The organism is Pantoea sp. SM3, assembly GCF_000963995.1.
GTDB lineage: Bacteria > Pseudomonadota > Gammaproteobacteria > Enterobacterales > Enterobacteriaceae > Pantoea > Pantoea rwandensis_B.
Window position 1 is genome coordinate 56,901 of record NZ_JZRD01000039.1, and the last position, 83,788, is coordinate 140,688.

Annotated in this window: 80 protein-coding genes, 8 tRNA genes and 1 pseudogene (1 of these 89 running past the window's edge); 46 read left to right on the forward strand and 43 right to left on the reverse strand. The window is 54.0% G+C overall.

Annotated features, from left to right (window positions below; all coding sequences use genetic code 11):
- The 14 genes from tolQ to sdhC form a co-directional block, all read right to left on the reverse strand.
- On the reverse strand, positions 1–499 hold the 5' portion of the coding sequence (gene tolQ / locus VI01_RS20680; protein ID WP_034829162.1) for a Tol-Pal system protein TolQ. The gene continues 188 nt to the left of window position 1, outside the view; only the first 499 of its 687 coding nucleotides appear in the window; it begins with the start codon at positions 497–499; the stop codon falls past the left edge of the window.
- Entirely contained in the window at positions 496–918 is a 423-nt protein-coding gene (gene ybgC, locus VI01_RS20685) for a tol-pal system-associated acyl-CoA thioesterase (RefSeq protein WP_202404442.1), read from the reverse strand. Before ybgC ends, tolQ begins: the two co-directional genes overlap by 4 nt.
- Positions 919–1,095: 177 nt before the next feature.
- Positions 1,096–1,389 carry a cyd operon protein YbgE gene (gene ybgE / locus VI01_RS20690; protein WP_045816493.1) on the reverse strand — a complete coding sequence of 98 codons (294 nt, stop codon included), beginning with the start codon at positions 1,387–1,389 and terminating at the stop codon, positions 1,096–1,098.
- Entirely contained in the window at positions 1,389–1,502 is a 114-nt protein-coding gene (gene cydX / locus VI01_RS25065; RefSeq protein WP_058962355.1) for a cytochrome bd-I oxidase subunit CydX, read from the reverse strand. Before cydX ends, ybgE begins: the two co-directional genes overlap by 1 nt.
- 15 nt (positions 1,503–1,517) lie before the next feature.
- Positions 1,518–2,657, reverse strand: a complete 1,140-nt coding sequence (cydB, locus tag VI01_RS20695; protein ID WP_045816494.1) for a cytochrome d ubiquinol oxidase subunit II — start codon at positions 2,655–2,657, stop codon at positions 1,518–1,520.
- Between the two features lie 11 nt (positions 2,658–2,668).
- Positions 2,669–4,240, reverse strand: coding sequence for a cytochrome ubiquinol oxidase subunit I (gene cydA / locus VI01_RS20700; RefSeq protein ID WP_045816495.1), 1,572 nt, complete (start codon positions 4,238–4,240; stop codon positions 2,669–2,671).
- A gap of 703 nt (positions 4,241–4,943) precedes the next feature.
- Entirely contained in the window at positions 4,944–5,819 is an 876-nt protein-coding gene (gene sucD / locus VI01_RS20705) for a succinate--CoA ligase subunit alpha (RefSeq protein WP_034829155.1), read from the reverse strand.
- Positions 5,819–6,985: an ADP-forming succinate--CoA ligase subunit beta gene (sucC, locus tag VI01_RS20710; RefSeq protein WP_034829153.1), complete on the reverse strand. Its 1,167-nt coding sequence runs from the start codon at positions 6,983–6,985 to the stop codon at positions 5,819–5,821. Before sucC ends, sucD begins: the two co-directional genes overlap by 1 nt.
- 61 nt (positions 6,986–7,046) lie before the next feature.
- The gene (gene odhB, locus VI01_RS20715) at positions 7,047–8,267 is read right to left on the reverse strand and encodes a 2-oxoglutarate dehydrogenase complex dihydrolipoyllysine-residue succinyltransferase (RefSeq protein WP_038648204.1); all 1,221 of its coding nucleotides are present in this window, start codon (positions 8,265–8,267) and stop codon (positions 7,047–7,049) included.
- 15 nt (positions 8,268–8,282) lie between these two features.
- Positions 8,283–11,090, reverse strand: a complete 2,808-nt coding sequence (gene sucA / locus VI01_RS20720) for a 2-oxoglutarate dehydrogenase E1 component (RefSeq protein ID WP_038648207.1) — start codon at positions 11,088–11,090, stop codon at positions 8,283–8,285.
- A 208-nt stretch (positions 11,091–11,298) separates the two neighbouring features.
- Positions 11,299–12,015, reverse strand: coding sequence for a succinate dehydrogenase iron-sulfur subunit (locus tag VI01_RS20725; protein ID WP_034829149.1), 717 nt, complete (start codon positions 12,013–12,015; stop codon positions 11,299–11,301).
- Between the two features lie 14 nt (positions 12,016–12,029).
- Positions 12,030–13,796: a succinate dehydrogenase flavoprotein subunit gene (gene sdhA / locus VI01_RS20730; protein WP_034829148.1), complete on the reverse strand. Its 1,767-nt coding sequence runs from the start codon at positions 13,794–13,796 to the stop codon at positions 12,030–12,032.
- The gene (gene sdhD, locus VI01_RS20735; RefSeq protein ID WP_034829147.1) at positions 13,797–14,144 is read right to left on the reverse strand and encodes a succinate dehydrogenase membrane anchor subunit; all 348 of its coding nucleotides are present in this window, start codon (positions 14,142–14,144) and stop codon (positions 13,797–13,799) included.
- Complete coding sequence (gene sdhC, locus VI01_RS20740) at positions 14,138–14,527, reverse strand: succinate dehydrogenase cytochrome b556 subunit (protein WP_034829146.1); 390 nt, start codon at positions 14,525–14,527, stop codon at positions 14,138–14,140. Before sdhC ends, sdhD begins: the two co-directional genes overlap by 7 nt.
- 632 nt (positions 14,528–15,159) lie before the next feature.
- Between sdhC and VI01_RS20745 the strand changes: the two genes are divergently transcribed.
- Positions 15,160–16,443 (forward strand): citrate synthase, encoded by a 1,284-nt coding sequence (locus tag VI01_RS20745; protein WP_038648210.1) that lies wholly within the window; start codon positions 15,160–15,162, stop codon positions 16,441–16,443.
- A gap of 77 nt (positions 16,444–16,520) precedes the next feature.
- On the opposite strand, the gene nei is transcribed toward VI01_RS20745, so the two are convergent.
- The 11 genes from nei to VI01_RS20800 all read right to left on the reverse strand — a co-directional run bounded on the left by nei (position 16,521) and on the right by VI01_RS20800 (position 25,755).
- Complete coding sequence (nei, locus tag VI01_RS20750) at positions 16,521–17,309, reverse strand: endonuclease VIII (protein ID WP_045816496.1); 789 nt, start codon at positions 17,307–17,309, stop codon at positions 16,521–16,523.
- Between the two features lie 11 nt (positions 17,310–17,320).
- Positions 17,321–17,968 carry a pyroglutamyl-peptidase I gene (gene pcp, locus VI01_RS20755; RefSeq protein WP_038648216.1) on the reverse strand — a complete coding sequence of 216 codons (648 nt, stop codon included), beginning with the start codon at positions 17,966–17,968 and terminating at the stop codon, positions 17,321–17,323.
- Positions 17,969–17,975: 7 nt separating this feature from the next.
- Positions 17,976–18,992: a DUF979 domain-containing protein gene (locus VI01_RS20760; RefSeq protein ID WP_045816497.1), complete on the reverse strand. Its 1,017-nt coding sequence runs from the start codon at positions 18,990–18,992 to the stop codon at positions 17,976–17,978.
- Positions 18,992–19,720, reverse strand: a complete 729-nt coding sequence (locus tag VI01_RS20765) for a DUF969 domain-containing protein (RefSeq protein ID WP_038648224.1) — start codon at positions 19,718–19,720, stop codon at positions 18,992–18,994. Before VI01_RS20765 ends, VI01_RS20760 begins: the two co-directional genes overlap by 1 nt.
- A 59-nt stretch (positions 19,721–19,779) precedes the next feature.
- Positions 19,780–20,517, reverse strand: a complete 738-nt coding sequence (pxpA, locus tag VI01_RS20770) for a 5-oxoprolinase subunit PxpA (RefSeq protein WP_045816498.1) — start codon at positions 20,515–20,517, stop codon at positions 19,780–19,782.
- Entirely contained in the window at positions 20,507–21,439 is a 933-nt protein-coding gene (gene pxpC, locus VI01_RS20775) for a 5-oxoprolinase subunit PxpC (RefSeq protein WP_045816499.1), read from the reverse strand. The genes pxpA and pxpC overlap by 11 nt, the downstream gene beginning before the upstream one ends.
- Positions 21,433–22,089: a 5-oxoprolinase subunit PxpB gene (gene pxpB / locus VI01_RS20780; protein ID WP_038648233.1), complete on the reverse strand. Its 657-nt coding sequence runs from the start codon at positions 22,087–22,089 to the stop codon at positions 21,433–21,435. Before pxpB ends, pxpC begins: the two co-directional genes overlap by 7 nt.
- A 149-nt stretch (positions 22,090–22,238) precedes the next feature.
- Positions 22,239–22,982, reverse strand: a complete 744-nt coding sequence (locus VI01_RS20785; RefSeq protein ID WP_045816500.1) for a type 2 GTP cyclohydrolase I — start codon at positions 22,980–22,982, stop codon at positions 22,239–22,241.
- A 22-nt stretch (positions 22,983–23,004) separates the two neighbouring features.
- Complete coding sequence (gene phrB / locus VI01_RS20790; RefSeq protein ID WP_045816501.1) at positions 23,005–24,432, reverse strand: deoxyribodipyrimidine photo-lyase; 1,428 nt, start codon at positions 24,430–24,432, stop codon at positions 23,005–23,007.
- A 12-nt stretch (positions 24,433–24,444) separates the two neighbouring features.
- Complete coding sequence (locus VI01_RS20795; protein ID WP_038648241.1) at positions 24,445–25,401, reverse strand: 2-thiouracil desulfurase family protein; 957 nt, start codon at positions 25,399–25,401, stop codon at positions 24,445–24,447.
- Between the two features lie 153 nt (positions 25,402–25,554).
- A complete protein-coding gene (locus tag VI01_RS20800) occupies positions 25,555–25,755 on the reverse strand; it encodes a YbfA family protein (protein ID WP_045816502.1) in 201 nt (66 codons plus the stop codon).
- A 245-nt stretch (positions 25,756–26,000) separates the two neighbouring features.
- On the opposite strand from VI01_RS20800, the gene kdpE reads away from it, so the two are divergent.
- Positions 26,001–26,675 (forward strand): two-component system response regulator KdpE, encoded by a 675-nt coding sequence (gene kdpE / locus VI01_RS20805; protein ID WP_038648247.1) that lies wholly within the window; start codon positions 26,001–26,003, stop codon positions 26,673–26,675.
- An 83-nt stretch (positions 26,676–26,758) separates the two neighbouring features.
- Here the strand turns inward: kdpE and pgm are convergent, their stop codons facing one another.
- On the reverse strand, positions 26,759–28,399 hold the full coding sequence (pgm, locus tag VI01_RS20810; RefSeq protein ID WP_038648250.1) for a phosphoglucomutase (alpha-D-glucose-1,6-bisphosphate-dependent): 1,641 nt from the start codon (positions 28,397–28,399) through the stop codon (positions 26,759–26,761).
- 25 nt (positions 28,400–28,424) lie between these two features.
- Entirely contained in the window at positions 28,425–28,970 is a 546-nt protein-coding gene (gene seqA / locus VI01_RS20815; protein WP_038648252.1) for a replication initiation negative regulator SeqA, read from the reverse strand.
- A 248-nt stretch (positions 28,971–29,218) separates the two neighbouring features.
- On the opposite strand from seqA, the gene ybfF reads away from it, so the two are divergent.
- The 4 genes from ybfF (at position 29,219) to fur (ending at position 31,898) form a co-directional block, all read left to right on the forward strand.
- Entirely contained in the window at positions 29,219–29,983 is a 765-nt protein-coding gene (gene ybfF / locus VI01_RS20820; RefSeq protein ID WP_045816503.1) for an esterase, read from the forward strand.
- A gap of 168 nt (positions 29,984–30,151) precedes the next feature.
- On the forward strand, positions 30,152–30,427 hold the full coding sequence (gene ybfE, locus VI01_RS20825; RefSeq protein ID WP_045816504.1) for a LexA regulated protein: 276 nt from the start codon (positions 30,152–30,154) through the stop codon (positions 30,425–30,427).
- Positions 30,428–30,562: 135 nt separating this feature from the next.
- Positions 30,563–31,093, forward strand: a complete 531-nt coding sequence (gene fldA / locus VI01_RS20830) for a flavodoxin FldA (protein WP_034829111.1) — start codon at positions 30,563–30,565, stop codon at positions 31,091–31,093.
- 355 nt (positions 31,094–31,448) lie between these two features.
- A complete protein-coding gene (gene fur, locus VI01_RS20835; RefSeq protein WP_007890672.1) occupies positions 31,449–31,898 on the forward strand; it encodes a ferric iron uptake transcriptional regulator in 450 nt (149 codons plus the stop codon).
- A 61-nt stretch (positions 31,899–31,959) separates the two neighbouring features.
- Here the strand turns inward: fur and VI01_RS20840 are convergent, their stop codons facing one another.
- The 3 genes from VI01_RS20840 to nagE all read right to left on the reverse strand — a co-directional run bounded on the left by VI01_RS20840 (position 31,960) and on the right by nagE (position 36,433).
- Positions 31,960–32,355: a hypothetical protein gene (locus tag VI01_RS20840; protein WP_034829107.1), complete on the reverse strand. Its 396-nt coding sequence runs from the start codon at positions 32,353–32,355 to the stop codon at positions 31,960–31,962.
- A gap of 234 nt (positions 32,356–32,589) precedes the next feature.
- Positions 32,590–34,257: a glutamine--tRNA ligase gene (glnS, locus tag VI01_RS20845; protein ID WP_038648266.1), complete on the reverse strand. Its 1,668-nt coding sequence runs from the start codon at positions 34,255–34,257 to the stop codon at positions 32,590–32,592.
- A gap of 151 nt (positions 34,258–34,408) precedes the next feature.
- Positions 34,409–36,433, reverse strand: a complete 2,025-nt coding sequence (gene nagE, locus VI01_RS20850; RefSeq protein ID WP_045816530.1) for an N-acetylglucosamine-specific PTS transporter subunit IIBC — start codon at positions 36,431–36,433, stop codon at positions 34,409–34,411.
- Positions 36,434–36,775: 342 nt separating this feature from the next.
- Between nagE and nagB the strand changes: the two genes are divergently transcribed.
- The 13 genes from nagB (at position 36,776) to VI01_RS20915 (ending at position 43,784) form a co-directional block, all read left to right on the forward strand.
- On the forward strand, positions 36,776–37,576 hold the full coding sequence (nagB, locus tag VI01_RS20855; RefSeq protein WP_034829102.1) for a glucosamine-6-phosphate deaminase: 801 nt from the start codon (positions 36,776–36,778) through the stop codon (positions 37,574–37,576).
- Between the two features lie 60 nt (positions 37,577–37,636).
- Entirely contained in the window at positions 37,637–38,785 is a 1,149-nt protein-coding gene (gene nagA / locus VI01_RS20860) for an N-acetylglucosamine-6-phosphate deacetylase (RefSeq protein ID WP_045816505.1), read from the forward strand.
- A 7-nt stretch (positions 38,786–38,792) separates the two neighbouring features.
- Entirely contained in the window at positions 38,793–40,013 is a 1,221-nt protein-coding gene (locus VI01_RS20865) for an N-acetylglucosamine repressor (protein WP_034829098.1), read from the forward strand.
- A gap of 39 nt (positions 40,014–40,052) precedes the next feature.
- Positions 40,053–40,805 (forward strand): HAD-IIA family hydrolase, encoded by a 753-nt coding sequence (locus VI01_RS20870; protein ID WP_034829095.1) that lies wholly within the window; start codon positions 40,053–40,055, stop codon positions 40,803–40,805.
- Positions 40,806–41,135: 330 nt separating this feature from the next.
- Positions 41,136–42,803 carry an asparagine synthase B gene (gene asnB, locus VI01_RS20875; RefSeq protein ID WP_038648273.1) on the forward strand — a complete coding sequence of 556 codons (1,668 nt, stop codon included), beginning with the start codon at positions 41,136–41,138 and terminating at the stop codon, positions 42,801–42,803.
- 215 nt (positions 42,804–43,018) lie between these two features.
- A tRNA-Met gene (locus tag VI01_RS20880) sits at positions 43,019–43,095 on the forward strand.
- A 7-nt stretch (positions 43,096–43,102) separates the two neighbouring features.
- Positions 43,103–43,187, forward strand: a tRNA-Leu gene (locus tag VI01_RS20885).
- 21 nt (positions 43,188–43,208) lie between these two features.
- Positions 43,209–43,283, forward strand: a tRNA-Gln gene (locus VI01_RS20890).
- Positions 43,284–43,317: 34 nt separating this feature from the next.
- A tRNA-Gln gene (locus tag VI01_RS20895) sits at positions 43,318–43,392 on the forward strand.
- A gap of 28 nt (positions 43,393–43,420) precedes the next feature.
- Positions 43,421–43,497 (forward strand) — tRNA-Met (locus VI01_RS20900).
- Positions 43,498–43,503: 6 nt separating this feature from the next.
- Positions 43,504–43,578, forward strand: a tRNA-Gln gene (locus tag VI01_RS20905).
- 29 nt (positions 43,579–43,607) lie between these two features.
- Positions 43,608–43,682: transfer RNA gene (locus VI01_RS20910), tRNA-Gln, on the forward strand.
- Positions 43,683–43,709: 27 nt separating this feature from the next.
- A tRNA-Gln gene (locus tag VI01_RS20915) sits at positions 43,710–43,784 on the forward strand.
- Between the two features lie 85 nt (positions 43,785–43,869).
- On the opposite strand, the gene ubiF is transcribed toward VI01_RS20915, so the two are convergent.
- Positions 43,870–45,042, reverse strand: coding sequence for a 3-demethoxyubiquinol 3-hydroxylase (gene ubiF / locus VI01_RS20920; RefSeq protein WP_045816506.1), 1,173 nt, complete (start codon positions 45,040–45,042; stop codon positions 43,870–43,872).
- A 169-nt stretch (positions 45,043–45,211) separates the two neighbouring features.
- Between ubiF and miaB the strand changes: the two genes are divergently transcribed.
- The 9 genes from miaB (at position 45,212) to VI01_RS20965 (ending at position 54,646) form a co-directional block, all read left to right on the forward strand.
- Positions 45,212–46,636 carry a tRNA (N6-isopentenyl adenosine(37)-C2)-methylthiotransferase MiaB gene (gene miaB / locus VI01_RS20925; protein ID WP_045816507.1) on the forward strand — a complete coding sequence of 475 codons (1,425 nt, stop codon included), beginning with the start codon at positions 45,212–45,214 and terminating at the stop codon, positions 46,634–46,636.
- A gap of 332 nt (positions 46,637–46,968) precedes the next feature.
- Complete coding sequence (locus tag VI01_RS20930) at positions 46,969–48,042, forward strand: PhoH family protein (protein ID WP_038648284.1); 1,074 nt, start codon at positions 46,969–46,971, stop codon at positions 48,040–48,042.
- Positions 48,039–48,512 carry an rRNA maturation RNase YbeY gene (ybeY, locus tag VI01_RS20935; RefSeq protein WP_045816508.1) on the forward strand — a complete coding sequence of 158 codons (474 nt, stop codon included), beginning with the start codon at positions 48,039–48,041 and terminating at the stop codon, positions 48,510–48,512. The genes VI01_RS20930 and ybeY overlap by 4 nt, the downstream gene beginning before the upstream one ends.
- 84 nt (positions 48,513–48,596) lie before the next feature.
- Complete coding sequence (corC, locus tag VI01_RS20940) at positions 48,597–49,478, forward strand: CNNM family magnesium/cobalt transport protein CorC (protein ID WP_034829075.1); 882 nt, start codon at positions 48,597–48,599, stop codon at positions 49,476–49,478.
- 4 nt (positions 49,479–49,482) lie between these two features.
- Positions 49,483–51,009, forward strand: a complete 1,527-nt coding sequence (lnt, locus tag VI01_RS20945) for an apolipoprotein N-acyltransferase (protein WP_045816509.1) — start codon at positions 49,483–49,485, stop codon at positions 51,007–51,009.
- Between the two features lie 438 nt (positions 51,010–51,447).
- The gene (locus tag VI01_RS20950; RefSeq protein WP_045816510.1) at positions 51,448–52,341 is read left to right on the forward strand and encodes a glutamate/aspartate ABC transporter substrate-binding protein; all 894 of its coding nucleotides are present in this window, start codon (positions 51,448–51,450) and stop codon (positions 52,339–52,341) included.
- Positions 52,342–52,502: 161 nt separating this feature from the next.
- Entirely contained in the window at positions 52,503–53,243 is a 741-nt protein-coding gene (locus VI01_RS20955; RefSeq protein ID WP_045816511.1) for an amino acid ABC transporter permease, read from the forward strand.
- Positions 53,243–53,920, forward strand: coding sequence for a glutamate/aspartate ABC transporter permease GltK (gene gltK / locus VI01_RS20960; RefSeq protein WP_045816512.1), 678 nt, complete (start codon positions 53,243–53,245; stop codon positions 53,918–53,920). The genes VI01_RS20955 and gltK overlap by 1 nt, the downstream gene beginning before the upstream one ends.
- Positions 53,921–54,646 (forward strand): amino acid ABC transporter ATP-binding protein, encoded by a 726-nt coding sequence (locus VI01_RS20965; protein ID WP_038648298.1) that lies wholly within the window; start codon positions 53,921–53,923, stop codon positions 54,644–54,646.
- Positions 54,647–54,731: 85 nt separating this feature from the next.
- On the opposite strand, the gene VI01_RS20970 is transcribed toward VI01_RS20965, so the two are convergent.
- Positions 54,732–55,214 carry a zinc ribbon-containing protein gene (locus VI01_RS20970; protein ID WP_038648301.1) on the reverse strand — a complete coding sequence of 161 codons (483 nt, stop codon included), beginning with the start codon at positions 55,212–55,214 and terminating at the stop codon, positions 54,732–54,734.
- Between the two features lie 343 nt (positions 55,215–55,557).
- Between VI01_RS20970 and leuS the strand changes: the two genes are divergently transcribed.
- The 13 genes from leuS (at position 55,558) to lipA (ending at position 69,098) form a co-directional block, all read left to right on the forward strand.
- Complete coding sequence (gene leuS, locus VI01_RS20975) at positions 55,558–58,140, forward strand: leucine--tRNA ligase (RefSeq protein ID WP_038648304.1); 2,583 nt, start codon at positions 55,558–55,560, stop codon at positions 58,138–58,140.
- A gap of 14 nt (positions 58,141–58,154) precedes the next feature.
- Positions 58,155–58,754, forward strand: a complete 600-nt coding sequence (gene lptE / locus VI01_RS20980) for an LPS assembly lipoprotein LptE (RefSeq protein WP_045816513.1) — start codon at positions 58,155–58,157, stop codon at positions 58,752–58,754.
- Positions 58,751–59,782: a DNA polymerase III subunit delta gene (holA, locus tag VI01_RS20985; RefSeq protein ID WP_045816514.1), complete on the forward strand. Its 1,032-nt coding sequence runs from the start codon at positions 58,751–58,753 to the stop codon at positions 59,780–59,782. Before lptE ends, holA begins: the two co-directional genes overlap by 4 nt.
- The gene (gene nadD, locus VI01_RS20990) at positions 59,775–60,419 is read left to right on the forward strand and encodes a nicotinate-nucleotide adenylyltransferase (RefSeq protein WP_045816515.1); all 645 of its coding nucleotides are present in this window, start codon (positions 59,775–59,777) and stop codon (positions 60,417–60,419) included. Before holA ends, nadD begins: the two co-directional genes overlap by 8 nt.
- Positions 60,420–60,510: 91 nt before the next feature.
- Positions 60,511–60,828 (forward strand): ribosome silencing factor, encoded by a 318-nt coding sequence (rsfS, locus tag VI01_RS20995; RefSeq protein ID WP_038648315.1) that lies wholly within the window; start codon positions 60,511–60,513, stop codon positions 60,826–60,828.
- A gap of 3 nt (positions 60,829–60,831) precedes the next feature.
- Positions 60,832–61,302: a 23S rRNA (pseudouridine(1915)-N(3))-methyltransferase RlmH gene (gene rlmH, locus VI01_RS21000; RefSeq protein ID WP_038648318.1), complete on the forward strand. Its 471-nt coding sequence runs from the start codon at positions 60,832–60,834 to the stop codon at positions 61,300–61,302.
- 34 nt (positions 61,303–61,336) lie between these two features.
- Positions 61,337–63,241 carry a peptidoglycan DD-transpeptidase MrdA gene (gene mrdA, locus VI01_RS21005; protein WP_038648321.1) on the forward strand — a complete coding sequence of 635 codons (1,905 nt, stop codon included), beginning with the start codon at positions 61,337–61,339 and terminating at the stop codon, positions 63,239–63,241.
- Positions 63,242–63,249: 8 nt separating this feature from the next.
- Positions 63,250–64,362, forward strand: coding sequence for a peptidoglycan glycosyltransferase MrdB (gene mrdB, locus VI01_RS21010; protein ID WP_038650220.1), 1,113 nt, complete (start codon positions 63,250–63,252; stop codon positions 64,360–64,362).
- Between the two features lie 10 nt (positions 64,363–64,372).
- Positions 64,373–65,479, forward strand: a complete 1,107-nt coding sequence (gene rlpA / locus VI01_RS21015; RefSeq protein WP_045816516.1) for an endolytic peptidoglycan transglycosylase RlpA — start codon at positions 64,373–64,375, stop codon at positions 65,477–65,479.
- Positions 65,480–65,601: 122 nt separating this feature from the next.
- Positions 65,602–66,813, forward strand: a complete 1,212-nt coding sequence (gene dacA / locus VI01_RS21020) for a D-alanyl-D-alanine carboxypeptidase DacA (RefSeq protein WP_034829047.1) — start codon at positions 65,602–65,604, stop codon at positions 66,811–66,813.
- A 159-nt stretch (positions 66,814–66,972) separates the two neighbouring features.
- A complete protein-coding gene (ybeD, locus tag VI01_RS21025; RefSeq protein ID WP_034829045.1) occupies positions 66,973–67,236 on the forward strand; it encodes a DUF493 family protein YbeD in 264 nt (87 codons plus the stop codon).
- A gap of 69 nt (positions 67,237–67,305) precedes the next feature.
- The gene (gene lipB, locus VI01_RS21030) at positions 67,306–67,956 is read left to right on the forward strand and encodes a lipoyl(octanoyl) transferase LipB (protein WP_038648333.1); all 651 of its coding nucleotides are present in this window, start codon (positions 67,306–67,308) and stop codon (positions 67,954–67,956) included.
- A 176-nt stretch (positions 67,957–68,132) separates the two neighbouring features.
- Positions 68,133–69,098, forward strand: a complete 966-nt coding sequence (lipA, locus tag VI01_RS21035; protein ID WP_038648336.1) for a lipoyl synthase — start codon at positions 68,133–68,135, stop codon at positions 69,096–69,098.
- 132 nt (positions 69,099–69,230) lie between these two features.
- Here lipA and tatE read toward each other — a convergent pair whose 3' ends face one another.
- From tatE to VI01_RS21065, 6 genes are all read right to left on the reverse strand, one after another.
- Positions 69,231–69,434: a twin-arginine translocase subunit TatE gene (gene tatE, locus VI01_RS21040; RefSeq protein ID WP_034829040.1), complete on the reverse strand. Its 204-nt coding sequence runs from the start codon at positions 69,432–69,434 to the stop codon at positions 69,231–69,233.
- A gap of 107 nt (positions 69,435–69,541) precedes the next feature.
- The gene (locus VI01_RS21045) at positions 69,542–70,312 is read right to left on the reverse strand and encodes an amino acid ABC transporter ATP-binding protein (protein WP_045816517.1); all 771 of its coding nucleotides are present in this window, start codon (positions 70,310–70,312) and stop codon (positions 69,542–69,544) included.
- Positions 70,309–71,259, reverse strand: coding sequence for an amino acid ABC transporter permease (locus VI01_RS21050; protein WP_045816518.1), 951 nt, complete (start codon positions 71,257–71,259; stop codon positions 70,309–70,311). The genes VI01_RS21045 and VI01_RS21050 overlap by 4 nt, the downstream gene beginning before the upstream one ends.
- The gene (locus tag VI01_RS21055) at positions 71,256–72,143 is read right to left on the reverse strand and encodes an ABC transporter substrate-binding protein (protein ID WP_045816519.1); all 888 of its coding nucleotides are present in this window, start codon (positions 72,141–72,143) and stop codon (positions 71,256–71,258) included. Before VI01_RS21055 ends, VI01_RS21050 begins: the two co-directional genes overlap by 4 nt.
- A gap of 21 nt (positions 72,144–72,164) precedes the next feature.
- Positions 72,165–72,959 carry a deaminated glutathione amidase gene (locus VI01_RS21060; RefSeq protein WP_034829032.1) on the reverse strand — a complete coding sequence of 265 codons (795 nt, stop codon included), beginning with the start codon at positions 72,957–72,959 and terminating at the stop codon, positions 72,165–72,167.
- Positions 72,960–72,961: 2 nt separating this feature from the next.
- Positions 72,962–73,921 carry an ABC transporter substrate-binding protein gene (locus VI01_RS21065; RefSeq protein ID WP_045816520.1) on the reverse strand — a complete coding sequence of 320 codons (960 nt, stop codon included), beginning with the start codon at positions 73,919–73,921 and terminating at the stop codon, positions 72,962–72,964.
- A 135-nt stretch (positions 73,922–74,056) separates the two neighbouring features.
- Here VI01_RS21065 and VI01_RS21070 point away from each other — a divergent pair, with 135 nt between their 5' ends.
- Entirely contained in the window at positions 74,057–75,412 is a 1,356-nt protein-coding gene (locus VI01_RS21070) for a PLP-dependent aminotransferase family protein (RefSeq protein ID WP_045816521.1), read from the forward strand.
- Here the strand turns inward: VI01_RS21070 and VI01_RS21075 are convergent.
- The 3 genes from VI01_RS21075 to pagP form a co-directional block, all read right to left on the reverse strand.
- A complete protein-coding gene (locus tag VI01_RS21075; protein WP_034829026.1) occupies positions 75,390–75,821 on the reverse strand; it encodes a GNAT family N-acetyltransferase in 432 nt (143 codons plus the stop codon). The genes VI01_RS21070 and VI01_RS21075 overlap by 23 nt on opposite strands.
- Positions 75,822–76,178: 357 nt before the next feature.
- Positions 76,179–76,388, reverse strand: a complete 210-nt coding sequence (cspE, locus tag VI01_RS21080; protein ID WP_034829024.1) for a transcription antiterminator/RNA stability regulator CspE — start codon at positions 76,386–76,388, stop codon at positions 76,179–76,181.
- 150 nt (positions 76,389–76,538) lie between these two features.
- Positions 76,539–77,060: a lipid IV(A) palmitoyltransferase PagP gene (gene pagP / locus VI01_RS21085; RefSeq protein ID WP_082082082.1), complete on the reverse strand. Its 522-nt coding sequence runs from the start codon at positions 77,058–77,060 to the stop codon at positions 76,539–76,541.
- Positions 77,061–77,490: 430 nt separating this feature from the next.
- Between pagP and VI01_RS25070 the strand changes: the two genes are divergently transcribed.
- The 3 genes from VI01_RS25070 (at position 77,491) to VI01_RS21095 (ending at position 79,496) form a co-directional block, all read left to right on the forward strand.
- Positions 77,491–77,685: a hypothetical protein gene (locus VI01_RS25070; RefSeq protein WP_231638571.1), complete on the forward strand. Its 195-nt coding sequence runs from the start codon at positions 77,491–77,493 to the stop codon at positions 77,683–77,685.
- Positions 77,686–78,059: 374 nt separating this feature from the next.
- Positions 78,060–78,305, forward strand: a complete 246-nt coding sequence (locus VI01_RS21090) for a hypothetical protein (RefSeq protein ID WP_008103719.1) — start codon at positions 78,060–78,062, stop codon at positions 78,303–78,305.
- Between the two features lie 108 nt (positions 78,306–78,413).
- Complete coding sequence (locus tag VI01_RS21095) at positions 78,414–79,496, forward strand: malate/lactate/ureidoglycolate dehydrogenase (protein ID WP_045816523.1); 1,083 nt, start codon at positions 78,414–78,416, stop codon at positions 79,494–79,496.
- 47 nt (positions 79,497–79,543) lie between these two features.
- Here VI01_RS21095 and gntT read toward each other — a convergent pair whose 3' ends face one another.
- Entirely contained in the window at positions 79,544–80,860 is a 1,317-nt protein-coding gene (gene gntT, locus VI01_RS21100) for a gluconate transporter (protein ID WP_045816524.1), read from the reverse strand.
- Positions 80,861–80,985: 125 nt separating this feature from the next.
- Between gntT and VI01_RS21105 the strand changes: the two are divergent.
- Positions 80,986–82,297 (forward strand): annotated as a pseudogene (locus VI01_RS21105) (iron-containing alcohol dehydrogenase).
- A gap of 60 nt (positions 82,298–82,357) precedes the next feature.
- Here VI01_RS21105 and VI01_RS25465 read toward each other — a convergent pair.
- Positions 82,358–83,736, reverse strand: a protein-coding gene (locus VI01_RS25465; protein ID WP_156149392.1) for an IS3 family transposase whose coding sequence is annotated in 2 segments (ribosomal slippage) — positions 82,358–83,268 and positions 83,268–83,736 — 1,380 coding nt in all. Because the reading frame shifts where the segments join, the coding sequence is not laid out codon by codon here.
- Between the last annotated feature and the right edge of the window lie 52 nt (positions 83,737–83,788).

Below are 83,788 nucleotides of genomic sequence, written 5' to 3' on the forward strand. Positions count from 1 at the left end.
CCATCTGCAACGTCGCCTGCTTCACCGCGCCAAGCGCGATAAAGGCGTGCATAATCCCCCACACCGTACCGAACAGACCGATATACGGGCTGATAGAACCGACGGTGCCAAGGAAAGGAATGTGGTTTTCCAGCGCTTCCAGCTCTCGGTTCATGGAGATGCGCATCGCACGGCTGGCACCCTCTACCACCGCTTCGGGTGCGTGGTTGTTTGCACGATGCAAACGGGCGAACTCTTTGAAGCCCGAATAGAAAATTTGCTCAGAACCGCCCAGTTCATCGCGGCGCCCCTGGCTTTCCTGATACAGGCGCGATAATTCGATACCTGACCAGAACTTATCTTCAAAGGCTTCGGCTTCGCGACCCGCTGCATTCAGGATGCGCGTGCGCTGAATAATGATCGCCCATGAGGCAATAGAAAAGCCGATCAAAATCAACATGATAAGTTTGACCAGAAGGCTCGCCTTCAGGAACAAATCAAGAACATTCATGTCAGTCACTGCTTGAACTCCGCGACAATAGACTTGGGAAGCGCAATCGGCTTCATTAGATGTGGGTTGATGCAGGCAATCAGGACTTCTGCTTCATTCAGCACTTTGCCTTCTGCATTAACGATACGCTGCGAGAACGTCATGGTGGCGCGAGTCATGGCGGTCACTTCACTCTGGATATCCAGAAGATCGTCAAGACGTGCTGCGGCAACAAAGTCTATCGTCATGCGTCGTACCACAAACGCCACCTGTTCTTCCAACAGGGCTTGTTGATTGAAATGGTGCTGGCGCAACATCTCGGTACGTGCTCGTTCATAGAAAGCAAGATAACTGGCGTGGTAAACCACACCACCGGCGTCGGTGTCTTCGTAATAGACCCGAACCGGCCAGCGAAACAGCGTTGTACTCACTCTACATCCCGGTCTCATTTTAAACGTTGCTACTATACGCAAGTGAGATCGGCTTGGGAATGGTCCGCCAGAGCCAGGAGAAAATAATTATCACACGTTAACAACTGGAAGGAATTTCAGGATATTTCTTGACCAGGCACTGACATAAACTCACGTCAGCGCCCGAATAAAGCGGATAAAAACAGCATCGGGGACTCAATGATAGAACCAATAGATTCCCAGAATCAGTACGATCATCGCGGGCATTGGTGAAAACACGGCTCGCCAGCGCGTTTGCAATGGACGGAAGCCCGTACCATGAATCACCCCAGTGCACACCGCCCAAATCATCAATAATCCATGCCAGATGGCTAAGTCGCTGGTGCGGGCGGCAAAGCGTGACGGTTGCCAGATAACACAGCCCGCCAGCCACAGCGCCAGTATCAGCGAAAGGGCCCGTAACGGGCCCTTGTCCATCAGACGATACAGCGTCTGAATCAGTGTGCGCATTAGTGTTGTTTATCCTTTGCGCCACTCTCTTCTGCTTGCTCAATCGCCAGCGCCGTGATCACGCCAAACGCACAGGCCAGCAAAGTGCCAAGAATCCAGGCAAAATACCACATGCTCAATCTCCTTAATCAGTACAGGGAGTGCGTATTGCTCTCAATGTGTTCTTTGGTGATACGGCCAAACATCTTGTAATAACACCACGCGGTATAGGCGAGGATAATCGGGACAAAGATGATGGCGGCGAAGGTCATCACTTTCAGCGTCAGCAGGCTTGAGGTGGCATCCCACATGGTCAGGCTAATGCCTGGCACGGTGCTGGAAGGCATAATGAACGGGAACATCGCGATGCCTGCGGTCATGATGACGCATGCCAGCGTCAATGAAGAAAAGACAAACGCCCAGGCGCCCTTCTCCATGCGCGAACAGAGCACTGTCAGCAGCGGCAGCACCACGCCAAGCAGCGGGAACAGCCACAGGATTGGCGTCTGCTCAAAGTTCACCATCCACGCACCGGCTTCACGCACCACTTCTTTACCTAGCGGGTTGGATGCAGCGTGGTGATCGATGACGCTTTTCACCACGTAGCCATCAATACCGTATTTCACCCAGACACCGGCTAATACGAAGCACACCATCATCACCAGCGCACTGATTTGCGCGGTGCCGCGCGCACGCAGATGCAGTTCGCCGTTGGTACGCATCTGCAGATAGGTCGCCCCTTGCGTCAGGATCATCGCAACGCTGATCACCCCCGCCAGCAAACCAAACGGGTTCAGCAGCTGGAAGAAGTTACCAGTGTAGAACAGGCGCAGATACTCATCGGCATGGAAAGGTACCCCCTGCAACAGGTTGCCGAAGGCCACGCCAATCACCAGCGGTGGAACGAAGCTGCCGATGAAAATGCCCCAGTCCCAGGTGTTACGCCAGCGCATGTCCTCAATCTTCGAACGGTAGTCAAAACCTACCGGGCGGAAGAACAGCGAAGCCAGCACCAGAATCATCGCCACATAAAAACCGGAGAACGCTGCGGCATACACCATTGGCCAGGCGGCAAACAGCGCTCCACCTGCGGTGATCAGCCACACCTGGTTGCCGTCCCAGTGCGGGGCGATGCTGTTTATCATGATGCGGCGTTCGGTATCGGTACGGCCGAGAATGCGAGTGAGCATACCCACCCCCATATCAAACCCGTCGGTAACCGCAAAGCCAATCAGCAGCACGCCAATCAGCAGCCACCAGACAAAGCGCAATACTTCATAATCAAACATGGTTGCTCTCCTTATCCACGCACGGGCTGAGCAGCCGCTTTCACGGTCTCATGATGGTAGCGACCTGTTTTCAGGCTGCTAGGACCCAGACGGGCGAACTTGAACATCAGGTACATTTCCGCCACCAGGAAAAGGGTGTAAAGACCGCAAATCAAAATCATCGAGAACAGCAGATCGCCGACAGTCAGTGATGAGTTCGCCACCGCAGTCGGTAGGACTTCACCAATTGCCCACGGCTGACGACCATACTCAGCGACAAACCAACCTGACTCGATGGCAATCCACGGCAGCGGAATACCGTACAGCGCCGCCTTGAGCAACCAGCGGCTCTTGCCGATGCGGTTACGAATCACACTCAGGAATGAGAGCGCGATAATGCCGAGCAGCAGCACGCCACACAGCACCATGATGCGGAAGGCGAAATAGAGCGGAGCCACACGTGGAATCGAATCCTGCGTGGCCTTCTGAATCTGCGCTTCGGTCGCATTAGCGACATCCGGGGTATAGCGCTTCAGCAGCAAGCCATAACCGAGATCCTGTTTGCTGGCTTCGAACTGGCTACGCACCGTCGGATCTTTGCTCCCCGCGCGCAGTTCATTCAGCAACGCGTAGGCTTTCATGCCGTTACGGATGCGCACTTCATGTTGCGACAGCAGATCTTTCAGACCGGTGACCGGCGTATCCACCGATCGCGTCGCAATCAACCCGAGCAAATACGGGATTTGAATGGCGTACTTGTTCTCCTGCGAATCCTGATCGGGAATACCAAACAGCGTGAAGGCCGCAGGTGCAGGCTGCGTTTCCCACTCGGCTTCAATTGCTGCGAGTTTGGTTTTCTGTACGTCACCCATTTCATAACCGGATTCATCACCCAGCACGATCACGGACAGGATCGCCGCCATGCCGAAGCTGGCTGCAATACCGAATGAGCGCTTAGCGAAAGCCACATCACGGCCTTTCAGCAGATACCAGGCACTGATACCCAGCACGAACATCGCGCCAGCGGTGTACCCTGCCGCCACGGTGTGAACAAATTTCACCTGCGCAACCGGGTTGAGCACCAGCTCGGAGAAGCTCACCATCTCCATGCGCATGGTTTCGAAATTGAATTCAGAGGCGATCGGGTTTTGCATCCAGCCGTTTGCCACCAGAATCCACAGTGCGGACATGTTAGAACCGAGCGCCACCAGCCAGGTCACCGCCAGGTGCTGGACTTTGCCGAGGCGATCCCAACCGAAGAAGAACAGACCAACAAAGGTGGATTCAAGGAAGAACGCCATCAAGCCTTCAATGGCGAGCGGCGCACCAAAGATATCGCCGACGTAGTGGGAGTAATATGACCAGTTGGTCCCGAACTGAAACTCCATGGTGAGACCGGTTGCGACACCCAGCGCAAAGTTGATACCGAACAACTTGCCCCAGAACTTGGTCATATCTTTATAAATTTGCTTACCCGTCAGGACATATACGGTTTCCATGATCGCCAACAAAAACGCCATACCCAGCGTTAAAGGGACGAACAGGAAATGGTACATCGCCGTCAGGGCAAACTGTAAACGCGACAGCTCGACAATATCTAACATGATGACTCCTTGCTCCTCGCATGAATTTACTCTGCGGCTGACAACGGTAAACAACGAACATTGACGTGCAGAATAAGATCCAGGAACGACTGATTATTGATTCCAGTTTTATTACTGACAGAACAGAGAAATCTGTAGCCCGAAATGAGTGAGTAACAGTGTTGAAAATTTCCCGAAAAACCGATCGCTTCAATCTGTTTCGAGCGGGAGTGTGATGCAAGGAGGCGACAGAATTGCGCTAACAACGCCTGGCTCAAACTCCTGAAAATTCGCGGAAAAGACTGAATTGATGCAGCGCAATTTATACCGTTTGTCGTGCGTGATGCCAGCAGTAAAGTTTGTTATATCTCACGCTTTATTGATCTGGATTAAGACAATATTTTTTCAGATATGTAGTGTTAGCGTTGTTGTTAATTAGTTGTCATGAACGCGTGATGCAATTAAGGAAATAATTACTTCTCCCGTATTTTTTTAACGTTAATACCGGATGCTGAGGTTTAATTTCGCATGTTAAATCACGCACATTTTCCTATCTTTACCTTACCAACTCAGTAAGCATAGCCGCAGATTTTATCTCCGTTACGGTTTTTCCCTGCTTTTTGTGTGACTCTGCACAAGGCGTTGTTGCCACTGGCTTCCCCTGCCCTTTCAGGCATAAAAAAAGCCACCCGAAGGTGGCTTCATGTGCATCACAAGTGACGGCTTATTTGATTGGCAGAACCGCTTTAACGGCGTCGCCGATGTCAGCCAGGCTGCGTACGGTTTTCACACCGGCCGCTTCCAGTGCTGCGAATTTCTCGTCAGCGGTGCCTTTACCACCGGCAATGATGGCGCCTGCGTGGCCCATACGCTTGCCTTTCGGTGCAGTCACACCTGCGATGTAACCAACAACTGGCTTGGTCACATGCTCTTTGATGAAGGCTGCGGCTTCTTCTTCAGCGCTACCACCGATCTCACCGATCATCACGATCACTTCGGTCTGTGGATCATCCTGGAACATTTTCAGGATATCGATGAAGTTGGAACCTGGGATCGGGTCACCACCGATGCCTACGCAGGTTGACTGGCCGTAGCCGATGTCAGTGGTCTGCTTAACGGCTTCATAAGTCAGGGTGCCTGAACGGGATACGATACCGACACGGCCTGGCTGGTGAATGTGGCCCGGCATGATACCGATCTTACATTCGCCTGGGGTGATCACGCCTGGGCAGTTCGGGCCGATCATGCGCACGCCAGCTTCATCTAGTTTCACTTTCACGGTCAGCATATCCAGCGTTGGGATACCTTCGGTGATGGTGATGATCAGTTTGATGCCTGCGTCGATGGCTTCCAGGATACCGTCTTTGCAGAACGGTGCGGGAACGTAGATCACGGTAGCAGTTGCGCCCGTGGCTTCTACTGCTTCACGCACGGTGTTGAACACTGGCAGACCCAGATGCGTGGTGCCGCCTTTGCCTGGCGTGACACCGCCAACCAGCTGCGTACCATAGGCCAAAGCCTGCTCAGAGTGGAAAGTCCCCTGGCCACCGGTGAAACCCTGGCAAATGACTTTGGTGTTTTTGTCGATAAGAATGGACATTATTTACCCTCCGCGGCAGCAACAACACGCTGCGCAGCGTCTGTCAGGCTGGTTGCTGCAATGATGTTCAGACCGCTGTCGGCCAGTTTCTTCGCGCCCAGCTCGGCGTTGTTACCTTCCAGACGTACCACTACTGGCACGTTCACACCCACTTCTGCAACTGCACCGATGATGCCGTCTGCGATCAGGTCGCAACGCACGATGCCGCCGAAGATGTTAACGAATACCGCTTTAACGGCATCGTCAGACAGGATGATTTTGAAGGCTTCGGTTACGCGCTCTTTGGTCGCGCCGCCGCCGACATCGAGGAAGTTAGCAGGCTGGCCACCGTGGTGTTTAACGATGTCCATGGTACCCATTGCCAGACCAGCACCGTTCACCATACAGCCGATGTTACCATCCAGCGCAACGTAGTTCAGTTCCCACTGTGTCGCGTGTGCTTCACGTGGATCTTCCTGGCTTGGATCGCGCATTTCACGCAGCTCAGGCTGACGGAACAGGGCGTTACCGTCTGCGCCCAGTTTGCCATCGAGGCAGATCAGATCGCCCTGCTTGGTGATCACCAGCGGGTTGATCTCAACCATTGCCAGGTCGCGCTCCAGGAACATGGTCGCCAGACCCATGAAGATTTTGGTGAACTGGCTGACTTGCTTACCGGACAGACCCAGTTTGAACGCCAGCTCACGGCCCTGATAAGGCTGAGGACCGGCCAGCGGATCCAGCGCCATTTTGTGGATCAGGTGCGGGGTTTCTTCCGCCACTTTCTCGATTTCCACGCCGCCTTCAGTTGAAGCCATGAAGATCACGCGACGGGTAGCACGGTCAACCACCGCACCCAGATACAGTTCCTGGTCGATGTCAGTCGCTGCTTCAACCAGAATCTGGTTTACCGGCTGGCCATCAGCATCAGTTTGGTAGGTCACCAGACGCTTGCCCAACCAATGCTCAGCAAATGCACGGATATCTTCCTTGCTGTTCACCACTTTCACGCCACCCGCTTTACCGCGGCCACCGGCATGTACCTGACATTTTACTACCCACGGACCTGCGCCAATTTTAGAGGCGGCTTCTTCTGCTTCACGTGGCGTAGCGCAGGCGTAACCAGTTGGAGCTGGCATGCCATAGCGAGCAAACAACTGCTTCGCCTGGTATTCATGTAAGTTCATGATGTTCTATCCATTCAGATATGAGTTTGGGCGCACCGTTGTGCGATGCGCCCGGCGAAAATTAGACGTCCAGCAGCAGACGTGCCGGATCTTCCAGCATCTCTTTCACCGCGACCAGATAGCCAACGGATTCACGGCCATCGATCAGACGGTGGTCGTAAGAGAGAGCCAGATACATCATTGGCAGGATGACAACCTGACCATTGACCGCCATCGGGCGCTCTTTGATCGCGTGCATGCCCAGAATCGCGCTCTGCGGTGGGTTGATGATCGGGGTAGACATCAGGGAACCGAACACGCCACCGTTGGTGATGGTGAAGTTACCGCCGGTCAGCTCGTCAACCGTCAGCTTACCGTCACGGCCTTTCACCGCCAGTTCTTTAATTTTCTTCTCGATGTCAGCCATGCTCAGCGCATCAACATCTTTCAGCACTGGGGTTACCAGGCCACGCGGCGTAGACACCGCGATGCTGACGTCAAAGTAGTTGTGGTAAACCACATCTTCGCCATCGATAGAAGCGTTCACTTCTGGATAGCGTTTCAGCGCTTCAACCACGGCTTTGATGTAGAAGGACATGAAGCCCAGACGCACACCGTGACGTTTCTCAAACGCGTCGCCGTACTGCTTACGCAGATCCATGATCGGCTTCATGTTGATTTCGTTGAAGGTGGTCAGCATCGCGGTGCTGTTTTTCGCTTCCAGCAGACGCTCAGCCACACGCTTACGCAGACGCGTCATTGGTACGCGTTTTTCGCTGCGGTTAGCCACAGCAGCCTGTGGTGCCGCGGCCGCTGCTGCAGGCGCCGCTTTCGCGCCGTCGGCTTTCTTCGCAACATGCTTCTCAACATCTTCACGCGTCAGACGACCACCCACACCGGTGCCTTTGATCTGGCTGGCGTCGAGGTTGTTTTCAGCGATCAGGCGACGAACCGCTGGGCTCAGCGCATCGTTGCTCTCATCTTCCAGAGACGCGGTTTTACGCTGCTCTGGTGTCGCTTCTTTCGTTTCTACTTTCGCAGAGGTCTCTTTACCACCGCTGTTGCCTTCCACCAGGCGGCCTAACAGCTGGCGCGAGAGCACCGTTGCGCCTTCGTCTTCCAGAATCGCTTCCAGTACACCGTCTGCTGAAGCAGGCACTTCAAGCACAACTTTGTCCGTTTCAATCTCAACCAGTACTTCATCGCGACTGACCGCATCGCCGGGTTTTTTGTGCCAGGTTGCAACCGTTGCGTCCGCTACGGATTCAGGCAAATCGGGAACCAGAATTTCTACGCTACTCATTTTCTTTCCTTTTAATTAACCAAGGTTCAGCGCGTCGTTAACCAGGTCTTGCTGCTGTTGTTGATGTACGGACATATAGCCCACGGCTGGTGAAGCAGAAGCCGGACGACCTGCGTAACGCAGTGACGCACCGAATGGAACCACTTCGCGGAAATGATGCTGACTGCAATACCATGCGCCCTGGTTCAGTGGCTCTTCCTGACACCAGACGAAATCCTGCACATGCGCATAATTTTTCAATACGTCCTGCACCACTTTGTGCGGGAACGGATAGAGCTGTTCGATACGCACGATGGCGACATCGGTCTGCTCATTCTTGCGACGCTGTTCCAGCAGATCGTAATAAACCTTACCGGAACACATCACCACGCGTTTCACTTGCTTCGGATCCAGATCGTCAATCTCGCCAATCGCCGGTTGGAAGCTGCCATTGGCCAGTTCTTCCAGGCTGGAGACCGCCAGCGGATGGCGCAGCAGCGATTTCGGTGACATCACGATCAGTGGACGGCGCATACCGCGCAGCGCTTGACGGCGCAGCATGTGGTAAACCTGTGCTGGCGTTGACGGCACGCACACCTGCATGTTCTGTTCAGCACAGAGTTGCAGATAGCGCTCCAGACGCGCTGAGGAGTGCTCTGGACCCTGGCCTTCATAACCGTGTGGCAGCAGCATCACCAGGCCACACATACGGCCCCACTTCTGCTCGCCGGAGCTGATGAACTGGTCGATGACCACCTGAGCACCGTTGGCGAAGTCACCGAACTGCGCTTCCCAAATGGTCAGCACGCGCGGTTCTGCGGTGGCATAGCCATATTCAAAGGCCAGTACCGCTTCTTCTGACAGCACGGAATCCCAGACCTTGAACTGACCCTGGCCGTTATGGACATGGTGCAGCGGGGTGTAGGTTGAACCGTTGGTTTGGTTGTGGATCACCGCATGGCGGTGGAAGAAGGTGCCGCGGCCGGAGTCTTCACCCGACAGACGGACAGGAATGCCTTCGTCAACCAGCGTGGCGTACGCCAGGTTTTCCGCGCCGCCCCAGTCAAATGGCTTGTTGCCTTCCGCCATCTCTTTACGGTCGTTGTAAATCTTCGCCACGCGCGACTGCACTTCTACCGCTTCCGGTACGCTGCTGATGCGGCGTGCCAGCTCTTGCAGGCGTTTGTACTCAACCGTGGCAGGATAGTTTTCATCCCACTCGTGGTTCAGGTACGGCGACCAGGTGAAGGAGTGCAGGCTCATCGGACGCCATTCTGGCACCACGCATTCGCCTTCATCCAACGCATCACGGTAGAGATTGACCAGTTCGGTCGCATCTTCTAACGTCGCCACACCTTCACTTTCCAGCTGATCGGCGTAGATCTTGCGTGGCGTTGGGTGTTTCTTGATTTTCTGGTACATCAGCGGCTGGGTTGCACTTGGCTCATCCGCTTCGTTATGACCGTGACGGCGGTAGCACACCAGATCGATAAACACGTCGCGTTTAAAGGTGTTGCGATAATCCAGCGCCAGGCGAGTCACGAAGGCCACTGCTTCTGGATCGTCCGCATTCACGTGGAAGATTGGAGCCAGAACCATTTTGCCGATGTCGGTGCAGTAAGGCGTTGAACGCGCATCTTTCGGGTTCGAGGTGGTGAAACCGACCTGGTTGTTAATCACGATGCGAACGGTACCGCCCACTTCGTAACCACGCGCCGCAGACATGTTCAGGGTTTCCTGCACCACGCCCTGGCCGATCACCGCCGCATCACCGTGGATGGTGATCGGCAGAACTTTGTTGCTGCTTGGCTCAGCCAGACGATCCAGACGTGCACGCACCGAACCCATGACCACTGGGCTAACGATTTCGAGGTGTGACGGGTTGAACGCCAGCGCCAGGTGCACTAAACCCCCTTCGGTTTCGACGTCAGACGAGAAGCCCATGTGGTATTTTACGTCGCCGGTGCCGAGGTGCTCTTTGTGTTTGCCTGAGAACTCGTCAAACAGATCCTGTGGCTTTTTACCCAGGACGTTGATCAGGACGTTGAGACGGCCACGGTGCGCCATCCCGAGAACCACTTCACGCGTACCGCTTTTGCCTGCATGGCGAATCATTTCGCGCAGCATCGGCACCAGTGCATCACCGCCTTCCAGTGAGAAGCGTTTTGCACCTGGGAATTTCGCGCCGAGGTATTTTTCCAGACCTTCAGCCGCAGTCAGCTCTTTCAGGAAACCTTTTTTCTCGTCGCTGCTGAATGACGCATGGCCGACCACCGATTCCAGACGCTGCTGAATCCAGCGTTTCTCATCGGTGTTGTTGATGTGCATGTACTCTGCACCAATCGAGCCACAATAGGTCTGCTGCAGCGCCGCGAACAGATCAGCCAGCTTCATGGTCTCTTTGCCAATAGCAAAGGAACCTACGTTAAAGCTTTCCTGAAAATCGGCGTCGGTGAGATCGTGATAAGAAGGTTCGAGATCCGCAACCCGATCCTGTTTCCACAGGCCGAGCGGATCGAGGTTAGCGTGCTGATGGCCGCGGAAGCGGAACGCATTGATCAGCTGCAGCACTTTAACCTGTTTGGAATTGGTGGCCGGATCGGTGACTGAGGATGTGTAGCGGGTCGCATCTTTTGCCAGGCGGCGGAAGTAATCACGCGTGGTGGAGTGAAACTGCTCAGGTTTCACGCCAGTGCCGGGCAGCTGTTGGAACAGCTCGCGCCACATTTCATCAACTGAGTCAGGATCGGTCAGGAAATCCTCATAGAGTTGCTCTATGTAGGATTGGTTCGCGCCGGCCAGCCAGGAGGAGTCCAGCCAGGGTTTCATCGCGCTGTTCTGCATTGTGATCCCTTAAGCATTAATCTGCTTTTTATGAGGTTTCATTTGTTGCCGCTTTCGCGGCTTGCCGTAGTGAGTTCAGCGATACGAACCTGTGCGCAACCGGCGCCTGGCCCGTAAGGGAACCTTTATAAGCGTGGTCAGTACCGCGCTTATAGAGGCTTCCGTAAACTGCCGGGAACCTAAGTTCCCGGACAGTGACTTCAGTGTGTTACGCCCCGCGTTGCAGCAGCATCGACTTAATATGGCCGATAGCGCGCGTCGGGTTTAGTCCTTTCGGGCACACGCTCACACAGTTCATGATGCTGTGACAGCGGAATACACTGAAAGCATCGTTCAGATTGTCCAGACGCGCATCGGTTTCGGTATCGCGGCTGTCGATCAGGAAACGGTAAGCGGCTAACAAACCTGCCGGACCGATGAACTTATCCGGGTTCCACCAGAACGATGGGCACGAGGTCGAGCAGCAAGCGCACAGAATACACTCGTACAACCCATCCAGGTGCTCACGGTCTGCCGGGGTCTGCAGATGCTCGCGTGCTGGCGGATTTTCCCCATTATTCAACAGGAAAGGCTTAATCTTCTCATACTGCGTATAGAATTGTCCCATATCAACTACGAGGTCGCGGATCACCGGCAAACCAGGCAGTGGACGGATAACAATTTTCTTGGTGCCATTACCCAGCGCGGAGACTGGCGTGATGCAGGCCAGACCGTTTTTGCCGTTCATGTTGAGGCCGTCAGAACCGCACACGCCTTCACGGCATGAGCGACGGAAGGCCAACGTAGGGTCCTTCTCTTTCAGACGAATCAACGCGTCCAGCAACATCATGTCACGACCGTCTTCTGACTCCAGCGTGTATTCCTGCATACGCGGTTTGTCATCGACTTCCGGGTTGTAACGATAGATAGAAAATTCGAGTCTCATGATGATCTCCGCAATTAGTAGGTACGCGCTTTTGGCGGGAAGGCCGCACGCAGTTTCGGTTGCATGTTCACCTCACGGCGCGTCATGCTTTCCGTTTGCGGAACATAGAGGCTGTGACACAGCCAGTTTGCATCATCACGTTCCGGGTAGTCGAAGCGGCTGTGTGCGCCACGGCTTTCGGTACGGAAGTTTGCGGCGACCGCAGTGGCGTACGCGGTTTCCATCAGGTTATCCAGCTCAAGGCACTCGATACGCTGGGTGTTGAAATCTGGCGAACGGTCATCAAGACGCGCTGACTTCAGGCGTTCACGAATCACTTTCAGCTCTTCCAGACCTTCACGCATCGCATCACCTTCACGGAATACCGAGAAGTTGTTCTGCATGCAACGCTGCAGCGCTTTACGGATTTCAACCGGGTCTTCACCCGTGGTGTTGTTTTCCCAGCGGTTGAAGCGCGCCATGGCGGCATCGATGTTTTCCTGCGTAGCTTCGCGCAGTTCACCTTGCTCTTCCAGACACTCCAGCAGGTGCACACCCGCCGCACGGCCAAATACCACCAGGTCGAGCAGCGAGTTACCACCGAGACGGTTAGCACCGTGTACTGATACGCAAGCAATTTCGCCTACAGCGAACAAGCCCGGAATCACTTCGTCTTCGCCCTGCTCATTCACGCGCAGCGCCTGACCGGTCACTTTGGTCGGCACGCCGCCCATCATGTAGTGGCAGGTTGGGATAACCGGAATCGGTTCTTTAATCGGATCGACGTGGGCAAAGGTACGCGACAGCTCAAGGATACCCGGCAGACGCGATTCCAAAACTTCTGCGCCCAGATGGTCGAGTTTCAGCTTGATGTGCGGGCCCCACGGACCATCGCAACCACGGCCTTCACGAATTTCCACCATCATGGAGCGTGCGACCACGTCACGACCCGCCAGGTCTTTGGCGTTTGGCGCATAACGTTCCATGAAGCGTTCGCCGTGTTTATTCAGCAGGTAGCCACCTTCACCACGGCAACCTTCAGTGACCAGCACACCCGCACCGGCGATACCGGTTGGGTGGAACTGCCACATTTCCATATCCTGCACCGGCACACCGGCACGCAGTGCCATACCTACGCCGTCACCGGTGTTGATATGAGCGTTAGTGGTGGACTGGTAAATACGGCCTGCACCGCCCGTTGCCAGAATGGTCGCTTTCGCTTTGAAGTAGACGGTTTCGCCGGTTTCCATGCAGATAGCGGTACAGCCGACAATCGCACCGTCTTCGTTTTTCACCAGATCCAGCGCATACCATTCGGAGAAGATGGTGGTTTTGTTTTTCAGGTTCTGCTGATACAGGGTATGCAACAGTGCGTGGCCAGTACGGTCGGCTGCCGCAGCGGTACGCGCCGCCTGCTCACCACCAAAGTTCTTCGACTGACCACCAAACGGACGCTGATACACGCGGCCGTCATCAAGGCGAGAGAAAGGCAGACCCATGTGTTCCAGTTCCAGAATCGCTTCCGGACCGACGTGACACATGTATTCGATCGCGTCCTGGTCACCGATATAGTCGGAACCTTTAACGGTATCGTACATGTGCCATTCCCAGTTATCTTCATGGGTGTTACCCAGCGCAACGGTAATACCGCCCTGCGCCGATACGGTATGAGAACGGGTTGGGAAAACTTTGGATAACAGGGCACAAGTCTGGCCCGATTGGGAGATTTGCAGAGCCGCGCGCATTCCCGCGCCACCCGCGCCGATCACCACGGCATCAAATTCTCTGACTGGCAAACTCATTTACACACCCCACACAACAACGATTCCATAAATGGCATACGACAACAGCGCGACCACAATCACAAACTGCAGCAGCAAGCGGGTTGCCACTGGCTTAACGTAGTCGGTCAGGACCTGCCACATGCCAATCCAGCCGTGGATCAGAATCGAGAACAGCGTCAGTATCGTAAACACTTTAGTGAAGGCAGAGGCGAAGAAGCCGTGCCAGGCGTCATACGTCAGGGTGCCGGTCATCACCACAAAACCGAGAAGGTAGATGATGTAGAGCGTCATTAAGATTGCAGCAGCACGCAGTAACAGCCAGTCATGAATACCGTTGCGTCCTAATGCAGAAGCATTGCTTACCATACGAGGACTCCAGCCAAAATTGAGAGCACGACAGTGATACCAAAAGCCGCCTGCGCGGAACGGGTTCCCACCTGCAGGGTTTCTTCCATAAAGCCAAAATCAGCCAGCATGTGACGAATACCGCCCACGACGTGATACGCCAGCGCAGTCAGGATGCCCCACATAATGAATTTGGCGAAGAAGCTATCCATGATGGATGCCGCTTGCTGGAAGCCTTCAGGAGAAGAGAGAGAGAGACCCAGTAACCAGAGCAGTATTCCGAGAGCGACAAAGGTGATCACGCCGGAGACGCGGTGGAGAATGGACGATATTGCAGTAACGGGAAACCGGATCGTCGAGAGATCCAAGTTAACAGGTCTTTGTTTTTTCACGGTTTTGCCCACACAGCTCTTTTTTATTTTGCTTCCTCCGGACCTGAGTCGCATCAGAGCACAGCGCGTGTTCAGACTGCAACCGCCACCAAAAAAGCAACATCCAGTGTTAAGTGAAGCGAAAAAAACGCTGGGTGGCTCCTGGTGTCAGGGTATTCCGGAGACCTGGCGGCAGTATAGGAGGATCACATTCTGATTACAATTCCCCTACAATCTCTTTGGTCACATTTAGGCTGAACAGTGATCCGACTCACGATTTTCACAATTCATACATTTTTAATTATCTGATTTGACAAAAGATCAACATTTCAGTTACAAACAAACGCATTAAAGCCCTATGATGCACAAAAGTTATGGGGATACACTTTCCCCTAAGCTCAAGTTATGTAACATTGCCTTTACGAGCAACACAAAGCATCAGGTTATTGGTTACCAAGAAGTTATGTCGTGACAGGATCTTTAACATCCGCGCTGTTCAGCATGTCATGCCCGAACGCCACCGACTGGCCCTAATACATCTCCCTGTAACCCTGCACGACAAACGTTACCGCAGAGTGATACTGTGAAGATTGTGGTTTTATACAACATGAAGGCTATTCTGGTGTCTAAGATCCTTACCTACTAAGGCGCTATGGAGACGAAAAATGACAGATAAAAAAGTGACGCTAACCCTACAAGATAATGCTTCCGTTGAACTGGATGTGATGCAAGGTACGCTGGGACAAGACGTTGTTGATGTCCGTACACTTGGCAATCATGGCCTCTTCACTTTCGATCCCGGTTTCACCTCTACTGCGTCATGCGAATCTAAAATCACTTTTATTGATGGTGATGAAGGCATTCTGTTACATCGCGGCTTCCCGATTTCCGAACTGGCAACCCACTCCAACTACCTCGAAGTGTGTTACATCCTGCTGAATGGCGAAGCCCCGACCCAAGCCCAGTTTGAAGAGTTCCGCACCACCGTTACCCGCCACACCATGATCCACGAGCAAATCACCCGACTGTTCCATGGCTTCCGCCGCGATTCGCATCCGATGGCGGTCATGTGTGGTGTCACTGGCGCTCTGGCGGCGTTCTATCACGACTCCTTAGACGTCAACATTGAACGTCACCGTGAAATCGCTGCCTTCCGCCTGCTGTCCAAAATGCCGACCATGGCAGCGATGTGCTACAAATATTCGATTGGCCAGCCGTTCGTTTACCCACGTAACGACCTGTCCTACGCAGGCAACTTCCTGCATATGATGTTCGCTACTCCGTGCGAAGAGTACAAAGTGAATCCGGTGCTGGAACGCGCCATGGACCGTATTCTGATTCTGCATGCTGACCATGAGCAGAACGCCTCTACCTCAACCGTGCGTACCGCCGGTTCTTCTGGTGCAAACCCATTTGCCTGTATCGCTGCCGGTATCGCTTCGCTGTGGGGACCGGCACACGGTGGCGCCAACGAAGCTACCCTGCGTATGCTGGAAGAGATCAGCACCGTTGAGCACATCCCGGAATTCGTACGTCGCGCGAAAGACAAAAACGATTCGTTCCGCCTGATGGGCTTCGGTCATCGTGTTTACAAAAACTATGACCCGCGCGCCACCGTGATGCGTGAAACCTGTCACGAAGTGCTGAATGAGCTGGGTATGAAAGATGACCTGCTGGAAGTGGCGATGGAACTGGAGCACATTGCGCTGAACGACCCGTACTTCATCGAGCGTAAACTCTATCCAAACGTTGATTTCTACTCTGGCATTATTCTGAAAGCGATGGGCATTCCTTCGTCTATGTTTACCGTGATCTTCGCGATGGCGCGTACCGTAGGCTGGATTGCACACTGGAAAGAGATGCACGACGAAGGCATGAAGATTGCGCGTCCGCGTCAGCTGTACACCGGTTACACCGAGCGTCCATTTACCTCGGCGCTGAAAAAGTAATCCACAGCTAAATGAGTGTGAAAGAAAGGCTGCCATTTCATTGAGATGGCAGCTTTTTTATTGATCGCATTATGGCGTCAAAACTGACATCCCGGGCACCAGTAAAATGGCCGCGACGATAGCGTGCCCTTCTCAATCAGCGTGCCGCAGCGCCGACATGTCTTGCCCTGGCGATGAAACACCTCAAAGCGAAACGCCGCATCGGCATGGTATTTCTTCATACTGCCGCGCATCTGATACGACAAACGGGGCACCGCCAGCATCGCCTCACTTAATGCATTGAGCTGTGCCTCAGTGAGATCCTGCGCCCGATGCGACGCCAGCAATCCGGCATGCCATAAAATCTCCACGCGCAAATAATTACCCAATCCCGCCAGAAAGGCCTGATCGAGTAACAGTCCGCTGAACTGCCGACGACGAAAACGTGGCGATAACAGCCGCTCACGCACCTCTGCCACCGTTAATGTGGCATCCAGCACGTCAGGCCCCACACGCTGTAGAAAGGGATGTGCGCCAAGGGTATCCGCATTGAGCAGTTCAATATCCGAGGCGCTGTACAGCAGGATGGTCTGTTCGGCGTTTGACAGCCGCACGCGCAACTGCCGCGAAGTGTTGGGTTCAGTGCCGGTCGATACAACCCGCCACACCCCATACAGTTGGTTATGGCTGTAAAGGATTAAGCCATTGGAGAAGTGCGTTAGCAGCGCTTTGCCACGTGTTTCAAAAGCCGTAATGGTTTCACCCATTAATGCCGGTTCATAGGTTTTCAGCTCAGGGAAGGCAAACCACACATCAGTGAGTGGCTTGCCTTCCATCGCCGCTGCCAGTTGATCCGCCGCACGGCGGATCTCCGGTCCTTCAGGCATAACTTCTCCTGTTAATGCGTCGCTCCACCGACCACGCGGATGTCATTTTCAGTGCTCAACATCACCTGCAACGAGGTTTCCAGCGCCAGGATCACGCTGGCCGTCGCCATACTGGCGACGCCGGGATGATTCACCGCCTGCTCCGGCATATAGGGGATATGAATAAAGCCACCGCGTGCCTGGCTGTTGGTGGTCTTCAGCCAGTGCAGCAGGCTGTACATCACGTTGTTACAGGTGAAGGTTCCTGCGGTTTGCGATACCGAGGCCGGCACACCAACCTCACGCAGGGCTGCGACCATCGCCTTGATCGGTAATGTAGAGAAATAGGCTGCAGGGCCATCCGCAACGATCGGTTGATCGATGGGCTGCTGATTATCGTTGTCGGGAATACGCGCATCATCCACGTTGATCGCCACACGTTCGACGGTGATATCAACACGCCCACCGGCCTGGCCCACGCACAATACGCGGTCAGGTTGGATCTCATCCAGCGCTTGCGTTAGCACCTTTCCGCAGGTGGCAAACACCACGGGTAACTGGCGCACCACAATTCGGGCTCCGGCAATCACTTTACCGTCAAAACTGCGCACCGCTTCCCATGAAGGGTTAATGGTTTCGCCACCGAACGGCTCAAACGCCGTCATTAATACCGTTTTCATTGCGACCTCACAAGAACATCAGGAAGTAGAGCAGGAATACGTTTACCACCAACAGTAGCACACCGGTTGGCACCTGAGCCTTGATCACCCCGTTTCGATCCGGCAACTCCAGTAAACGCGCGGGTACGATGTTGAAGTTCGCCGCCATCGGCGTCATCAAGGTGCCGCAATAGCCAGAGAACATGCCAATTGCCGCCATTACCGCCGGATTGCCGCCGTGTTGCAGCACCAGAATAGGCATCCCAATGCCAGCCGTCACTATCGGGAAGGCAGCAAACGCATTTCCCATCACCATGGTCAGCAGTGCCATGCCAATCGCGTAGACCGCGACCGCAATCAGACGATTGTCCACTGCCAGATACTGTTCAGTCAGATGTGAAATCGCGGTGCCAACGCCCGCGCTGGTGAACAACAGACCGAGCGTGGCAAGGATTTGCGGCAGAATAAATGCCCAACCCACCGCATCCAGCAGTCGGCGGGTTTCCTGCATCGACTGCAGCGGTTTTTCATGGGTGATTTGCAGCGCGATGATCCAGCCCAGCACGCAGCCGACCATCATCGAGAACAGGGTCACCAGCGTTGAATGATTACCCGGGCCAAACACGGCATCTTGCAAGCCAGGGATGTTGTTAAACGCCAGCACGCCGATCACGGTGACCACCGGAATCGCCAGCGCGGGCAGAAACAGCTTATTGCGCAAACGCTGCGCACTTTCACGCTTCTGCTGATCGCTGCGCTGATGATAGCTACCGAGACGCACGCCGCCGAAGCCGGCAATTAACGCCATCAACACCACGGCAACGCCCACGCCAATGTGCAGCATGCGTTTACCGGCGACAGCATCGCCCGCCCACTGCCCCATCAGTTGATAGGCACCCTCACCAATCAGGAACATCAGGCCATACAGCGCCCAGAATAAACCGGTCGTAAAGCGTCTTGGGTTAGCCGCATCGCGCCAGGAGAGAACGGCGACCACCAGCAGGATCACCCCTGCCAGCCACATCAGATATTGTTGCTGAAACATTATTTCCCGCCTTTGGCGTGCAACGCCTGCTGATTAATAGCACCCAATTCACGCGCCAGCTGGCGGTCAAGGCGCACCAGTCGCGCCGAATGGATCAGGAAGGCGCAGAGTGCGGTTGGAATACCCCACAAGGCGATATGCAGCGGCTCGGTGCTGATGCCTGCCGACTCCTGCATAAAGTTGTGCATGAAGATAATCGCGCCGAATGCGACAAAGATATCTTCACCAAAGAACAGCCCGACGTTATCGGTGGCTGCCGACATGGCGCGCAAGCGATGGCGCACTTCATCGGGCACTTCACCATAGCGGTTTTCCGTGGCGCCTTCCGCCATCGGAGCCAGCAGAGGACGCACCATTTGCGGATGGCCACCAAGGCTGGTTAAACCCAGTGCAGCGGTGATTTCACGCACGAACAGATAGACAATCAGCAAACGGCCCGCCGTCGCCGTTTTGATCTGCGCGATCCAGCTTTGTGCGCGCTCCTTCAAACCGTGGCGCTCCAGCAAACCGATCACGGCCAGCGGCAGCAGCAAAATCAGCGGCAGGTTGCGGGTATTCAGGAAGCCGGAACCGAGTTTCTCGAGAATATCGGCCAGCGGCAGATGCGCAGCCAGGCCGGTAACAAAACCGGCAACAATCACCACCAGCACCGGGTTAAAGCGCAACACAAACCCCAGTACGATGGTGGCAATGCCGAGTAACGGCCAGAGATTAACCACGTTATCCATTTATTTCCCCTTCATCTGAAAATAAAAAGCCCGGCAGCGTGCCGGGCGAGTTGTTATTTTTAAGCACTGGTGACAGCAATTTGATGAGTAGCAAACGCGGCACGCAACGTGCGTGCAAATTGCAGCGCATGTGCGCCATCACCATGTAAGCAGACGGTCTCGGCATTCACTTTCACCCATTCCCCGCTGATACTCTGCACCTGACGCTGCTGCACCATGGTGAGCGTTTGCGCCAGCGCCTGCTCGGCGACTTCAATCATCGCCCCTGGCTGGCTACGCGGCACCAGCGCACCGGTTGCCTGATAGCCACGATCGGCAAACACCTCTTCTCGCGTGCGCAGACCATAATGCGCAGCCGCTTTAATCGAAGCACTACCTGCCAGGCCGACCAGTATCAATGCGGGATCCACCGCCTTCACCGCGCGGGCAATGGCGTCGGCGAGCGTGGCATCCGCTGCCGCCTGGTTGTAAAGCATGCCGTGCGGCTTCACATGCACTAAACGCTCACCTTCACTTTCGGCGATGCTCTTTAATGCACCGATCTGATAGATCATCTGCGCATACACCGTTTCCGGCGGCAGCTGCATCGCGGTGCGACCAAAGTTCTCGCGATCCGGAAAGCTGGGGTGGGCGCCGATCGCTACACCTGAGGCTTTAGCCCAGCGCACCGATTGCAGCATGGTTTGCGCATCACCGGCGTGGAATCCACAGGCGATATTGGCCGAACTCACCAACGTCAGCAGCTCCTGATCGCTGGCGCTGCCTTCACCGAGGTCAGCATTAAGATCAATCTTCATGTGCAAGCCCCCAGGCTAATTGGTCAAAGGAGCGCTGTTGATGCTGCTTCGCCAGCAGCGCTTCTTCCAGAGTGCAATGGATAAAGTGAATCGGTTCGCCGAGTCGAATCTGCGCCAGTTGATACAGGTCAGCTTCGATAACACAGGCGATACGCGGATAACCGCCGGTGGTTTGCGCATCAGCCATCAGCACAATCGGTTGGCCATTAGGCGGCACCTGCACTACGCCAGGGACTAACCCGTGCGACAACAAATCACGCGTGGCTTTACGCTGCAGTTGACGGCCCTGCATGCGGTAACCCATACGATTACTCTGCGGACTCAGCTTCCACGGGCTGCGCCAGAAACCTTCCTGCGCTTCGCGCGTGAACTCGTTATACTCCGGGCCCGGTAAGGCGCGAATGCGGTTGCCCCACAGCAGTTGACGTACGCCCGCTTTGCCCTTGAACGTTCGTAAGGGTTTGCCCAACGGTAGCTGATCGCCATCCTGCAACTTACGGCCCTGGAAACCACCAAAAGCAGCTTTGAGATCGGTACTGTGCGAGCCGAGCATCTCATCAGTGGCGAAACCACCATTGACTGCCAGATAGCTACGCATACCGCGCACCGGCATCGCCAGTGACAACACCTGGCCTTTTTTCACCGGTAAGCGCCAGCCAGTCCACACCGGTTTGCCATCCAGGTCAGCATTACAGCCCGCGCCAGTGAGTGCAAACCAGCCGTCACGTTTAAATTCCGCTTTAAACTGGCCAAGCACAATCTCTAATACCGCGCTCTCCTCCGGATTGCCCACCAGCATATTGGCGGTACGCATCGAAGGTTGATCCAGCGCTCCGCTGACGCTGATGCCATATTGCCGCCAGCCGCTGCGGCCCTGATCCTGAATCGAGGTCATTAATCCGGCGCGTAGAATGTTTAACATACGCCCTCCTGTTGCGGCACAAAGCGCACGCTGTCACCCGGCCGCAGCAGTGTCGGCGGATGCTGTAACGGATCGAAAAGGCTGACCGGAGTATGACCGATCAGTTGCCAGCCGCCTGGTGCTGCCAGGGGATAAATGCCGGTCTGACTGCCACCGATGCCTACCGAGCCGCTGGGCACGATGACACGCGGTTCAGCACGGCGCGGCGTGTGCAAACGCTCATCCAACCCGCCCAGATAGGGAAAACCCGGCTGGAAGCCGATAAAATAGACCACGTAATCAACACTGCTGTGCAGTTCGACGACCTGTTTTGGCGACAGGCTGGCACCCTCAGCCACCACTTGCAGATCGGGGCCACCCGCGCCCCCGTACACCACCGGAATCTCTACCCGACGTGATTCAGGGATCTGTTCCTCACTCTCTTCCCACCAGCGCTGTAGACGCTCAATGGCATCCAGCGCATTCAATTGCGGATCGCGCAGTAACAACGTCAGGTTATTCATTCCCGGAATCGCTTCCTGAACCTGTTCATTGTGCTGCAGGCGTTGGCACAGTCCCCAGATGCGCTGCTGGCTGGCGAGTGAAACGGGCGGTTCCAGCTCCAGCACGACGGCTCGCTCACCCAGTAGATAACAACGTGCTCGTTGCAAAACCCACCTCCCGGTCATGATTAACGCGGACAAAAAATGTCCACAAATCGCTTTGCTTATAATGAAAGTCAATAAGTTATGCGAAAGTGACAGAGATGTGTCAACAGATTTGCGTCCTTAACGTGGGTTAAGGACGCGAAGAGGAGAAATCAGGCAGGATTGTCGATATCAATAAAGGTCACGTCGAGGCCGTAGCTTTGCGCCAGCCATTCGCCCAGCGCCTTGATACCGGCACGCTCGGTAGCATGATGTCCGGCGGCGAAAAAGTGCAGGCCTTGTTCGCGTGCGCTGTGAATGGTTTGCTCTGAGACTTCACCGGTGATGAAGGCATCAACGCCAAAAGCGGCCGCGCTATCAATAAAGCCCTGTCCACCGCCACTGCACCAGGCGACACGTTTGATCAGTGCCGGGGCGTTATCACCACAGTGCAACGGTTTACGGCCTAAACGTTCGGCGATTTTCGCGGCAAGCGCTTCGCCGCTCAACGGTTCAGCCAGCTCGCCCCATGGCACTAACGGCTGAATTTCCCCTTTCACGTCGATATCAAACAATTTTGCCAGCTGTGCATTGTTGCCGAGTTGCGGATGGGCATCGAGCGGCAGGTGCCAGCCATACAGGTTGATATCATTGACCAGCAACGTGCGCAGGCGCTGGCGTTTCATTCCTTTAATCAGCGGCGATTCGCTCTTCCAGAAATAGCCGTGATGGACCAGGATAGCATCGGCATTACGCTTTACCGCTTCATCTAATAGCGCCTGACACGCGGTAACGCCCGTAATGACGGTTTTCACTTCCGCACGGCCCTCCACCTGCAAACCATTGGGCGCATAGTCGCTGAAGGCGCTGGTGTTCAGCTGCTGATTAACGATATGTTCTAACTCAACATGATTCATTTAGTACGGCTCCCTGATCGCCTCAGGCCGCGCTGCGCGCGCGCTCAAAGGCGTCTAATGTCTTTTTACGTGCGTCCTTATGTTCCACGATTGGCGCGGGATAATCGAGTTTCTTGTTGTTTTTCTTCGCCCACACCTGCGGCTGATGAATGTCACTCTCCGGCACATCTTTCAACTCTGGTAGCCACTGGCGGATAAATTCGCCTTTTTCGTCAAAGCGTTCCCCCTGAGTCGTAGGATTGAATATGCGAAAGTACGGTGCCGCATCGGTGCCCGTTGAGGCCGCCCACTGCCAGCCACCGTTGTTGGCCGCCAGATCGCCATCAATCAGTTGTCGCATGAAGTAGCGTTCCCCCTCATGCCAGTCGATCAGCAGGTCTTTTACCAAAAAGCTGGCAACAATCATGCGCAGGCGATTGTGCATCCAGCCCAGCGTGTTAAGTTGACGCATTGCCGCATCGACAATGGGATATCCCGTTTTGCCCTGCTGCCAGGCCGTGAGATGTGCATCGTTTTTTTGCCACTGTACGTTATGCGTCCACTCCACAAACGGCTGGTGCTTACACAACGCCGGAAATGCCACCATCAGATGGCGATAAAACTCGCGCCAGATGAGTTCATTGAGCCAGGTAAAGGCTTTGCCTTCGTTCAACGCATCAGGATGTTCTTTCAATATACGATGTAAGCACTGGCGCGGAGACAGTACTCCTATGGCCAAATAGGGCGAGAGGCGGCTGGTGCCATCTAGTGCCGGTAAATCACGCACGTCGGGATAGTGCTGCACGGATTGTTTGCCGAAATGGCGCAACTGCTTTAATGCGGCCTCTTCCCCAGCCGGAAACAGCGATGTATCGAACGCTTCCAGTGGATAATCAAATGCTGGGATTTTCTGACCCGCACTGACCGGCGCATCCTGGCGCGCTTTGGGTGCATGATGGCACTCCGGTAATCCCTGATGTAGTCGACGGACAAAGGCGCGGCTGAACGGTGTGAAGACTTTAAACATGGTGTGATTGCCGGTCTGCACGCTGCCGGGAGGCAATAACAGGCTGTCATCAAAGCCCTGACAAATTACGCCCTGGGCATCGAGACGCTTTTCGGCGGCCGCATCACGTTCGCGCTCGTTAATTTCATACTGATAGTTGTAATACAACTCATCCACCTGATGCTGGTCGCAAAACGCACTCAGGTAATCCACTGAAGCAGCAAAGTCATCGCACTGATGGTAATGCAACGGAATACCGCGCTCGGCCAGTGAATCCTGCAACGAACACAGATTTTGATGAATAAAAGCCGCCTGCCTCGGTGCCATATGGTGTTGCTGCCACTGCTTGGGCGTGGCAATAAATAGCGCAAGCACCCTCGCATGGCTGTCGCGGCAGGCAGCAGCCAGCGCAGTGTTGTCATTGATGCGCAGATCGTTACGCAACCAGACTAAGTGGGTGGTCATAATGCTCCGGGATTATTGTCCGTAGCGCAGACGCAGCGCTTCCGGGTAAGGATCAAAGTAACGTTGCTGCGCCAGCCACGGATGCGGATATTCCGCCATGTAGTGTTTCAGCATGGTGATAGGAACCAACAGCGGCTGGACGCCAGTGCGATAACGATCGATGAGCTGCGCCAGTTCCTGGCGCTGCGGTGACGATAACTGCGGGCGGAAGTAGCCCTGTACATGCATCAACACATTGGTGTGATTACGTCGCGAAGCCTGGTGGGACATCAAATGCATCAGGCGAATTCGGTATTCAAAGGCGTAATCATCCAGCGAATCCCACTGCTCCATTGCCGCCACAAAACGCCCCATCTCGCGATACTCATCCTGCGCGTGCGACAGCAGCAGCAACTTGTATCGACTGTGGAAGGCGATCAGCTTGTGGCGGGTTAAACCGCTGCGCCACATCTCATTGAACTCATGCAACGCATACACGCGCCCCATAAAGTTTTCGCGAATGGCGTCATCGTGTAAGCGGCCATCTTCCTCCAGCGGCAGCCAGGGCATTTCCTGCTGCAGGAATGAAGTGAAAACACCGGTGCCGGCTTTGCGATTATCATTGGTATCAGGTTGATAGACGCGCACGCGCTCGAGGCCACAGCTGGGTGATTTTGCACAGAGAATGTAGCCGCACAGATGATGTAGTGATTTCACCCGTTCGGCTGACCACCGCTGCATCTCATCCGTGACCTCCTGACCGCCATCTTTACTGAAACAAAGATGAATTTGCTCGTCCGACTCTTTGACCAGGCGCAAAGCCGGGCGTGGCGTAGGCAAGCCAATCGCCATTTCCGGGCAAACCGGTTCAAAGCGGATAAAGGGTGTCAGTTCTTCGGTTGCAAAAGCGAAACGCTTGTGGCCACCGTCAAAACGGACCTTATCCCCTAGCAGGCAAGCGCTGATACCGACAGGAATTTTTTCGCTCATACTTGTACAACCTCCAAAATCTTGTAGAGGTTTAAGTGTAGCTGAAACGGAGAGAGATAACAGCGGTTAAGCGGGGAATACAGACAAAGTTGAGAATAAAAAAACCCGGCGCTTGATTGAAGCTGCCGGGTTCTTAATGAATCGTGAAAACGCTTACCAGTGGATGCTGCCTACTGCTTCGGTCTGCGCCAGCCAGACGGGTTTAGTGCTGGTCTTACACCAGACGCGGTGCAGATAGCTGTAGAAACGGGCACGATCCTCGCGAAACAGCATGACAGGTAAGGCAAGTATGCCGACCAATACCGCCAGAAAACGGCGCAACACGATTTTATAAAGTGGATAAGCCTGATACATGATTGCCTCCTGGGGTAAATTTTGCGTTGAAATGTGATCTGCCTCAGATATTACGCTTAGTTGTGTAATTTTACTACTCATCCGACCACTAATTTTGGTCTTTTTTTGTGCTTTTCGGCGCTGCATGAAAGTAAGTTACATAATTGTAAACATAGAGATATTGCGAGGTTACAAACATCATGACGGACGCGGTGGCCGATTCTTGATAAAGTGCCGTATTAACTTTACCTGTGGCAGGAGTCAGCGTGACGACCATCTTGATTGTTGAAGATGAAAAAGAGATTCGCCGTTTCGTGCGCCTGGCGCTGGAAAGCGAAGGCCTGAAGATTGTGGAAGCGGAGCAATTACAACGCGGACTGATTGAAGCGGCCACGCGAAAGCCTGATTTGGTGATCCTCGATCTCGGACTGCCGGACGGTGACGGCAACGACTTTATCCGCGAAGTACGCCAGTGGAGCAGTATGCCGGTGATCGTCCTGTCTGCACGCAGTGATGAGCAGGACAAAATCGATGCGCTGGATGCCGGTGCCGATGACTATCTGACTAAGCCGTTTGGTATTGGTGAGCTATTGGCCCGCGTGCGCGTGGCATTACGTCGGCATCAAAGCAGCCAGCCAGAGCCGGTGGTGAAATTCGGTGAAGTGAGTGTCGATCTGGCCGCACGCCGCGTGTTACGTAACGATCAGGAAATTCACCTGACACCTACCGAGTTTCGCCTGCTGAGTTTATTGCTGAACAACGCCGGGAAGGTGCTGACGCAACGTCAGTTGTTGAATCAGGTATGGGGGCCGAATGCGGTGGAGCACAGCCATTATCTGCGCATTTATATGGGGCATCTGCGTCAGAAGCTGGAAAGCAATCCGACCCAACCCAGCCATTTGCTGACCGAAACCGGTATTGGCTACCGCTTTATGCCATAAAAAAACGACCCACGTTGTCACGTGGGTCGTTTCAGGAATCGCGTGAAAAGGCGCACATTAATCAGCGCACCTCAACGGTTCAGTTACGCGTTTTTCAGCACTTCGCTAACAATCTCTACCGCTTCTTTCTCGATCTGCTGGCGATGCTCAGCGCCAAGGAAGCTTTCACAGTAGATTTTGTAAGCGTCTTCAGTGCCTGATGGACGCGCAGCAAACCAGCCGTTTTCGGTCATCACTTTCAGACCACCGATTGACGCGCCGTTGCCAGGTGCTGCGGTCAGACGTGCAGTAATCGGATCGCCCGCCAGCGTGTCAGCACTCACCATTTCCGGTGACAGCTTAGACAGTGCCGCTTTTTGCGCTGAGGTCGCCGGCGCCTGCAGACGGTTATAGCTTGGCGCACCAAAGCGTTCGGCCAGTTCGTCATAGTGCTGCTGCGGGTTTTTGCCGGTCACCGCAGTGATTTCGGCTGCCAGCAGGCACAGGATGATACCGTCTTTATCGGTTGACCAGGCGGAACCATCGAAGCGCAGGAAGGAAGCACCCGCGCTCTCTTCTCCGCCGAAACCGAAGCTGCCATCAAACAGGCCATCAACAAACCATTTAAAACCAACCGGCACTTCAACCAACTTGCGACCAATATCATTGACCACACGGTCAATCATTGCGCTGGAGACCAGGGTTTTACCCACAGCAACATCTTTGCCCCACTGCGGGCGATGCTGGAACAGGTAATTAATCGCCACGGCCAAATAGTGGTTCGGGTTCATCAGGCCTGCAGGTGTGACGATGCCGTGACGGTCGTAATCCGGGTCGTTACCGAAAGCCAGATCGAACTTATCTTTATACGCCAGCAGACCCGCCATTGCGCACTCAGACGAGCAATCCATACGCACCACGCCATCTTTATCCAGATGCATGAAGCGGAAGGTCTGATCGACAGCATCATTAACGATGGTCAGATCCAGCTTATAGTGCTCAGCAATACGCTGCCAGTAAGCGATACCGGAGCCACCTAATGGATCAACGCCGATTTTCAGGCCCGCTTTCTGGATTGCCGGGAAGTCAATGACCTCAGCCAGACCTTCAACATACGGCTGAATCAGATCCTGCTCAACGATATGGCCGCTTGCCCAGGCCTGATCCAGCGGCAGACGTTTTACGTCTTTCAGTTCGCCTTTGATCAGCTGGTTAGCGCGATCTTCCACCACTTTGGTGACGTTGGTATCAGCCGGACCGCCGTTTGGCGGGTTGTACTTGATGCCACCATCTTCTGGCGGGTTGTGTGAAGGCGTGATGACGATACCGTCCGCCTGCGCGCCACCGCGTTTGTTGTGTTCCAGAATGGCGTTGGAGATCGCCGGCGTTGGCGTGTAGCCATTGTCTTGCTGCACGATCACATCCACACCGTTCGCCGCCAGCACTTCCAGCACTGACAGAATGGCCGGTTCAGACAATGCGTGGGTATCTTTACCCACATAGCACGGGCCGGTGATGCCATTCTTTTTGCGCTCTTCCGCGATCGCCTGCGCAATCGCCAGAATGTGCACTTCATTGAAGCTTTGGCGTCCCGCGCTGCCGCGGTGGCCAGAAGTGCCAAATTTCACCGCATGGTCCGGGTTCGCCGCATCTGGCTTCAGGACGTAATACTGCGAGGTTAATTGTGCAACGTTAATCAAATCGCTCTGCTGGGCAGGCTGCCCGGCACGGGGGTGATTGGCCATTGGCGCTTCTCCCTGACGCTTCAGTTTAAATGGTGCCGCGAACTTTCTCTGTCAGTTCCTGAGGGAACTGCATCGCCAACATGATGTGTTCCACCATGCTGCATTTGCGGCCTGTATTGGTATTGGTGATCACCCAGTACGGTGTGCCAGGAACGTGCTTCGGCTTAGTATGGGTGCCATTTTGCAGCAGCGTGTGCTCGTCACCCGCAAAATAGACGCGAGTGCGGCCCTGCAGCGAGGCAGTGGCATCAGCAAAGGCTGCTGGATCAAGACGATAAAGCGTTGACAGTACCAGCATAAAGCGATTAACCGCCTTATTCTGCTCGGCATACTCATCAGAGAGCAGCAGTTCACGCACAGCGCGTACGCGATCCTGAGGACGCGCTTCGCTGCGCACTGGCTGCGCTTCCTTCACCGAAGCCGAAGCAGCAGCGACAGGTGCAGTCGGTGCAGTCTGGCCCGCGGTGAATTTCAGCATGCGGCGCAAAATATCGGAAGCGCTTTCACCAATGTGCTGCGTGTGGCTGGCAATATAACGGTAGAGTTCTTCGTCAACTTCAATCGTTTTCATCTTATTCCGTACAATTCTGGCAAATGACAGAACCACGCATTATTGCAACGGCCTTAGCAAAATCGAGCTGTGCAAAACGTGAGCGGGCTCTAACATAAGGATTATAAAGTTAAATCCGTGGCAGCCGATAGCGCTGGCGTTGTTTCAGGGCAAAAGTCGGAATATGCCCTAATGCCTGGCCGGCTGGCTCCTGGACAGGTGAATCCATGATACCCTAAGCCAAGGTCACAACCGTAAGAACTTTAGCCATGATTTTGAACGCCCGTCTGCAAACTGAACAATCTACCCCTGAAGCCCCCCCTATTCTGTTAATTCATGGCCTTTTTGGTAGCCTGGATAACCTTGGCCTGCTGGCGCGCGGTGTCCGGGATGCACGCCCCACGTTGCAAGTGGACGTGCGCAACCATGGTTTGTCTGAACGCAGTGAGGTGATGGATTATCACGCCATGGCGCAAGACATCGTGGAGACGCTGGATGCACATAAGATTGAACGTGCTGGCGTAATAGGCCACTCAATGGGCGGTAAAATCGCCATGGCGCTCAGTGCCGTGGCCCCCGAACGTATTGAGAAAATGGTGTTGATCGACATTGCGCCGGTGGATTATCAAACCCGCCGCCACGATGAAATCTTCGCCGGTATCCGCGCCGTGACAGCGGCGGGCGTGTCCCGTCGCAGTGAAGCGGCCGAGGTGATGCGCCAACATGTCGCTGAAGAGGGGGTGATTCAGTTTATCCTCAAGTCCTTTGTGGAGGGCGAGTGGCGCTTTAACGTGCCGGTGCTGTGGGACAACTACACCACGATTTCTGGCTGGGAGGAGGTTCCGGCCTGGCCACATCCCGCATTGTTTATTCGCGGTGGCGATTCCCCTTATCTGGACAATCAGCATCGTGATGCACTGCTGCGTCAGTTCCCTCACGCCCATGCGCACGTGATCAGCGGCGCCGGTCATTGGGTACATGCTGAAAAACCTGATGCGGTTTTGCGCGCAGTTCGTCGCTTTTTTAACCTGTAAAAGCAAAAGCTTGCCGTATGCGGTTTAGGGTTGGCGTCGCGGATGGTGCTGGAGTATGATGTCGCGCTAAAAATTTGCCGCGGATGATTTTTTCGCCGTGGTCGGGCCGATAATGTATAAATCGCGCAGCGCCTTTCCGCCGTTCGCGCCCACTCAGTTTCACAAATCATGGCAAAAGAACAGACAGACCGTACCACGCTTGATCTTTTTGCAGACGAGCGGCGTCCCGGTCGCCCCAAAACCAGCCTGCTGACACGTGACGAACAGTTGCGTATCAACAAACGTAACCAGCTCAAGCGCGATAAAGTGCGAGGGCTGCGTCGTGTTGAGCTGAAAATGTCCAGCGAAGCGGTCGACGCCCTGAACACGCTGGCCGAGCAACAAAACACCAGCCGCAGCGAATTGATTGAACAAATGCTGCTGGCGCAACTCAAACTGTCTTAGCGCGCTGACCGCACGCAGGAACACAAAGTTCAGGCTTTACTCGTTCCGCCCTTTTCAACGGTCTGCTATCATTCGCTAACATGTGCAGTCAATTGACTTACTTTCACAATCAGGCTTTAAGAGGTTACTTAACCCATGGCAATCGTAGGCATTTTCTTCGGCAGCGATACCGGCAACACTGAAAACATTGCAAAAATGATCCAGAAACAACTGGGTAAAGATGTCGCCGAAGTGCATGACATTGCTAAGAGCACCAAAGAAGATCTCGCAGCGTTCGACATCCTGCTGCTAGGCATCCCTACCTGGTATTACGGCGAAGCACAGTGTGACTGGGATGACTTCTTCCCTACGCTGGAAGAGATCGACTTTAATGGCAAACTGGTGGCGCTGTTTGGCTGTGGCGACCAGGAAGATTATGCAGAGTATTTCTGTGATGCGATGGGCACGATTCGCGACATCATTGAGCCCAACGGCGCGGTGATCGTGGGCCACTGGCCGACCGAGGGTTATCATTTTGAAGCCTCAAAAGGTCTGGCCGATGACAAACACTTCCTCGGCCTGGCGATTGACGAAGATCGTCAACCTGAGTTGACCAACGAACGCGTTGACGCCTGGGTGAAACAGATTTTTGATGAGCTGCAGTTGAAAGAGATCATCGAAGCCTGATGCCTCGCCTCCCCAATGTGAGCGCTGGCTCACGTTGGGGCAAAGGAAATTCCTATAAAAATAATAGCTACGGTTTTTTAACTTTTCCCCGCAAATCTGTAGAATACCCGCAATGGTCATCCGCTTATTCCTCTGATTGTTGACTGAGGCTGAGTGAAATGGAAACCCAAACCACACCGTTCCGCGCTGGCGTAGGCGATGTTTATCCTTACGACTTTTGTTGATTTGCGCGCTACCCTGGTTTTCATTTCACTGCTTGAGTTCTATAATGAGACGCAAATGAGAATACGCGTGACCTAAACATTCAAGGCCCCTGCGCCGTAAGTGACATGCAAAGTAACAGGACAATATCCGAATGACTGACAACAACTCCGCATTGAAGAAGGCTGGCCTGAAAGTCACTCTCCCAAGATTGAAAATTTTGGAAGTGCTTCAGGGACCGGGCCCCGAGTCCCATCACGTCAGTGCGGAAGATTTGTATAAGCGCCTGATCGATATGGGCGAAGAGATTGGCCTGGCAACGGTATATCGCGTTCTTAACCAGTTTGATGACGCGGGTATCGTCACCCGTCATAACTTCGAAGGCGGCAAATCCGTATTCGAACTGACTCAGCAGCATCACCATGACCACTTGATCTGCCTAGATTGTGGCAAAGTGATCGAATTCAGCGATGAATCAATCGAAACGCGTCAGCGTGAGATTGCTACTCGCCACGGCATCAAACTCAGCAACCACAGCCTGTACTTGTACGGTCACTGTGCACTGGGAGACTGCCGCGAAGACGATACGCTCCACGATAAGTAATTGAGTGTGCTATGCAATATAAAAAAACCGGTGCTGGTCACCGGTTTTTTTATGCCTGTTATCAAGCGATAAAGGTTTCGTGGAGGTAGCGCCAGCGAGGAATGGTGGTGCTGCAATCCAGCACAGCCAAAGAGATGCGCGTTTGATTGGTGCCGTTCAACATCTGCAGTTCACGATACTGAATCGTCACTTCCTGGCTCTGTTGAGAAATGATGGCATGCTCACTGGTGGCAATGCGCAGCCCTTCCCGCTGACCGTGCAGTTTGCGAAACAGCACTTCAGTCTCATTCAGATCCAGCTGCTTACCCAGCGGCGTCACCATTTTGAAATCCGGGTGAAAGTGGGACAAAAGCAGTTCCATGCTGTCATCACTGCCTTCTACCTGGTTAAAAACACGTTCAATAAGCTGATGTAATACCACCACGCTATGCTTAGCTTCCAGGGCGAGACTTGTCATTTTTTTTCCTTTGATAACCCGCAGAGCTCTATTTAGAGCGCATAGCCTACCTGAAATACAATTTTTCACACTCGCAAATGGGTTAATTTTGCTAAAGTCAGAATTGTCGCAAAATAGACAACAAGCACAGCTTGCCGCCTTCAGCATAATTCATTGCCCGTGGCGAATTACAGGCAATAAAAAAGGGCGATTGCTCGCCCTTTCATGATCATATTGTGCTATCGACGAAAGATATTACTCGCCAATCTTCGCGAAAGTATCACGCAGTCCAACCGTGCGGTTAAACACCAATTTACCCGGCTGTGAGTAGACGCTATCGGCACAGAAATAGCCTTCACGTTCAAACTGATAAGCTGCGGTAGTAGCCGCTTCACGCAAACCTGACTCCACGAAGCCCTGTTTGATCTCCAGCGAGTTCGGGTTAATGGTGGTGAGGAAATCCTCAGCCGCCGCTGGGTTTGGCACGCTGAACAGACGGTCGTAAAGACGGAACTCAGCTGGCAGTCCATGAATGGCGGAAACCCAGTGGATCACACCTTTCACTTTGCGACCATCCGCCGGATCCTTGCTCAGGGTATCGACATCACAAGTGGCATAGATGCAGGTAATGTTACCCTCTTCGTCTTTCGCCACACGCTCAGCACGAATCACATAAGCATTGCGCAGACGCACTTCTTTGCCCAGAACCAAACGTTTGTACTGTTTGTTGGCTTCTTCACGGAAGTCAGCGCGATCGATCCACACTTCACGGCTGAACGACACTTCACGCGTGCCCATCTCCGGCTTGTTTGGATGATTAGGCATGGTCAGCGTTTCTTCGTGGCCGGCGGGCAGGTTTTCGATCACCACTTTCAACGGGTCGAGTACCGCCATCGCGCGTGGTGCGTTCTCATTGAGATCGTCACGAATACAGGATTCCAGCGACGCCATCTCAACGATGTTGTCCTGTTTAGTCACGCCGATGCGGCGGCAGAATTCACGAATCGAGGCCGCGCTGTAACCACGACGGCGCAAACCTGAAACAGTCAGCATGCGGGGATCGTCCCAGCCTTCCACTACTTTCTCGGTGACCAGCTGCGTCAGCTTACGCTTCGACATCACCGCGTACTCCAGATTCAGACGCGAGAATTCGTACTGACGCGGATGCTGCGGAATGGTGATGTTGTCCAGCACCCAATCATAGAGGCGACGGTTGTCCTGGAATTCCAGCGTACACAATGAGTGGGTAATGCCTTCGATCGCATCCGAAATGCAGTGCGTGAAGTCGTACATCGGGTAGATGCACCACTTGCTGCCGGTCTGATGGTGATCGGCAAACTTAATGCGGTACAGCACCGGATCGCGCATCACAATGAAGCTGGATGCCATGTCGATTTTGGCACGCAGACACGCTTTACCTTCCTCGAAACCGCCATCACGCATCTTCTGGAACAGCGCGAGGTTCTCTTCCACGCTGCGGTCGCGGTACGGGCTGTTTTTACCCGGCGCAGTCAGAGTGCCGCGATATTCACGGATCTCTTCCGCCGACAACTCATCAACGTAAGCCAGACCTTTATTGATCAGCTCAACGGCGTAGTTAAACAGTTGGTCGAAATAGTCTGAGGAGTAACGAATGTTGCCGCTCCACTCAAAGCCCAGCCATTGCACGTCACGCTTGATGGATTCAACGAACTCCAGGTCTTCTTTCACCGGGTTAGTATCGTCAAAACGCAGGTTGCACTGTCCTTGATAATCTTGGGCGATACCAAAGTTCAGGCAGATAGATTTCGCATGGCCAATATGCAGATAACCATTGGGCTCAGGCGGGAAACGGGTATGCACACTGCTGTGCTTACCGCTCGCCAAGTCTTCGTCGATGATCTGACGAATAAAGTTCGTTGGGCGGGCTTCAGCCTCACTCATCTCAAAATCCTCAAAACAATAGCGGGTGATTTGTACCACGAAGTAACGGAGTATGATCCACAAAGCGCAGGAGGGAAACAACCGTTTGTTGGTCGTTTTAAAACAAAAAAGGCAGGAATTGCTTCCTGCCTTCTGGCTAAATCACAAGGACTTAGTTTTTCACTTCATACAACGGTGTCACACCTGCAACCACTGAACCGCTTGCCAGCAGATTCAGTCCGGCGAAATCGTCACTGTTGCTGACCACCACCGGGCTAATCATTGAGCGCGCGTTGGCGTTGAGGAAGTCCAGATCCATCTCCAGAATCGGCTGACCGGCAGTGACGGTTGCCCCCTCTTCCACCAGACGTGTGAAGCCTTTTCCTTCCAGCGCCACGGTGTCCAGGCCCATGTGTACCACGATCTCAACGCCGTTAGCGGCTTCCAGACAGAACGCATGGTTGGTGTTGAAGATTTTCACCACGGTACCGGCAATCGGTGCCACCACGGTTTTGTCCGTTGGTTTGATTGCCAGACCATCGCCCACCGCTTTGCTGGCGAACGCCTCATCCGGCACCGCGTCCAGCGCGACAATCTCACCGGTCACCGGTGCCACCAGCGTAGCAATCACCGCTTTTTCAGTGTTCAGCACGGCCTGGGGTTTAGTCGCGACCGGCGCAGCGGCGGCAGGAGCGGAAGCCGCAGCAACCGGGCCTTTGCTCAGTACCGTTTTCATTGCGGAGGCGATGCTTTCAGCCTGAGTGCCGACAATCACCTGCACGCTCTGTTTGTTCAAACGAATCACACCGGATGCACCCAAACGTTTCGCCACGCCTTCATTCACCTGGGCTGAGTCTTTGACGTTCAGACGCAGACGGGTAATGCAGGCATCGATGTTGGTCAGGTTGTCTGAACCGCCGATGGCAGCAATGTAGCGGCGTGCCAGTGATTCAGTCTGGCTTTCACCATTACCGCTATGGTCGACGTTGACGTCATAACCATCAGTTTCATCACCCGCAGACAATTCGCGGCCCGGGGTCATCAGGTTGAATTTCTGAATAGTGAAACGGAACACCACATAGTAGATGGCGAAGAACACCAGACCTTGTGGGATCAGCATCCACCAATTCACCGCCAGCGGGTTACGCGTTGACAGCACCATATCCACCAAACCGGCACTGAAGCCGAAGCCTGCAATCCAGTGCATGCTCGCAGCAATAAATACCGAGATACCGGTCAATACGGCATGGATCACATACAACACCGGCGCCACGAACATGAAGGAGAATTCCAGCGGTTCAGTGATACCCGTGAAGAAGGCCGCGAAGGCCGCAGCCAGCATGATACCGCCGACTTTCGCGCGGTTTTCTGGACGTGCGCAGTGGAAGATAGCCAATGCTGCACCCGGTAAGCCAAACATCATGATCGGGAAGAAGCCCGCCTGATAGCGACCGGTGATGCCCGGGATACCCGTACCATTCGCGATAGATTGTGCACCGCCAAGGAACTTAGGAATATCGTTAATGCCTGCCACGTCAAACCAGAATACGGAGTTCAGTGCGTGATGCAGACCGACCGGAATCAGCAAACGGTTAAAGAAGGCGTACACCCCTGCGCCCACCGAGCCCATTTTCTGAATGTGCTCACCGAAGTTCACCAGGCCGCCGAAGATGATTGGCCAGATGTACATCAGGATAAACGCCACAACGATCATCAGGAATGAGACAAGGATCGGCACCAAACGGCGCCCGCTGAAGAACGACAGCGCTTTGGGCAGCTCAACATGGCTGAAGCGGTTATACACTTCAGCAGAGAGAATACCGACCAGAATACCCACGAACTGGTTATTGATCTTGCCGAAGGCAGCAGGCACCTGATCGACCGGGATCTTCTGAATCATCGCCACCGCAGCAGGTGAGCAGAGTGTCGTCACCACCAGGAAGCCCACGAAGCCGGTTAACGCGGCCGCACCATCTTTATCTTTGGACATACCGTAAGCCACACCGATGGCAAACAGCACTGACATATTTTCGATAATGGCAGAACCGGACTTGATCAGCAGAGCGGCCAGCGCATTGCCTGCACCCCAGCTGTCTGGATCAATCCAATATCCTACCCCCATCAAGATTGCCGCTGCCGGCAGTGTCGCTACCGGCACCATAAGCGCGCGGCCGACCTTTTGCAGATATCCTAAAATACTCACCTTTTTCTCCCCCTATGAGACTGGCGTTTGCCGTAGCGTGGGTTGATTTTATTATCCCTACGCCCGGTACCTTGATGACATCTTTCACCACGAGGCGCAGTGTAAAGATAAATTAATTCGCCTCGCAAATTAAAACCACAGTAACTGTGACTTTAATCACCATAATGGACGTTTATTACTGCGAAATGCTAGCCACCACCACAAACTTATTTTATGATGAAAAATATCAAGTCGCACTTTTCCCTGCTGGTTGCGCTTAAACAGATTACGCTTAATGGCAGCAACCTAAACCAGCATCGGCGACAACATTTTCCTAATCTTAATTGAGGTGAAGACATGAGACTGATCCCTTTGGCCACACCGACCCAGGTGGGTAAATGGGCTGCACGCCACATTGTTAACCGCATTAATGCGTTTAAGCCTAGCGCAGAACGTCCCTTCGTGCTGGGCTTGCCAACCGGTGGTACGCCACTGGAAGCTTACAAGCACCTGATTGATATGCACAAAGCGGGCCAGGTTAGTTTCAAGCACGTGGTGACGTTCAATATGGACGAATACGTGGGCCTGCCAAAAGAGCATCCGGAAAGCTACCACAGCTTCATGTACCGCAACTTTTTCGATCATGTTGATATCCAACCAGAAAATATCAATCTTCTGAATGGCAATGCGCCAGATATTGACGCAGAATGTCGCCAGTACGAAGAGAAGATTCGCTCTTACGGTAAAATTAATCTGTTCATGGGCGGCGTGGGCAACGACGGACACATTGCCTTTAATGAGCCGGCTTCTTCACTCTCTTCCCGCACCCGCATTAAAACCCTGACGCACGATACCCGCATCGCCAACTCGCGTTTCTTTAACGGCGATGTCGATCAGGTGCCAAAATACGCTCTGACCGTGGGTGTGGGTACGCTGCTGGATGCTGAAGAAGTGATGATTCTGGTGACGGGCCATCTGAAAGCGCAGGCGTTGCAGGCCGCTGTAGAAGGTAACGTTAATCATATGTGGACCATCAGCTGCCTGCAGCTGCATGCGAAATCTGTGGTGGTGTGTGACGAACCGGCCACCATGGAACTGAAAGTGAAAACCGTGAAATATTTCCGCGAAATGGAAGCGGAAAATATGAAAGGTGTGTGAGAACACGTTGTGAAAAACCTGCTGCCTTAAGGTGGCAGGCTTAGCCGGGAGAGAAAAACGATGTACGCATTAGTGAACGGCCGGATTTTTACCGGTCATGAAATTCTGGACAATCATGCCGTGGTGATTGCAGATGGCCTGATTGAGCGCGTGTGCCCACGAGATGCGCTTGATGCAACGATGGCACAGCAGGATGTGGCTGGTGCGTTTATCGCTCCCGGATTTATTGATTTGCAGTTAAACGGCTGCGGCGGCGTGCAGTTTAACGATGATATCGATGCGCTGAGCGTGGAAACGCTGGAAATCATGCAGCGTGCCAACGAAAAATCAGGCTGCACCAGTTATCTGCCAACGCTGATCACCAGCACTAATGCGCTGATGAAGCGTGCCATCGAAACCATGCGTGCCTATCTGGCAAAACATCCGAATCAGGCGTTAGGCCTGCATCTGGAAGGCCCATGGTTGAACAAAGCCAAAAAAGGCACCCACAATCCCGATTTGATTCGTCTGCCCGATGCGGAGATGGTCGATTTTCTCTGCGCTAACGCGGATGTGATTACCAAAGTGACGCTGGCACCAGAAAACGCCGGTGCCGAGGTGATTGCCAAGCTGCGCAATGCCGGCATTATTGTTTCTGCGGGCCATTCAAACGCCACTTATGAAGAAGCCAAAGCGGGCTTTAGTGCGGGTGTCTCTTTTGCCACTCACCTTTATAATGCCATGCCGACCTTCGCCGGTCGTGAGCCTGGACTGATCGGTGCGCTGTTTGATTCACCTGATGTATACTGCGGCATTATTGCGGATGGTTTACATGTCCACTACGCTAACGTGCGCAATGCAAAGCGTATCAAAGGTGACAAGCTGGTGCTGGTAACGGATGCAACCGCACCTGCCGGCGCGTCGATTGATAAATTCATTTTTGCAGGCAAAACAATATACTATCGTGACGGCCTTTGCGTTGACGAAAACGGTACCTTAAGCGGTTCTGCGCTCACCATGATTGAAGCGGTGCAAAACAGCGTAGAACATTGTGGTATCGCGCTGGATGAAGCATTGCGTATGGCAACGCTCTACCCGGCCCAGGCAATGGGTGTGGAAAAACAGCTGGGTTCAGTGACAGCAGGAAAAGTCGCTAATCTCACTGTCTTTACCCGCGATTATCAAATCATTAAGACGTTAGTCAATGGAGACGACGTCCTCAGCGAGTAAGTACTGAATGACCACTGGCGGCCAGACTCAAATAGGAAATGTCGATCTTGTCAAACAACTCAATAGCGCAGCCGTTTATCGGCTAATTGATCAACAAGGGCCGATTTCGCGCATACAGATCGCCGATCTCAGCCAGCTTGCGCCCGCCAGCGTCACGAAAATTACCCGCCAGCTTATTGAGCGCGGCCTGATCAAAGAGGTAGAGCAACAAGCCTCTACCGGTGGTCGCCGCGCCATTTCCATCATTACCGAAACTCGCCATTTTCATACCATAGGCGTTCGCTTAGGACGCAATGATGCCACGCTGACATTATTCGATCTGAGCGGCAAATCGTTGGCGCAGGAAGATTATCCCCTGCCTGAGCGCACCCAAGAAACGCTGGAGAATGCGCTGTTCAATGCCATCACGGCATTTATGGCGGCGCATCAACGCAAGATTCATGAATTAATCGCGATCGCGGTGATTCTGCCGGGCCTGGTAGACCCGATTAACGGCATTATTCGCTATATGCCGCACATTGCTGTCAGCCACTGGCCGCTGGTATCCAGCTTACAGAAACGCTTTAACGTCACCAGCTTTGTCGGTCACGATATCCGTAGCCTGGCGCTGGCGGAGCACTATTTCGGTGCAAGTCGCGACTGTGCAGACTCCATTCTGGTGCGTTTACACCGCGGTACCGGCGCGGGCATCATCGCTAACGGCCATATTTTCCTCGGCAGCAACGGCAACGTGGGGGAAATTGGCCATATCCAGGTTGACCCATTGGGCGAGCGCTGCCACTGCGGCAACTTTGGCTGCCTGGAAACTATTGCCGCCAATGGCGCGATTGAAAATCGCGTGCGCCATCTGCTCAACCAGGGCTATCCCAGCACGCTGACGCTGGATAACTGCCTGATGCCGCAAATTTGCCGTGCCGCCAACCAGGGCGATGCGCTGGCCTGCGAAGTGATTGAGTATGTAGGACGTTATCTCGGGAAAGCGATTGCGATTGCCATTAACCTGTTCAACCCACAAAAGGTGGTATTGGCGGGGGAAATCACCGACGCAGACAAAGTGCTGTTCCCGGCGATTGAAGGCTGCATTAATACCCAGGCGCTGAATGCCTTCCGCAAAAACCTGCCGGTGGTTCGTTCCGAACTGGATCACCGTTCCGCTATTGGCGCCTTTGCCCTGGCGAAACGTGCGATGCTGAATGGTATTTTGCTGCAGCACCTGCTGGAAGAATAATTGAAGCCTGCCGTCTGGCGGGCCCGACCGGAAACTAATATGACCATCAAAAGCGTAATCTGTGACATCGACGGCGTGTTGATGCACGACAATACCGCCGTGAAAGGCGCGAATGAGTTTCTGCAGCGCATCCTTGAAAAAGAGATGCCGCTGGTAGTGCTGACCAACTATCCGTCGCAAACCGCTCAGGATCTGGCAAACCGTTTTGCCAATGCGGGTGTCGAGGTACCGGATTCGGTGTTCTATACCTCGGCGATGGCGACCGCCGATTTTCTGCGTCGTCAGGAAGGCAAAAAAGCCTACGTGATTGGCGAAGGCGCGCTGATTCATGAACTGTATAAAGCCGGATTTACCATCACCGATGTGAATCCCGATTTTGTGATCGTCGGGGAGACGCGCTCCTTTAACTGGGAAATGATGCACAAAGCGGCTTTCTTTGTGGCCAATGGCGCACGCTTTATCGCCACCAACCCGGATACCCATGCACGCGGTTTTGTGCCAGCCTGCGGTGCACTCTGCGCCGGTATCGAAACCATCTCTGGTCGCAAACCGTTTTATGTCGGCAAACCGAGCCCGTATATCATGCGCGCTGCGCTTAATAAGATGCATGCCCACTCGGAAGAAACGGTGATTGTCGGCGATAACTTGCGCACCGATATTCTGGCCGGATTCCAGGCGGGACTGGAAACCATTCTGGTGCTCTCCGGGGTTTCGACGCTGAGTGACATTGATGCGATGCCTTTCCGCCCTGACTGGATTTACCCTTCAGTGGCCGATATCGACCTGTTCTAAACCTGCTCTTATCGCGTTTACTTATCGCCCTGCCCGCACGCCCTGTGAGCAGGGCGTTTGTTTTTGCATCCCTTTATCATGATTCAGTGCAAGGTTAATTGCGCAGGAAATCATCCAAAACGCCAATTCATTAGACACCATCTAATTTAATCGGCATTTAATTAGATAAAATTCAATTTTTGAGCCATAGCAACAATCTTTTTATCAAAAGATCGCAATTTCACTTGCGTTAACACCACCAGATAGCGCATTTTCTTATACATCACGCAGTCAAGGCTGCCGGACAAACGTAGAAATAACATCGCCGCAAGGTGAGATCAGGAGTCAGTTATGTGTTCGATTTTTGGTGTGCTGGATCTGAAAACCGATCCTGTTGAATTGCGCAAGAAAGCGCTGGAGTGTTCCCGTCTGATGCGTCACCGTGGCCCGGATTGGTCTGGTGTGTATGCCGATGACAACGCCATTCTGGTGCATGAGCGCCTGTCGATTGTTGACGTTAACAACGGTGCACAGCCGCTGTACAACGCTGACCACACCCACGTACTGGCCGTGAACGGCGAGATCTACAACCATCAGGCTTTGCGTGCTGAACTGAGCGATCGTTATGCGTTCCAGACCGGTTCTGACTGCGAAGTGATCCTCGCGCTGTACCAGGAAAAAGGTCTCGATTTCCTGGATGATCTGCAAGGCATGTTCGCCTTTATTCTGTGGGACAGCGTGAAGCAGCAGTATCTGATTGGCCGTGACCACATCGGGATTATCCCACTGTACATGGGCAACGATGAGCACGGTAACCTGTTTGTCGCCTCAGAAATGAAAGCGCTGGTGCCGGTTTGCCGCACCATTAAAGAATTCCCGCCGGGAAGCTTCCTGTGCAGCAGCGATGGCGAAATCCGTCGTTACTGGCAGCGCGACTGGATGGATTTCTCTGCCGTTGCAGAGAACACCACTGACGCTGCGGGTCTGAAGCATGCGCTGGAAGAGTCAGTGAAAAGCCACCTGATGTCTGACGTGCCTTATGGCGTGCTGCTGTCTGGCGGCCTCGACTCCTCCATCATTTCTGCCGTGACCAAGCGCTTTGCGGCAAAACGTGTGGAAGATGAAGACAAAAGTGATGCCTGGTGGCCACAGCTGCACTCTTTTGCTGTCGGTCTGGAAGGCTCACCTGATCTGAAAGCGGCCAAATCCGTGGCGGAACATCTGGGCACCGTGCACCACGAGATTCACTTTACCGTGCAGGAAGGTCTGGATGCGATTCGCGATGTGATTTACCACATTGAAACCTATGACGTCACCACCATTCGCGCCTCAACGCCGATGTATTTGATGTCGCGTAAAATCAAGGCAATGGGCATCAAAATGGTGCTGTCTGGTGAAGGCGCGGACGAAGTGTTTGGCGGCTACCTGTATTTCCACAAAGCACCGAACGCTCAGGAATTCCACGAAGAGAACGTGCGTAAATTGCTGGCGCTGCACATGTTTGACTGTGCGCGTGCCAACAAAGCGATGTCTGCATGGGGCGTTGAAGCGCGCGTGCCGTTCCTCGACAAGAAATTCCTCGACGTGGCGATGCGTATCAACCCGGAAGACAAAATGTGTGGCAGCAACGGCAAGATGGAGAAACACATTCTGCGTGAGTGCTTCTCTTCTTACCTGCCGGAGAGCGTCGCATGGCGTCAGAAAGAGCAGTTCTCTGATGGTGTAGGCTACAGCTGGATCGATAGCCTGAAAGAGGTGGCAGCGAAGCAGATTACCGATCAGCAACTGTCTACCGCGCACTTCCGTTTCCCGTACAACACGCCGAACTCAAAAGAAGCGTATTTGTACCGCGAAATCTTTGAAGAGCTGTTCCCGATCGCCAGCGCGGCAGAGTGTGTACCGGGCGGTCCATCTGTTGCCTGTTCATCTGCAAAAGCGATTGAGTGGGATGAAGCCTTCAAAAACATGGATGACCCATCTGGTCGTGCTGTAGGTGTGCATCAGTCCGCCTACAAATAAGCTTGTGAATGAGTAGGATAAGGGGTCTGTAAAGGCCCCTTTTTGTTTTCATCGCCGATGTTACGATAGAAAACTGCTGAATAAATCGCCACCCTGGTTACAAGCCAGTCAAACAGGCGTTTTAAGGCAAAAAACGGCAAAAAACTTGTTGACGCTACAAAGCTCAATACGCATAATGCGCCCCGCAACGCCGATGAAGGTTAGCGAAAAAAGATGGCTACGTAGCTCAGCTGGTTAGAGCACATCACTCATAATGATGGGGTCACAGGTTCAAATCCCGTCGTAGCCACCATCTTTTCGCGGGAGTGGCGAAATTGGTAGACGCACCAGATTTAGGTTCTGGCGCCGCAAGGTGTGCGAGTTCAAGTCTCGCCTCCCGCACCATTTCAGTCTTCGGCAGCCGGATGGGGTATCGCCAAGCGGTAAGGCACTGGTTTTTGATACCAGCATTCCCAGGTTCGAATCCTGGTACCCCAGCCAATCCGATATTTACTCGTGGATGCGAGTCGACAGATGGGATATCGCCAAGCGGTAAGGCACCGGTTTTTGATACCGGCATTCCCTGGTTCGAATCCAGGTATCCCAGCCATTATCGGAAGCAGTAAGCAGTAAACTCAGGCTACGTAGCTCAGCTGGTTAGAGCACATCACTCATAATGATGGGGTCACAGGTTCAAATCCCGTCGTAGCCACCAAATTTTTGGGGTGTCGCCAAGCGGTAAGGCTCTGGTTTCTGATACCAGCATTCCGGGGTTCGAATCCCTGCACCCCAGCCATATTCAAGAAAATTTGTAACGCCATTAATTGGGGTGTCGCCAAGCGGTAAGGCTCTGGTTTCTGATACCAGCATTCCGGGGTTCGAATCCCTGCACCCCAGCCAATTAAAGACAATTTGAAAACGCATTATTGGGGTGTCGCCAAGCGGTAAGGCTCTGGTTTCTGATACCAGCATTCCGGGGTTCGAATCCCTGCACCCCAGCCAAATTGCACAATAAAGCCCGCTTTTGCGGGCTTTATTGTTTTCTGCTTCCGGTTAAAACAAAGAGCGCCTTGCGACGCTCTGACACCTATAGGCCCAACGCGTACTTCAGCGCCTTACGTTTCAGCGCTCCGGCATTCTCCGCTGCAATCAATCCCAGATTACGCACAAAACGCAATGGGGCCAGCGTGTTGCTAAAGGCAAAATAGAACAGATCCATCCCACCCTGCATCAGCAAATTATCTTTATAACGTTGACGATGATAACGCTGTAACACCGCGTCCGATGACCACAACTGTGCCTGGCTGCGCGCTTCCACCAACGTATTGATTAATGCATCAACGTCACGATAGCCGAGGTTGACGCCCTGTCCCGCGAGGGGATTGATGGTGTGTGCCGCATCACCCACCAGCGCTAATCCTGGCAAGACATAGCGGGTAGCGTGGCGACGAACCAAAGGGAATGAGGCAGCTTTCTTGACCTGAACCCGCCCAACGCGTGCCGGGAAATGGGCGTGAATCTCTTTTTCAAGCTGTGACAATGGCAACGCCTGTAGCTGGCGAATACGCGCCGGTGCGTCATACCACACCAGAGAAGCATGGCGATCAAACAGCGGCAGAAAAGCACGTGGCCCCTCTGGCGTAAATTGCTGCCAGGTCGAATCCCCCGCATCATGCTCACATTCGACGCTAATCAGCATGCAGGACTGCGCGTATTGCCAGCCACGCACCCCAATTCCCGCCAGCTGGCGCACGCGCGAGTTGGCGCCATCCGCGCCAACCACCAGCCGCGTATCCAGCGTGGTGCCATTATCCAGCTGAACCTGCCAGCCGCCGCGATGCGATTGAAGCTGTTGCAGGCTGGCGGGGCAGATCAGCGTGATCCCCTCTTCCTGCATCTTTTCCCACAGCGCGCGTTGCAGCACGCTGTTTTCCACCATATATCCCAGCTCAGGCAAGCCCAGCGAGGCGGCATCAAAGGTCACATGTGCACTTTGCCACTCCCAGGTTTCGAGCTTGCGATAAGGCGCACAGCGCATCGCCTGCACGCGTTCCCACACATTCAATTGACGCAGCAGTGCTACCGACGAGGCTCCAATCGCGGAAATGCGAACATCGGGCGGGCTTGCGGCATTAAACGCAGCGGGTTCGGCACGTTCAATCACCGCCACACGAAATTGCTGCTGTGCCAGTCCACAAGCCAGCGCGGCACCGACCATACCGCCGCCCACCACCACCACATCAAAATGTGAATCCTGCATTGACTCTAATCCTTCTGCTTGCCGTGTTAGCTCACGTCATCACGTTGATAGATAAAGTGTACCGGAAATTTGCTGCACAATCTCAGGCCCTGCTGTGCTGGTCACAACAGCAGCAAAGCATTACAATACGCGCCCTGCACTTCCCTGCTCTGAATCAATGGCTAGTTCGATGACCAAAAAACTGCATATTAAAACCTGGGGCTGTCAGATGAATGAGTACGATTCATCAAAGATGGCCGATCTGCTGAACAGCACGCACGGTTACACCCTGACCGAGGATGCTGAAGAGGCGGATGTACTGCTGCTCAACACCTGCTCGATCCGTGAGAAGGCGCAGGAGAAGGTTTTCGCCCTGTTAGGACGCTGGAAGAAATTGAAAGCGATCAATCCTGACGTGATTATTGGCGTCGGCGGCTGTGTCGCTTCGCAGGAAGGTGAACGCCTGCGTGAACGCGCCAATTTCGTGGATATTGTGTTTGGTCCACAGACGCTGCATCGTTTGCCAGAGATGCTGAATCAGGTGCGCGGGACGAAAAGCCCGGTGATTGACATCAGCTTCCCGGAAATCGAGAAATTTGACCGTCTGCCAGAACCGCGTGCAGAAGGCCCGACGGCCTTTGTCTCCATTATGGAAGGCTGTAACAAATACTGTACTTTCTGCGTGGTGCCTTACACCCGAGGCGAGGAAGTGAGCCGTCCCTGTGACGATATTCTGTTGGAAATCGCGCAACTGGCTGCGCAGGGCGTGCGAGAAGTGAATTTACTGGGCCAAAACGTCAACGCCTATCGCGGCACGACCTTTGATGACCAGCTCTGCAGCTTCGCGGAACTGTTGCGTCTGGTGGCGGCCATTGATGGCATCGACCGCATCCGCTTTACCACCAGCCATCCGATTGAATTCACTGATGACATTATTGATGTCTACCGTGACACGCCAGAGCTGGCGAGCTTCCTGCACTTACCCGTTCAGAGCGGTGCCGATCGTATCCTGACGCTGATGAAGCGTGCGCATACCGCGCTGGAATATAAAGCCATCGTCCGCAAGCTGCAGAAAGCACGTCCTGATATTCAGATGAGTTCAGATTTCATCATTGGTTTCCCTGGCGAAACGCAGCAGGATTTTGAGCAGACCATGAAACTGGTGGGCGACGTGAATTTCGATGTCAGCTTCAGCTTTATCTACTCGGCCCGTCCGGGTACGCCTGCCGCTGATTTGCCTGACGATGTTTCGGAAGAAGAGAAAAAGCAGCGCCTGTATATTCTGCAGGATCGCCTCAATCAGCAGGCGATGGCGTGGAGTCGTCGCATGCTCGGCACCACGCAGCGAGTGCTGATTGAAGGTATCTCACGTAAAAATGTCATGGAACTCACCGGGCGCACCGACAACAACCGCGTGGTGAACTTCGAAGCGCCTGTTGAAATGATCGGTAAGTTTGTCGACGTAGAAATTGTCGATGTTCATGCCAACTCGCTGCGCGGCAAACTGATCCGCACCGAAGATGAAATGGCCTTGCGTGTCAGCCAAAGCCCCGATGCCGTCATAGCCCGTACGCGCCGTGAAAATGACATCGGTGTCGGTCTCTACCAACCTTGATATCCCACGCTTTGCGCGGCAGTGCACAAGATGCTGCCGCCCGTTTCATCCCGTGCCCCTTGCATTCCACCTGCAACGCCCAAATATCGCTTTTGCAACTTGCAGCCGGGCCTTGCCCCATAAATAATTCCGTATATACCCTAAATCATTCAAGGTTCAGGAAGGCGGCAAGGGAGTGAATCCCCTGGAGCTTACTCCGGTAAGTGACTGGGGTGAATGAGTGCAGCCAACGCACCTGCACCTTGAAATATGACGGGTATAGATGCTTATGTCTGTAATGAAGCATTGGATACACCTTCTTCAACTGGCCCTGAGTGACCCAAAGGATTCATTTGAATATCGAAACTCGTGAAATCGCCCTTGAACCGGCTGATAACCGCCGACTGATGAGCCTGTGCGGTCCGTTTGATGACAATGTGAAGCAGCTGGAAAAACGCCTCGGTGTCGAGATCAACCGTCGGGACAACCATTTCAAACTGGTGGGCCGATCGCTCAGCGTCGACGCGGCCATCAACATTCTGCGTGACCTGTACGTGAGCACCGCACCTGTGCGTGGCCAAATCCCGGATATTGAACCGGACCAGGTGCATCTGGCGATCAAAGAGAGCCGTGTACTGGAGCAAACCGCCGAAAGCGTGCCGGAGTTTGGTAAGGCGATACACATCAAAACCAAGCGTGGTGTGATTAAACCTCGTACGCCAAACCAGGCACAGTACGTGGCGAATATCCTCGACCATGACATCACCTTCGGTGTGGGTCCAGCCGGTACCGGTAAAACCTATCTGGCGGTGGCCGCTGCTGTTGATGCCCTCGAACGTCAGGAAATTCGCCGTATTCTGTTGACGCGTCCTGCGGTAGAGGCCGGTGAGAAACTGGGCTTCCTGCCGGGAGACCTGAGCCAGAAAGTCGATCCTTATCTGCGTCCGCTCTACGATGCCTTGTTTGAAATGCTCGGCTTTGAGCGCGTGGAAAAGCTGATGGAGCGCAATGTCATTGAAGTGGCCCCGCTCGCTTACATGCGCGGCCGTACACTCAATGACGCCTTCGTGATTCTCGATGAGAGTCAGAACACCACCATCGAGCAGATGAAGATGTTCCTGACACGTATCGGTTTCAACTCCAAAGCGGTGATCACCGGTGACGTCACACAGATTGACCTGCCGCGCAGCACCAAATCCGGCCTGCGTCATGCCATTGAGGTTTTGGCGGAAGTCGATGAAATCAGTTTTAACTTTTTCCACAGCGAAGACGTGGTGCGTCATCCGGTTGTCGCACGCATCGTGAATGCTTATGAAGCGTGGGAAGAAGCCGATCAGAAACGCCGTGACAAACTGGCAGAAGAGCGCAAGCGTGAAGCGCTGGCGTCTCAACTTGCCGCCCCATCCAGCCCGCAGGAGCCTTCATGAGCGCGGTGATTTTAGATTTACAGTTGGCCTGTGCCGATGAAAATGGCCTGCCAGCCGAACCTGCTTTCCAGCGCTGGCTCGAAGCCGCCGTTACGCCTTTCCAGCCGGAAAGCGAAGTTACCATCCGTCTGGTGGATGAAGCGGAGAGTCATGAGCTTAATCTGACTTATCGCGGTAAGGATAAGCCGACCAACGTGCTCTCTTTCCCGTTTGAAGCGCCACCCGGGATGGAGTTGCCACTGCTGGGCGACCTGATTATTTGCCGTCAGGTTGTTGAGCAAGAAGCGGAAGAACAAGGCAAAACCGTTGAAGCCCACTGGGCTCATATGGTGGTCCACGGTACGCTACATCTGCTGGGCTATGACCATATTGAAGACGAAGAAGCCGAAGAAATGGAGGCGCTGGAGACCGAGATAATGCTTGCTCTTGGTTATCCTGACCCGTACATTTCGGAGAAAGAAGACGCCTGATCCCCTTAGGTTCAGGTTATTGCGCTGCTGGCGCGGATGCCAGCAGTTCCTTTCCCTCACCAGAGAGAACGAAATAAAAACGCCATGAGCGACGACCATTCTCAAAACAGCGACGCACCCAGTAGTAAAAAGGGATTTTTCTCCCTGTTAATTAACCAACTTTTTCACGGTGAACCTAAAAACCGTGATGAGCTACTGGGACTGATCCGCGATTCTGAGCAAAAAGAGCTGATCGATCAGGACACCCGCGACATGCTCGAAGGGGTTCTGGATATTGCCGAACAGCGTGTGCGTGACATCATGATCCCGCGCTCCCAGATGATCACCCTTAAACGCAATCAAAGCCTTGAAGAGTGTCTCGCGGTGATTATTGATTCCGCTCACTCACGCTTCCCGGTGATCAGCGAAGATAAAGACCACGTCGAAGGCATTTTGATGGCCAAAGACCTGCTGCCGTTTATGAGCAGCGCGTCTGAACCTTTCAGCATTGAGAAAGTGCTGCGCACCGCCGTTGTCGTGCCTGAAAGTAAGCGTGTCGACCGCATGCTGAAAGAGTTCCGTTCCCAGCGCTATCATATGGCGATCGTCATTGACGAATTCGGTGGCGTTTCCGGGCTGGTCACGATTGAAGATATCCTCGAATTGATTGTCGGTGAAATTGAAGATGAATATGACGATGAAGAAGATCGTGATATCCGTCAGTTAAACCGCCATACCTATACCGTACGTGCGCTTGCGCCTATCGAGGATTTTAACGAGGTATTTGGTACCAGCTTCAGTGATGATGAAGTGGATACCATTGGCGGTCTGGTGATGCAGGGATTCGGCCACCTTCCCGCGCGCGGTGAGAGCATCGACATTGATGGTTACCAATTCAAAGTCGCGATGGCCGACAGCCGCCGTATCATCCAGGTGCATGTGAAAATTCCGGAAGACTCTCCACAACCGCAACTGGAAGACGAATAATTTTATGGCTTTAGCCTCTCTTTACTCGCAGCAGCGGGTTCGCCTGCTGCTGGCTTTGATTACGGGTGCCGTTGGCACCCTTTCCTTTTCTCCCTACGATTTTTGGCCTGCCGCATTAGTTTCCCTGGCGGGTCTGCAGTTGCTGCTACTGGATCGCCGCAGCCCACAAGCCGCCGCGATTGGCTTCGTCTGGGGCTTTGGTCTGTTCGGCAGTGGCATTAATTGGGTTTACGTCAGCATCGCCACCTTCGGCGGTATGCCCGGCCCGGTTAACGTCTTCCTGGTGATATTGCTGGCCGCATATCTCGCCATCTATCCGATGCTGTTTGCGGCGGTACTTAATCGCCTGTGGCCCCGCGCGACCTTGTGGCGTCTGGTGTTAGCTGCACCGGCATTGTGGCAAATCAGCGAATTTCTGCGTGGCTGGATTCTGACCGGATTCCCGTGGCTGCAGTTCGGCTATAGCCAGATCGACGGTCCGCTCAAAGGCCTTGCGCCGCTGGCAGGCGTCGAAACCATCACTTTCCTGTTAATGATGATCGCCGGTCTGCTGGTGCATGCGCTTTATCATCGCACGGTGAAGAGCCTGGTGGCCGCCGCAGTATTGTTGCTGCTGCCATGGCCACTGCGCATGTTGCAATGGTATCAGCCGTTGCCGGAACGCAGCGTGGATGTGGCGATGGTGCAAGGCAACATTCCACAGTCGATGAAGTGGGATCCGCAGCAGTTGCTGAATACGTTGCGCGTGTACACCTCTTACAGCCAGCCTTTTATGGGCAAAGCGCCCATCATTATCTGGCCTGAATCGGCGATTACCGACCTGGAAAGCAATCAGCAGCCGTTCCTCAAAGCGCTGGACGCAGAACTGCGCGAGCGCGGCAGCGCGTTAATTACCGGGATTGTCGATTCACGCGTTGAAGGGGATAACCGCTACCACGATTACAACTCCGTGATTGTGCTGGGCGGCGAGCAACCTTACAGCTACCAAAGCCATAACCGTTATCAGAAAAACCATCTGGTGCCGTTCGGGGAGTTTGTGCCGCTTGAAGACTTGCTGCGTCCGCTGGCGCCGTTCTTCGATCTGCCAATGTCGTCGTTCAGCCGTGGCGCCTATGTGCAGCCGCAGTTGAAGGTGGCGGGTTATGACCTCACCAGCGCCATCTGCTACGAGATTGTGTTGGGCGAGCAGGTACGCGCTAACTTCCGCCCTAATACCAATTTCCTGCTGACGGTGTCTAACGATGCCTGGTTCGGTCACTCCATCGGCCCATGGCAGCACTTCCAGATGGCGCGTATGCGTGCACTGGAACTGGGCCGTCCGCTGTTGCGATCCACCAATAACGGTGTCACGGCGGTGGTGAATGCCAACGGCGAGGTTGAAAAAGAGATCCCGCAGTTCACGCGTGACGTGCTGGAAGCCAGGGTCACACCCACCACCGGTGAAACCCCTTATGCCAAAGCAGGCATCTGGCCGGTATGGATTCTGACGTTGTTCGGCATCGTCCTTGCGATTATTCGTCGCCGCCACTGACACTCCGATCACATTCTGACAGGCGAAGTGCTCACTTCGCCTTTTTTTGCGCTGTTTTCCGCTCCCATCGGCTACGCTTTACCAGATTCTCTGCTGGCTTTTTCGCGCATTTCACCGTACTGGCACGATCATTGCTAATTATTTCAGTGATTTTATCAACATCAGCGTTTTGTCAGCGTAATGCCATGTTCACGCACTATTATTTGGCACTGACACGCACCGAAACGGCGCAATGGCTTTTCATTGCCTCTTAATGGTGCGGAGCGGCTCGCAAAAAACAAACTTTTTTGTTTCATTGCGTTAACAATTCGCTATGTTAATCACTATCCTGCGCGCAGTTGCGCTAAGGGATAACTAAAAAAGCAGCACGAAATACACACAACATCACAATATGCGCAGTTTATGTTCTGCGCGACATCCATTCAAAGGAGTAGGAACATGCAGACACGCAAAGTGGCATTATCTCTTCTGCTGTTGGGAGCAGCAGCGGGAGCGGCCCAGGCGGAAGATCTCACCGGCACCCTGAAAAAAATTAATGATAGCGGCGTGATCGTCGTTGGGCATCGTGAGTCATCAGTTCCCTTTTCTTACTACGACAACCAGCAAAAAGTGGTTGGCTATTCACAAGACTACTCAAATGCCATCGTAGCGGCGATCAAAGCCAAACTGAACAAGCCTGATCTTCAGGTAAAAATGCTGCCGATCACCTCTCAGAACCGTATCCCACTGCTGCAGAACGGCACTTACGATTTTGAATGTGGTTCTACCACCAACAACCTGGAGCGTCAGCAGCAAGCCGCCTTCTCCGATACCGTATTTATCATCGGTACGCGTCTGCTGGTGAAAAAAGGTGGCGACATCAAAGATTTCGCGGACCTGAAAGGCAAAACCGTTGTCGTGACCTCTGGTACCACTTCTGAAGTTCTGCTGCACAAGCTGAACGATGAGAAGAAAATGGACATGCGCATCATCAGCGCCAAAGACCATGGCGATTCTTTCCGTACGCTGGAAACCGGTCGTGCCGTGGCCTTTATGATGGATGATGCCCTGCTGGCGGGTGAACGTGCCAAAGCGAAGAAACCAGATAACTGGGAAATTACCGGCACTCCACAGTCAAAAGAAGCTTACGGCTGCATGCTGCGTAAAGAAGACCCGCAGTTCAAACAGCTGATGGATGAAACTATCGCGAAAGCGCAGACCTCGGGTGAAGCCGCTAAGTGGTTCGATACCTGGTTCAAACAGCCGATTCCACCGAAGAATCTGAACATGAACTTCGAACTGTCTCCAGATATGCAGGCGCTGTTCAAAGCACCAAACGACAAAGCACTCTGAATTAACAATGAAAACAAGGGCAGTTAGGCTGCCCTCTCGATTGCTGAACACGCGGTGCGGACAGACAGACTGCAACAGGTCGTTCCCCTGAAGCAGAACGCAAGACACCGCTCAACAATCTTATGGGTAGCCTCGCTACCCTTTTTTTACCGGAGCTCGTTATGGGTATCGATTGGAACTGGGGCATCTTTTTACAACAGGCCCCGTTCGGCAATACGACCTACCTCGGCTGGCTGTGGTCCGGATTTCAGGTTACCGTTGCGGTTTCCTGCTGCGCCTGGATTATCGCCTTCCTGGTAGGTTCCTTCTTTGGCATTCTGCGTACCGTGCCCAATCGACTGCTGTCGACCATTGGTACCTGCTACGTGGAACTGTTTCGTAATATCCCGCTGATCGTCCAGTTCTTCTTCTGGTATCTGGTGGCGCCAGAACTGGTTGGCGAAAAACTGGGGATGTGGTTTAAAGCAGAACTGGCCCCCAATATTCAGTTCTTTGTTTCCTCAACCATTTGCCTCGGCTTGTTCACTGCTGCCCGTGTTTGCGAACAGGTCCGTGCCGCGATTCAATCACTGCCACGCGGTCAGAAAAACGCAGGGTTGGCGATGGGACTGACGCTGCCGCAAACTTATCGCTACGTGCTGCTGCCTAATGCCTATCGCGTGATTGTGCCGCCGATGACCTCGGAAATGCTGAACCTGGTGAAAAACTCGGCCATCGCTTCGACCATTGGTCTGGTGGATATGGCGGCGCAGGCCGGTAAGTTGCTCGACTACTCGGCGCACGCCTATGAATCCTTCACCGCCATTACCCTGGCTTACGTGGGTATTAACCTGGTGATCATGCTGATTATGAGTTTGGTAGAACGTAAAATTCGCCTGCCCGGCAATCTGGGAGGCAAATAATGTACGATTTTGACTGGAGTTCGATTCCTCCCAGCCTGCCCTATTTGTGGAATGGCTTGATCATCACCTTCAAGATTACCGCCGTCGCCGTGGTGTTCGGCATTATCTGGGGCACGATTCTGGCCGTGATGCGTCTGTCGCCGTTCGCGCCGATTCGCTGGTTCGCTAAGCTGTACGTCAACCTGTTCCGCTCCGTGCCGCTGGTGATGGTGCTGCTGTGGTTCTATCTGGTGGTGCCTGCATTACTGCAACAGGTATTGGGACTTTCCCCCAAAACTGACATTCGCCTGATTTCCGCCATGATCGCTTTTGCACTGTTTGAAGCGGCCTACTATTCGGAAATCATCCGTGCGGGTATCCAGAGCATCTCACGCGGACAGTCGAATGCTGCGCTGGCGTTGGGTATGACGCACTGGCAATCAATGAAATTGATCGTCCTGCCGCAGGCGTTCCGCGCCATGGTGCCACTGCTGCTGACGCAGGGCATTGTGTTGTTCCAGGATACGTCGCTGGTGTATGTGTTAAGCCTGGCTGACTTCTTCCGTACCGCCTCGACGATTGGCGAACGTGACGGTACCCAGGTTGAAATGGTTCTGTTTGCCGGTCTGGTCTATTTTGTGATCAGCCTGAGCGCTTCGCTGTTGGTTAGCTATCTGAAAAGAAAGAGGACGGTTTAAATGATTAGCCTGAAAAATGTTTCTAAGTGGTATGGTCACTTTCAGGTGCTGACCAACTGCTCCACCGAAGTAAAAAAAGGTGAAGTGGTGGTGGTCTGTGGACCGTCCGGCTCAGGTAAGTCAACCTTGATTAAAACGGTGAATGGTCTGGAACCGGTGCAGGAAGGCAGCATTCAGGTAAACGGTACCGAAGTGAACAACAAGAAAACCAACCTGGCGCAACTGCGCAGCAAGGTCGGTATGGTGTTCCAGCACTTCGAACTGTTCCCGCATCTGAGCATTGTCGATAACCTGGTGCTGGCGCAGGTCAAGGTGTTAAAGCGTGATAAAGCCGCTGCGCGTGAGAAGGGTCTCAAGCTGCTGACGCGTGTTGGTCTGGCTGCGCATGCGGAGAAGTTCCCTGGACAGCTCTCGGGCGGCCAGCAACAGCGTGTGGCGATTGCCCGTGCGCTGTGTATGGATCCCATCGCGATGCTGTTTGACGAACCGACATCTGCGCTTGACCCAGAGATGATCAACGAAGTGCTGGACGTCATGGTGGAGTTGGCGAACGAAGGCATGACCATGATGGTGGTGACGCACGAGATGGGCTTTGCGCGCAAAGTGGCCAATCGCGTGATCTTTATGGATGAAGGGAAAATTGTCGAAGACACTAACAAAGATGACTTCTTTAATAACCCGCAGTCCGACCGCGCAAAAGACTTCCTCGCGAAGATCCTGCATTAATTAGCGCCATCCATCGCGCCGCTGCATGGCTGTGATTTCCCATCACGCACGCAGCGGCGCGATTCATCTTAGGGTTTTCTGCTCATTAAGGTTCAAAAGGCTGACGCTGGAAATGATCGTGTCCACACTCCGGGCAGCGCGTTAAGCTCTCCGGTGTATAGATCGCCCGGGTAAAACCGCACTTCTCACACACCAGGTTGCCCAATCCCACCACTTCACCGCTTTGATAAACACCGTGATGTCGTAGATCCTGAAACACTTCGCGCCACTCTAACTGGCTTTTGTCAGTGATATCCGCCAGTTCTTTCCACACGCTCTCGCGAATCACGCGCAAAAATACGGAGTCACCGAGCACATCTGAAGATTCCTGATAGCTGAGCGCGAATTCATGTAGATCGCGCCTGACTGCCCGCATCACCTCATTCACTTCAGAAGAGGTCAGCGTCTTTTTCGCTAATAAATCCTGCCGTGCCTCAGCAACCAGGGCATCAACATCACGCTCGCCCTGCTCCAGCCGCTGGGTTAATGCCGCTATCGTTGCACGATACTCCTGCGCCACGTTATTCATTTTGTTCTCCTTTCCGCGGGATTAGCTGATAGTAAGTTTAGCTGTTCTGTCATATTTGCCGTGACGAAAGCGGAGTAAATCGCAAAAGGGTGAAAGCGGCGGCGCAATGAGTAGAAATCCGCTCTGCCGGGGCGTGAAATGTTGTTGAGGAAGAGCCTTATGGGTATGCTATGCGGATCTAAATGTATGCGAACCCGTCATACTTCAAGTCGCAGGTGCGTTGGCTGCACGTGTTCACGCCATCGCTTACTTCGTTAAGCGCGAGTGTATTCACACCTTTGCCGCCTTCCTGTGACGCGAACTATTCAGGGTTAACGATTTTCATAAAGGACCACAGGCAGCCATGCAAGAGCAATACCGCCCGGAAGAGATAGAATCCCGCGTCCAACAGCACTGGGACGAAAACGAAACCTTTAAAGTGACCGAGCAGGAAGGCAAAGAGAAATACTACTGCCTTTCTATGCTGCCCTATCCTTCTGGCCGCCTACACATGGGCCACGTGCGTAACTACACCATCGGCGATGTGATTGCGCGCTATCAGCGCATGCTGGGTAAAAATGTCCTGCAGCCGATTGGCTGGGATGCGTTTGGTCTGCCAGCCGAAGGCGCTGCGGTAAAAAACAACACCGCGCCCGCACCATGGACTTATGACAACATCGAATACATGAAGAACCAGCTCAAACTGCTGGGCTTTGGCTATGACTGGAGCCGTGAATTGGCGACCTGCCAGCCAGAGTACTATCGCTGGGAACAGTGGTTCTTCACCAAGCTGTATGAAAAAGGCATGGTCTACAAAAAGACCTCAGCGGTGAACTGGTGCCCACATGACCAAACCGTGCTGGCTAACGAACAGGTTATCGACGGCTGCTGCTGGCGCTGTGACACCAAAGTTGAACGCAAAGAGATTCCTCAGTGGTTCGTGAAAATCACCGCTTACGCGGAAGAGCTGCTCAACGATCTGGATAAGCTGGAAGACTGGCCTGAAACGGTCAAAACCATGCAGCGTAACTGGATTGGTCGTTCTGAAGGCGTGGAAATCACTTTCGATGTGGCATACAGCGAAGAGAAATTAACGGTTTACACCACACGTCCGGACACCTTCCTCGGTGCGACCTACGTTGCGGTGGCAGCCGGTCACCCACTGGCGCGCCAGGCTGCGGCCAGCAACCCTGCGTTGTCTGATTTTATCGCCGAGTGCAGCACCACAAAAGTGGCTGAAGCGGATATGGCGACGATGGAGAAGAAAGGCATGGCCACCGGCCTGTTTGCTATCCATCCGCTGACGGGCGAAGAGATCCCGGTCTGGGTCGCTAACTTTGTCCTGATGGAATACGGCACCGGCGCAGTCATGGCAGTTCCAGGGCATGACCAGCGTGACTGGGAGTTCGCCACCAAGTACAACCTGAACATCAAGCCAGTGATCCTGAATCTGGATGGTTCAACGCCTGATCTGAGCGAAGCAGCGATGACCGATAAAGGCGCGCTGTTCAACTCGGGTGAGTTCAACGGTCTGGATCATCAGGCAGGCTTCAACGCCATTGCTGATGCATTGGCGGCGAAAGGCGTTGGCGTGCGTAAAGTCAACTATCGTCTGCGCGACTGGGGTGTGTCCCGTCAGCGTTACTGGGGTGCGCCAATCCCAATGGTGACACTGGAAGACGGCACGGTGATGCCAACACCAGAAGATCAGCTGCCAGTGATTCTGCCAGAAGATGTGGTGATGGACGGTATCACCAGCCCGATCAAAGCCGATCCTGAGTGGGCAAAAACCACGGTTAACGGCCAGCCAGCGCTGCGCGAAACTGATACCTTTGACACCTTTATGGAGTCATCCTGGTATTACGCGCGTTACACCTGTGCCAACTACAACGAAGGCATGCTGGATCCTGCCGCCGCGAACTACTGGCTGCCAGTGGATCAGTATGTCGGTGGTATCGAACACGCCATCATGCACCTGATGTACTTCCGCTTCTACCACAAGCTGCTGCGTGACGCGGGCCTGGTGAACTCTGATGAGCCAGCCAAACGTCTGCTGTGTCAGGGCATGGTACTGGCCGATGCGTTCTATTACACCGGCGCGAGCGGCGAGCGTAACTGGGTTTCTCCGGTTGATGTTAGCGTTGAGCGCGATGAAAAAGGTCGTATTGTTAAGGCTGTCGACAACGCAGGCCGCGAAGTGGTTTATGCCGGCATGAGCAAGATGTCCAAGTCGAAAAACAACGGCATCGATCCACAGCTGATGGTTGAACGTTACGGTGCCGATACCGTGCGTCTGTTCATGATGTTTGCTTCACCAGCAGAAATGACGCTGGAATGGCAGGAATCTGGTGTCGAAGGTGCGAACCGCTTCCTGAAGCGCGTGTGGAAACTGGCCTACGAACACGTGGCGAAGGGTGCCACCGTGGCGCTGGACCTCAATGCACTGAACGACGATCAGAAAGCGCTGCGTCGCGATCTGCACAAAACCATCGCCAAGGTGGCCGATGACGTGGGTCGTCGCCAGACGTTCAACACCGCTATCGCTGCCATCATGGAGTTGATGAACAAGCTGACTCGTGCCCCACAGGAGAGCGAGCAAGATCGCGCACTGATGCAGGAAGCGCTGGTGGCGGTCGTTCGTCTGCTCTATCCGTTCACGCCGCATGCCAGCTATGTGCTGTGGCAGGCGCTGGGTGGAGAAGGTAACGTAGATGAAGCCAGCTGGCCGGTTGCAGATGAATCCGCGATGGTAGAAGATTCACTGCTGGTCGTTGTACAGGTGAATGGCAAAGTGCGCGGCAAGATTACCGTTGCGCCGGATGCTACGCAGGAGCAGGTTCAGGCGCGTGCTGCGCAGGAGCACATTGTGGCGAAATATCTGGAAGGCGTCACACTTCGTAAAGTGATTTATGTCCCTGGCAAACTGCTTAACCTGGTCGTAGGTTAAGTTCAGGAGGAACTGTGCGACAACTGATTATCAGGCTGTTTGTCCTACTTGCGGTGATGATCACCGCAGGCTGTGGTTTTCACCCGCGCGGCACCACCATGGTGCCAAACGAGATGAAAACTTTGATCGTCCAGAGTGGCGACCCTTATGGTCCACTGGCGCGCACCGTGCGCCAGCAACTGCGTATCAATGATGTCACCATCGTTGATGACAGCAAACAGGCCAGTGCCAAATACCCGACTCTGCGCTTAGGCGTAGAGGTCCAGGGACGTGATACCGCGTCAGTGTTTATCAGCGGCACCACTGCTGAGTATTCACTGGTGATGACAGTGACCGCGCAGGTTCTGATCCCGGGCAAAGGCATCTACCCGATCAGCACCACCGTGTACCGTTCTTTCTTCGACAACCCGAATGCCGCACTGGCGAAGGATGCCGAGCAAGACATGATCGTGCAGGAGATGCGTCAGCGTGCCGCCGAGCAACTGGTGCGTAAACTGTTAACGGTTCATGCCGCGCAGGAAAGCAACAAAGACACGTTGCCACAGCCGGAGATCATCGCACCAGGTGAGAATTCACCAGAAGTGTCCTCTTCGTCAGCAACCAGTCTGCAATGATCAGGATTTATCCTGAACAACTGAGCGCGCAGCTTCGTGAGGGGCTGCGCGCCTGTTATTTTCTGACCGGCAATGAACCGCTGCTGATTCAGGAAAGTGCCGACGCCATTCGTGCGGCCTCCTCTTCTCAAGGCTTTGAAGAACACTTCACTGTCACTATTGATGCGCAAACCGACTGGGATGCGATCTTTGCCAGCTGTCAGGCACTCAGCCTGTTCACACAACGCCAGACCTTAACGCTGCAACTGCCAGAAAACGGTGCCAATGTAGCGATGGCCGAGCAACTGATCAAACTCGCCAGCCTGCTGCACAGCGATATCCTGCTGGTGCTGCGCATGGCAAAACTGACCAAAGCGCAGGAAAACAGCGCCTGGTTTAAAGCGCTGAGCGCCCATGCCGTGCTGGTTCCCTGCCAGACACCCGAACAAGCGCAGCTGCCGCGCTGGGTCGCGAGCCGCGCCAAAGCCATGAAGCTGAGTGTTGATGACGCGGCGATTCAACTGCTGTGCTACTGCTATGAAGGCAACCTGCTGGCGCTGGCGCAGGCGCTGGAGCGCCTGTCACTGCTGTGGCCGGATGGCAAGCTCACTCTGCCCCGGGTAGAGGACGCGGTGAATGACGCTGCGCACTTTACCCCTTTCCACTGGGTGGATGCCCTGTTGGCGGGAAAAAGCAAACGTGCCCTGCATATTCTGCATCAGCTGGAAAAAGAGGATGCTGAAGGGGTGATTTTGCTGCGTTCTCTGCAACGTGATCTATTGACGCTGCTGCATTTGCAACGCAATCAGGGTAAACAGGGTCTGCGAGCGCTGATGGATCAACAACGCATCTGGCAGAACCGCCGCGCGCTGTTTACCGATGCGCTGCAACGCCTTGATGCACGTCGTCTGCAACGCGCGGTGCATCTGCTCGCCGAACTGGAGCTGACCATGAAGCAGGATTACGGTCAGAACCTTTGGCCGCAGCTCGAGACATTGTCGCTGCTGCTATGCCACCGCGATTTTCCCCTAAGCTTTACTGATGTCTAAACTCTACGCGCTGTTCGGCGGCACCTTCGACCCAATCCACTTTGGACATCTGCGCCCGGTGGAAGCACTGGCGCAGCAGGTGGGGCTGAAAAAGGTCACGCTGCTGCCCAACAACGTGCCACCACATCGGCCACAGCCTGAAGCCAGTGCCCGGCAGCGCGTGGAAATGCTGCGCTGCGCGATTGCAACCCGCCCCCTGTTTGATATTGATACGCGCGAGCTGGAACGGGATACGCCGTCATGGACGGTCGCAACGCTTGAAGCACTCCGTGCGGAACGCGGAGCAGAACAGCCCCTCGGGTTTATCATCGGACAAGATTCTCTGCTAACGTTAGCCAAATGGCATCGCTGGCAGGATCTCCTCTCTCTGTGCCATCTGTTGGTGTGCCAGCGACCGGGCTATGCGACACAGATGGAAACTCCTGAGATGCAGCAGTGGCTGGATGCGCATCGTGCACAGCACGCAGAACAGTTGCATCATGCACCGGCAGGTCATATCTGGCTGGCTGATACGCCGCTGTTCGACATCTCCGCCACGGAAATACGCCAGCGTCGTCACCTGGGGCAATCCTGCACCGATCTGCTGCCCGATGCGGTTATCGACTACATCGATCGCGCTGGCTTATATCGCGGTTGATCGTTGCATGCTATACTGCGCCGCTTCATTTTAGGCTATGTTTTCCGGGCATTCAGCCTTCTCGTAATCACCTGTTTTTAAGGGGAACCTTTTGCAAGGTAAAGCACTCCAAGATTTCGTTATTGATAAGATTGACGATATTAAAGGCCAGGACATCATTGCTGTGGATGTTCAGGGCAAATCGAGCATCACCGATTGCATGATCATCTGCACCGGCACGTCGACGCGTCATGTGGTTTCGATCGCCGATCACGTGGTTCAGGAATCCCGTGCCGCGGGTTTAAAACCGCTGGGCGTTGATGGTAAAGCTGCCGCTGATTGGGTCGTCGTTGATCTTGGCGAAGTGATCGTACACGTGATGCAGGAAGAGAGCCGCCAGCTGTATGAGCTGGAAAAGCTCTGGAGCTAAGCCTTGAAACTGCAGCTTGTGGCCGTCGGCACCAAAATGCCTGACTGGGTTCAGACCGGTTTCATGGAGTATCTGCGCCGCTTCCCCAAGGATATGCCGTTTGAACTGACCGAAGTGCCTGCGGGTAAACGCGGCAAGAACGCGGACATCAAGCGCATCCTGGAAAAAGAGGGTGAAGCGATGTTAGCGGCCGTCGGCAAAGGCAACCGCATCGTCACGCTGGATATTCCAGGGCAGCCGTGGGAAACCCCACAGCTGGCGCAACAGCTTGAGCGCTGGAAACAAGATGGCCGCGATGTCAGCTTGTTGATTGGCGGTCCGGAAGGACTGGCGCCGGCCTGTAAAGCCGCTGCCGAGCAAAGCTGGTCGCTGTCCACGTTGACGTTGCCTCACCCGCTGGTGCGTGTGCTGGTAGCCGAAAGCCTGTATCGTGCCTGGAGCATCACCACGAATCATCCTTATCACCGTGAATAAACGCCTGACAACCTCCAGACAATAAACGCAGCGGATGAAATTACAGAGCAACGCCTTTCGCGATTACACTGCAGAACAGAAACTCTTTGTCCGCCGGGCTTTGGTGGCTTTTGTTGGCATTTTCCTGCTCTCCAGCGTGCTGGTGGTCAACCTCTATCATCTGCAAATTCTGCGTTTTGACGATTACAGCACCCGTTCCAATGAGAACCGCATCAAGCTGGTGCCCGTCGCGCCCAGCCGCGGCATCATCTTTGATCGCAACGGCGTCCCGCTGGCGCTGAACCGCACCATTTACCAGGCTGAACTGGTGCCCGAAAAAGTCGATGACCTGAAGCAGACGCTGCAGGATCTGCGCCCGGTGCTGGATCTGACGGACGACGATCTCGACGCCTTTGAAAAAGAGCGTAAGCGCTCACGTCGTTTCACCTCCATTCCGATTAAAATCGCACTCAACGAAGTGCAGGTGGCGCGCTTTGCCGTCAATCAGTACCGCTTCCCCGGTGTGGAAGTGAAAGGTTATCAGCGCCGCTATTATCCCTACGGTCAGACGCTGACGCATGTGGTGGGCTACGTCTCTAAAATTAACGATCGTGACGTTAAACGCCTCGATGATGAAGGTAAATGGCCTAACTATGCCGCGACGCATGATATCGGCAAGCTCGGTATCGAAAACTATTACGAAGATGTGCTACATGGCAAAACCGGCTATGAAGAGGTTGAAGTTAACAACCGTGGCCGGGTGATCCGTCAGCTGCATGAGCAATCTCCACAGGCCGGCCGTGATATCTATCTGACCGTTGACCTGAAACTGCAGCAGTATATCGAAACCCTGTTGACCGGCAGCCGCGCCGCCGTCGTGGTCAGCGATCCACGCACTGGTGAAATTCTGGCGCTGGTGTCCACACCCAGCTACGACCCCAATCTGTTTGTTGATGGCATCTCCAGCAAGGATTACAAAGCCCTGCTGAGCGATGAGAATCGTCCGCTGTATAACCGCGCGTTACAAGCATCCTACCCGCCAGCTTCAACGGTGAAACCTTATGTTGCCGTCTCTGCGCTGAGTGCCGGGGTGATTAACCGCAATACCAGCCTGTTTGACCCCGGCTGGTGGCAATTGCCCGGTTCGGAAAAGCGCTACCGCGACTGGAAAAAATGGGGACACGGCCGTCTGAATGTCACCAAATCGCTGGAAGAATCTGCCGATACCTTCTTCTATCAGGTCGCCTACGATATGGGTATTGATCGCCTGTCAGAGTGGATGACCAAATTTGGCTATGGCCATCGCACCGGTATTGATTTGCCGCAGGAAAGTCCCGGCAACATGCCAACGCGTGAGTGGAAGCTAAAGCGCTTTAAGAAGCCCTGGTATCAGGGTGACACCATTCCGGTGGGCATTGGTCAGGGTTACTGGACGGCAACGCCGGTGCAGATGAACAAAGCCATGATGATTCTGATCAATGACGGCATCATCAAAGTGCCGCATTTACTGCGCGCCACCCGTGAAGGCCAAACCATGGTGCCGTATCGTCAGCCGCCGGATGCGCCGATTGGCGATATCCACTCGGGATACTGGGAAATTGCTAAAGATGGCATGTACGGCGTGGCCAACCGCGCGAACGGGACGGCGCACAAGAGTTTTGCCGATGCACCTTACAAAATCGCTGCGAAATCCGGTACTGCGCAGGTATTCGGTCTGAAAGAGAACGAAACCTATAACGCGCATAAAATTGCTGAACGCTTGCGTGACCATAAGTTAATGACGGCATTCGCGCCTTACGATAAACCGCGCGTTGCCGTGACCATGATTCTGGAGAACGGCGGTGCCGGCCCGGCAGTGGGTACGGTGATGCGTCAGATTCTCGACCACATAATGTTAGGCGACAACAATACCGTGCTGCCTGAAGCCGCACCGACGCCGCCTGGCTACGAAGGTGAATAAAGATGTCCATGAACGATAGTCCGCAGAAAAGATCGATCTGGACGCGTATCCATATCGATCCCCTGTTTATGCTGATCATCCTTGCGCTACTGGCTTACAGCGCCATCGTCATCTGGAGCGCCAGCGGTCAGGATCCCGGCATGATGGAGCGTAAACTCGGTCAGATCGCCATGGGCGTGATCATCATGCTGGTCATGGCACAGGTGCCGCCGCGCGTGTATGAAAGTTGGGCGCCCTATCTCTACATTGTCTGCGTGATATTACTGGTGGCGGTGGATGCCTTTGGCCATATCAGTAAAGGGGCTCAGCGCTGGCTCGATCTCGGCTTTGTGCGTTTCCAGCCCTCCGAGATAGCCAAGATTGCGGTTCCGCTGATGGTGGCGCGATTTATTAACCGCGATGTCTGTCCACCCACGCTGAAAAACACCGGTATCGCGCTGGTGCTGATCTTCATGCCGACGCTGCTGGTAGCGGCACAGCCTGACCTCGGCACCTCGATTCTGATCGCCGCATCCGGCCTGTTTGTGCTGTTCCTGTCGGGCATGAGCTGGAAGCTGATCGCCGTGGCGGTGCTACTGGTGGCGGCCTTTATTCCGGTGCTGTGGTTCTTCCTGATGCATGATTATCAGCGCGACCGCGTGATGATGCTGCTCGATCCTGAGAGTGACCCGCTCGGCGCCGGTTATCACATTATTCAGTCCAAGATTGCGATTGGATCCGGGGGTTTACGTGGCAAAGGCTGGCTGCATGGCACCCAGTCACAACTGGAGTTTTTGCCCGAGCGCCACACCGACTTTATCTTTGCGGTACTGGCAGAGGAGCTCGGTCTGGTCGGCGTATTAGTGTTACTGGTACTGTATCTGCTGCTGATTTTGCGCGGCCTGATTGTTGCGGCGCGCGCGCAAACCACGTTCGGTCGCGTGATGGCCGGCGGTTTGATGTTGATTTTATTCGTCTATGTTTTCGTTAACATTGGTATGGTAAGTGGTATCTTACCCGTGGTCGGTGTTCCGCTGCCGCTGGTGAGCTACGGCGGGTCGGCGTTGATTGTATTAATGGCCGGATTTGGCATCGTGATGTCGATCCATACTCATCGAAAAATGTTATCTAAAAGCGTTTAAGAGGCTGCACATGCGTAAGGATTGGCTTGGGGTTGCACTGGCATCATTGGTACTGGCTGCCTGTTCCGCACCGGAACAGCAGAGTAATACTGCGCCACCGCAGCCGGCCTATAATGGCCCGGTGGTGGAAATCCCGGGCGTTGAACCGCGCTATGAACCCATCAATCCTTCTACCAGCCAGGATTACAGCGTTAATGGCAAAAATTATCGCGTGATCAAAGATCCTTCGAACTACAGCGAAGTCGGACTGGCCACCTGGTACGGTGCAGAAGCGCAAGGTAATCGCACGGCGATCGGCGAAGCTTACGACCCGGATGCCTTAACTGCGGCACATCCCACGCTGCCATTGCCAAGTTATGTGCGCGTCACTAACCTCGCTAATGGCCGCCAGATTGTGGTGCGTGTTAATGACCGTGGCCCGTATACGCCCGGCCGCATCATTGACCTGTCTCGTGCGGCAGGCGACCGTTTGAATATCTCCAATAATTCGCGTGTGCGTGTGGATTACATCAAAGTCGCCCCGGATGGTTCCGTTTCTGGCCCGGGTACTATTGGCACCACCGTGGCGAAGCAGAGCTACGCCCTGCCCGCCCGTCCGGATCTTAACGGCGGCATGGTGATGATGGGTGGCAGCGCCAATACGACGCCAGCGCCTGCGCCGCAGGATGTTCGCGCAGTCGATAACAGTACCCTACAGAGCAACGGTGGCCTGGGTGCCCCGGTACAGAGCAGCGGCTTCCTCGGCGCACCTCAGCCTTTAGCCAACGGCGTACTGGAAGGCAGTGAACCGGCCGCCACGCCTGCGCAATCAACGTCCGCTGCACCGGCTGCGGCATCGGTTTCTGCTCCAGCCAGCACTGCACCCGTGAACCAGAGTACGCGTACCGCCGGTGGATATGTGGTACAGGTCGGGGCAGTCAATGATGCAGCGCGCGCCCGTCAATTGGCGACCAGCCTGGGTAAACGTTTTGGCGTCCCCGGCAATGTGGAAGTCAATGGCAACGTTTATCGTATTCAACTCGGCGGGTACAGCAGCCGGGCAGAAGCCGCTGCGTTACAACAGCGACTGACCACTGAAGCACAGATGAGCTCATTTATTACCACTGCCCGCCCGTAATGTTACGGGCAGTTACCTTTACTGCTGAAACTGATTTGCAAAGCAAGATGTCGCTCGATCGGGCGTTTGCTATAGTAAGGCACTTTTTTCACTCTTAGCCCACGGATGTTGTAGTCCTTAACATGAATACGCTGAAACCCTCTCGTTTTCTGAAACGCCTGACAGTGGGATCACTGGTCGCCCTTTCTCTCAGCCATGCCGCCTTTGCGGACGATGTTAACCTTAAGACGATGATCCCGGGCGTCCCGGAAATCGATGCTGAAGCTTATGTGCTGATCGATGCCAATTCCGGCAAAGTCCTGGCGGAAAAGAACGCCGATGCGCGCCGCGATCCCGCCAGTCTGACCAAAATGATGACCAGCTATGTGATTGGTCAGGCGGTCAAAGCAGGCAAAATCCATAACGATGATATCGTCACCGTTGGTAAAGATGCATGGGCCACCGGTAATCCGGTGTTCAAAGGCTCGTCACTGATGTTCCTGAAGCCAGGCGATCGCGTACCGGTTTCTCAACTGACGCGCGGCATCGTGTTGCAGTCAGGGAATGATGCCTGTGTGGCGATGGCTGATTACGTTGCCGGCAGCCAGGATGCGTTTGTTAGCCTGATGAATAACTACGTTGGCGCGTTGGGCCTGAAAAACACCCACTTCCAGACCGTGCACGGCCTGGATGCAGAAGGCCAGTACAGCTCAGCGCGTGATATGGCGCTGATCGGCCAGGCATTGATTCGTGATGTCCCGGACGAATACTCGGTCTACCGTGAAAAAGAGTTCACCTTCAACAATATCAAACAGATGAACCGCAATGGTCTGCTGTGGGATACCAGCCTGAACGTGGACGGCATCAAAACCGGTCACACTGATGCGGCAGGTTACAACCTGGTGGCTTCTGCCACTGAAGGCCAGATGCGTCTGATCTCTGCGGTTATGGGCGGTCACACCTACAAAGGTCGCGAAACCGAAAGCAAAAAGCTGCTGACCTGGGGCTTCCGTTTCTTCGAGACCGTGGCACCACTGAAAGCAGGCAAAGAGTTTGCTTCTGAGCCGGTCTGGTTTGGTAACAGCGATCGTGTCCAGTTGGGCGTTGAAAAAGATGCCTACCTGACCATTCCACGCGGCCGTATGAAAGACCTGAAAGCCAGCTATGTGCTGACCAATACCGAACTGCATGCGCCGCTGCAGAAAAATCAGGTTGTGGGCAGCATCAACTTCCAGCTGGATGGCAAAACCATTGAACAGCGTCCACTGGTGGTCCTGAACGAAGTGCAGGAAGGCGGTTTCTTCAGCCGTATCATTGATTACATCAAACTGATGTTCCATCACTGGTTTGGCTAAGACGCTTGAAAAATCGTCTGTCTGATACCATATAATTAGAAACCCCCGTTTCAAACGTATAGGGGAGGCTGGAAAGCCTCCCTTATCGATTTTTATGCATCACCTGTTGTAGGGGCGGCCTGCGGGCTTCTCTTCTCAATTTTAAGCACCGGAGCCAACATGAAAACCAAACTGAATGAACTGCTCGAATTCCCTACCCCCTTCACCTATAAAGTAATGGGTCTGGCGCAACCGGAGCTGGTTGATCAAGTGGTTGAAGTGGTACAGCGCCACGCCCCCGGCGACTATACCCCGGCGGTGAAACCCAGCAGCAAAGGTAACTACCATTCGGTTTCTATCACCATCACCGCAACGCATATCGAACAGGTAGAAACCCTGTATGAAGAACTGGGTAACATCGATATCGTGCGCATGGTACTGTAATACCCGCGCTGGCAAAGGCGGCTTTGCCAGCGTTATACTCAGCCCTCCACTCTTTACCGGACCTCCGCTTTGTCAGCTAACACGCTTCTTGTTCGTCAACTGGGCCAGCGCGACTGGCAACCTGTCTCCGATGCGATGCATCAGTTTACCGATCAACGTGACAGCAGCACCGCCGATGAAATCTGGCTGGTGGAACACCATCCGGTGTTTACCCAGGGCCAGGCAGGCAAAGCCGAACATCTGCTGATGCCGGGAGATATTCCGGTAGTGCAGAGCGATCGTGGCGGTCAGGTGACGTATCACGGGCCTGGGCAACAGGTGATGTACGTGCTGATTGATATTAAACGTCACAAAATCGGTGTCCGGGATCTGGTCACTGCGCTGGAGGAAACCGTGATCGCCACCCTGGCGGATTATGGTATCGCTGCGCGTGCGCGTGCCGACGCACCCGGCGTCTATATCGGCGATGACAAAGTGTGCTCGTTAGGCCTTCGTATTCGTAAAGGGTGCTCTTTCCATGGTCTGGCGTTGAATGTGGCGATGGACCTGGCGCCTTTCCTGCGCATCAATCCCTGCGGTTATGCCGGTATGCGTATGACGCAGTTAAGTGAAAAACAGCCGGGCGTCACAACCGCCGACGTACAACCCCGTTTGGTACAACATTTCGCCCGTTTAACTGGTTTCACCCAACTGGAATGGCAAAATGATGCAGCGGTCTGACCTTGACTGTCTGTGCTCATTTACAAAATTGTAACTTTAGCGCTCGCATATCGGCTGCTTATGCGCAGACGAAATGATATAATTTTTGCCATATTTTCAAATAAAGTTGAAAGCCTGGTTCTCAGTTTGAGTGAGGAAGCTTTCAAATCGCAATCCCGACCGGAACCTGCAGATTTATGAGTAAACCAATTCAGATGGAACGTGGCGTCAAGTATCGCGATGCCGACAAAATGGCGCTGATTCCGGTGAAAACCGTGATGGTCGAGCGTGAAGAGATTCTGCGTAAGCCGGAGTGGATGAAGATCAAACTGCCTGCGGATTCCAGCCGCATTCAGGGTATCAAAGCCGCCATGCGCAAAAATGGTCTGCACTCGGTGTGTGAAGAGGCCTCCTGCCCTAACCTCGCTGAATGTTTTAACCACGGCACCGCCACCTTTATGATCCTCGGCGCGATTTGTACACGTCGTTGCCCGTTCTGCGACGTCGCCCACGGCCGTCCAAATATGCCTGACGCCAACGAACCGCTGAAACTGGCACAAACCATTGCCGATATGGCGCTGCGTTATGTGGTGATCACCTCGGTTGACCGCGACGATCTGCGCGACGGCGGGGCCCAGCACTTTGCTGATTGCATCACTGCGATTCGCGAAAAAAGCCCTACCATCAAAATTGAAACTCTGGTGCCTGACTTCCGTGGTCGTATGGATCGTGCGCTGGAAATCCTTACCGCCACGCCGCCAGATGTGTTCAACCACAATATGGAAAACGTGCCGCGCGTTTATCGCCAGGTGCGTCCTGGTGCCAACTACGACTGGTCACTGAAGCTGCTGGAGCGTTTTAAAGAAGCGCATCCGGATGTGCCGACCAAATCTGGCCTGATGGTCGGATTGGGCGAAACCAATGCGGAAATCGTTGAAGTCATGCGTGATCTGCGTCGTCATGGCGTCACCATGCTTACACTCGGCCAGTATTTGCAGCCAAGCCGCCATCACCTGCCGGTACAGCGTTATGTTAGCCCGGCAGAGTTTGATGAGATGAAAGAAGAAGCCATGGCAATGGGCTTTACTCACGCGGCCTGTGGCCCGTTCGTCCGCTCTTCTTATCATGCGGATATGCAGGCTAAAGGGTTGGAAGTGAAATAATCGGTGTTGCGGGTGTGATGCCCGCACTCAGGCTGTTTTAACCTGCGCCCAAAAACAAAAACCAGACTGGAAGCAGTCTGGTTTTTTTATCAACGTCATAAATATTTACACTTATTGACGTTAAAAGTCGGATTACTCTTTGTGGCTCACGCGTTCAGCCGGCGCTTCTTCAGCGGTGCTCTTGGTTGCGGTGGATTCATCGTCTTTCATGGCTTTCTTGAAGCCTTTAATGGCGGAACCCAGATCACCACCCAGTGAACGTAACTTGTTGGTACCAAACAGCAGTACAATAAGTGCACCGATGATCAGCAGTTTGGCAATGCTGAAACCTTCCATACTTTACCTTTCAACCTTAGCGAAAAACAGACATGACTATTAACGCGCAGTTTATCAGCTGTCACAACTGGAATCTGTAACAGATTACGATCAACATCCGCGCAACATTAAATGAAGCGGCTCAAAAATGCCTGCGTTCTCGGGTGCTGTGGATTACCGATCACCTGCTCCGGTGTCCCCTGCTCTACCACTACGCCGCCATCCATAAATACCACCCGGTCCGCCGCCTCACGTGCAAAGCCAATCTCATGTGTCACCACGATCATGGTCAGACCGCGATCAGCCAGCGTGCGCATCGTCGCCAACACCTCCCCCACGAGTTCGGGGTCCAGTGCGGAAGTTGGCTCATCAAACAGCATCAACGCTGGTTTGATGGCTAAAGCGCGAGCAATCGCCACGCGCTGCTGCTGGCCGCCGGAAAGGTGACGTGGCCACGCATCGGCTTTGTCACTCAATCCCACCGTCGTCAGCAGTTCGCGCGCATGCTGCAACGCTTCCTGGCGAGGAAACTTATGCACACCAATGGGCGCTTCAATGATGTTTTGCAGCACGGTCATGTGTGGATAGAGGTTGAATTGCTGAAACACCATGCCGATCTTCTGACGCTGGTGAGCAATCCGCCGTGCCGACAGACGATGCAGAATCCCACGCTTCAATTCGTAGCCAATCTGCTCTTCACCGACCATGATGGAGCCAGCGTTCATATCTTCCAGATGGTTAATACAGCGCAGTAAGGTCGATTTGCCCGAGCCTGATGGCCCGAGAATCACCACCACTTCACCGGGAAACACATCCAGATCGATCCCTTTCAATACTTCATTATCGCCATAACTCTTCTGGACATTGCGCGCAGATACCAGCGGCTGAATCTCACTCATACATCCTCCTTCAGCTGATGTGTGGCTGCTACAGCCGTGTCTGTCCGGCGCTTGTTCACCACGGTACGTTTGGTGCCGCGTGCGTAGTAGCGTTCGATAGCGGACTGCCCAATATTCAGGATCGAAGTGATGAGCAGATACCAAATCACGGCGACCATCAGCATCGGGATAATTTCAAAGGTGCGGTTATAGACGGCCTGCACCGAGTAAAGCAGATCGCCCATGGCTATCACGCTCACCAGCGAGGTCGCTTTAATCATACTGATCAGCTGATTACCGGTCGGCGGAATGATGGATCGCATCGCCTGCGGAATAATAATGCGGCGCAGCGCACGGCTGCGACTCATGCCAAACGCCTGTGTGGTTTCCACCTGCCCCTGATCCACCGACAACAGCCCGGCGCGGATAATCTCGGCCATGTACGCCGCTTCATTCAACGCCAGACCAGCAAACGCAGCAGTCAGCGGTGTAATCAGATCGTTGGTATTCCAGCTGGCGAAGGTGATGTCCGTCCAGGGGACGGTAATCGAAAGGGTTGGAAACAGCGTCGACAGGTTGTACCAAAAGATCAGCTGCACCAGCAGTGGCGTACCCCGGAAAAACCAGATGTAGAGCGACGAGATGCCGCTCAGCAGTTTGTTTTCCGAAAGACGCCATACCGCCAGCAACAGGCCCAGCAGCGTACCGAGGATCATGGAGACCACCGTCAGCCCGAGCGTCACCTGCAGCCCTTTCATCACTGAGCCTTCAGTAAACCACTGCAACACCACTTTCCATTCAAAATTGGGATTGGTCGCCACCAGCCAGAGAAAGTTGGCTGCGATCACCAGTACCACAATCCATGAGATCCAGCGTCCATAAGTGGGCGCACTGCGGGCGAAAGCGACATCGCGCTGTTGCACGTTGGCCTTATCCCTGGCTCGCGTATTGTGGGTGACCGGATTCATTTTGCTGTCCCCTGCGCCAGATTACGACCCGGCTGCTGCAAGATATTGCCGTCGAGTTTCCACTTTTTCATGATCGCCGCGTAGGTGCCGTTCGCGAACAGCTCTTTGTAAGCATCCAGTACCACGTTGCCCAGATCAGAACCTTTTGGTACGACCGTGCCCTGGAAAATGTCGCCAAAGCCGTTTTTCTGTCCTTTACCGGAAAGCTCCAGCTGGCCATTGGCCTGCTCGATAAAGTAGGTCAGCGGCGCCTGAGAAGAGAAGAATGCATCAGAACGCTTAGAGCGCACCGCCAGAATCGATGAAGGCTGATCGGTAAAGGATTGCACCACCACCGCAGGCTTGCCCGCTGCAACGCAGGCATCCGACTGCTTACGAATCACCTGCTCAGCTGAACCGGCTGCCATCACGGCAATACGCTTGCCGCAGGTGTCTTCCAGACCGTTAATTTTCGCTGGATTGCCCTTCTGCACGCCGAACACCACGAACTCCTGCACAAAATCGATGAAGTCGACTTTCTGCTGACGATCGGGATAGTCGCCAATCGGCCCAATCGCCATCTGATAACGGCCCGAGTTAATGCCAGCTAAAACGCCCGACAAACCGCTGACCGTGGCATGTTCAATTTTCACACCCAGCAATTGAGCCAAAGCATTCGTCAGGTCAGCAGAGGCGCCGTCCATCGAATGTGGACCGTTCACGATCTCATAAGGAGGAAACGATCCGTTGTTTACCGAAATCATTTTTCCGGCGCTTTTAATCTCTGCTGGCAGGCGGTCATGCAGCGCCTGATCAACTTTCTGCGTTGGAATAGTTTCCGCTGCCTGCACCGCGCTGACCGTCAGCCCCAGCGCCAACGTTATTGCTGTTGTTAGTTTATTCATGAGCCAGTTCCCCAAAATCTATCAAAGTGGTTTCAGTTCAGGACGAGCAAAACGGCGGTTTTCCAGCACCGGCAGTACGCTACGTGCGTAAGCAATACGTTGTGGGTCGAGGTCGGCGAAGACCAGTGCCGCCGACTCTGGCGCTTTGGCAATCGCGACGCCGAGGGGATCGATGACCAGACTGTTGCCGATATTGCGCGGGCCACATTCGCCCACCGCCACCATGTAACAGGTGTTCTCCAGTGCGCGTGCAGTACACAGCAGTTCCCAATGCATCTCTTTCAGCGGGCCTTTCACCCAGGCGGCAGGCAACACCAGCACATCCGCACCGTCCAGTACCAGACGGCGCGCCAGCTCCGGGAAGCGCACGTCGTAGCAGGTCATCAGACCCACTTTCATCCCCGCCACTTCCACCAGCGGTGGGATTTCATTGCCTGGATTTACGCGCTGCGACTCCTGCATCGCAAACGCATCATAAAGATGCAGCTTTTCGTAGGCGGCGATGAGTTCACCGTTGCGAATGGCAATCAGCACGTTGAGCGCTTTGTTGCCCTCTGTCGGCACGTGCACGCTCATCATGGTGGTTAAATCGTTGCCCTTACTGACCGCCAGCAACTGTGTGATGAAAGGGCCATCCAACGGCTGTGCGGCTTTAAGTACCAAATCAGGGTCGGCAATATCACGCGCCAGCACGCCTTCTGGCAGGACCAGTAAATCCGCGCCTCCAGCCAGTGCATTGTTCATTAAACCGATGCAGATATCGGTGTTTTCCTGCCATTCGCGGCTGACAGCAAACTGCCCCATTGCAACTTTCATCTTCACTCCCCTTGCACTGCTGCCGGGAAAATCGCTTCCGGCGTCAGTAATGTTTTGGTCAAGCCTTGCTGGAACAGCTCGTTAGCAAAATCGGCGATCATCTTTTTGTTAGCGGAGAATCCGTTTTGATTCCAGTCCGCCGGTAATTCCTGCGCGGTACGTCGCAAATCATCCAGCAGCCACGGTGTGGTGTCGGCGTATTTCTCACGTTTCTGCATCCACATCTGGTACGAACGATCGATGATTTCGCTCAACGCCTGCGGCAGCCAGGGGTGCATTTCCGCCAGTGCCGGTTTCATCGCCAGCAGATGGATGCCCGGTACGTAGCCGACGCGGTTAAAGTAGTCGCGCTCGGCGGTCACAAAGTCGTTTTGCAATTGGCGCAGGCCAGAATTCTTCAGGAAGAAACCTTCCGGCATAAAGGGCGTGAACACCGCATCCAGTTCACCGGCCTTGAGCAGTTCGATCAGCGGGCGCTCACCCGGTGCCGGCTCAATGCGGCCCGGACGACCGAAGCCTGCGAGGCGATCAACAATCGGATGTTCTTCAGTCAAACGCCCGGCAAACCAGTACGCATCATCGATCTCCACGCCAGCCTCACGCAGCACGGTACGCGTCCAGGTATTGCCAGAATCCTGCCAGCCGGTCACCCCGATTTTCTTGCCTTTCAGCTGTGCGGGCGTGGTAATTGGGCTGTCAGCGGTAGTGATGATGCAGCGCTGGCGGAAGCCGCGCATCAGGAAGTGCGGCAGGCCGAGTAGTGCGTTATCACCTCTGGCACATGCCTGAGCATAGCGGCTGAATGACACTTCACCCGCATCGTATTTGTCGCTGGTCGCGAGGTTATCAACCAGCGTGCCCACGCGGTCAATCTCCAGCGTGAAGCCTTCTGGTTTGATGTCGCCGAGTGCCAGCGGGGTGAAATAATCCCAGTCACGCACCGCCAGTCTGATGGTTACCATAATTGTGCTTTCCCCGTTTTCGGCCAGAGATCTGGCGCTGTTTAAATATTCAGCAAATAGTGCTTGAATTTGAGTCTAAAACGCGAATACTAATCTGAACAATAAATTCTTTGTTACTGAACAAATGATTTTCTTATGACGCAAACGGTAGATGTCGAGTGGCTTAGCCAACAAATAGATGATGCTTCGGTAAAGGGAATAACGCTGACCGCCTCAACGTTAATTCGGGACGGCCAAATCGCTGTCGGTATGCAAATGCCTGCGGTGCGCGAACTGGCGGAGCGGCTGGGCGTCAGTCCGGCAACCGTTTCTGCTGCCTGGGCGCAGCTGAAGAAGCAGAAAGTACTGGCGGGTAAAGGACGCAGTGGCGTTTGGGTGTGTGGCAACAGCGTGCTGCCACGCCCCATCCGATTTGAGAAGATTGGCAACTATGGCGAGAACATCCGTGCCTCACTGGCCATGGCATCACCCGATCCGGCGCTGCTCCCCGATCTCCAGCGGGCGATCCTCGCCGGCATTGCTTCGCCTGAGCTAAACAGCTACCAACGCGAAGCGATCTCCCCGCAATTGCAAGCGGCCATCAGCCCATGCTGGCCCTATTCGGCGGAAGCCTGGTTGGCCACTGACGGCGGCTTTGATGCCATGAATTTGATTGTGCAAACGTTACTGTCGCCGGGCGATCGGGTAGTGATTGAAAATCCCACCGCTACGCGTTTGCTGGATATGCTGGAGAATATCGGCGCAGAAATTTTGCCGCTACCCTGTGATGATCAGGGGCCGATCCCCACGGCGCTGGCCGCACATCTGCAAAAATCACCGGCGATGTTTATCTATCAGCCGCGCACGCATTCGGCCACCGGCTACAGCGTGACACAGCGTCGCAGTGCCGAGTTGGCACGGGTGCTGGCGAACAGTAACACGATGATTGTCGAGGATGATGGCATTGGCGATCTGTCGCGCTGGCCGGCCTGGAGCCTGGGTTTTCACTTCCCGGAGCGGGTCATTCACGTTCACTCTTTTTCCAAAGCCTATGGTCCCGATCTGCGCCTGGCGGCGTTATCCGCGACGGCAGACATGGTGAAACGGCTGCAGTCGTGGCGTAATTTCGGCGTCAGCTGGACCAGCCGTATCTTGCAGGATGCGGTGGCGTGGATGCTCACCGATGAGGCCACACAGCAGAGCATTCAACAGGCGAAGACCGTTTACGCGCAGCGTCGCCAGCAGTTACTGGCGGCACTGGCAAAACGCGGAGTGGTGCTGGAAGAACGAGATGGCTTGAGTGTGCAGATCCCGGTGGAATCAGAGCAGTACGCCATGATCACCCTGGCAGCCCGCGGCATCGCCGTACTGCCGGGAGAACGCTGCTGCCTCAACGGCGAGCCGTTTATTCGCGTCAGTGCTTCGCTGCTCCCGTTTGATCAGCTTGAAAGCATTGCTGACGCGCTGGTCATCGCCACCGGGCGTGAACTTAAAGCGAGCCCAGATCTTTGATGTGATAACGCGGAGATTCCACATAGCCTTCACGCGAGTAGAACTGGTTGGCTTTAAGGCGGGAAGCGTGACAATGCACTTCCATGCGATCGCAACCCCGCTCCCGCGCTAACTGCTCGGCATGGCTGAGCAGCTGCTGGCCACTGCCTTTACTGCGCTCGCCTTCCGCAATGCAAAAATAGCTGATGCGGGCGAAATCACCGGGCAGCGCCAGTTGGGGGATAAAGTGCAAAGAGAGAAACCCCAGAACCTGATTACCGTGTTCTGCCACCAATAAAATTTCGTCGGGATGGCTGCATAACTGCGCCAGACGCGTATCAATAAACTTTTCTGTGCCGCTGTAACCCAGTTCGGTTAACAGCGCACTCAGGGCAAAACTGTCTTTTGCCAGTGCCTGACGTATATTCATCCTGCCTCCTCATGAGTCCTTGCATGCAGTTATATAGCGTTGTTGCGTAAAAAGCTGCAAGTAAGGATTGTTATGAGAATGTTACTGCCAGGTTCTGTGAAATACGCCGCAGAATGTGCCCTGTCATCAGACTGTCATCACGGCTTAAGGTTGGCTTAACCTGGCTTTGCGATGCTGAATGAAATACATCTCTGGGGCGCGCACATGAAAAACCTGATTCCACGTAGCTACAATGAAGTGATGGCGCTTTTCGTCGCCATGGCGGCCGTGTTGGGCTATTCCCTGACCTGGTGGCACATGTAAAAAGGACAAAAAAAACCCGCCATTAGGCGGGTTTTCAAAATTCTAACTGTTAACTTACAGAGCGATAACGTTAGCAGCAGATGGGCCTTTAGCGCCGTCAGTGATTTCGAACTCTACACGCTGACCTTCAGCCAGAGTTTTGAAACCATTGCTCATGATTGCAGAGAAGTGTACGAATACATCTTTGCTGCCATCTTCTGGAGTAATGAAACCGAAGCCTTTCGACTCATTAAACCACTTAACGTTACCTTTGATCTTGGACATCTATATTACCTTTACATGAAAAATGGACACTAAACTGTGTCGGCATCTAGTACAGCAATTGCGGTGACATTTGTCCAGTGAGAATTGATGAAAAAGTGATAAATATTGATTTTTTGCATCCCCTTCACACTTTTTGACGCATTTCACCCGCTAAAACTGGAATCTCAGCCAGGCAAAATAGACATTGCCGTTATTATAAGTCCCTGGAATATAAGTCATTTGGAATGTGGCTGGACCATATCCTATTGATGCTAATGGCAAAACCAGTGGAACCGGGATATAACGCCAGTTATCTCTCGCCGTTACGCCCGCGGTGTAGCCTGCACCGATGTGGAAATTCTGATCGTTCAATGGCCGCCAGGTCGCTTCCCAGCCATAGCCGGCGATTGGCTCCCATTTGTTGAACGAGTCTTTGAACACCATGGCATACAGCCCATGCCAGTTGCCTTTCTCATCCCAACGAGATACACCGCCACCTGCGCCCCACGGCCGCTCGTTGTACTTTTCGATATGCTCGTCATCATAGGTCCAGCGGTTATGCCAGGTGATAGCGGGCAGATAAAAGTCATGATGCTGTGGCTGCGACCAGGTTTGCTCAACATTAGTACTCAATGTATTCCATCCCGCTTCAATGGCTTGTGATGTCGTGGCTGCTGATGCCGAAAACGTCATGGGTAACGTCAAAATTCCGCCTAAAAGTGCGGAGAAAATGTGCCGATTCACAAAAAAATCCTATTAAATCATCTCTTAAATTCGCCCCACCCTGTTAAAAAAACGCATTTGTTGAGTGGGCAATTATTAGCGCAACGAGTTAAAAGGATATTTAAAAAAGCGGCTAAAAACTCCAGGTATTATCTGTGTTACAACATTATTTTCCGATGATTTAGATTAGGTTGTGGTTTATCTGTGGAAAGAAATATCTGTGTCGTCAGGAAAAATGCACATTAAGTGCACTTGATGCGTGACAATCACTCCACTATATAACTTAATTTTCAGCAACTTAACGCCGATCGTTTACATCAGGAATAAATTAATTAAATTTATGAATTGAACTCTGCAGGCCAATAAGATAAATCTCATCTTTCCAGGACGGAGAGGGAGGATGATTGAAATGACGATTCGCTGTCGACGCTGCGGCTGCGCTAAATTTTATTTCACATTGCCGAAAGTGGAAGAGGAGAGAAATAATCCTCACCACGGTGCGCGTTGCGCGGGTTGCGATAAACCCATTGACTGGCGTGACCTTATTCCGGCAATGCTAACTTTTAGCGAATTTGCCGCGTCCCGGGCAGAATAACGAATTCAGGCACCTCGGGTGCCTGTTCGTGTCAGAAAATCAGTTTAAATACACCCGTAATCGTCAGTAATCCCACAATAAAAATGATGGCAATAATCCACAGAATTATTTTCATTGTTCGCTCCTTCAGTGATGAAAAATAACGCGCCTGTTATCCAGTATAGATGATCATTCTGTGTTCGCTGTGCAGTGCGAGCACTGTCACGCATCGTGATGAGCGTTGCCTTGCCTTCAGTTTTATTTCTGCGAGACGGGTCGCATGTCGCAATTTTAGCCCCCTCTCCCGCCGCGCACCGCCAGCCTGTGCTGTCTAAACTTACAGCGCCTCTAGCAGGCCTCAATTGTTATCACTGCCTACGTAACAAGGAGATCATATGAGCACGATTAATACCAGCATGGGGCGTTACAGCCTGAAGGCAAAGGATTACGGCAACCACATCAGTGGCAGCATTGCCATCAATGATGAAGGTGGCACCCAACTCACCATGCAAGAGTTTGAAGAGCATTACCTTGACGATGTCGTCAACAATGTCATTTATCCGGTCACGGGTGGGAACCGTGAAATTACCCGCGCGTTGCGCGACCAGATGGTAAAAGCGGGCTTTGAACAGCCGCATTGAGGTTTTGGGCCACAGATTGTGGCCCTTTGCTTTTGATAACCCTCACTTGCGGTAATGATAGTTTTAAGCGCAGGATGCAATATCGAAGATGACAAGGAGATTTACCGCGTGAGTACCCTTTACCGACTTCCCCCTTCCCAGCTCCATCAATTTGTTCAGGCCATTTGGTTACATGCCGGCAGCAGCGCCGAAGAGTCACGTTTAGTGGCTGACCATCTGGTGGCCGCCAATCTGGCCGGTCACGATTCCCATGGCGTGGGAATGATCCCGAGCTATATGAGTTCACTGAAGCAGGGCTTCCTGCAACTGAACCAGCACACCACCATTGAAAAGGATGCCGGTGCGGTGCTCACCCTGCACGGTCATAACGGCTTTGGTCAGGTGGCTGCACATCAGGCGATGCAGTTGGGTATTGAGCGGGCAGCGAAGCTGGGCATCGCTGCGGTCGGCTTACACCATTCCCACCATATTGGTCGTATCGGTCATTGGGCGGAACAGTGCGCAGCGGCGGGATTCGTCTCTTTCCATTTCGTCAACGTGATGGGCGATCCGATGGTTGCGCCCTTTAACGGCAGCGACCGCCGTTTTGGTACTAACCCGTTCTGTGCCATCTTCCCGCGCCAAAATGCCAAACCGCTGCTGCTCGATTTCGCCACCAGCGGCATTGCCTACGGCAAAACGCGCGTGGCATGGAACAAAGGGCAACAGGTCGCGCCCGGTTATCTGATCGATCATCAGGGGCAGCCCACCACCGAGCCCGGCGTGATGCATCAGGCACCTTATGGCTCGCTGATGCCGTTTGGCCTGCACAAAGGTTATGCGCTGGCCACGATGTGCGAAATTCTTGGCGGTGCGCTCTCCGGCGGCCGCACCACGCACGATGCCACGCTGGTCAGCAGCCATGACGCCATTTTCAACTGCATGACCACTATCATCGTCAATCCCGAAGCGTTTGATGCCCCTGCGATGCAGGAAGAAGCAGAATCGTTCCTCGAATGGGTAAAACGCTCGCCACAAAGCGGCGATGCACCGATTCAGGTGCCGGGTGAATGGGAAGAACAGAATCGTACCGAACGCGATCGTGAGGGGATTCCGCTCGACAGCAACAGCTGGGAACAGATTTGTGCAGCGGCATTACAAGCGGGCATGCCCGATGAAGAGCTGTCGGCCTTCCGCGCGCTGGCGCAGTAGACCGCAGCAGTGAAGAAGCTGAGGCACATCGCCTCAGCTGAATTCCGTCAGATAACGTTAGCCAGCAGCAAACAGCCGACCAAACCACACACCGAAATAATGGTTTCCAGCGCGGACCAGGAGCGAATAGTTTCGCCAATGGTCAGGTTGAAGTACTCCTTGAACAGCCAGAAGCCCGGATCGTTGACGTGAGAGAAGATCACGCTGCCGGAACCCACGGCAATCACCATCAGTTCCGGGCTGGCACCGCTGGTAGCAATCAGTGGCGCAACGATCCCGCCGGCGGTAATCGCCGCTACGGTGGCTGAACCCAATGCGATACGCAACACCGCCGCGATAGACCACGCCATAAAGATCGGCGATACATTGGTCTCATGCATCATACTCGCGATGTATTTATCGACGCCGCTGTCCACCAGCACCTGCTTGAACGCCCCGCCGCCGCCAATGATCAACAGCATCATGGCGATGATTTTGATCGAGTCGGTGATGGTGCCCATCACTTCATCCATACTCCGTCCACGGTTCAGACCAAAGGTGAAGATGGCGATCAGTACCGCAATCAGCGTTGCCATAATCGGGTCACCAAAGAACTCCGCATACGGCAACAATAGATGCCCTTTCGGCAACACCATCTCCGCGACGGCACGCAAGGCCATCAGTACTACCGGCACTAACGCCGTCCAGACGCTGACGCCAAAGCCCGGCATTTCTGCTTCGGTAAAGGTTTTTGGGTTCCACAAACCTTCCGGGATCGGTTTGTCGATGCCTTTCAGGAAGCGCGCATACACCGGGCCCGCCAGAATCACGGTCGGAATACCCAGCAGCGTGCCATACAGCAGCGTTTTACCCATATCGGCGTTGAACAGCGTCGCAATCGCCGTTGGACCCGGATGCGGAGGCAGGAAACCGTGCGTCACCGACAGTGCCGCAGCCATCGGCACGCCGACGTACAACAGCGGCACACGCGCCGACGCCGCGATGCTGAACACCAGCGGCAGCATCAACACAAAGCCCACTTCATAGAACAGGGCGAAGCCCACCGTGAATCCGGTTAAGACCAGCGCCCACTGAATGTGTTTTTGACCAAATTTAGCAATCAGCGTGGTGGCAATACGCTGGGCACCGCCGCAGTCGGCCAGCAGTTTCCCCAGCATCGCGCCGAAGCCCATGATCAGCGCCAGGCTACCCAGCGTGCCGCCCACGCCGGTTTTGATCGATCCAATCACTTTGTTGACGGGCATGCCCTGCATCATACCCACCGCCAGCGCGACCAGGATCAGCGCAATGAATCCGTTCAGCTTGAAGCGAATCATTAACAGCAGCAGTAAGGCTACGCCAATCGCCACATAGAGTAATGGCATAATTTTTCTCCACTTTTGCGCACGACAGCATGTCGGCAGCGGTTTGTTTTGTTTATCCCAAAGGACAGTCGATTCGGTGACATCGCTGAGAGGCACGCGGTCTGCCGCACAATGTTACGGGTATCATGTTAAGGGTAACATTGCGCACAAAGCATCAGCCGCGCGGGGGGAATTTCTGTTTTGCGAAGGTGATCAACTTTTTGCCAGGCAGTTATCAGAATGTTTGCAGCGGGGGCGTCACCGCTTTTGGTTACACTAAGGTCTTTATGCCCTTCAAAAAAGGATCTGCAGGTGAGTGAGAATCTGATCGAGTTGTACAGTAATCAACAAACCCTGTTTGGACGTGGCAGCATTGACCGCTTATTGCCACTGCTGGCTGCCCATCCCCAACCGACATTGCTGTTTTGTGGCCGATCTTTCCTTAACGGTCCCGCCTGGCAGAGACTCGGTGCGGCACTCAATGACCAGATTCTGGGCTATGAGATTGTCAGCCATGAAGCCTCGCCTGATGAAATCGATGCCTGGGTCAATCGCTGGCGCGGTCATGTGGATCGCGTAGTGGCGATCGGCGGCGGCAGCGTGCTGGATGCCGCCAAAGCCTTCAGCGCCATGATGCAGCATCCGCTGCACACCGCACGCTACCTGGAGAAAGTGGGCGATACGCCGGTTCAGGCGATCACTCTGCCGCTGATCGCCATTCCCACCACAGCGGGAACGGGCAGTGAGGCGACGCAAAACGCCGTGGTGACCGATCAGCAGCATATTCAGGTGAAAGCGTCGCTGCGCCATCCGGTGTTTGTGCCACAGGTGGCCATTCTGGATGCCGATTTACTCAAGGGCACGCCAGATAGCGTACTGGCAACCTGCGCCATTGATGCCTTTACCCATCTGTTTGAAGCGTATCTGTCGCGCAAAGGCAATCTGTTTACCCAACAAACGGCGCTGAATGGGCTGCGGCTGTTCTTTCAGGCGTGGCCAAACCTGAATCGTAACGATGCGCAAGGTGATGAAGCGCGAGAAGCGATGATGATGGCTTCCTGGCTGGGCGGCGTATGCCTGAGCAGTGCGGGATTGGGCGTGATTCATGGGATTGCCGGTGAACTGGGCGCTATCAAACCTTTCCATCACGGAGAAGTGTGTGGACGTTTACTGTTCCCGTTCCTCGATGTGCTGGCGGAAACCGAACACGCTGAACAGCAGCGTTTGATGACACAGCTGGGACAAGCATTGTTACCGGACGATCCGGCGCCGCCCGCGCTGGCGCTCAAAGCCTGGTTGCAGCAGCATGCGATTGTGCCGTTCTGGCAGGATGGGCCGACCTTGAGCGCCACCGACGTTGACTGGATTGTCGCGCGCGCCAACAGTAAAAACGGCTGGGTCAGTTACGATGCCCCCACCCTCACCGAGATGATTACTGCGGCCTGGCACGTTGCATAACATTGGTTGATTTAAACGGTGCGGGCGCGCCAAATGAAGTGAACCCCTTAACCTGGACAGTTACAGCATCGCCTGTTGGTACTGAGTTCGGTATTGTACCGGACTCAGTCCACCTAACCCCGTCTTGATCCGTTCGTAGTTGTAATAGTTTATCCAGATTCCTATCGCTTCCTTTAACTCATCGACGTCACTGTACTTTTCGTGATGCCAGCACTCCGTCTTCAGTAACCCGAAGAAGCTCTCCATCGCCGCATTATCAAGACAGTTGCCGGGCCGCGACATGCTTCTTATCACACCGTGCGCGCTCAGCTTCATCTTCCACTGGCTGTGCTGATACTGCCAGCCGCGGTCTGTGTGCAGCACCGGATGTTCATCTTTATTCAACTGCCTCAGCCCATCATCCAGCATCCCGGCCACCAGGCCAAAGTCCGGCTTCGTGCTCAGATTCCACGCCACGATTTCCCGGTTAAACAGGTCCATCAATGGGGACAGATAGACTTTCCCTCCTCCCAGGCCGAACTCCGTCACGTCACTGACCCATTTCTGGTTCGGTTCGCTGGCCTGGAAGTTTCTCTGCAGAACGTTAGCGCTGAGGTGTCCGCAGGGGCCCTTCCAGGACTGGTATTTCCGGGGCCTCAGGTTCGATGCCAGCTTCAGTTCCCGCATCAGTTTCCTGACCGTTTTATGGTTCAGCGCCATCCCGTCATTACGCAGCGCAGCCGTAATGCGGCGGTAGCCATAGCGGCCCTTGTGATAGTGAAAAAGCCCGGTTATCCGTTCCTTCACGCTGGCGTGCCTGTCCACCGGATTGCGCAGAAGTTTACGCTGATAGTAAAAGGTGCTGCGGGCAAGCCCGGCAATATCAAGCAGCACGGCCAGACTGAAGCGCTGGCACAGCGCGTCCACTATTCGGGTTTTGATTAAGGTTTCCGGTTCTTTTCGGCCTGCCTCAACTCCTGAAGCTTTTTTAGATAGGCCACCTCCGCACGCAGATATTCCAGCTCTTCTTCCTGAGAGCGAAAGACGCGATGCGGTGCGGTAACCTGATTATCCGGCGTTTTTTTCTTTCCTGACACGGGACACCTCGGCGTTGTTTTGCGGTGAAGTGCCATGATACCTCCCTCGAGATAAAGTTTCTCCCACTGGCTCAGGATGCCGGGATTACGAATGCCAAAGTGAGGGGCCGTTTTGCGTGCAGAGGCGTTGTTCTGCCACATATGCAGGATGACTGATTCTTTAAATTCGGGTGTGAAGCTTTGCTTTTTTGCAGGCTTGCTGAAAGCGCTGTCGCCTGTGGCTTTCCACAGTTCAGCCCAGCGGCAGAGCAGGCCGGCGTTCACGCCAAAAAGTTTAGACGTTTTACGGGAGCCGTCCCCGCTGGTGAGAAGATGCAGAACGGCCTGTTTTTTAAATTCCGGTGAATGCTTACGACTGCTCATTGTAGTTCCCCCCTACTCGTTGGAATGGTGTCCAACTTTCGGGGTTCACTTC

Excerpts from the sequence above, each read along its gene's own strand:
- gltK (WP_045816512.1), top strand. The coding sequence starts at position 53,243 with ATGTACGATTTTGACTGGAGTTCGATTCCTCCCAGCCTGCCCTATTTG.
- VI01_RS21075 (WP_034829026.1), bottom strand. The coding sequence starts at position 75,821 with ATGAATATACGTCAGGCACTGGCAAAAGACAGTTTTGCCCTGAGTGCG.
- VI01_RS20725 (WP_034829149.1), bottom strand. The coding sequence starts at position 12,015 with ATGAGACTCGAATTTTCTATCTATCGTTACAACCCGGAAGTCGATGAC.
- VI01_RS20955 (WP_045816511.1), top strand. The coding sequence starts at position 52,503 with ATGGGTATCGATTGGAACTGGGGCATCTTTTTACAACAGGCCCCGTTC.
- ybgE (WP_045816493.1), bottom strand. The coding sequence starts at position 1,389 with ATGCGCACACTGATTCAGACGCTGTATCGTCTGATGGACAAGGGCCCG.
- lnt (WP_045816509.1), top strand. The coding sequence starts at position 49,483 with ATGGCTTTAGCCTCTCTTTACTCGCAGCAGCGGGTTCGCCTGCTGCTG.
- rlpA (WP_045816516.1), top strand. The coding sequence starts at position 64,373 with ATGCGTAAGGATTGGCTTGGGGTTGCACTGGCATCATTGGTACTGGCT.
- pagP (WP_082082082.1), bottom strand. The coding sequence starts at position 77,060 with ATGACGTTTTCGGCATCAGCAGCCACGACATCACAAGCCATTGAAGCG.
- VI01_RS21045 (WP_045816517.1), bottom strand. The coding sequence starts at position 70,312 with ATGAGTGAGATTCAGCCGCTGGTATCTGCGCGCAATGTCCAGAAGAGT.
- VI01_RS21060 (WP_034829032.1), bottom strand. The coding sequence starts at position 72,959 with ATGAAAGTTGCAATGGGGCAGTTTGCTGTCAGCCGCGAATGGCAGGAA.
- sdhA (WP_034829148.1), bottom strand. The coding sequence starts at position 13,796 with ATGAGTTTGCCAGTCAGAGAATTTGATGCCGTGGTGATCGGCGCGGGT.
- ybfF (WP_045816503.1), top strand. The coding sequence starts at position 29,219 with ATGATTTTGAACGCCCGTCTGCAAACTGAACAATCTACCCCTGAAGCC.
- asnB (WP_038648273.1), top strand. The coding sequence starts at position 41,136 with ATGTGTTCGATTTTTGGTGTGCTGGATCTGAAAACCGATCCTGTTGAA.
- ubiF (WP_045816506.1), bottom strand. The coding sequence starts at position 45,042 with ATGCAGGATTCACATTTTGATGTGGTGGTGGTGGGCGGCGGTATGGTC.
- dacA (WP_034829047.1), top strand. The coding sequence starts at position 65,602 with ATGAATACGCTGAAACCCTCTCGTTTTCTGAAACGCCTGACAGTGGGA.
- mrdA (WP_038648321.1), top strand. The coding sequence starts at position 61,337 with ATGAAATTACAGAGCAACGCCTTTCGCGATTACACTGCAGAACAGAAA.
- VI01_RS20800 (WP_045816502.1), bottom strand. The coding sequence starts at position 25,755 with ATGTATCAGGCTTATCCACTTTATAAAATCGTGTTGCGCCGTTTTCTG.
- holA (WP_045816514.1), top strand. The coding sequence starts at position 58,751 with ATGATCAGGATTTATCCTGAACAACTGAGCGCGCAGCTTCGTGAGGGG.
- nagA (WP_045816505.1), top strand. The coding sequence starts at position 37,637 with ATGTACGCATTAGTGAACGGCCGGATTTTTACCGGTCATGAAATTCTG.
- ybfE (WP_045816504.1), top strand. The coding sequence starts at position 30,152 with ATGGCAAAAGAACAGACAGACCGTACCACGCTTGATCTTTTTGCAGAC.
- VI01_RS25070 (WP_231638571.1), top strand. The coding sequence starts at position 77,491 with ATGATTGAAATGACGATTCGCTGTCGACGCTGCGGCTGCGCTAAATTT.
- VI01_RS20760 (WP_045816497.1), bottom strand. The coding sequence starts at position 18,992 with ATGTTTCAGCAACAATATCTGATGTGGCTGGCAGGGGTGATCCTGCTG.
- VI01_RS20865 (WP_034829098.1), top strand. The coding sequence starts at position 38,793 with ATGACCACTGGCGGCCAGACTCAAATAGGAAATGTCGATCTTGTCAAA.
- pxpA (WP_045816498.1), bottom strand. The coding sequence starts at position 20,517 with ATGAAGATTGATCTTAATGCTGACCTCGGTGAAGGCAGCGCCAGCGAT.
- ybgC (WP_202404442.1), bottom strand. The coding sequence starts at position 918 with ATGAGACCGGGATGTAGAGTGAGTACAACGCTGTTTCGCTGGCCGGTT.
- leuS (WP_038648304.1), top strand. The coding sequence starts at position 55,558 with ATGCAAGAGCAATACCGCCCGGAAGAGATAGAATCCCGCGTCCAACAG.
- VI01_RS20765 (WP_038648224.1), bottom strand. The coding sequence starts at position 19,720 with ATGGATAACGTGGTTAATCTCTGGCCGTTACTCGGCATTGCCACCATC.
- VI01_RS20970 (WP_038648301.1), bottom strand. The coding sequence starts at position 55,214 with ATGAATAACGTGGCGCAGGAGTATCGTGCAACGATAGCGGCATTAACC.
- fldA (WP_034829111.1), top strand. The coding sequence starts at position 30,563 with ATGGCAATCGTAGGCATTTTCTTCGGCAGCGATACCGGCAACACTGAA.
- VI01_RS20950 (WP_045816510.1), top strand. The coding sequence starts at position 51,448 with ATGCAGACACGCAAAGTGGCATTATCTCTTCTGCTGTTGGGAGCAGCA.
- glnS (WP_038648266.1), bottom strand. The coding sequence starts at position 34,257 with ATGAGTGAGGCTGAAGCCCGCCCAACGAACTTTATTCGTCAGATCATC.
- phrB (WP_045816501.1), bottom strand. The coding sequence starts at position 24,432 with ATGACCACCCACTTAGTCTGGTTGCGTAACGATCTGCGCATCAATGAC.
- nei (WP_045816496.1), bottom strand. The coding sequence starts at position 17,309 with ATGCCTGAAGGACCGGAGATCCGCCGTGCGGCGGATCAACTGGCAGCG.
- sucC (WP_034829153.1), bottom strand. The coding sequence starts at position 6,985 with ATGAACTTACATGAATACCAGGCGAAGCAGTTGTTTGCTCGCTATGGC.
- ybeD (WP_034829045.1), top strand. The coding sequence starts at position 66,973 with ATGAAAACCAAACTGAATGAACTGCTCGAATTCCCTACCCCCTTCACC.
- nagB (WP_034829102.1), top strand. The coding sequence starts at position 36,776 with ATGAGACTGATCCCTTTGGCCACACCGACCCAGGTGGGTAAATGGGCT.
- tatE (WP_034829040.1), bottom strand. The coding sequence starts at position 69,434 with ATGGAAGGTTTCAGCATTGCCAAACTGCTGATCATCGGTGCACTTATT.
- sucA (WP_038648207.1), bottom strand. The coding sequence starts at position 11,090 with ATGCAGAACAGCGCGATGAAACCCTGGCTGGACTCCTCCTGGCTGGCC.
- cydX (WP_058962355.1), bottom strand. The coding sequence starts at position 1,502 with ATGTGGTATTTTGCCTGGATTCTTGGCACTTTGCTGGCCTGTGCGTTT.
- odhB (WP_038648204.1), bottom strand. The coding sequence starts at position 8,267 with ATGAGTAGCGTAGAAATTCTGGTTCCCGATTTGCCTGAATCCGTAGCG.
- VI01_RS21050 (WP_045816518.1), bottom strand. The coding sequence starts at position 71,259 with ATGAATCCGGTCACCCACAATACGCGAGCCAGGGATAAGGCCAACGTG.
- nadD (WP_045816515.1), top strand. The coding sequence starts at position 59,775 with ATGTCTAAACTCTACGCGCTGTTCGGCGGCACCTTCGACCCAATCCAC.
- pgm (WP_038648250.1), bottom strand. The coding sequence starts at position 28,399 with ATGGCCAATCACCCCCGTGCCGGGCAGCCTGCCCAGCAGAGCGATTTG.
- pxpC (WP_045816499.1), bottom strand. The coding sequence starts at position 21,439 with ATGTTAAACATTCTACGCGCCGGATTAATGACCTCGATTCAGGATCAG.
- VI01_RS20870 (WP_034829095.1), top strand. The coding sequence starts at position 40,053 with ATGACCATCAAAAGCGTAATCTGTGACATCGACGGCGTGTTGATGCAC.
- miaB (WP_045816507.1), top strand. The coding sequence starts at position 45,212 with ATGACCAAAAAACTGCATATTAAAACCTGGGGCTGTCAGATGAATGAG.
- ybeY (WP_045816508.1), top strand. The coding sequence starts at position 48,039 with ATGAGCGCGGTGATTTTAGATTTACAGTTGGCCTGTGCCGATGAAAAT.
- sucD (WP_034829155.1), bottom strand. The coding sequence starts at position 5,819 with ATGTCCATTCTTATCGACAAAAACACCAAAGTCATTTGCCAGGGTTTC.
- VI01_RS21055 (WP_045816519.1), bottom strand. The coding sequence starts at position 72,143 with ATGAATAAACTAACAACAGCAATAACGTTGGCGCTGGGGCTGACGGTC.
- mrdB (WP_038650220.1), top strand. The coding sequence starts at position 63,250 with ATGAACGATAGTCCGCAGAAAAGATCGATCTGGACGCGTATCCATATC.
- seqA (WP_038648252.1), bottom strand. The coding sequence starts at position 28,970 with ATGAAAACGATTGAAGTTGACGAAGAACTCTACCGTTATATTGCCAGC.
- VI01_RS20965 (WP_038648298.1), top strand. The coding sequence starts at position 53,921 with ATGATTAGCCTGAAAAATGTTTCTAAGTGGTATGGTCACTTTCAGGTG.
- lipA (WP_038648336.1), top strand. The coding sequence starts at position 68,133 with ATGAGTAAACCAATTCAGATGGAACGTGGCGTCAAGTATCGCGATGCC.
- VI01_RS21065 (WP_045816520.1), bottom strand. The coding sequence starts at position 73,921 with ATGGTAACCATCAGACTGGCGGTGCGTGACTGGGATTATTTCACCCCG.
- pcp (WP_038648216.1), bottom strand. The coding sequence starts at position 17,968 with ATGAAAACGGTATTAATGACGGCGTTTGAGCCGTTCGGTGGCGAAACC.
- VI01_RS21090 (WP_008103719.1), top strand. The coding sequence starts at position 78,060 with ATGAGCACGATTAATACCAGCATGGGGCGTTACAGCCTGAAGGCAAAG.
- fur (WP_007890672.1), top strand. The coding sequence starts at position 31,449 with ATGACTGACAACAACTCCGCATTGAAGAAGGCTGGCCTGAAAGTCACT.
- VI01_RS20745 (WP_038648210.1), top strand. The coding sequence starts at position 15,160 with ATGACAGATAAAAAAGTGACGCTAACCCTACAAGATAATGCTTCCGTT.
- gntT (WP_045816524.1), bottom strand. The coding sequence starts at position 80,860 with ATGCCATTACTCTATGTGGCGATTGGCGTAGCCTTACTGCTGCTGTTA.
- cspE (WP_034829024.1), bottom strand. The coding sequence starts at position 76,388 with ATGTCCAAGATCAAAGGTAACGTTAAGTGGTTTAATGAGTCGAAAGGC.
- VI01_RS20840 (WP_034829107.1), bottom strand. The coding sequence starts at position 32,355 with ATGACAAGTCTCGCCCTGGAAGCTAAGCATAGCGTGGTGGTATTACAT.
- sdhD (WP_034829147.1), bottom strand. The coding sequence starts at position 14,144 with ATGGTAAGCAATGCTTCTGCATTAGGACGCAACGGTATTCATGACTGG.
- VI01_RS20785 (WP_045816500.1), bottom strand. The coding sequence starts at position 22,982 with ATGAATCATGTTGAGTTAGAACATATCGTTAATCAGCAGCTGAACACC.
- VI01_RS20795 (WP_038648241.1), bottom strand. The coding sequence starts at position 25,401 with ATGAGCGAAAAAATTCCTGTCGGTATCAGCGCTTGCCTGCTAGGGGAT.
- corC (WP_034829075.1), top strand. The coding sequence starts at position 48,597 with ATGAGCGACGACCATTCTCAAAACAGCGACGCACCCAGTAGTAAAAAG.
- VI01_RS21070 (WP_045816521.1), top strand. The coding sequence starts at position 74,057 with ATGACGCAAACGGTAGATGTCGAGTGGCTTAGCCAACAAATAGATGAT.
- cydB (WP_045816494.1), bottom strand. The coding sequence starts at position 2,657 with ATGTTTGATTATGAAGTATTGCGCTTTGTCTGGTGGCTGCTGATTGGC.
- cydA (WP_045816495.1), bottom strand. The coding sequence starts at position 4,240 with ATGTTAGATATTGTCGAGCTGTCGCGTTTACAGTTTGCCCTGACGGCG.